The following is a 108,407-nucleotide window of genomic DNA, read 5'->3' as shown; positions in this document are numbered from 1 at the left end:
CATCGGCGAAGTGACGCCGCTGCGCAAGGATGCCGAGCCGGCACCTGCCGCGCCGCGACCGAAGCCGCGTGCGCGGATGGCCGAACGTGACGAGGCCGACGCCGCCGGCGAGTTCGCCCGGCTGCTGCGCGACAGCACCCCGCTGGAAGCCGGCGATGTGGCCAGCTATCGACGCGACAACCTGCCACCACGCCTGTTCCAGCGCCTCAAGCGTGGCCAGTACTCGGTGCAGGACGAGCTGGACCTGCACGGCGCCACCGTCGCGCAGGCGGAGACGCTGCTGCGCCAGTTCCTGCTAGAAGCGCATGCACACGAGTATGGCTGCGTGCGCATCATCCACGGCAAGGGCCTGCAAGCCGATGGCGGTGCGCCGGTGCTGAAGAACCTGGTTGACCGCCTGCTGCGGCTGCGCAACGACGTGCTGGCGTTCCATTCAGCGCCGGCCGGGCAAGGCGGGACCGGCGCGGTACTGGTGCTGCTGGCGCGGCGCTGAAAAAAGGGGACGCCATGAGTCCAGGTAGAGTCGACTGTCAGTCGACTGCTCTTCCAGCGGCAAGCGAATACCCCGCGCTGCGCGCGCAAGTCGACTGACAGTCGACTCTACCGCGCGCCCTGCTCAGGCCTGCGAGGCGTCTTCGACCGGGCCCAGCTCGTGCAGTACAGCGGTGGCGTAGCAGCCCGGCGGCAGCGCGAACGAGAGTTCCAGTACATCACTGGCCAGCCACTGATGCTGCAGCAGCGCCGGGCGCAGGCGCAGCGCGCGGCGCTCCTGTTTCAACCGTGCGTCTTCCAGGCCAGCGCGCAGCGCCTTCGATTCCTCGTCGTCCAGCGCGGCCAGCTCCAGCTCACGTGCAGCGTCGGCGCTGCGCAGCTCGCCTTCGCCCCACAACGGTGCGCTGGGATGGATGTCGAACCGCGCGAGGCGCTCGGCCAGCACGTCGGTGTACGGCTCGGGGCCGAACACGCTGCGACTGCCGTCCAGCATCCACACTTCGCCCTCCAGTGGCTGATCCCAGCTGCCCTGCTCCACGCGCGCGGCCAGCACGCGGTTGAACAGCGCCGAACGGGCGGCAGACAACAGCAGCGAACGCTGGTCCTTGCGCATGCGGCGGCCCCCGAACATCGCCAATGCGGCCGGCACGTTGCCGCCGTCGCGGCCGAAGCGCTGCTCACCGAACCAGTTCGGCAGGCCCCGGCTGGCAATCTGCTGCAAACGCTCACTGATCGCTGCAGCATCGCCCCGCACCTGGCGCAGCACCAGCTTGAAGCGGTTGCCGGCCAAGGCGCCGCGCTGCAGCTTGCGGTTGTGCCAGGTGGCTTCGAGCACTTCGATCTCATCACTGGCCAGCTCGGCCAGATCCGGAGCAATGCGCTTGGGCAGGTGCACGCTGAAGCGCTGGGTGGTGACCGCATGGCGGTCCTTCATGCCGGCGTAGCTCACCGCCATTTCCGGCAGGCCGGCCCACTTGGCCAGCAGCTTGGCCACATGCACGGTGTTGGCACCGCGCTTGCGGATGTGCAGCAGCAGGTGCTCGCCCTCGCCAGTGGCCTCGAACGCCGGCAACTCGTCGACCTGGAAATCCTCCGGCGTGGTGCGGATGCGCGCCGACAGCAACGGCGCACCAAACGCAAGCGGCAGCGGGATCATGCCGCCACCAGCAGCACCACCGCCTGTGCGGCGATGCCTTCTCCACGGCCGGTAAAGCCCAGCTTCTCCGAGGTGGTGGCCTTGACGCTGACCGCATCCAGCGGCAGCTGCAGCAGCGCACCGATGCGCTCACGCATGGCCAGCGCATGCGGACCGACCTTCGGACGCTCGCAGATCACGGTGATGTCGGTGTTGCCGACGCGCCAGCCACGCTCGCGCAGCAGGCTGTCGCAATGGCGGACGAAATCGCTGCTGTCAGCGCCCTTCCAGCGGTCATCACTCGGCGGGAAGTGCTGGCCGATGTCACCCAGCGCCAGCGCACCGAGCATCGCGTCGCACAGGGCATGCAGGATCACGTCGCCGTCGCTGTGCGCGAGCACGCCACAGCTGTGCGGCACGTTCACCCCACCGAGCATGATGTGATCGCCCTCACCGAAGGCATGGACGTCGTAGCCCTGGCCGATGCGGACGGGCGGGAACGGTGCGGTGCTCATGGATGCAACCCTTGCAGCAGGGCCGCGCGGGCAATCAGCCGGCGCGGCGGGAAAGTACGAATTCGAACCGGTCGAGATCGGCCGGAGTGGTTACCTTGAAGTTGTCCTCGCTGCCTTCCACCAGCAGCGGGCGCTGGCCCTGGCGCTCCATGGCCATGGCCTCGTCGGTGACTTCGACACCGGCGGCAGCGGCTTCGGACAGCGCGCGGCTGAGCTGGTGGCGGCGGAACAGCTGCGGCGTCAATGCACGCCACAGGCGCTCGCGCGGCTCGGTGCCATCGATGCCACCGTCATCGCCCGCGCGCTTGAGGGTGTCGCGCACCGGTGCGGCCAGGATCGCCCCGACCGGGTCGGCACGACCGACTTCAAGCAGGCGGCCAAGGTCGGCCAGCGACAGGTTGGGCCGGGCCGCATCATGGACCAGCACGAACTCATCGGCACGCACCGAGTCCGGCAGGGCCTGCAGCCCGGCCAGCACCGAGGCGGCACGGGTCGCGCCGCCGATGCAGGTCAGCACCGGCTTGCCGGCCCATTCACTCCAGCCAGGCCAGTCACCGTCGTCCTGTCCGATCACCACCATTGCGCCGGCCACGGCCGGGTGCGCCAGCAGCGCGTCCAGGGTATGGGCGAGCAGGATCTGCCCGCCGGCCTGCAGGTACTGTTTGGGCAGCGGTGCGCCGAAGCGGGCGCCACGGCCGGCGGCCGGAACCACCACCCAGATCGCCCCACTCATGGCACGTCCGCCGGATGATCGCCGACCTGGGCGCTGACACCTGGCGCAGGTTGCGCCGGTTGGACCGGCGCATCCTCGACCACACGGTAGAACTTCTCGCCAGGCTTGATCATGCCCAGCTCGCTGCGCGCGCGCTCCTCGATGGCGGACTGGCCTTCCTTGAGGTCCTTCACTTCGGCGGCCAGCGCGTCGTTGCGCTGCTGCAGGCCCTCGTTGTCCCGCTCCTGGTTGGCGACCTGGGCTTCGAGCATCATCACTTCACCCGAATTGCCCGGACCGAACCAGAAGCGGTACTGCAGCCAGCCCAGCAACAGGGCCAGCACCAGCAGCATCCAGCGCCAGTCGCGCATCGGCTCAGCGCTTCAGCGAAACGAACGCGTCACGACCGGCGTAACGCGCGCCGGCGCCGAGGGCTTCCTCGATGCGCAGCAGCTGGTTGTACTTGGCCACGCGATCGCTGCGGCACAGCGAGCCGGTCTTGATCTGGGTGGCGGTGGTAGCCACGGCGATGTCAGCGATGGTGGTGTCTTCGGTTTCGCCCGAGCGGTGCGAGACCACGGCGGCATAGCCGGCGCGGTCGGCCATGGCGATCGCTTCCAGGGTTTCGCTGAGGGTGCCGATCTGGTTGACCTTGATCAGGATCGCGTTGGCGGTGCCCGAGTCGATGCCTTCCTGGAAAATCTTCGGGTTGGTCACGAACAGGTCGTCACCGACCAGCTGCACCTTCTTGCCGATGCGGTCGGTCAGCAGCTTCCAGCCAGCCCAATCGTTCTCGGCCAGGCCATCCTCAATCGTGATGATCGGGTACTGCGCGGCCCAGTCAGCGAGGAAGTCGACGAACTGCTCGGAAGTCAGGCGCTTGTTCTCGCCGACCAGGTTGTACTTGCCGTTCTCGAAGAATTCGCTTGACGCCACGTCCAGGCCCAGCAGCACGTCTTCACCGGCGGTGTAGCCGGCCTTGCCGATCGCTTCGAGGATGGTGTCCAGCGCTTCGACGTTGCTGCGGAAGTCCGGCGCGAAACCGCCTTCGTCGCCCACCGCCGTGCTCAGGCCGTGGCCCTTCAGCACCGACTTCAGCGAATGGAAGATTTCGGTGCCGGCGCGCAGCGCTTCGGAGAACGAGGTGAAGCCGACCGGCAGCACCATGAACTCCTGGAAGTCCACGTTGTTGTCGGCATGCGCACCGCCGTTGATGATGTTCATCATCGGCACCGGCAGCGACGGGGTAACGCCGGTCTTGGCGGCCAGGTACTGCCACAGCGCCTGCTTGTTCGATGCAGCGGCGGCGTGCGCGGCGGCCATCGAAACACCCAGCAGCGCGTTGGCGCCCAGGCGGCCCTTGTTCTCGGTGCCATCAAGATCGATCAGGCGACGGTCGAGGCCGGCCTGGTCGGTGGCTTCAAAACCCTTCAGCGCGTTGGCGATGGTGGTGTTGACGTTGTCGACGGCCTTGCGCACGCCCTTGCCCAGGTAACGGGTCTTGTCGCCATCACGCAGCTCGACCGCTTCCTTGGTGCCGGTCGAGGCGCCGGAGGGAACCGCGGCACGACCGAACGAACCGTCCTCCAGGATGACTTCGGCTTCCAGCGTGGGATTGCCACGGCTGTCGAGGATTTCACGGGCGTGGATGCTGCGGATCGTACTCATGGTCGGGCCGGTTACCTGTCTGGAGAGGGGGCGACAAAACGAATGCCGCGTGATTATCCCCGGCTGCCCGCCACTTGCCAAATGGCGTGGGCGCCGTCAGGCCAGAGTGGCCCCGATCACCATCAGGATCAACGACACCATCACCACCAGCAGGCCACCAGCAATGGCCGCCACTACGCCGCCGCGGCGGCAACGCCAGGCCATCACCATCGCCACCAGGCTGCCAACGAAGGACAGCACGAGCATGGCCAGTGCAGCCCAGATCCAGTACTGCATGGCCTGCATGCCATGGCTGCCATCCCCGGGCGAACCGAAACTGGCGGCGAAGGCGAATACAGCTGCCACCAGGCCGGCCCAGGCAAGAACAGCCAGCGCCAGCGCGATCAGGCCCCAGGGCCGATCACGGGTTGCCAGGGTCGCATTCATCAAAACAGCCCGTAGAACAGGGCGCCAAGCCACAGCGACAGCAGGATGATCGCCAACCCGGCGGCCACCTTGCCACGGTTCAGGCGCCAGGCCAGTACGGCGGCAGCGACGCATCCCACGGCGCCGACCAGCTCTGCAACCTGCAGCGCAATGAAGTACACGCGCAGATTGAGCGCGCTGCCGCCATCACCTGGTGGGCGCACTGACGCGGCGCCGATCAGCACCAGACCGAACATGCCCACGGTGAACAGCACGGCCAGGCCCAGTGCGATCAGGCCCCAGGGCCACTGTTTCCAGTGCCGGCGGCGGCGCTGGTTTTCCAGCGCCAGCCACGGGTCACGACTCACGCGAAGCGCGAGAAGCCGTGCTTCTTGGTCACCGCGTCCAGTTCCATCAGGGTCTCGAGCAGGGCTTCCATCTGGTCCAGCGGCCATGCATTGGGGCCATCGGACAGCGCCTTGGACGGGTCCGGATGGGTCTCGGCGAACAGGCCGGAGATGCCTACCGCCACGGCGGCACGGGCCAGCACCGGCACGTGCTCACGCTGGCCACCGGAACTGGTGCCCTGCCCGCCCGGCAGCTGCACCGAATGGGTAGCGTCGAACACCACCGGGCAACCGGTCTCGCGCATCACCGCCAGCGAACGCATGTCGCTGACCAGATTGTTGTAGCCGAAGCTGGCACCACGCTCGCAGACCATGATCTGCTCGTTGCCGGTGGCCTTGGCCTTCTCCACGACCGGCTTCATGTCCCAAGGCGCCAGGAACTGGCCCTTCTTGATGTTGACCGGCTTGCCGGCCGAGCACACCTTGCGGATGAAGTCGGTCTGGCGGACCAGGAACGCCGGGGTCTGCAGCACATCCACCACCGAGGCCACCTCATCCATCGGGGTGTACTCGTGGACGTCGGTCAGCACCGGCACGCCGATCTGCTTCTTCACTTCGGCCAGCACCTTCAGGCCCTCTTCCATGCCCGGGCCGCGGAATGCGGTACCCGAAGTGCGGTTGGCCTTGTCGAAGCTGGACTTGAAGATGAAGTTGACGCCGAGCTTGTCGGTGATCTCCTTCAGCTTGCCGGCGGTATCGAGCTGCAGCTGCATCGACTCGATCACGCAGGGGCCGGCGATCAGGAACAGGGGCTGGTCCAGCCCGACCTCGAATCCACACAGTTTCATGGCGTTTCCTTGTTGTCCGCAGCACCGGACGGGCCGGTGCGCTGGGGGTTGAAGCATGCAGGATGGGGGCCGAAGCCCCCATTCACAAGTCAGGCGCGCGCTTCGGAAAGCAGCTTGCCGCCGGCCTTGCGCTCGCGCGCGGCACGGATGAAACCGATGAACAGCGGGTGGCCGTCACGCGGCGTGGACAGGAATTCCGGGTGCGCCTGGCAGGCCAGGAACCACGGGTGGGCATCGCGCGGCAGCTCGACCACTTCCACCAGGGTGTCGTCCATCGACTTGCCCGCGATCACCAGGCCCGCATCTTCCAGCTGGGTGCGGTAGCGGTTGTTGAACTCGTAGCGGTGGCGGTGGCGCTCGGCGACCACGTCCTTGCCGTACAGCTCGCGGGCCAGCGTGCCCGGCTTCAGGCGTTGTTCCTGCAGGCCCAGGCGCATGGTGCCGCCGAGGTCGCTCTTGTCGTCACGCTTCTCGACATCGCCGCTGGCGGTGCGCCATTCGGTGATCAGGCCGATCACCGGGTTCGGCGACTGGCGATCGTTCTCGGTGCTGTTGGCACCTTCCAGGCCGACCACGTTGCGCGCGTAATCGACCACCGCCGCCTGCATGCCGTAGCAGATGCCGAAGTACGGCACCTGCTGCTCGCGGGCGAACTTCGAGGTCAGCACCTTGCCTTCAAAGCCGCGGTCACCGAAGCCACCCGGTACCAGGATGCCGTCGACATCGGCCAGTGCAGCCATGTCGGTGCCTTCCAGGTCCTGTGCTTCCAGCCACTTCAGGTTGACCTTGGTGCGCTGGCGCAGGCCACCGTGCTTCAGTGCCTCGCCGACCGACTTGTAGGCATCCTGGTGATCGACGTACTTGCCGACCACGGCGATGGTCACTTCGTCCAGCGGGTGCAGGGTCGCATCGACCGCGTCTTCCCACATCGAAAGATCGACCGGACCGGCCTTGTCGGCCAGCTTCAGCTGGTTCACCACGATTTCGTCCAGGCCCTGTGCATGCAGGCCAGACGGGATGCGGTACAGCACGTCCACGTCCGGCACGCTGATCACTGCACGCTCGGAGACGTTGGTGAACTGGGCGATCTTGCGGCGCTCCGAATCCGGCACCGCCTGCTCGGAGCGGCACAACAGCACGTCCGGCTGGATGCCGATCGAGCGCAGTTCCTTCACCGAGTGCTGGGTCGGCTTGGTCTTCAGCTCACCGGCGGCACCGATGTACGGCACCAGGGTGAGGTGCATGAACAGCGCCTTCTCCGGGCCGCGCTCGGTGCGCACCTGGCGGATCGCTTCCAGGAACGGCAGCGACTCGATGTCGCCCACGGTGCCGCCGATCTCGACCAGTGCCACGTCGTAGCCTTCGGTGGCTTCGTCGATGCAGCGACGGATCTCGTCGGTGATGTGCGGAATGACCTGCACGGTCGCGCCCAGGTAGTCGCCGCGGCGCTCCTTGCGGATCACGTTCTCGTAGATGCGCCCGGTGGTGACCGAGTTCTTGCGGCTCAGGCGGGTGCGCACGAAGCGCTCGTAGTGGCCCAGGTCGAGGTCGGTCTCCGCGCCGTCGTCGGTGACGTAGACCTCACCGTGCTGGAACGGGCTCATGGTGCCCGGGTCGACGTTGATGTACGGGTCGAGCTTCATCATCGTGACCTTCAGGCCACGGGCTTCAAGAATGGCGGCCAGCGACGCGGCGGCAATGCCTTTGCCGAGCGAGGACACCACGCCGCCGGTTACGAAAATCAAGGGAGTCATGGCTGCAAGCATCCTGTCTGGAAATGGAAAACGGCAGCACCACGCGCACCCGGAGGGCGGGCATGGTGCTCAGAGGGGGTTTTCCGGTTCGCTGAGGCAGCGAGGGAGGTGCGGATCCGTGCGGCGGCAGGCGCCGGACCGGAACCATCGTGCGAGGTCGGGGCGGCCGTGCCGGCCAAATCGACCGTCACCTGCGACCCGCCATGCTGGAAGCCACGCTTGGCCGCTCCAGCCCATTCGCAAATGGTGGACACGCACTTACTCCCGGAAAGCCATAGTTTACAGATTGATGGCCGCCAACCCAAGGGGCAGACGCCACGTTCCCAAAAAGAAACGCCCCGCTGAGCGGGGCGTTCCGGAGCGCAGCCCTGGTCGCAAGGGCGCCTGGCAGGTTGCGGGATCAGCGCTTCTTGCGCGCTTCCTCTTCCTCTTCCTGCTGCGGGGCCGGCTGGCCCTGCGCCTTCATTTCGGCATTGGCCTGGGCCCGACGCTTGGCCTTGGCATCGGCCTCGGCCTGCGCCTTGTCGGCCTGGTCACCCTGCTGCGGGGCCGGCTGGCCGGCGTTCTGCGCCATCACCAGCGGCACCGCAACGGCGGCAGCGGCCAGGATCGCAATGGTCAGCAACTTCTTCATGAGGTCCTCCTCGCGGTACGGCTTGGATGTTTCGACCCAACGGGGGTCGCCGGCGTTCAGATTCCAGCGGCTGCCATTTTACCCCCTCTGCGTCGCCGAGACTGAACCGCAGGCGTGCAAAATCCCGTGCCAGACCCCACACTTGCCCGTCGCTCCAAGCTTTCGAAGACAGATGAACGCCCGTTATAACGCCGCCGATATTGAAGTCCTGTCCGGCCTTGACCCGGTCAAGCGCCGTCCCGGCATGTATACCGACACCGCGCGCCCGAACCACCTGGCGCAGGAAGTGATCGACAACTCGGTGGACGAGGCCCTCGCCGGCCACGCCCGCTCGATCGAGATCACCCTGTACAAGGACGGCAGCGTGGAGGTCAGCGATGACGGCCGCGGCATGCCGGTGGACATCCATCCCGAAGAAAAGATCCCGGGCGTCGAGCTGATCCTCACCCGCCTGCATGCCGGCGGCAAGTTCAGCAACAATAACTACACCTTCTCCGGTGGTCTGCACGGCGTCGGCGTCAGCGTGGTCAACGCGCTGTCGACCCTGGTGGAAGTGCACATCAAGCGCGACGGTGCCGAACACCGCATCACCTTCCGCAATGGCGACCGCGCCACACCGCTGGAAGTAGTTGGCAGCGTCGGCAAGAAGAACACCGGTACCCGCGTGCGCTTCTGGCCGGACCCGAAGTACTTCGATACGCCGAAGTTCGCGGTGCGCGCGCTCAAGCACCTGCTGCGCGCCAAGGCCGTGCTGTGCCCGGGCCTGACCGTGAAGCTGACCGATGAAGCCACCGGTGAAGTCGATACCTGGTACTACGAAGACGGCCTGCGCGATTACCTGAAGCTGGAGCTGGGTGATCGCGAGATGCTGCCGGCCGAGCTGTTCGTCGGCAGCCTGAAGAAGGACACCGAGGTCGTGGACTGGGCAGTGGCCTGGCTGCCGGAAGGCGAGCTGGTGCAGGAAAGCTACGTCAACCTGATCCCCACCGCCCAGCACGGCACCCATGTCAACGGCCTGCGTACCGGCCTGACCGAGGCGCTGCGCGAGTTCTGCGACTTCCGCAACCTGCTGCCGCGTGGCGTCAAGCTGGCCCCGGAAGACGTGTGGGACCGCGTGTCGTTCGTGCTGTCGCTGAAGATGACCGACCCGCAGTTCAGCGGCCAGACCAAGGAACGCCTGTCCTCACGCCAGGCGGCCGGCTTCATCGAAGGTGCCGCCCATGATGCCTTCAGCCTGCTGCTCAACCAGAACGTGGAGCTGGGCGAGAAGATCGCGCAGATCGCCATCGAGCGCGCCAGCGCCCGCCTGAAGACCGAAAAGCTGGTCGTCCGCAAGAAGGTCACCCAGGGCCCGGCCCTGCCCGGCAAGCTGGCCGACTGCATCAGCCAGGACCTGTCGCGCACCGAGCTGTTCCTGGTGGAAGGTGATTCGGCAGGCGGCAGCGCCAAGCAGGCCCGCGACAAGGATTTCCAGGCCATCATGCCGTTGCGCGGCAAGATCCTGAACACCTGGGAGGTTTCCTCCAACAGCGTGCTGGCCTCGGAAGAAGTGCACAATCTGGCGATCGCGATCGGCTGCGACCCGGGCAAGGACGACATCAGCGGCCTGCGCTACGGCAAGGTCATCATCCTGGCCGACGCGGACTCCGACGGCCTGCACATCGCAACACTGCTGACCGCGCTGTTCCTCAGGCACTTCCCTGCGCTGGTCGATGCCGGCCACGTGTTCGTGGCCATGCCGCCACTGTTCCGCATCGACGTGGGCAAGCAGGTGTTCTATGCCCTGGACGAGGAAGAAAAGCGCTCGATGCTGGACAAGATCGAACGCGAGAAGATCAAGGGCGCCATCAACGTGACCCGCTTCAAGGGCCTGGGCGAGATGAACCCGCCTCAGCTGCGTGAATCGACCATCCACCCCGATACGCGCCGGCTGGTGCAGCTGACCGTGGACGATCGCGAGCAGACAAGTTCGCTGATGGACATGCTGCTGGCCAAGAAGCGCGCCTCCGACCGCAAGGGCTGGCTGGAGTCGAAGGGCGACCTGGCTTCGCTGGAAGTCTGACTCCCGCAGCCCTCCTGTAGAGCCGAGCCCACGCTCGGCTGCATTCCGCGCCGTGCCGGGCAGCCGAGCATCGGCTCGGCTCTACAGAGATCCCACCCCCATCGGCAAACCCGGCGGCGCCATAATGCGCGTCCATCCGTGTGGACCAACGTATTGGCCAGCCACTCCCTGCTGTTTCCCGGCCTGCCGCTGCACAGCGCGCGCCTCGTCCTGAGCCCGATCCGCCGCGACGATGCGGCCGCCCTGTTCGCAATCCAGTCCGATCCGGACGTGATGCGGTTCTGGAACCATCCTGCATGGACACGACCGTCCGAGGCACGCGCGCAGATCGACGATGACCTGGCGGCACAGGCCACCGGCACCCAGCTCAAGCTGGCCGTGCGCGAAACGCTGGACGGCCCGTTGCTGGGCATCTGCGTGGTGTTTGCGTTGGACCGCGATGCGGCACGCGCCGAGATCGGCTACCTGCTGGCACCGGATCGCCAGGGCCAGGGCTACATGCACGAGGCCCTGCAGCAGGTACTGGCCTACCTGTTCGGCACCCTCCACCTGCATCGCGTGGAAGCCGAGATCGACCCGCGCAACGCACCCTCCGCGCACGTGCTCGAACGCCTGGGCTTCCGCCGCGAGGGAGTGCTGCGCCAGCGCTGGCGGATCCAGGGGGAACTGGCCGACTCGGCCGTCTATGGCCTGCTGGCCGATGACGAAGCGGCCGCCACCCTGCCCGCTTGACCCAATCTGGCCAGTAGCGGGCTCAACGCACGGCCATGCCTTTGGACACATACGACATGGGCCGCCACCGGCCTAGCATCGGAATCCCCTTCCGCTGCCCACCCGGTGCCATGAAGTCCCTGCTGCACACTGCCGCGCTCTGCGTCGGCCTGCTCATCGCCCCAGCCAGCGTGCTGGCCGCGCCTGATGCCGACGCCAAGCCCGACCCGAAAGACGACAAGACCGAGGCACCTGCGCTGCCCGCCGATGCCTCAGCCCGCCAGAGCATGCGCCTGGCCGGCCGCACCCTGGACTACACCGCCACCGTCGGCACCCTGCCGGTACGCGATGCCAAGGGCAAGGTGATCGCCGATGTGGTGTTCACCGCCTATACGATGCCGGGTAAGGACCGGCCGGTGACCTTCGCGCTCAATGGCGGTCCCGGCGCGTCGTCGGTGTACCTCAACATGGGCGCGATCGGACCCAAGGTGGTGACCTTCGGCTCCGAGGGTGACAGCGCGTCGGCGCCGGCGACCCTGCACGACAACCCCGGCACCTGGCTGGACTTCACCGACCTGGTGTTCATCGATCCGGTCGGCACCGGCTTCAGCCGCGCGCGGATCGGCGACGATGAAGCGAAGAAGGCACTGTACAACCCCAGCGCCGACATCGAATACCTGTCACGCTCGATCTACGACTGGCTGCTGCGCAACCAGCGCATGGCGTCGCGCAAGTACCTGACTGGCGAGAGCTACGGCGGCTATCGCGGCCCGCGCATCACCCACTACCTGCAGACCCGGCTGGGCGTGGCGATGAACGGCCTGGTACTGGTCTCGCCGCACCTGAGCCCGACCCTGGAAGACAACGCCGATGTCTCGCCGATGGCGTGGATGCAGACCCTGCCGTCGATCGCCGCCGCGCACCTGGAGCGCCAGGGCAAACTGACCGATGCAGCGATGCGCGAAGTAGTGGAATACACCCGTGGCGACTACGCCACCGCCCTGATGAAAGGCCGTAGCGATCCGCAGGCAACCGAGGCGATGCTGCGCCGGGTGACCGAACTGACCGGGCTGGACCCGCAGTTCGTGCGCCGTGCCGGTGGTCGGCTGGAAACCCAGGCCTACCTGCGTGAAGTGTTCCGCGACAAGGGCACGCTGGGCAGCCGCTACGATTCCAACGTAACCGCGTTCGATCCATTCCCGAACGATCCGGAGCAGCGCGCCAACGATCCGCTGCTGGACAGCATCATCGCGCCGACCACCACGGCGATGGTCGACTTCGTGACGCGCGTGGTCGGCTGGAAGGTGGATGCGCGGTACCAGGCGCTGAACTACGACGTGAACCGGCTGTGGGATCGCAATGGCGAGCTGCGCGATGGCGCGGTGACCCAGCTGCGCCAGGCCGTGGCGATCGACCCGCACCTGCAGGTGCTGATCGTGCATGGCTGGAACGACCTGTCGTGCCCGTTCATGGGTTCGATCCTGACCGTGGACCAGATGCCGACGATGGGCAGCAATCCGGACCGGGTGCAGGTGCGCAGTTATCCGGGCGGGCACATGTTCTACAGCCGGGCCGACAGCCAGGCGGCGTTCCGGAATGATGTGAAGGCGCTGTTCCAGCGCAATTGATGGGTGGTGGCGGCCGGGCCTGCGGCCCGGCACCCGCTGGATCAACGGCAACGGCAAGGTCCACGGCAAGATCAACTGCAAAAAGCGGGCTTCCTGAGTGCTGGCGAGGTGGGGTGGGTTTTAAGGGCACCCCCGGCAAACCGCCCAGGGGGGGGGGGGGGGGCCCCAACCGGGGCCCCAAGGGGCCCTCCAACCCCCCCCCCCCCCGCCGCTGACAGGTGCCTGCTGCTGTTGTGGGTGCCGACCGTTGGTCGGCACGCTTGGATACAGAGGAATGATCTGCCATGAAAAAAGCCCGCCGGTATCCGGCGGGCTTTTTCGTTTGCAACCCTGGCGTGGCGATCAGGTCCAGCCGAACAGCTCGAACAGCTTCAGGATCAGGTACGCACAGCCGCCGGCCGCCGGGATGGTCAGGATCCAGGCCCAGACGATGCGCTCGATCACGCCGAACTTCAGCGAACGCGGGTTCTTGGCGAAGCCGACACCCATGATCGCGGTGGAGATGCTGTGCGTGGTCGAGACCGGCATGCCGAAGTGGGCCGCCAGGGTCAGGATGGTGGCCGAGCTGGTCTCCGCGGCGAAGCCGTGGATCGGGTGCAGCTTGACCATCTTGTGGCCCAGGGTCTTGATGATTTTCCAGCCACCCGAAGCGGTACCGGCCGCCATCACCACCGCGCAGGTCAGCACGATCCACATGGCGATGCCGTCACCGGCGTGCGCGTCCGGGTGCATGAAGGCCAGCCAGGACGGCAGATCGTTCAGTGCGCCGGTGGCTTCGGCACCAATCAGGGTCATCGCGATGATGCCCATGGTCTTCTGCGCGTCGTTGTGGCCGTGGGCGAAGCCCATGTAGGCCGCCGAGGCGATCTGCGCCTTGCCGAAGAAGGCATTGACGATGCGCGGGCGGGCCAGGCGGCCGATGGCGCCACCGACCTTGGCCAGGCCGGCGATCAGCGCCCACAGCAGCACCATCACCACAATGCCGAGCAGGAAGCCGGCGATCGGCGAGGTGATCATCGGCACGAACACCTTCCACAGCAGGCCCTTGTTCTGCGCCCAGCTGCCCAGGCGCTCGGACCAGATCAGGGCATCCCAGTTGTTGTGGGCCGCAGCCAGGCCGGCGCCGCAGAGGCCGCCGATCAGCGCGTGCGAGGACGAGGACGGCAGTCCCTTCCACCAGGTGATCAGGTTCCAGATGATGCCGCCCAGCAGCGCGCACAGGATCACCTGCGGGGTGACTTCCACCACGTTGGTGTTGAGCAGGCCCGAGGCGATGGTCAGCGCCACCGCCGTACCGGTCAGCGCACCGATGAGGTTCATGAAGGCGGCCAGCATCACCGCCCAGCCGGGCGAGAGCACCTTGGTCGCCACTACGGTGGCAATGGAATTGGCAGTGTCGTGGAAGCCGTTGATGAACTCGAAGACGAGCGCGGCCAGGATCACTACCAGGACAAGGGTCAACATGCGGCGGCGTCCGTCAGCTGTTCTTCAACACGATCTGGTACGCCACCACGCCAGCCTCGCGGCAACGGTCGATGGCCTTTTCCAGGATCTCGAAGAATTCCTTCAGCAGGAACATCTGCAGGTTGTCCAGGCGACCGGAGTAGATGTCGCGGTACAGCTCAAGCATCAGGCGGTCGGCCTCGTTCTCCAGCGAGCGCAGCTTCTCGTTCAGCGCGGTCATCCGGTCCAGGTTCATGTGGCGCAGGTCGGCCACCATCTCCACCACCACGCCGGCGGCCTGCTCCAGCATCGCCGCGCGCGGCGCGAAGTCGATGTGCTCCAGGTGGGTCGTGGCCAGCGAATAGCGATCGGCGAACTTCTCGATCTGCTTCGGAATCTTGTACAGGGCCGAACCCAGCGCTTCGATGTCTTCGCGCTCGATGGGGGTCATGAAGCTGTCCACCAGCGCCTGGCTGATCTTGTCCGAGGCCGCGCGTTCGCGCAGGCGGGCCAGCTTGAAGGCGTCCAGCGCGGGCTGGCGGTCGGCCTCGCGCAGCATGGAATGCAGCGCCTTGGCGGCATCGGAAGCCGCGACAGCAGCCTCATCGAGCAGGGTGTAGAACTGTTTGCCGGAACCGAAAATGGTCTGCAGAGAGAACATTGAGAAACCTGTCAGCCGTCGCGGGAAGGACGGCACCAGAGCGAATTATGACGGCTAGATGACCATCACGGGTATCCCCGCGCCCTTTCCGGGCTCTGGGAGCCCCAACCTGAACAGGCGGTTGCCACCCTGCCACGCCCCTTTGCTAAGATGCCAGCGCGCCTTCAGGCGCACCTTATGGACGACGACCCTTATCCCCCTGCGCCGCGCCGGACCCCGTTCCTGAGCGCCTGCCGCCATCGCAAGCACCCGCCCTCCCTGCCACCAACCGGGGACGACGCCCGTGTTTGAAATGATCCTGATTGTCTTCGCGCTGGTTCTGCTGAACGGCTTCTTCGCCATGTCCGAGATGTCGGTCATGACCTCGCGCAAGAGCCGCCTGAAGCAGATGGCCGCCACCTCCAAGCGCGCCGCCAAGGCGCTGGAGCTGTCGGAGAAGCCGGAGAGCTTCCTGTCCACCGTGCAGATCGGCATCACCGTGATCGGCGTACTCACCGGCTACCTCGGTGGTGATGCGATCGGCGACGCGATCGCCGGCTGGCTGCAGGGCCTGATGCCCGGCTTTGCGTACGCGCGCGAAGTAGGCACCGCCCTGGCGGTCTCGCTGATCACCTTCATCACGCTGATCTTCGGCGAACTGGTGCCCAAGCGCCTGGCCCTGACACGTTCCGAGGCCATTGCCGGCCTGGTCGCGATGCCGATGAGCTGGCTGGCCAGGCTCGCCCTGCCCTTCGTCTGGCTCCTGTCCAAGACTACCCAGCTGGTGCTGAAGGTGCTGGGCCTGGGCAAGGACGAGGCCGCGCAGGTGACTGAAGAAGAGATCCGGATGCTGGTGGCCGAGAGCCACGAGGCCGGCGTGATCGACGCCCACGAGCGCGACATGATGAACCGCGTCATGCGCCTGGGCGACCGCACCGCCGACAGCCTGATGACGCCGCGCAACCGCATCGCCTGGCTCGACACCCAGGCCGGGCTGGAGCGCAATCTGGACATCATGGCCGAGCACGAGTTCTCCCGTTACCCGGTGTACCGCGACAACGACATGGACGTGGTCGGCGTGCTGGAGCTGAAATCGCTGGCCACGCGCATGGCGCGCGGCGACAACGCGCTGTTCCAGACTCTGCGCGAACCGCTGTACGTCTCCGAATCGACCCACGCGATGAAGCTGCTGGAGATCTTCCGCGAGGAACAGCAGTCGATGGCGCTGGTGGTGGACGAGTACGGCGAGATCCAGGGCCTGGTGACCATCAGCGACCTGATGGGCGCCGTGGTCGGCCGCCTGCAGGCGGTCGAGAATGCCGACGAGGACGCCCTGGTGGTGACCCGCGAGGACGGCTCGCTGCTGGTGGACGGCTCGCTGCCGATCGAAGACCTGCGCGAGCTGATCGGAAGCAACGACCTGCCCGATGCCGAGGACGGCGATTACTACACGCTGGCCGGCATGTGCATCCACTACTTCGGCCGCATCCCGCACGCAGGCGAGTACTTCGACTGGGCCGGCTGGCGCTTCGAGGTGGTCGACCTGGACGGTGCGCGGGTGGACAAGCTGCTGCTGCGCACGTTGTCCGACGAGCAGGCCGATGAGCTCACCGCCTGAGACCGGCCAGGGCCAGGGCGCTCAGCGCGCGGCCTACCGCAACGAGGGCATCCGCACCCTGCTGGAGATGTTCGCCTCCGGCGATCCCGCCGAGCACATGCCGCTCGGCCAGATCCTCAGCAACCTGCAGCAGAGCGCGTTCGGCGTGTTCCTGTTCGTGGCGATCCTGCCCTCGTTCATCCCGATCCCGGGCATGGGGGGTGCGGTCAGCGGCCCACTGGTGGTCCTGATCGGCCTGCAGATGCTGTGTTGCCTGCGCCGCCCCTGGCTGCCCGGTTTCATTGCCCGACGCGGGCCGAAGCGCGGCACCATGCACCGCTTCCTGGACCGTATCGATCGCCCGTTGCGGCGGCTGGACAGGATGCTGAAGCCACGCCTGCCGCAGCTACTGACACCGCTGCCCGCACACGCGTTCACTGGCCTGCTGCTGGTGTTGCTGGGCCTGCTGCTGTCGTTGCCGATTCCGTTCACCAACTTTCTGTTCGGCTTCCAGCTGCTGCTGTTCTCGCTGGCGCTGCTGGAACGCGATGGTGCGCTGATGCTGTTCAACTGGATCGCCGCACTGGTGGCGATCGCGTTCTTCGGCTTCAGTTCGGGGCAGCTGGTGGGCTATACAGTGGAGCTGTTCCAGCGCTGGTTCTGAAGCGGCATCCGGTAGAGCCGGCCGCTGGCCGGCTGCCACGTTTCCAGGGTGGCCGGCCCGCGGCCGGCACTACCAATACCGGACATCGGTCATCACCGAAGATCGATGAAGCCGTTGTCGGCCAGCGCCGCCGGTTCGTCCTGCACCGCCGACAGCACGAAGCTCAATGCCTTGCCCAGCAGCGTGCCCGGGCCATCCCAGTATTCGGCGCTCTCGGCGCGCACGTGGATCAGGCGCAGGTTCGGATCGTCCTTGCCACCCGGGAAGAACAGTTTCATCGCCGGCGACCACAGCTCCTCGATCTTCGCGCGGTCATCGACGACGCGGGCACGCCCGGCCACCGAGACATAGGTGTTGTTCGAGGGCGAGGCATACGCCACGTTGACCCGCGGGTCGAGCGCGATCTCGGCCACCTTCGGGCTGTCGGCGGTGATGACGAACCACAGGTCGCCGTCAAAGGCGACCTGCTGGGTGGCCAGCGGCCGACTGTAGAGCCGTCCGTCGACGCCGGTGGTGGTGAACATGGCCACCTCCACATCCTTGATCAGTTCGGCCAGCTGGTTGACGTGTTCGGCACGGGTGTCGGCCATGTGGGGGACTCCATCGGAATGAGCCCCCATCAGACCGGGCACGGCCGCAACAGCCCGTGACGCAATTGTTCAGCCCGCGTGGCGGGCGTGCCAGGCCTGCATGGTCAGTTCGAACGAGCGCAAGCGCGCGCGGTGGTCGTACAGGTTGGCGGTGAGCATCAGCTCGTCGGGCTTGTGCCGTTCGACAAACGCAGCGATGCCCTCCCCGACCTGCTGCGGATCGCCCAGCACGGTGCAGGCCAGCGCCCGCTCCACCCCCAGTTTTTCGTGCGGCTCCCAGAAGGACTCGATGTCGTCGATCGGTGCCGGAATCTTGCCCGGCCGGCCACGACGCAGGTTGACGAAACTCTGCTGCTGGCTGGTGAAAAGGCGGCGCGACTCCGCCTCGCTGTCGCTGGCAACGACGTTCAGGGCCAGCATCGCGTGCGGCTGCTTCAGCGCCGCCGAGGGGCGGAACTCGCGGCGGTAGACAGCAAGGGCTTCGTCCATCGCGTCGGGTGCGAAGTGCGAGGCGAACGCATACGGCAGGCCCATCGACGCGGCCATGCGCGCGCCGAACAGGCTGGAACCGAGGATCCAGGTCGGTACCCGCAGGCCGCCACCTGGAACGGCCTGCACCGCCTGCCCCGGCTGAACCGGCTCGAAGTAGTGCAGCAGCTCGCGCACGTCCTGTGGGAACTGGTCCGCGCTGTCGAAGTAGCGGCGCAATGCACGCGCGGTCGGCTGGTCAGTACCCGGTGCGCGGCCCAGGCCCAGGTCGATCCGGTCCGGATACAGCGAGGCCAGCGTGCCGAACTGCTCGGCCACCTGCAGCGGGGCATGGTTGGGCAGCATGATGCCGCCGGCACCGACCCGGATGCGAAGGGTACCGCCGGCGACATGGCCGATCAGCACGGCGGTGGCCGCACTGGCGATGCCGGGCATGTTGTGGTGTTCGGCCAGCCAGTAGCGGCGGTAGCCCAGCGCATCGGCGTGCTGGGCCAGTTCCAGCATGTTGGCAAAGGCGGTGGTGGTGTCACTGCCCTCGCAGACCGGGGCTAGGTCAAGGATCGACAACGGGATCATCAGGCGTTTTTCCGTCACAGGATCCCCCATGCATGGGGACGACCCGGCGCAGCGGCCAGTGCCGGTGGCAGGATGCTGATTCCCGCAGCGCGGGTCCACGACTGGCTGCGCTTGATCCGGTAGAGCCGGGCGCGGGGCCGCCGGCCCCCGGGCCCGGCCCCCCGCCCCCCCCCCCGGCTCTACCGGGGAATCGACATCCCGGCTTAGAACGCGCTGGGGCGCGGATCAGGCAACGGCTGGTCGACCATCGGCTTCAGTTCCGCATCCAGCGCAATGCGCTCATCGAACACGAAGCAGCGGCCTTCGTAGCCTTCGCCGCCCACTTCCTCGAAGTAGCCGAGGATGCCACCGTCCAGCTGCAGCACGTTGTCCATGCCGTCGTTGACCATCCACAGCGCCGCCTTCTCGCAGCGGATGCCGCCGGTGCAGAAACTGACCACGGTGCTGTCCTTCAGTGCTTCGCGGTGCGGCGCCAGCGCCTCCGGCAGGTCGGTGAACTTGTGGATGGGCAACACCAGCGCATCCTTGAAGGTGCCGTACTCCACTTCCTGCAGATTGCGCGTATCGAGCATCACCACCGGCTTGCCGGCATCGTCATGCCCCTGCCGCAGCCAGCGCTGCACGGTGGCCGGATCCACCGCCGGCGCACGCGGATAGTCCAGCGGCTGGCCGTCATCACGGCGGAAGCTGATGATCTCGTCCTTCACCTTGGCCTTCAGCCGGGCGAACGGCTGGTGCTCGCTGAAGCTGGTCTTGACCCGCATATCGGCAAAGCGCGCGTCAGAGCGCAGCGCTGCGTAGAAACCCTCGACCGCCTCTGGCGCACCCGCCAGGAACAGGTTCAGCCCCTCGCCCGCCACCAGGATCGTGCCGCGCAGCTGTGCCGCCTCGGCACGCGCCAGCAGCTGGTCACACAGGGCCTGAGGGGCGTCGATGACGGCGAAATGGTAGGCAGCGGTATTGGCGATCATCCCGCCATTTTAGCGCCTCCCGCCCGCACAGACAGATTCAGGGGTCAGTGCCCTCTGCGCAGCAGAGGGATCCGACCCCAAGCCCGGCAGACACCCGGAATCTGTCAGGGGTGGGGCGGTGTGGGCAGGCGGGGGCGCAGAGCGCCATGGGCCCGGGGCATGCGCCGGGCGGGTTGGGCAGGACGCCCAACCCCGGTCTTGCCGTGTGCGCAGGACAGCGCACACGAGCAAGGCGCTCTACGAGGCACGCAGGAGCAGCGTTTGCCGGCCCCCGCCTGCCCACACCGCCCCACCCTCCCACTGAAGCCCGGCTTTTGACGTCGCCGTTGCGTCTGCGGGTGCCGGGTGCAACCCGGCCGAAACCCCTTAACCCCGCAACAGCACGAACGGCAGCAGCACCAGCGCAGCGGCAGCGGCCATCCCCAGCAGCACCAGCATTACGAACAGCGGCCGCCGCCGGAACAGTCTGCCGAAGGTCTCCGCCGTGCCATCACGCAATGCCTGCTCACGCTCGGCACGGATGCGCGGCCCGCGTTCGGCCTGGTACTCCGCCATCAGCGCCTTCGCACGTGGATGATCGGCGTCCTCGCGCAGCCACAGGCCTCCGTTGGAAATGCCCCAGGGGCTGGGTTCGGTGCGGTACCAGGCGATGCCGTGCTGGTCGAGCAGCGTGCAGACATCGGCGTATTCGTCGTCACCGACATTGCGCAGATTGAGCAGGAGTTTTGCCATGTCCCCATGATACCCGGCGCCGATGCGCTACCCTTGCCGCCCTCGACCTGCGCCCTACCGGAGACGCCCGATGCGCCGCCTGCTGCTTCCCCTGCTGCTGTCCCTCGCCGCCGCTGGCTGCTCGACCGAACCGTCCGGCCCGCCGCCCGGCGGCACCCTGACCGCCTTCGAGCGGATCGATACCGTGCCAGGTACCGGTGCTGAAGCCGTTCCCGGCAGCAAGGTCACCGTGCACTACACCGGTTGGATCTACGACAACCGTACCGAGACCAAGCACGGCAAGACCTTCGACAGCTCCTTCAAGCACGGCCAACCGTTCACCTTCGCGCTTGGCGCCGGCCAGGTCATCCGCGGCTGGGATGAGGGCGTGGCCGGCATGAAAGTTGGCGGCAAGCGCACGCTGATGATCCCGCCGGACTACGGTTACGGCGACCGCAAGGTCGGCCCGATTCCGGCCGGATCGTCGCTGGTGTTCGACGTCGAGCTGCTCGATGTCAAACCGTGATGCCGCCATGCCCCACCGCGTCGCCGTCATCGGCGGTGGCCCGGCCGGCCTGTTCGCCGCCGAGCGCCTGCGCGCCGCCGGGCTGGACGTCGACCTGTACGAGGCCAAGGGGTCGCCCGGCCGCAAATTCCTGATCGCCGGCAAGGGCGGGCTCAACCTCACCCATTCCGATCCGCGTCCGCTGTTCGACAGCCGCTACCGCGAGCAGTCCACGGCCGTGGGCCGCTGGCTGGACGACTTCGATGCGCAGGCGCTGCGCGACTGGGCCGCCGGCCTGGGCGTGGAGACCTATGTGGGCAGCTCCGGCCGCGTGTTCCCGGTCGACCGGAAGGCTGCGCCGCTGCTGCGTGGCTGGGTGCGCCGGCTGAAGGAACAGGGTGTGCGCCTGCATGCCAACCACCGCTGGATCGGCTGGGGTGAGGATGGCGCGCTGCGATTTGAAACCGAAGATGGCGCCGTTGAAGTACATGCCGATGCCACCCTGCTGGCCATGGGCGGCGGCAGCTGGCCGCAGCTGGGCAGTGACGGCGCCTGGGTCGCGCCACTGCAGGCCCGTGGCGTGGACATCGCACCACTGCAGTCGGCCAACTGCGGTTTCGACGTGGGTTGGACCCCATTCTTCGCCCAACGCAATGCCGGCGCGCCGTTGAAGCCGGTGGTCGCGCACTGGATCGACCTGGCCGGACAGCCACGGTCGCTGCAGGGCGAATGCGTGGCCAGCGAGTACGGCATCGAAGGCAGCCTGATCTATGCGATGGCGGCGGACCTGCGCGAGACCATCAACCGCGAGGGCCACGCGATGCTGTGGCTGGATCTGGTACCGGGCCGCGACGAGGCGCGCCTGCTTGCCGATCTGTCACGCCCACGCAAGGGCCGCAGCTTCGGCGAGCACCTGCGCCGCCAAGCCGGCCTGGATGCAGTGAAAGCCGCATTGGTGTTCGAGATTCTGGGTAAAGAAGCGGGCAGCGACCTGCCTGCCGTGGCGGCTACGCTCAAGCGCCTGCCGCTGCGCCTGCTGCGTCCCCGGCCGATGGCCGAGGTGATCAGCACCGCCGGCGGCGTGCGCCTGGATGCGCTGGATGATGGCCTGATGCTGCGGGCAGTGCCCGGCGTGTTCTGCGCCGGCGAGATGCTGGACTGGGAAGCGCCGACAGGTGGCTACCTGTTGACCGCGTGCTACGCCAGTGGCCTGCGTGCTGCGGAAGGCGTAATCGGGTGGCTGGCCGGGCGGTGACGCCTGCCTTGTAGCGTCGAGCCATGCTCGACGGCGTTACCTGTAGAGCCGAGCCCATGCTCGGCTTGAATCAAAAGCAGCCGAGCGTGGGCTCGGCTCTACAGAACGCAGAAAACGAGCACTCACCACGGCCGGCGCATGCTCACTGAAGCCAGCGCCACGCCGCTGGGATGCGGGTAGGCCTCTTCGCGCACGCTGACGAACCCCTGGCGTTGATAGAACGGCACGGCGTTGAGCGAGGCCGACAGCACCACCTCACGTTCACGATCGGCCATCGCCAGCAGGCGCTGCATCAACGCCTGGCCAATGCCCTGGCCGCCATGATCCGGATTGACGAACAACGCATCGACTTCATTGGCATCGGCATCAAAGACGCCGAAGCCGAGCAGGCCACCCTGCCCGTCCTCGGCCACTACGCATCCGCCCTGCGACAACAGCCGCGCATACTGCGACGGTGGCGGCGAGGCAGACCAGGGCGCAATGACTTCGGGCGGGTAATGGCTGCTGCAGGTCTCGCGCACGCAACGCGTGCGCAGCGCCCACAGCATGGCCACGTCATCCATGGTGCCGGTCCTGAACTGCATTACATCTCCTTGTAGAGCCGAGCCTATGCTCGGCTGCTTCTCGATCACGCATCGCGATGTTGGAACGAAGATCAGCCGAGCATGGGCTCGGCTCTACAACATCACGTTATCGCGACTTGCTGGCGCGCAGCGCCTGGATCTTCGGCGGTGGCTGGAACGAGTCGCTGCGCGCATCGGCCCAGAACGCATGGAACACCGCATGGTCGGGCACCTTGTGCAGCAGTTCGCCTGGCTCCAGGTAGCGGTACAACGAGGCCAGCGAACGGATCTCCACCGGCGAGACACGGCGCAGGATGTGTTCCGGCCCAAGTTCAGCCGGGTCGTTCAGGCCAGCGGCACACAGCAGTTCCTTCAAGGCATGCAGCGTGTGCTCGTGGTAGCTGTAGACACGAGCAGCCTTGTCCGGTGCATCCAGATGCTTCCAGCGCGCGGGATCCTGGGTAGCGATCCCGGTCGGACACTTGTCGGTATGGCAGCTCAGCGACTGGATGCAGCCCAGCGCGAACATGAAGCCTCGGCCGGCATTGCACCAGTCGGCCCCCAACGCGATGGTCCGTGCGATGTCGAACGCACTGGTGATCTTGCCGGCCGCGCCGATGCGGATGCGCTCACGCAGGTCGAGGCCGACCAGGGTGTTGTGCACCAGCAGCAGTGCCTCATGCATCGGCACGCCGACATGATCGACGAACTCGGCCGGTGCCGCGCCGGTGCCGCCTTCGGCGCCATCCACCACGATGAAGTCCGGCAACAGGCCGGTTTCCTGCATCGCCTTGGCGATGCCGAACCATTCCCACGGGTGGCCGATGGCCAACTTGAAACCGACCGGCTTGCCACCGGACAGTTCGCGCAGGCGGGCCACGAACTGCAACAGTTCAACCGGCGTGGAGAACGCCGAATGGCGCGACGGCGACACGCAGTCAACGCCCATCGGCACGCCACGGGTCACCGAGATCTCGGCGGTCACTTTCGGTGCCGGCAGCACACCGCCGTGGCCCGGCTTGGCCCCCTGCGACAGCTTGATCTCGATCATCTTGACCTGATCGTGGGTAGCGTTGGCAACGAAGCGCTCCTCGCTGAAACCACCTTTCTCGTCACGGCAACCGAAGTACCCCGAGCCGATCTCCCACACCAGGTCGCCGCCCATTTCGCGGTGGTAGGGCGAAATCGATCCTTCGCCGGTGTCGTGGTAGAAGCCACCGCGGCGCGCGCCTTCGTTCAGTGCGCGGATCGCATTGGCTGACAGCGAGCCAAAGCTCATCGCCGAGATGTTGAACACGCTGGCCGAATAAGGCTTGGCGCAGTTCGGGCCGATCAGGACGCGGAAGTCATGCTTGGCAATCGTCGTCGGTGCCAGCGAATGGTTGATCCACTCGTAGTCCACCGCATAAGTGCTGCGCAGGGTGCCGAACGGCACCGTGTCCATCTCGTTCTTTGCGCGCTGGTAGATCAGCGCGCGCTGCTGGCGCGAGAACGGCACGTCTTCCAGGTCGCTCTGCACGAAGTACTGGCGGATCTCCGGACCGATCGACTCCAGCCCGTAACGGAAGTGCGCCATCACCGGATAATTGCGGCGCAACGTGCTGCGTTTCTGCAGCAGGTCCCAGGTCCCCAGCGCCACCATCGCGGCAGTCAGGCCGACGCCCCAGTACCAGGCTGGCCAGATCGTGGCCAGCCACAGGCATATCGGGAACATCAGGATGGCGAGCAGGTAGACGATATACCGGTGCATGGCGTTCCTCGGTTGCAACTGCCCCCGAGTCTACCGCGCCGTTCGCAGCCGGGGCTTACAAACGATCGTCAACCGCGTTGCGCGGCCAGGCCGATTTCACGTCGTAGACCAGGCCACCGGGCGCCAGCAGCGCCCGGATTGCGGATTCATCCATCGCCTTGAACCGGGCGTGGGCCACCGCCAGCACCACCGCGTCATAGCGCCCTGCCCCGGGCTCGGCCAGCCAGTCCAGGCCCTCGCCGGTCAATGCCGCCGGGCCGACCCACGGGTCGCTTACCTCGACCCTCGCACCGGCATCGCGCAAGCGCTGTGCCAGTTCCAACGCGCGACTGTTGCGCAGGTCCGGGCAATCCTCCTTGAAGGTCACGCCCAGGACCAGGATGCGTGCATCCGCCGGCGCACGGCCACGCTCGGCCAGCATCGCCAGCACCCGAGCCGCTACGTGCTCGCCGACGCGGTTATTGACCTGTCGCGCGGTGTGGATCAGGTCCGGGTGGTAACCCACGCTCTCGGACTTGTGCAGCAGGTAGTACGGATCGACGCCGATGCAGTGACCACCGACCAGGCCCGGGCGGAACGGCAGGAAGTTCCACTTGCTGCCGGCGGCATCCAGCACGTCCTGGGTGTCGATGCCGAGCCGGTCGAAGATCAGGGCCAGCTCGTTGACCAGCGCGATGTTGACGTCACGCTGGATGTTCTCGACCACCTTGGCCGCTTCAGCCACGCGCATCGAAGGGGCCGGGAACGTACCGGCGGCAATGATGCGCTGGTACAGACCATCAATCACCGCAGCGACCTCCGGAGTCGATCCGGAGGTGATCTTGCGGATGTCGGCAAGGCGCCGCTGGCGGTCACCGGGGCTGACCCGTTCGGGGCTGTAGCCGCAGTAGAAGTCTTCGTTGAAGCGCAGGCCGGACCCTTGTTCCAGCAGCGGCACGCACACTTCCTCGGTGGTTCCGGGGTAGACCGTGGACTCGTAGATCACCAGATCTCCGGCGCGGAGATGGCTGGCAATCAGGCGCGTGGCCGAACGCAACGGCTCCAGATCGGGCTGTTCGTAGGCATCGATCGGGGTCGGCACGGTGACGATGTAGACATTGCAGGCATCAAGCAGTGCCGGATCGCTGCCGTACTGCAACAGGTGCGCACTGGCCAGCTCGTCGGCTTCCATTTCCAGTGTGTGGTCCTGGCCGCTGCGCAGCTCGGCGATGCGACCGGCGTCGATATCGAAGCCCAACGTCGGCCACTGCCGGCCAAACGCCACCGCCAACGGCAGGCCGACATAGCCCAGGCCGACCACCGCAAACCGAGGGTCACTGGCCGCCGCAACCGGCACACTCATCGGCACATCCCATGCAATCGATGCAATCGCACATACGCTGCCATGGCTTCGGCCAACACACTCATCTGCTGCACCACTCCGGAAAACCTGCGCCAGAAAGGCTACAGCCTACCGGCCCCGGCGCCCTGCCGCCAAGGCGGGCTCAGGACCCCAACGCCACCGCCGCCGGTTCCAGCTCACCGTCGGCACCGGTCCAGGCCTGCAGCAGGCGTTCAAATCCACCGCTGCCAAGCAGGAAGCCGGGCCAAGCGGCGTCGACGATCTGCGCCAATGGTTCTGGCTCGATGCGCCGCGTACCCATCGACCAGCGCGGAAATGCCCGCTGCACCACCGGAGCGCGGCACAGTACGTGCAGCTGCCCATGGCTGCGCGCGTTGAGGATGCGCTGGAACACCGAATCGATGCCGTCCTGCGGGCCTTCGAGATACTGCAGGAAACGGCTGCCATCGAACATCAGGACGCCGGTGACTCCAGCTACACGATTGAATGCCGTGGCATCGGCCAGCAGGCGGTCAAGATCGGTTGTCTGCAGATCGGCGCGGGCCTCGCTGGCATAGGCAATCGCGTGCAGCGACATCAGATGGCTCCCCCCCTGGGAACGATGGCAGGGACTATGACATGAATACGATCGGCAGTTAAGCACGCGACCGCCGTGATGCAAACAGGCCGAGGCACCGCAGGTGGGCTACAATCGGCGCCGCGCTGCTGGCCCGGATGGCGAAACTGGTAGACGCATCGGACTTAAAATCCGCCGGGGGCAACCCCATGCCGGTTCGATTCCGGCTCCGGGCACCATACGCACGCCGCGCAACCCACACTCAGATCGCCCGCGAGTAACGCGGTTGCTCGTGAGTGGCACGCAGGTACGGATCGAAGCACATCGCCAGCAACCGCAGCAGCGGTCGCCCCGGTTCGCTGGAACGCACCACACCATCGCGGTATTCGGCCAGGCCGTCTTCCTGAAGCCGCTGTACCGAATGCAGGTCCTCGGCAAAGTATTGTTCGAAATCCACGCCGTGGCGCTGACCCAGCTGCACGCCATCGACCTCGCCCTGGCACATCAACTGCTGGATCAGTTCCGCACGCAGCTGGTCGTCAGCGCTCAGCGCCACGCCGCGCCACACCGGCAGCTGCCCCTGGTCCACGGCATCCTCCCATGACGGCAGGTCGCGCGGATTCTGGCTGTAGGTGGCACCGATGTGGCTGATCGCACTCACGCCCAGGCCGAGCAGATCGGTATCGGCGTGGGTGGTATAGCCCATGAAATTGCGATGCAGCTGCCCGGCGCGTTGTGCGCGCGACAGATCTTCTTCCGGCAATGCGAAGTGATCCATGCCGATGTACTGGTAGCCGGCCCCAGAGAGCGTCTCCACCGCCAGACCCAGCAGCGCCAGTTTGTCCTCCGGCGAAGGCAAGCGGCTTTCGTCGATCTGCTTCTGCGCACGGAACAGATGCGGCAGATGCGCGTATCCGTACACCGCCAGGCGGTCCGGACGCAGCGCCAGCACCCTATCGAGGGTGCGGCCGAACCCCTCCAGGCTCTGCCCGGGCAGGCCGTAGATCAGGTCGACGTTGACCGAACGCATGCCGCTGTCGCGGCAGGCGCTCAGGATGTCCAGTGTCTGCTGCACGCCCTGGATGCGGTTGATCGATTCCTGCACCTGCGGGTCGAAATCCTGCACGCCCAGGCTGGCCCGGTTGAATCCCAGGCGCGCCAGCATGGCGACGTCGCGGGTGTCGATGAAGCGTGGATCGAGTTCGATCGAGAAATCGCGCTGCGGTGAATCGCTGAAATCGAAGCGCCGGCGCAGCCCTTCCACCAGCGTGGTCATCGCCTCGGCCTCGAGGAAATTCGGCGTGCCACCGCCCAGATGCAGCTGGATGACCTCACGGCCGTCCTCGAACTGCGGCGCCAGCAGGTCGGCCTCGGCCAGCACGCGCGACACATAGCTGTGGCCACGTCCGCGGTCGCGGGTGATCACCCGGTTGCAGCCACAGTAGAAGCAGGGGCTGGAACAGAACGGCACATGCACGTACAGCGACAGCGCGCGGGCCAGCTGGTTGCTGTCGGCGATCGCCTGGCGCAGCGCCGGCGCGCCGAAGCCATCGTGGAAATGGGGCGCGGTCGGATAGGAGGTGTAGCGCGGCCCGGGCCGGTCGTGCCGGCGCAGCAGATCGGGGTCGAAGGTCCAGGCCAGGCCACCGGCAGCGGGAGAGAACGTGTCCATGCCTCCAGCATCGCGCCAGGCGGCCTATGCCGCCTTGACCCAGATCAATGCTTGCCGGCGATCCCCAGTACCGGCAGGCCGACCTGCGGCCAGCGCAGCATCTGGTAGCGCTTCCAGAAGGTGTCACCGATCCGCGCAGCCACGTCGTTGGCCAGTTCCTGCATCGGCGGGTTGCCGCACTCGGCAGTGGTGACCCGGAACAGCACCAGCCAGCGATCGAACAGGTCCTTGTCCAGCTCGATGGCCATGTGCTTGGACATCGGCGAGCCCTTGAAGCGGCGAGTGCCACGCAGCATCGCCGACCAGAAGTCGACCAGCTGCGCCAGGTGCCCGGGCCAGTCGTGCACGTGCGCCTCGAACACCGGTCCCAGCCGCTCTTCCGCTCGCACGCGGGCATAGAAATCGTGGACCAGTCGGGTCACTTCCTGCTCGGTGCACAACCCGGGCGAGGCGACGGGGAGGACAGGCGGCTGTGTTGCGTTCATCGGGGCATCCAAAGCTTGCAGGCAGGCTGCCGCACCCAGGCGGCAGCGCCGTTGATCCAGATCAATGTCGGCGCAATCCGCTGCGCCTAGGCTGGCACGCTTGCAGGAAGCATGCCCTGCGGATACGGCGCCGATCCTGGCGAAGTATACGCGCCGCCCACTTTTCGATCGGGGACAGCATGAACAGACCTTTTCCCAACCGCCGCCAGCGGCTGATCCAGCACTGGGGCGCGATCCTCTGGCCCAGCTTCATCGCCGCCGGCGTTGCCAGCGTGGTGTTCTTCGCCTTCGTCGATCCATTGCGCCTGCAGGCCATCAGTTTCCCGGGCACGGCCATCAGCCGCGAACTGGGCTATACGGCAGGATTCTTCATGTTCTGGTCGGTCACTGCACTGTCCAGCGCGGTCACCTGGTACCTGCAGCGGCCCCTGCCGGGCGATGACGACGAGGAGCTGCCGCTGGGATGAGCACGTCCTGCACCCGGATCCCTCGTCCTTGGCACTGGCGCGGCACGCTCAGCGCCGCCTTGCTGGCGCTGTTCTACGCACTGCCGTGGCTGCGCTGGGAAGGACGCCAGGCGCTGCTGCTGGACATCAGCGCGCGGCGATTCGACCTGTTTGGCTGGACCTTGTGGCCCGGCGACGTCGGCGCGCTGATCGGCCTGCTGGCGGTACTGGTAGTAAGCCTCGCGCTGCTGACCCACCTCGCCGGCCGCGTCTGGTGCGGCTACGCCTGCCCGCAGACGCTGTGGCGCCGTGCCTTCGACTGGATCGCCCGCAGCGCGGCGCGGGTACTGCCCGCACCTGCGGCAGGCCCAGCCACCCAGCTGGCGTGGGTCCTGCTGTCAGTGTGGACCGGCATCACCTTCGTCGGCCTGTTCAGCCCGATCAGCGGATTGCTGGCCGCCGCGCCAAGCGCTGGCTGGAGCGGCTGGGAAACGTTCTGGGTGCTGTTCTACGCCGCCGCCACCTGGGGAAACGCCGGGTTCCTGCGTGAGCAGGTGTGCCGTTCGCTGTGCCCGTTCGCACGCATGCAGCCGCTGCTGACCGATCCGCATACGCCGCGCATGCTGTACGACGCCCGCCGCGGTGAGCCGCGCGGGCCACGCCCGTCCGGTCTCGGCGGGGTGCTGGGCCGTGGCCGCGGCCTGCTCGACCCGACCACTGCGCAGGACTACGTATTCCGCGCTGCGCATCCGCTGCTGGCAGGACCGATGCCGACCTTCAGCGCCGACCGCCTGGGTGACTGCACCGATTGCGCAGCCTGCGTCCGTGCCTGCCCGATGCAACTGGACATCCGCCAGGGACCGCAGGCCGATTGCCTGGCCTGTGGCGCCTGCCTGGAGGCCTGCGCACAACAACAGCTCCGGGCCGGTTTCGGTCCTGGGCTGGTGCGCTACTGCAGTCCGCAGGCGATGGCCGGACAACCGAAGCGCCTGTGGCGCCCCCGGACGTTGGCCCTGCTGTCCTTGTTGCTCGCGCTGCTTGCCTGCGGCGCCTGGCGCCTGCTGTGAATCAACGCGACGCGTTGGCGTGCGGCGGCACAAGCTGGGCGCGCCGGACGATGCCCAACTGTTCGATGATCAGCGCCATCTCGTTGGTGACTTCGGTACGCTCGGTCCCCTGTGGGACCAGGCGATCCAGCACCTGCTGGTAGGTATCCCAGAACGCCGGACCGCATCCGTGTTTGTGATAACTGGCTTCCAGTTCGCGGCGTACCCGTTCAGCCAAGCCATTCATGCCGTATTCCATACGACCTCCGTTGGACTTGTCCTGCATCGTTGACGGTCTACCGACTCACTTGTGTGCTACTGAAAGACTCCCAGGCTTCACGGCTGGTTGACTCCAATTAGTCACAGATTTCACGACAGGTCAATTACATGCAGCGACTTTCGTGATTGAAATTATTAATCGTTCACGAAACTACATACGGGGCCCTGGGGGTGCCGGATGGGGCGAAGCCGACAGGCGTCAGGAAGCACAGCACGACGTCCGCAGTAGGCGGCACTGATTATCAGCTTGGGATCGATTGAACTTGCCTATTTTGCTAAGTGTACTTAGCGCATCGGGCTAAGCAGGCTGGATGCGACAAAAGGCGGCGCAAATCAGATGGATTCGTCTGCCCGCGCTTCAGTTGTCGGAAAAAGGTTCGGGTAGCGCTGATGGAGGATGTACTGCCGCAATGGAGGAATGGGAAAGTCCCTCGGCCATTGCGACACTGCGGAACGGCTGATGCCAAAGAAGCGCGCCAGTTCCGCGTCGGTGCGGAATCCCAGCCGGGTTCGTACCTGCCGCTTGCTCCAGAATTCGGTCACGGTCGGTCCTTCTGTTAACCAGACTGATTCTTGCGGCAAGGCTTCTTCGCAATCCACGCGTTAAGCTGGCTTGCATAGATGAATACTCTCGGCCAACGACTCGCGGCAGCCATGAAGAAAGCCGGGCACCCACGCCCGGCCGATCTGGCACGCGCCGCCAAATCAACGACAGCAACCATCAGCAACTGGCTCAACGACCACGTGAGCGCCTCGCACGTAAAGGCCGAACAGCTGTTCCGCATCGCCGATGCGGCCAAGCTGGACGCACGCGAGCTGCTGTACGGGGTCAGCGGGCTTGGCGTCGGTGAGCCTGGCAATGCCTACATCCCCAGCCAGGCCCACCTGGATGTCTGGCAGGACGCCTACGAGCTGGTCAGCCATCTGGTGGCCGAGAACGGTCTGGAGATCGACCACCGGCGCCACGCGGCCTTGGATCTGCTCGCGTTTGAACTGCTGATGGACGGCTTCAGCCGCAGCAAGGTTGCCCGGGTTCTGACGACCTCGATGACGTAAATGCACCGCCGCTGGTAGCATGGGCCTCGATGGGGATGGGGCTCCCCCGATAACCGCCTGAGAAGGCTGATGGCTCCTGCCATGACGAACCCGGTGTTCGTCGACGGCGGGTCGTGCCTGCCCTCGGCGTTCGCCATTGACCCTGCGAACCCGTATTCGAGGCACCCCATGCACGCACTGAACGGCTATTTCCTGGTCTTCATCGGAGGCGGCATCGGTGCCTGCCTGCGCCACGCCTGCAATCTGCTCGGCGCGCGGGTAGTGGCCGGCAGTCCCTGGCCCTGGTCGACCTTCCTGATCAACATCAGCGGCGCGCTCCTGATGGGCGTCGTGGTCGAGGTCTTCGCGATGCGCAATGGCGCCTCGCCACAGCTGCGATTGTTGCTGGCCACCGGCATCCTTGGCGGCTACACCACGTTTTCCACCTATGCACTGGAGATCGGCCTGCTGCTGCAGCGCGGCCAGCATGGGCTGGCGGCCCTGTATGCCGGCGGCTCGGTGGCACTGGGCCTGGCCGGCCTGTTCGGCGGCATGAAGCTGGCCCGGCTGCTGCTGGGCTGAGCGCTCAGGCCGCGCTGGCCCGGGTCTGCCCGCGCCATTCCCGCGGCGACAGCCCGGTATGCGCCTTGAACGCGCGCGACAGCGCGGCTTCGCTGCCATAACCCACGTCGTCGGCAATCCGTTTCAGCGGGCGCCCCTGACGCAGTGCCTGCTGCGCCAGGCCCACCCGCCAACCCTGCAGGTACTGCCCGGGCGTGGTACCCATCGCCTCGCGGAAACTGGCAGCAAACACGCTGCGTGACATGCCGGCAACCTCGGCCAGGTCTTCCAGGGTCCAGGGCTGTGCGGGCGCCTCATGCATTGCTACCAGTGCCAGCCGCAGCCGTGGATGACCCAGCCCGGCAAACAGGCCACCACGCATCCCGCCCCCTTCCATCAGTTGACGCAGCACCTGGATCATCACTACCTCGAACAACCGGTTGACCATCACCGCACGTCCGCAGCGCTGCTCGAAGGCCTCCTCGAACAGCAGTTCCAGCGCTGCGTTGCCGCCATGGAGATCCGCCAGCGGCATGCAGATGAAATCGGGCAACGCGGCGCTGATCGGGTTGAGCCGACCGCCCTCGAAATGCAGGTTGGCGCAGGCCATGTCGGCGCCGTGCTGCGGATCAGTGCTGAAGCGATGCGGCATCGGTCGCGGGTACAGCAGCAGGCTGGGGACTTCGACCTGCACGGTCTGCCGGCCGTGGCTGACCTGCAACGGGCCGCGCCGCACCAGGTGCAGCTGCCCGGCCTCATTCTCCCCCTCCAGCATGTTGATACCGCACAGCGCACCGGCATGGAACACCGAGGCAGTGACCGCAAAGCGTTCAAGCAGAATGGCGAGACGGTCGACCATGACGGGACCCTGGGTAAAGTAGAAAGAGATCAAGGCGACACATCGTATCGGAATCCTCCCGTAGCGGACGTGATCGACTCGGGGAGCGCCCCCCCCGCCCTTCCTGCGGCAGTGCAGCGCGCGCAGGCTGCTGGCGGGGTCTAAGCTGACGCCATTCCCGGATGGAATGCCCGTGATGTGTCACTTGCTACGATGTGCCCTCACCCTCGCCCTGCTATTCCCCGCGACACAGGTGATGGCCGCACCCGCTGCATCACCGCGCACGTTCAGTGGCCAGTTGCAGAGGGCCCCGTGGCGCCTGGACGTGCCGGCTGACTGGAACGGTGACCTGGTGATGCTGGCGCACGGCTACGAGCCGGTAGGCATGCCACGTGCTACGCCAATGGCTGCCAATGACGGCACCGCGCCACTGCTGGCTGCAGGCTACGCCGTCGCGCAGAGCGCCTATGCCAGCCAGGGCTGGGCGGTGGCCGATGCGATCACCGACATGGAACGCCTGCGCCGGCATGCAGTGGCCGAACTCAAGCATGTGCGCCATATCTGGATGCTGGGATTTTCGATGGGCGGCGCCGTGACCCTCGCCAGCCTCGAGCGGTTCCCGCAACACTACGCCGGTGGTGTGTCGCTATGCGGCGCCAATCTCAGTGGCGAACAGATCGCGAGTGATCTGCTGACCACGCTGGTCGCTTTCGATTACTTCTTTGCCAAGGCCGAAGGCCTGCCGGGTGCGGGACTGCTCTCACCCGAAGCGGCTGCGCTGCCACAGGGCGAACTGTACCAAGGCATCTCCAATGCGCTGCAACGCAGCCCGTCACATGCCGCGTTGCTGGCACAGCGGCTGCAGGTGTCCGCTGATGCACTGGCCGGCACGATCAGCCTGCATGCACTGGTCCTGCACGAACTGGCCACGCGTAGTGGCGGCATGCCGGTGGGCAACAGAGGCGTGGCTTACAGCGGCTTCGGTGACGACATGGCGTTCAATGCCGGCGTGCAACGTGTCGATGCCGTGCCTGCCGCGCAGGCCGCTGTCCGCAGGGAGCTGGCATTGAGCGGTGCGTTGAGGCGACCGCTGGTGATCCAGTTCAACAACAACGACCCGACGATCGTGCCGCGCATGCAGACAGTGTATCCGCAGACGGCCGCACGGGCCGGCGCCCGTCCGCTGCCACAGGTGCTGCCGCCCGTTGGCGAAGGCCATTGTGGCTTCTCCGGAGCGCAGATCATCGAGGCGTTGAAGGCCGCGCAGCGTTGAACAATCGCGGCCCGCGCGCAGCTCAGCCGCCCAGCGTGCCCATCGTGAAGGTGTAGCCCGAGCTCATCAGGAATTCGCGCATGCGCATTTCCGCGCGCCGTGGTGAGGCCAGGTTGGCCGGCGCGTACAGGGCATACACCAGGCCCGACCCTTCAATATGCTCGCGGCGCACCCCGCAGCGGGCGGTTTCCGAGGCGATGACCCATCCGTCCTTCAGCCGATCAGGGCCAATGGATTGCCCGTTCTTCAAGCGGAAGGTCAACCAGCGCACATCTGCCGTGACTTTGCTCATTTCCGTTTCGCTCCGTGGCTGGAACGACGCGTGATGTCTGTGCTCGCCATTGCGGCTCCCTGAGACGTGGAACTCGACCATAGCGCCTTTCCATGTCGTTGCCGGCTGAGACTGGCGATCGGGACGTGGCGGACTGCTGCAAGTGAAGCAGCGCGGCGTCGGAAATGGCGGCGGCAGGGAGCATCCTGCCGGCGCAGTTCACAGGCAGGGAACCCGACTCACGCAGCGCGGTCGCTGCCCTGGTTCAAGGCGTGCAGCGCATCGGCCAGCGCCTGGATTTCGGCACGCAGGGCCAGCCGCTGCAACCACCGCCCGGGGATTCCGCGCGCGCCATGGAATGCGCCCGCCAGCTGCCCGGCGATGGCGGCCGTGGTGTCGGCATCCTCACCAAGGTTGGCCGCCTCGAGTACGACGGCTTCAAAGGTGTCGTGGCGATCAAAGCACCAGAGTGCTGCTTCCAGACTGTCAACAACATAACCATTGCCACGGATCTGCTCACGCGCGGCACCGCGGTAGCCGCCCGCCGCGATCTGCTGCAGCCGCGCGCTCTTGACGGGGACATTGCTGAGATCCAGCACCCCGTCGCGGGTGCTCCCTGCCAACGCCCGCTCCAGCGCGACCGCCAGCAAGCGGCACGCCTCCAGGCACTCCTGCGCAGCGTGCGTCGTCCGCGAACTCAGCTCGGCCATGGCCTGCAGATCGGGAGTCCCGGCGTAGCGCAATGCTACCGGCGCCAAACGCATGATCGAGCCATTGCCAGCACTGCGTGGGTCGTCACTCCCCGCCAGCGGATGGCCGTCCTGCAGGAACCGGTCGATCGCAGCTCGCGTTGCCATACCGATATCGAAGCACTCGCCGGTCGCACTCCAGTAACCGTGCCGGTACCAGTTGGCGTAGCGGTTCATCTGATCGCGGGGGTCGAAGGTGTCGCAGCGCGCCAGGCTCTCGGCCAGGCACATCGCCAAGGAAGTATCGTCAGTCCATTGCCCCGGCTGCAGGTGGAACGGCCCACCACCCACCATGTCGGTAATCGGGGTGAAGCTGCCACGGGGCTTGAATTCCAGCGTGGTACCGACGGCATCGCCGCACGCGAGGCCGAGCAAAGCCCCGCGGAAATGATCAATCTGGTTCATCACGCGAGTGTAGCGCCACCGCATCCGCCATGACTGACCGCCAGGTCGGGTGGCGATCGCGCGAGCGGGGAATCGATTGCAGCCAAACAAAAAAGCCCTGACCGGAGTCAGGGCTTTTCAATTGGAGGCCTCAAGCGGAATCGAACCGCTGTAAACGGATTTGCAATCCGGTGCATAGCCACTCTGCCATGAGGCCAACGTACTTCACGCCAGGAACGCAGCCCTGACAAGACAAAACCCCAAGATGGGGCCTGTCGGAACATGGAGCGGGAAACGAGACTCGAACTCGCGACCTCAACCTTGGCAAGGTTGCGCTCTACCAACTGAGCTATTCCCGCGTAAGCCGACATGCTACCGGAAATCCGGAAAACACACCAGCGATTTCACCTTTCTGACTGCGCGTAAAGCCTTGTGGCCCAACGTGCCCCGCCTTGCCGTGGCGGGAGAAAAACAAGGCCCCTACCGGGGCCCTGTAGAATCTGGAGCGGGAAACGAGACTCGAACTCGCGACCTCAACCTTGGCAAGGTTGCGCTCTACCAACTGAGCTATTCCCGCAGATTCCGTTCGACCTGCGTCGAAGGAGCGCCATTGTGTCCAAATTCCTTCACGCCGTCAACAGTCTTCACATCATGCGGTCACGGGCGTCCGCGCTGGGGTACGCTGCCCCGCCCAAGCACGGACACCGCCGATGCCGAGACGCTACGTCCGCCTGTTCTGGTTGCTGGTCGCGCTGACCTGGCTGGCGCTGATCGCCGCGCTGGTCAATGCCGGTTTCACCCCGGACTACTGGCTGCTGCACCGACTGGAAGGCGCTGAGCTGCCCTACCCGACCAGCACCGTCATCCTGTTCGCGCTGCTGGGAACGGTTGAGCTGGTGGTGGCCGCGTTGATCGTGCGGCCTTGGAAACTGAAACGCCTGTGGCTGCGTCTGCTGATCGCCTTTGCCCTGCTGCTGGTGTGGTCGGTACCGTGGATGCTGTCGGCGATGCACCAGCCGCCGGTACAAGGCATGCACCTGCTGTGGTTGCTGCTGCTGGACGTGGGATTGCTGCTGGCGCTGTGCGGGGTGTCGGCGGTGAGCGCGTGGCGGGCGTTCAGGCGTCCGCCACCACGCTAGGCCTATTTCCGGAACTCCACCCGCACGTGCTGGCCGAAGCGCGCCTTGGCCTCGCCATCGAACTCCAGCACACACTCCACCACGTTGGCCACGCCACGCCCTGCATCTTCAGGCAGGCGTGCCTGCGCGAACACAGGGCTGATGCGTACCACGCGTGCGGTCGGCAGCGTGCCGGTGTTCTCGGCACCATCACTGTCCGGTACCACCGCCGCTTTCATGCCTACCTGCACCGCATCGGCGTAGGCGGCGCTCAGTTCGGCGCGCACCTGCAGCGGGCGCGCCGGCAGCAACGAGATCGCCGGCTTGCCCGCCTGCACGAAGGCACCGACGCCCGGCACCTGGCCGACCACGGTGCCGGCTTCCGGCGCGCTCAACGACATCTGCTGCAGTTTCAGCTTCGCGTGCTCCAGCTTGTGCTGCGCCATGTCGACCTGCGCACCGGCCACGTCGACATCGGCGCGCACGCCGGCCAGCTGCTGTTTGGCTGCATCGGCCTGCTGGTTCGAGGACACGCCTTCGCTGGCGCCCGTGGACAGGCGAGTGGCGTTGCGCTCCAGTTCGCGCAGCTGCGCCTGGCTGCCCTTCAGGCGGTCATTGGCCAAGGCCAGATCGGCGCTGGCCATCGCCACCTCCTGCTGCAGCAGGGCACCATCCAGCGACAACAACAGCTGCCCCTTCTTCACCGTGGCGCCTTCCTTCACCGGTGCGGCGATGATCGAGCCATCCACCGACGGTGCCAGCGCGATCAGGCCACCTTCGACGTCAATGATGCCCCGCGCCACGGCGACCTTGCCGGCGGCGGCAGTACCCTCCTTGCCTGAGGGGGCCGATGCAGCGGTGGGCGCTTCCCTGGAACAGGCGCCGAGCAGCAGTGCCGCGGACAGGGCCAGGCTGAGGGGAAGCAGATGCGACGTCTTGGTCATGGGGCGGACTCTACGGTTTCGTTCTGGCGGCGGTCATCACGGACCATGCCGTCTTCCATGGCGATCACCCGATCGGCATGCCGGATCAGGCGCGGATCGTGGCTCACGCACAGCACGGTGGCGCCATGCGCACGTGCGTAGCGATGCAGGATGTCGATCACGCGCTGACCGTTCTCGGCGTCCAGCGCGCTGGTGGGTTCGTCTGCGAAGATCAACGTCGGCGACTTGGCGAACGCGCGGGCGACAGCGACGCGCTGTTTCTCGCCACCGGACAGCTGCGCCGGGCGCATGTGGCTGCGGTGGCTGAGGCCGACTTCTTCCAGAGCCATGCGAGCCAGCGGCTCGCTTTCGCGATTGCGCATGCCGCGGTAGCCCAGTGGCAGCTGTACCTGCTCCAACGCAGTCAGTGCCGGGAACAGGTTGAAGCCCTGGAACACGAAGCCGACATGGTGCAGGCGGAAACGCTCCACTTCACTGCGGGTCATGTGGCCCACGTCCTGGCCCAGCGCGTGCACGCGACCGCCATCGGGCGCGGACAGGCCGGACAGCAGCGACAGCAGCGTGCTCTTGCCGCAGCCGGACGGGCCGGATACCAGGGTCAGCTCGCCGGGATAGATGTCCAGCGACAGGCCACGCAGCACCGGCACCTGCACATCACCGGACATGAAGCCTTTTTCCAATGCGTCGGCCTGCAGGGTCGGGGCGACGGTGCGTGCGGAAGTCATCGGCCGGTCCTCAACGCAGCAGCAACGATGGATCGGAGCGGACGACACTGCGCACCGCCATGATGCTGGAGAGCATGGCCATCACCGCCACCAGCGCCACGCAGCCGAGGATCACCATCGGCGTCAGCTGCACCGGTACGCGCTGGGTCTGCGCGATCAACAGCACCACCGTGCTGAACGCCGCCGCCAGCAGCATGCCCACGCCACCGATCAGCAATGCCTGCTCGAACACCACCCGCGCCAGCGCGTAGCGACCGGCACCGAGCGCATTGAGCGTGGCGTACTCGCGCACCGAACCTGCCACTACCGAGGCGAACGACTGGTTGGTGATCACCGCGCCGACGAAGCAGACGATGACGGCCATGAACAGCACCGCGATGCCGGCGCCGGTGTCGAACAGCCAGTATTGCTGCGAGCGGCTGGCGAACGCCGGCGCGGTCCAGAACTCGACCGGTGTGGCCTGGCCCATCGACGCGGCCAGGCGGTCACGCACGCGGTCGGCCAGGTCCGGCGAGCGCAGGCCCGCCACGAAATAGGTGCTTCCCGCGTGTGGGTCGGTGCCGGCGATGGCGCGCGCGGTGTCCAGCGAGGCCAGTACGTTGACACCACCAAGGCCCCGCAGGCCCGGTTGTGCAGCGACCACGCGCACCGCCTTGCCATTGATCCAGGCACGGTTGTTCTGCAGGTCCACGCCCAGCGTATCCAGATCGGCGCTGTCGACGATCACCGCACCCGGCTCGCGAAGCTGCGCGCGCAGGTTCGCAGGGAGGATGCGCGCGAACATCATCCCGTCGTCCCGGGTGGAGATGCCGGACAGGTACACCGACACATTGCCGGTGCCCTGCGCGCCGGACCGCCATTCGCCGTCGACCCACTCGTAGGGTTCGACGCGGGTGACATCCGGGTCCATGCGCAGGTGGCTTTCGACGTCGGCGCTGATCGCATGGCCGTAGTTGACGCTCTGGGTGCCGCGGAAACCGGCCCAGATATCGGCCGAGGATGCCTTCACGTAGATCGCAGCGGTACCGAAGATGCCCAGCACCAGTGCCGCCTGCACGATCAGCAGCACGCCGGCGAAACACATCGCCAGCACCACCGGCAGGAACCGGCGCCACTCATAGGCCAGGGTCTTGCGGGCCAGCGCGATCATTGCTGTCCGCCCTCAGCCTCGACCGGCAGCGGTGCACCGCCGAGGGCGCGGTACAGCGACGCGAAGGCCAGCACGCGCGCCCCCTGAGCACCGATCAGGTCGGCCTGCGAGGCCAATGCGGCACGCTGCGTATCCAGCCCATCGAACTCGCTGGACAGGCCCAGCTGTACCTGCCGCGCCTGGCGTTTGACCTGCTGCCCGGCGGCATCGTTGGCCGCGCGCAGCGACTGGATGCTGCTGTCCTGCCGCGCCAGGCTGCCCAGTGCAGCTTCCACTTCGCTCACGCCTTCCAGCACGGCCTTGCGGTAGCCGAGTAATGCGGCGTCCAGTTGCTTCTCATCGGCATGGAAGCGCGCGCGACGCTGGCCCCAGTCCCACAGCGGAATATCGATGTACGGGCCGATCGACGGACTGGAGTCGGAATTGGAGCGGGCGTTCTGGGTGAGGTTGTACGCGTACAGGATGGAGCCGCCAAGGCTGACCCGTGGATACATCGCTGCGCGCGCCGAACCCTTGCTGGCCGCGGCCTGCATCACCTCCGATTCGGCCAGCAGGATCTGCGGGCGGTGGCGCAGCAGATCCGCAGGGACCTGCTGCAGTGAGAATGCACCGAGCTTCGGCGGCGCGCGGTATGCACGCCAGGCGGGATCCGGCCCGTCACGCCCCAGCAGCAGCGCCAGCGCGCGGGCCGCGTTGTCCGCGTTTTCGCGGGCCTGCGCCGTCGCTGCTCGGGTCGCGGCCCGGCGCGCACGCAGGCGTTCCAGCTCGCCCGGCTCATCCAGGCGCAAGCGCAGGCGAACCAGTGCCAGTTGTTCGCCGCGATCATCCACGGCCTGCTGCCGGGCCAGCAGATCCTGCTGGGCCTGGGCCACGGTCAGGTCCAGATAACTGCGCACTACGTCGGCAATCACCGCCACCTGTGCGGCATTGCGCAGCGCCTCGGCATTGCCGGCCGAGGCCTGCGCGCTCAACTGCGCGCTCTCGGCGGCACCGAACAGGCCCAGGTCCCAGATCGCTTCGATACCGGCATGGAAATAAGTGTCGACCGCAGCAGCATCCTGCACCTGCTTGGCGCTGGCGGTGATTTCCGGCAGAAAGCGCGCGTTGGAGGCGTCGGCGACGATGCGCACCGCCTGCAGGCGCAACGTGGCCTGCTGCAGATCAAGATTGCCGGCGATGGCCTGGTCGACCAGGCCGTCCAGCGCCGGGTCGGCCAGCACCTTCCACCACTGCCTGGCATCCACCGCTACGCCCTTGCCCTGCGGCACCTGGGTCCAGGTGCTGGGTGTGCGATCAGGCAGGTCCGGAGCCGGCACCGACATGCAACCTGCAAGCGCCAGGCTGGTCAGCAGCGCGCCCGGGCGCAGCACTGCCTGCAGGGAGAGTCCGCGCCCGGTCCTGGGCACTGCCACTGAAGTGATACGCCTGACCACCAGCCCGCCAACGTGTAGAAGGAGCATGAAGGCTACCGTGCGATTGTGGAGCGAACATGGAGAATTGGTCCGAAAACGGTCACCACACGCGTGCGGTTCAGGCAACGCTGCCCCAGTCTTTCACTGCGCTTTCAACGCGTTCCCGGTACAGAACACTGGATGCTTTTCACGGCGCATTGCACATTGCGACGTCTCCCCGGCTCGACGTACCACACGCGTGAACTTCCCCGCCGCTGGCAGCCAATCGCTTCGATCACGGCGGTGGCTGTCGGTGCATCGTGATCGCGCTGACCGCTCCACCGGCCTCGAACGCTTGCTGGCGACCCATGGGCGCATCCGGCCCGACAAACGAAAAACGCCCCCTTCCGGGAGCGTTCTTCTTGAACGCTGGAGCGGGAAACGAGACTCGAACTCGCGACCTCAACCTTGGCAAGGTTGCGCTCTACCAACTGAGCTATTCCCGCAGATTTCGTTCGACCTGCGTCGAAGGAGCGCTATTGTGTCGGCATTGCTGCACGGCGTCAACAGGAATTTTCACGAGAAGTGAGGGGGTGGCGTTCAGGCGCCCCTGCCTGCTCCCTTCACGTGCGCAGCCCGCGGCGATGGAAGTAGACCTGTTCGGCAATGCGGCGCATGACCGCTGTATGCAGCAGTACTTCGAGCGGCCAATCGGCCTGCAGATGATCCATCGCCCAGCGCAGCACGCGCTTGCCATGGAACGCCGGGGCGACCTGACGCGCCACCCGTTCCGCTTCTGGCCCTTGCCCACGCAGATGGCGGGCAATCGCCTCACCGACCGCCCAGCCGTGCCGCCACGAAGAGTGGATGCCCCCGGCGGACAGCGGCGAGACGATGCCCGCAGCGTCGCCGGTCAGGATCAGGCGCTGGCCGGTGATCGGCCCGTCCGGCCGGCCGCAGGGCACCAGGCCGGCGCGGGTGGCCGAGGGGCGCGCCGAAGGCGGAATGTTGACCACACCGCGCACGTGGTCGAGGAAGCCGTCGATATCCGGCGGCCGCACCTGTTGCGGGTCATGACGCAGCGCTAATCCCACCTGCAGGCCGGTCGGATTCTGCGCGACCCAGCCGATGTAACCCGGCGCGTAGCGCTTGCTGACGAAGCAATGCAGCGCGTCGCCCTGCGCGACCTGCAGGCCGGCGAACTCACGTTCGACGCCGTAGAGGTTGTCACGTACCTGGCCGAGGCCGGTGCGCCGGGCCACGCGTGAGCGCGCGCCATCGGCGCCAACCAGGTAGGCGCAGCTCCCTGCCCCTTCCACCTGCCAGCCGTCACCGCGGCGATGGGCGTCGGTGAAGGACTGCTGCAGGCGCAGGTCGACACCGTTCGCATGCAGTTCGCTGGCCAGCCAGCGCATCAGGTTCGGCGTATCGGTGGTGAGGAAGTAATAGCCCGGTGCGGCCAGCAACACGCTGCGCAGGTTCGGCGCATACAGACGCACGTTGGCAACGCGCTTCACGAGGTGCTCGGGCATGCGTCCCAGCCAGGTCTGCTCCATCGCCTCTTTCACCACGATGCCGGTGGTGCGCAGGCGCTCGCCGGGATCGGCCTTGCGTTCCAGCACGCAGACGCGCAGACCGTACTGGGCGGCAGCCAATGCGCAGGCGGCACCGGCGAAACTGGCGCCGACGATGACCACATCGTGATCGTGGGCGGAGGGAGTGTGAGGCATTGCGGCATCGCCGTGGAGAGTCGGAGATGCAGCGTCGAACTGCCGCGTGATGAGCCGAAGGAGTGGCGGTGAAGTGGGGATGAAGCTGAGAAAGGCCGTGATTGGCAGGCCTATTTCAGACAAGTTGCATGGACGGAAGCGAAACCGCATCCGATAGTCCATCGCCATCCAACGAGTCGGTTCCGGTACAAACTCAAGGGCTGGTCAACCAAGCATGAGAAACATTACCGATCCATTGATGATCCAAGCCGAGGATTCGTCAAAGCACCCAAATCTTTCGTCCAGATCCATGCAGAAAGCGAGGAGAGCAATGAACACTACGGCCCAGATGAGCAGACTGGACAAGAAAGTGCGCAGATGGGTCAAGCAATGGCCAGATATGCCCATAAATCGGGAGCTATTCCTGACAGAACCATCCAGCGTCATTTCCGACTACCTCGATGATAAAGCCGATCACTTCACACTGAGCCAAGCGTCATTGGATTTATCCATCTGGCACACAATCAACTACGAGAAGGATCTCCTTTCGGGCATTTCGAGTTCAGAGCACCTCTGCTTGGCGTCCCTATACAGTGGCCAATCCCTTGCGCTTGCCAGGACCCTAATCGCTGAGGGGTTAAATATCTCCATACTCCCCAACGACGCATCTCTATCCCTTGGACTTGCCGCCGCGGCTAACCAGAAGGACGAATTTACTGCCAGGCATGAAATTCTGATCGAAGGACTCACTTCACCCTTGCTTGACTTCTCTACCTCAACCAATCCAAAAAATGAAAAAGGCGAGCTATTCTCACACCTTTGGTTCATGATGAAGCTCCATCTGAAAACCATGAACGTGGAACTAGATGTGTCCAACATTTCGCACCCTGCCCATCTACTTCCTTATGAGCGCGCATTAGAAAACTGGGATACACGCGATGAAAAAATCGTCCAAAGCCTGATTTCTGAAATGGCTGAATTCCACATATCCAACACCACCCCCATCACACCCGACGACATTGCAGAATTTGACTACGAATACACCATGCTTTTCCCCTATGAAATAATTACATTCCTGCAGATCCGAACATGGAACGGACTAGTCAATCCCGAGAAATTTGATCACCCTCTGATGAGTCACCCGCTCTCCCTTCATCAAACGGCGACTCATGCTCAGCTCCCGGAGAGCTTCCGCAGCGCTGTCCTTAAGTTCAACTGCAGGCGCGAGCATCAAGCTGTTTGATGCTAGGAGCATCTGAAATTCGGGTGACTACCGACGGCAGGGCTTCCCACGCCGAAGCACTGCTGCCAGGCCCGCTCGGGGTCAGGCCACCACAGTGCGAAGCAGATCCGCTTAGACCAGGATCTTCACGCGGTCGTCTGTGATTGGATAGATCCATTTGGTGTTGATCCTGGCCTCAAGTACTCAATCGGCCAGTAATCAAGAAAGTTGCACTGAGCGACACGGGCGCTGGGTGGCTCTGCGATTGTCGATGCCAACCATGAACTGCGCGCCGCGAAACGCGCAAACGAAAAACGCCCCCTTGCGGGAGTGTTTTTCTTGAATCTGGAGCGGGAAACGAGACTCGAACTCGCGACCTCAACCTTGGCAAGGTTGCGCTCTACCAACTGAGCTATTCCCTCCGGCGCGCGCCAATCTTCGCCGGATGACTGGCACTGCTCCAAAGGCTGACGGACCCTTCCTCGTCGCCCATAAATGTTCGGTCACATTGGATTCGAAACATGGGCGTTTGCTGCGTCTTTTCGGACTATTTGCATGGACCCATTCCGCTCAGCATAGCAACGTACAACAAGCCATTCGGAATGAGTACACTGTCAAGAGGCTGAGCAGATGCTTATTCAGAGTTTCGAGACAGACGAGTTTATCGAGCGGCAGAACGATTAGTTTGCAGGGAGTGATTCCGGTTCGCTTTAGGAAGAATGAAATGACTACGCTTGATGACATTGCCAAGGACCTTGGCGATACATTCCCATATCGTAAGGTATGTCTTTCACCCGATGATGTACCTAAAGATGTCGCACTGCCCAGGAGCTGGGAGAACTTTGGACTCAGGCCGCACGTCGCCCCGTTCTTTCCTGATGGCTGGCGCTCATTCTCCAATGAGTTCCCATCCACAATTGCACTATTCAAGGACTGCCTGCTGGGCACAGCACTGCTACTAGGTGATGAAACTGAATTGGCGTACATCTTTCATGACGGAAACGGCCTCTACTACTACCTAGGTGGAAGGCCCGTCGAAGGTGCAGCCACAGAGACCTTTGAGTTCAAGCATCTGCCCAGCAGACTGCAGGACTTCTATCGCGAAGTGCACGACGGTTACACCTTCTTTCCTGCGCGCTCCATGGGCCCGCAACGCCTTGGCGACCAGTCACGGGTCTCCTAACTGGTCGATGAGGCAGACGATTCTTTTGTGGCAGGTTGGATCACCGTATTCTCGAACGGCAGCGGAGACTATGTCGCAGTGAACGCCGACAGCCATGATGATTCGGATGGTTTGATTTGGTGGCATGAGCATCCTGCAACTCCAGAATTCGCCATTGATGTCTTCAGAGTGATGGACGCATGGATGGGAGTTTTCCTGGCGGACACCAAGCCTCGCGCGCAACTGCTTGGCAAGCCCTGCTAGCTGCTCGCCCGCCTCGCCCCTTCTCCGTTGATAGCGGACTGGCCTGAGACCAAGTCAGGCGCGCGGTGATGGTCGACCGGCCTGACGACAAGCGTTGATGCCCCATCCCCTCACACAAACGTCGAGCAACTCTCAGACCCCGGCCGCAATCGGCTCAACACGCTTCGGTGGCCCACAACGAAAAACGCTCCCTTGCGGGAGCGTCATTCTTGAATCTGGAGCGGGAAACGAGACTCGAACTCGCGACCTCAACCTTGGCAAGGTTGCGCTCTACCAACTGAGCTATTCCCGCTTGGGAGGCGAAATTTTACCTATTCCAAGGATGCCGTCAAGCGCTTTTTTCAGGGTCTGCGAGGTGCCCGGCGTCGCGTATCCGCGCCATGCGTGAATACGCGCATCGATGGGCTCAGTTGCCCAGCTTCTTCTGCCGCGCACGCTCGCGCGCAGCGCGCTCGTCATCGCGCAGGCTCGGCCAGGCGGCGTGCAGGTACTGCAGGCCCGACCACAGGGTCAGCACCGCGGCAATGGCCAGGGTCCAGTCGCCGATATGGAACACCGGCCAGCCCATCCAGATGTCTTCCACCGGCACGTTGGGGGCCACCGAATACAGCAGGCACAACAGCGCGACCATCTGCGCGGTGGTCTTGACCTTGCCGATCATCGCCACGCGCACCTTGGCGCGCTGGCCCAGCTCGGCCATCCACTCGCGCAGCGCCGATACTGCAATCTCACGGCCGACGATGACCGCCGCCCAGAACGCCATCCACGGCGTCGGATGGCCCTGCACGATCAGGAACAGCGCCACTGCCACCATCAGCTTGTCCGCGACCGGATCGAGGAACGCCCCGAAGGCCGACTCCAGCTGGTAACGGCGTGCAATCCAGCCATCGAGCCAGTCGGTGATCGCGGCCAGGCCGAAGATCGCCGCCGAAGCGAAGTTGGTCCAGGTATAGGGCAGGTAGAACACCAGCACCAGCACCGGGATCATCACGATCCGCAACAACGTCAGCCAGGTGGGCAGGGTCAACTTCATGCTTGCGTGCTTCTCTCTCTACTCGGCCGCATCGGGCGTGGCCAACCCGTGCAGGTTAGCGTAGATACGTGCCGCGAGGGCGTCATTGATGCCTTCCACCTTGGCGATTTCCGCTTCGCCAGCGGCTTTCAGGCCCACCAGGCCACCGAAATGCTTGAGCAGGCTGGCGCGGCGGCGCGGCCCGATGCCGGGGATATCCTCCAGCTTGCTGGTCATCCGTGCCTTCTGGCGGCGCCCACGGTGGCCGGTGATGGCGAAGCGGTGAGCCTCGTCGCGAACCTGCTGGATGAACTGCAGCGCCGGGTTGGCCGCGCCCGGGCGCAGCTCGCGGCCATCGGGCATCACCAGCGCTTCGTGGCCGGCGCGGCGCTCCACGCCCTTGGCCACGCCCACCAGCAGCACGCCTTCCACGCCCAGGTCGGCCAGTGCGGCCTGCGCCTGCGCCAGCTGCCCGGCGCCGCCGTCGATCAGCAGCACGTCCGGCAGCACGCCCTGCTCTTCCACCGCACGGCGGAAGCGGCGGTCGATGGCCTGGCGCATGGCGGCGTAGTCATCGCCCGGCTCGATGCCGCTGATGTTGAAGCGGCGATACTGCGCGCGCACCGGACCGGCGGCGTCGAACACCACGCACGAGGCCACGGTGGCCTCGCCCAGGGTGTGACTGATGTCGAAACATTCAACCCGCTTGACCGGCTCGGCCAGGCCCAGCATCTCGCGCAGTGCGTCGCTGCGCGCCTGCTGCGCGTTGCGGCTGTTGAGTTCGGTGGCCAGGGTCAGCTGCGCGTTGCGGCTGGCCAGTTCCACGTAGCCGGCTCGCTCGCCGCGCACGTTCCACTTCAGCTGCACCTTGCGCTCGGCCGAGGCCGACAGCGCGGCAACCAGCAGGTCGGCATCGGGAATCTCGCGGTCCAGCAGGATCTCGCGCGGCGGCTCGAATTCGATGTAGTACTGCGAAACGAACGCGGCCAGCACTTCCTCCGGGCTTTCCTCGCCGTTGGTGCGCGGGAAGAACGGGCGGGTGCCGAGGTTGCGGCCATCTCGGAAGGCCAGCAGCAGCACGCAGGCCTGCGACCCCTGCATGGCCACCGCCAGCACGTCCAGGTCGGCAGCACGGCCATCCACGTACTGGCGGGTCTGCATGCTGCGCAGCGAGGAAATCAGGTCACGCAGGCGCGCGGCCTGCTCGAATTCCAGTGCCTCGCTGGCGGCCTGCATCTGCTCGCCCAGCTCGCGGGTCAGTTCGTCGCTCTTGCCCTCCAGGAACAGCGCGGCGCGGCGCACCGATTCGGCGTACTCGGCAGGCGCTACCAGCTCCACGCACGGCGCGCTGCAACGGCCGATCTGGTACTGCAGGCACGGCCGCGAACGGTTGCGGAACACGCTGTCCTCGCAGCTGCGCAGCTTGAACAGCTTGTGCATCAGGTTCAGCGTTTCGCGTACCGCGGTCACGCCCGGGTACGGCCCGAAATAGCGGCCGGGAATGGCACGCGGGCCGCGATGCAGCGCGATGCGGGGCCAGTCCTCACGGGTCAGCAGTACATGCGGGTAGGTCTTGTCGTCGCGCAGGGAGACGTTGTAGCGCGGCGAGAGCGATTTGATCAGCTGGTTTTCCAGCAGCAGCGCCTCGGCTTCCGAGCGTGTGACGGTCACGTCCATGCGCGCGATCTGCGAGATCATCGACATGATCCGCGCGTTCTTCGGACTGCCGTTGAAGTAGCTGCCAACGCGATTGCGCAGTGCACGGGCCTTGCCCACATACAGCAGGGTGTCGTCGGCGGCGTACATGCGGTACACGCCGGGCGCGGTGCTGAGCTGGGCCGCGAAGGCCTTGCCGTCGAAGGCCGGGGCGGGAACGTCGGTCATTCGCTGATCGGCACTTCGCTGAGCACGCCGCTGTCGGGATCGAATCGCAGCACGGCATGGGCGTCGGTCTCGGCAATCCACACCGCCCCGGCCCCCACCGCCAGGCCGGCCGGGCCATGCAGGCGACGCGGCAGCGGTTGGGTCGTCAGTTCGCCTCCGCCCAGGCGCAGCGTGCGCAGGCGGCCGTTGCCGGTATCGGCAATCCACAGCAGCGGCGCATCCGGGCTCAGCGCGATGGCCTGCGGGAACTGCAGGCTGGCTTGGGCGCGGGGACCGTCTTCACTGCCGAAGCGCCAGGGCCCCTGCCCGACCAGGGTCTGCACCAGGTCGCCACGCAGCTGAAGCGCGCGGATCGAGGAACCCAGCGCATCGGCCACGTACAGCACCTGCTGCACCACGGCGAGCGCGGTGGGCTGGGCGAAGGCCGCCAGATGGCCGCTGCCATCACGCTCGTCAATGGAGCCGCTGCCGGCGCGCCATTGCAGGCTGCGCTGGCCCAGGTGGTAGCTCCAGATGCGGTTGTCGCCGGCCATCGCGATGTGCAGCTGGTTGTCGGCAATGGCCAAGCCGACCGGGTGGTCCAGCGAGACCTGCCGCGGCTGCGCAACCGGACCTTCCACCGGCGCACCGGGGCGCCCGTTGCCACACAGGGTGTCGACGATGCCGGTCAACAGGTTGATGCGGCGCACGGCATGGTTGCCGGTATCGGCCACGTACAGCGAATCGCGCTCCAGCACCAGCGCCTGCGGGCGATGGAATGCCGCTTCGGCAAGGTTGCCATCCATGAAATCGGCGGTACCGAGGCCGAACTGGCGCAGGATGCGGCCACCGTGGCTGCATTCAAGGATGCGGTGGTGGCCACTGTCGGCGATGTACAGGCGCTCGGTGCTGACTGCCAGCCCCAACGGGAAGCGCAGGGCCTGGCGCGGTTCCGGATGCAGTTCGCTGCCCCCGCGCGACGGCGCCGAAGGGGCTCCCTGGCACAGCGCGTTCAAGGCGCGTTCCAGTTCACCGGGGGCCCCCAGCCCGATCAGCCGTTGCTGCTCCCTGCCCTGTGCATCCAGCAGCACCAGGGTCGGCCAGGCGCTGACGCCGAAGCGGCGCCAGCCATCCCAGTCGGCATCCAGCAGCACAGGCATGGTCAGGCCCTGGCGACGCAGCAGTTTCAGTGCAGCGCTGGCGTCACGTTCGAAATCGAAGCGCGGCACCTGCAGCACCAGCGGCTGCAGCTTGCCCGGATGGCGCGACAGCCATTGGCCGAACTCAGCCAGGCGTTGCGCGCTCCAGGCGGAGGCCGCATTGACGAACAGCAGCGCGACCGGCCGGCCGCGCAGTTCGGTCAGGGTGCAGGGGGTGGCGTTGAGCCAGGTGGCGAACTCGGGCAGGTCCGGGACGGGCTGGACGTTCATGATCCGATTATGCCGGAGTCGGCGTCATGCAACAGTCGTGCCACTGCACGTTTTGCAGCATCGTCGACCAGCGACCAGACCTGTTCGAAATGATCGCTCCCGCCGGTGTACGGATCGGGGATCGCGATCCGCCCCTGCGCGCCGGACCAGGGCAGGTACAGCGCCAGCCGTTCGCGCTGCGCCACCGACGCCAGGCGACCGGCGTCACGCAGGTTGGCCTCGTCGGCACACAGGATCCAGTCGAAACGGTCGAAATCCGCGGCCTGCAGCTGGCGTGCGCGCAGGCTGCCGATGTCCACACCGTGCCCGGCCGCGCAGGCGATCGCGCGCCGGTCCGGTGGCTCGCCCACGTGCCAGTCGCCGGTGCCGGCCGAATCCACCTGCACCCGCCCGGCCAGCGGCGAGGCCTCCAGGCGTGCACGCAGCGCACCTTCGGCCATCGGCGAACGGCAGATGTTGCCGAGGCAGACGACCAGCAGTTTCATCGGGCAGCCAGCGCCTGAAGAAGCGCTTCGGCGCGCTCCAGGTCCTCGGGCGTGTCGATGCCCGGCGGGAATGGTTCGGGCGAGATCGCCACACTGATCGGGTAGCCCGCCTCCAGCACACGCAGCTGCTCCAGCGATTCGACCTGCTCCAGCTGGCCTGGCGGCATCGCCGCGAACCGCTGCAGGAAACCGGCGCGGTAGCCGTAGATGCCGATGTGGCGCAGCCAGTGGTGACCGGCCGGCAGCGCGTCGCGGCTGCGTGCGAAGCCGTCGCGGTGCCAGGCGATCGGCGCGCGGCTGAAGTACATCGCCTCGTTGCGCACGTTGCGCACCAGCTTGACCACGTTCGGGTCGAACAGCGTAGGCGCGTCCTCGACGGCGGTGGCCAGGGTCGACATCGGTGCAGTGCCGTTGGCCAGTACCTCGGCCACGGCGCGGATGCCGGCCGCCGGCGCGAACGGCTCGTCGCCCTGCAGGTTGACCACCACCGTGTCATCGGCCCAGCCGGCAATGCGTGCGCACTCGGCCAGGCGATCGGTGCCGGACGCATGCGACGCAGCGGTCATCGCCACCTTCACCTCGGCCAGCCCGGACAGCGCATCGGCAATGCGCTGATCGTCGGTCGCTACCCAGACCTCCCGGGCGCCGGCCTGCAGCGCGCGGCGCGCCACGTGCAGTACCAGCGGTTCACCCCCCAGCAGGCGCAACGGCTTGCCGGGCAGCCGCGAGGCGGCATAGCGGGCCGGGATGGCGACGACGAATTCGGTCATGGGGCGGTACTCGGCAGGCTCGTTACAAGGGGAATGCGGCCGGCGGCGCGTGAATGCAAGCGCCGCTGCGCCGCTCAGTTCGGTCGCAGCTTGTCCAGGCGGTCAGTCAGCGCCACCCAGAACGCGGCGGGCAACTCGGCGCGCAGCGGAACCGCGTAGTGCCAGTCGTTGCCGAACGCCCGGCATTTCACCGCATCCTTTTCGGTCATCAGTACCGGCAGCTGGCTGCCGAAGGACAGGTCCTGCGGCTGATAGGCCTGGTGGTCGGCGAACGCATGCGGCACGACGCCGATGCCACGCGCGCGCAGCATGTCGAAGAAGCGCTGCGGATGGGCGATGCCGGCCACCGCATGCACGCGCTGGCCCTTGAAGTACGCCAGCGGGCGCGCGCGGCCACCGGCCAGCGGCTGCGCACTGTCGATGTGCAGGGCCATCGGCCACTGGCCGAAGCCACAGGCCTGTGCCGCAGTCTCCTCATCGGCCTGACCGAGATTGACCACGCGGAAATCGCATTCGCTGGCGCGGCTGACCGGCTCGCGCAGCGGCCCGGCCGGAATCATCCGGCCATTGCCATAGCGACGCTGCGCATCGACCACTTCGATCTCGATGTCGCGCGCCAGCCGGTAGTGCTGCAAACCGTCGTCGCAGACGATCACATCGCAGCCGGCCTCGATCAGCGCCTTGCCGGCAGCAACCCGATCACTGTCCACGCGCACCGGCACGCCGGTCTTCCAGGCGATCAGCACCGGCTCGTCACCGCCCTTGGCGGTTGGCGTGTCGGCCTTTACCCACAGCGGCGTGTCGGCATCCTCGCGCCCGTAACCGCGGCTGGCCACGCCCGGCTTCCAGCCGGCGGCACGCAGGCGCTCCACCAGTGCGATGGTCAGCGGCGTCTTGCCAGTGCCACCGGCGGTGATGTTGCCAACCACGATGACCGGCACCGGCAGCGTGTAACGCTTGCGCCAGCCACGCCGATAGGCGCGCCGGCGCAGCGCGGTGACGCCGGCGTACAGCGGTGCCAGCAGGCGCATCGCCCACGGAACCGGGCTGCCGTCGTACCAGTACGCCGGGGTCTGGGTACCCTTGCCGGCCATCAGTCCTGCCTTTCGCGGAACTGCATGCTGTGCAGATGCTGGTACAGGCCGCCCAGCTCGAGCAGCTCCTTGTGCGTGCCGCGTTCAACGATGCGGCCATGGTCCATCACCAGCACCTGGTCGGCATGCTCGATGGTCGACAGCCGGTGCGCGATGACCAGCGTGGTGCGTTCGGGCATCAGGCGCTGCAGCGCGTCCTGTACCAGGCGCTCGGATTCGTTGTCCAGCGCCGCAGTGGCTTCGTCGAGGATCAGGATCGGGGCGTCGCGCAGGATCGCGCGGGCGATCGCCAGGCGCTGGCGCTGGCCACCGGACAGCAGCGCGCCGTTCTCGCCTACCGGCGTCTGCAGCTGCTGCGGCATGCGTGCGATGAACTCCCACGCGTTGGCGGCTTCGGCCGCCGCGCGGATCTGCTCGTCGGTCGCTTCCATGCCATAGGCGATGTTGGCGGCGATTGTGTCATCGAACAGCATCACCTTCTGCCCGACGATCGCCACCTGCCGGCGCAGGTCGGCCAGCGGATAGTGATCCAGCGCCACGCCATCGAGGGTGATGACGCCGCCACTGGGCTCGTAGAAGCGTGGCACCAGCCGGATCAGGCTGGTCTTGCCGCTGCCGGAACGGCCGACAATGGCCGTCACCGTACCCGGCCTGGCAACGAAACTGATGTCGTCCAGGGCGATGCCACTGTCTTCGCGGTAGCGCAGCATGACGTGGTCGAACGCCAGTTCGCCACGCACGCGTTGCACGCGGTGCTGGCCTTCGTCGCGCTCCACCGGCATGTCGAGGATGCCGAACAGGCGCTCGGCGGCGGACACGCCGCGCGAAATCGAGGTCTGCACGCTGGTCAGGCGCCGCAGCGATGGAATGATCGCCATCATCGAGGTCATCAGGCCCATGAACTGGCCGGCATTGAGGCGGCCGGCCAGGGCTTCGCGGGTCGACACCCAGACGATCACCGCCAGCGCCAGTGCGGCCAGGAACTGCACCACGCTGGACGCCGCTGCGCGGGTCACCTCGACCTTCATGTTCAGCGCCAGCATGCGGTTGGCCAGGCGCGAGTAGCGCGAGATCTCATGCTGCTGGGTGCCGTGCACCTTCACTTCCTGCTGCGCCGCCAAGGACTGCTCGGCGGTCTGCGCCATCGTGCCCATGCCGTCCTGGATGCCGCGGCTGATGCGGCGGTAGCGCTTGCCCACGTAGGACACGATGCCACCGATCAGCGGCACCACCAGCAGCATTGCCAAGGTCACCTTGACGCTCATCTGCAGCATCACCGCCAGCATCGCGATGATGGTGAGGGTATCGGCCACCACGGTCTTCAGCGCGTCGGCGCTGGCCTGGGTGACCTGCTCGGTATCGAAGTTCAGGCGGCTGACCATCACCGGCGTCGCTTCGGTATCGAAGTGCGACGACGGCAGGTGCAGGTACTTCTGCAGCACCTGCTCACGCAGGTCGCGGACCACGCTGCGGCCAGTCTTGGCCAGCGTGTAGTCACTGACCCAGGTGGCCACGCTACGCATCAGGAACAGGCCGAGGATGGTCAGCGGCAGGACCACGGCCGCGCGCGGCTGCGGATCGACAAACCCCTCGTTGACCAGCGGCTCCATCAGCTTGGTGAAGTGATAGCCGGCCAGGGCTTCGACCACCATGGCGATGACCGCGCCCACCATGAACACCCAGTAGGTGCGGGTGTAGCCCAGCAGACGTTTGTAGATCGGCCACACCGGCGCGTGTTTGGAACTCATGGACGCACCTCGGGTGCTGTTGCAATGGCAATACGGCGGAAGCCGAGCTGACCGAGCGCATCCTGCGCGGTCACCACGGCCTGATAGGGCGTGCGGGCATCGGCACGCAACAGCACGGGCTGGCTGCGGTCACTGCCGGCCACGGACGCGATGGTCTGCTTGACCGACTCGACGTCGCTGCGCAGCACTTCCTGGTCATTGATGAAATAGCGGCCTTCGGCGTTGATCAGCACGCTGAGCGAACGCGGCGGCTCGTTGTTGGGCTGCTGGCTGGCGGTAGGCAGCTGCACCTGCAGCGTCGAGCGCGCATCGAAGGTGGTGGTGACCACGAAGAAGATGATCAGCACCAGGATGACGTCGATCAGCGGCACCAGATCGATATGCGGCTCATCCTGGGAGCGGTCATTGCCGATACGCATCGATCAGGCCTTCGCCGTCGCGGCGTTGGCCGGTCGCGCCGGCGCGGCCGGGTTCATCACCCCGGGGCGACCGTCGAGCGTGTCCAGCAGGGCACTGGCTTCCTGCTCCATTTCCACCACGTAGCCGTGGATGCGGCCCTTGAAGTAGCGATGGAACATCAGTGCCGGAATGGCCACGATCATGCCCGTGGCGGTGCACACCAGCGCCTTGCCGATACCGCCGGCCAGCTGGTTCACGTCGCCCACCCCATGGTCGAGGATGCCCAGGAACATCTGGATCATGCCGATCACCGTGCCCAGCAGGCCCAGCAGCGGGCCGGCCGAGGCAATGGTGCCCAGCGCGTTGAGGAAACGTTCCATGCGGTGCACCAGGTGGCGGCCGGTGTCCTCGATGCGCTCGCGGATCTGGTCGCGCGGACGATTGCGGGCTTCCAGCGCGGCCGCCAGCAATGCGCCCAGCGGCGAGTTGGCACGCAGGGTCTGCAGGTGCGCCGGGTCAAGCTTGCCGCGTGCGGCCCAGTTGCGCACTTCCTGGCCGAGGCCGGGCGGCATCACTTCAGTCCGCCGCAGGGACCAGAAACGCTCCAGGATGATCGCCAAAGCCAGTACGCCCAACAGCAGCAGCGGCACCATCGGCCAGCCACCGGCCTTGACCAGTTCCCACACGTTTCAACCCTCCGGCCCAACGGCCGCTTGTTCGTTCGGCGATAGGATAGCAGCCGACCGCGCCCGCCCAGCGGCATCCCACCACCGGGATGCGTGGATACGCTGTTCACGCAGCTGCAGCCCTTGTGCACCAAGCCATACGCGGATCGCGCCGGAGTCGGCCGTGGCCAGCACTTCCGCCCCCTGCGCCTGCCAGCGTTGGACCACGTCCTGGCGTGGATGGCCGAAACGGTTGCGGTGGCCGGCCGAAACCACCGCCAACCGTGGCGCCACGGCGGCCACCCACGGCGCGCTGGAGCTGCCACCGCTGCCATGATGCGGCACCAGCACCACATCCGCCTTCAGCGCGGCCGGAGACGACTGCAGCAGCGTCCGCTCGGCCGGTCGGCCGATGTCACCCGGCAGCAGGACCACGCCGTGGTGGCTGGCGATGCGCAGCACGCAGCTGTCTTCGTTCTCAGCCTCACGGCTGCCCGGCGCCGGGTGCAGGACCTGGAAATCTACCCCGTCCCACTGCCAGCGCAGCCCCTGCTGGCAGGGCGTCGCGCCGGCGATGGTGCTGCCCGGTGGCGCCAGCAGCTGCAGTCCGGACAGCTGCCGTCGCAGGCTGGACAGGCTGCCGGTGTGATCAAGATGGTCATGGCTGAGCATCACCTGCCGGGGCGGCGCCTGGCCGAGCGCGCGCAGGGCCGGGACCAGAATGCGCTCGCTGCCCTCGCCGCCGGTCGGAGGCCCTACGTCGTACCAGAGCGCGTGCCGCGCTGTACGCACCAGCACCGCTGTGCCCTGCCCCACATCGTGCACCAGCAGCTCCAGTTCCCCCTCGGCCGGTGCATGCCGCGCCGGCCACAACAGCGGCAGGCACAGCAGCAGGCCCGCCAGGCCACCGCCGGCGCCGCGTGGCAGCAGCCACCAGAACACCCCCGCCAATGCCGCCGGTACGGCCCAGCGCGGCGCCTCGGCCAACCACCACATGGCCTGCGGGTGCAGCGCCAGTGGCTGCAGCGCCTGCCAGCTCAGCTCGAACAGCCAGGCCGCAGCACGCCAGGACCAGCGGCCGGCTCCCTCGTGCAGCGCATGCAGCCCCGTACCCAGCAACGACAACGGCACCACCAGCAACGTCCACCACGGAATGATCGGCAGGTTGACCAGCGGCCCCAACCGCGCGGTGCCGCCGAACAGGGCCACGCACAGCGGCAACAGGCCGAGGCTGGCCACGCCCTGGGCGGCCAGGAAGCCACGCAGGCCCCCACCGGCGCCCTCTGGCCCGGTTCGCGGCAGGCACCACAGCAGCCACAGGACCCCGCCAAAGCTGAGCCAGAAGCCGGCCGACAACACCGACAGCGGCGCCGGCAGCAGCATCACCATCGCGGCCAGGGCCAACCCCTGCCCCGCACCCACCGGGCGACGTCCGGCACGGGCCAGTGCCACCAGCCCGATCATCAGCGCCGCGCGCACCGTTGGCAGCGCGCCGCCGGCGGCCACGGCATAGGCGGCTGCGGCCAGCGCTGCACCCCATGCCGCCGCCTGTGGCCGTGGCCAGCAATGTCCCAGCACCGGGCACAGCCACCACGACAAGCGGCACAGCAGTACCCCGAAGCCCGCCACCACGCCCACGTGAAAACCGGAAATGGCGACCAGATGGGTCAGGCCCAGCGCGCGCAGGTGCTCCCAGTCGGCATCGGACAGCCCGCGGGTATCGCCCAGCGCCAAGGCCTGCACGAACCGCGCGGCAGGATGTGCCACCTGCGTAGCGATGGCGTCACTGCTGCGCTCGCGCCAGGCTGGCAGGCCCTGCGCAGGCGCGCGCTCACGCGCAGCCCCCGGGTCGCGTACCGTGCCATTGCCGGAGATGCCGCGCAGCAAGGCATGGCGTTCGCCGTCGAAGCCGCCGGGATTGATCCGCGAACGTGGCGCACGCACGCGCAGCGGCAACTGCCAATGCGATCCCGCACGAACCGCATGCCGCCCACCCTCGGCCTCGTGCGCTGACGACCCGCGCCACGGATCGTTCCAGGTGACCTGCAGGCGCTTGCCGCGCAGCGCTGGCAGCGCATCGGCCTCATCCACGTGCAACACGAAACGGGTGTAGCCGGGCCCCCGCTGCGGAAGATCGGCGACTCGTCCGCTCACCCGCACATCCTGCGGCGGCGCGCCGGGTGGCAGCTGGCCGTGCAGCGCCCAATGCCCGTGCAATGTGGCCCATGCCAGGCCGAGCACGATTGCAGCCCAGGGGCGGCCGCGCCAGCGCAGCAGCCAGCCCGCGCCGCCGGCAACCGCCATCGGCGCGCTCAGCCACAGCGGCAGCAGCGCCGGCATCTGCACGCAGGCCAGCGCGCCCAGCACCAGGCCGGCAGCGCAGCCGGGGCCGAACAGGGCCGGCGCGGAACGTTCGGAAGCCATTCCATCAGCCTGCCGCCAGGCGCTACAGGCTGCCTATCAGGGTTTCCCCCGCGCGGCTGTCAGCGCCGGACGGTGCCGCGATGGAAGTTGACCCGGAAGCTGGCACCACCGCCGGTGGCCTCGCCGACACTGACCGAGCCGCCGTGATGCTGCACGATTTCCTTCACCAGATGCAGGCCGAGGCCACTGCCGCTGCCCGCCGCGCGCAGGCGATGGAACGGCTCGAAGATCGCTTCACGGTCACTCACCGGAATACCGGCGCCCTGATCGCTGACTTCCAGAAGGCCACGTGCATCCAGGCGCACGCAGATGGTGCCGCGCCCGCCGCCGTGGACGATGGCGTTGTGCACCAGGTTGGCGATCACCCGCCCCAGCGCCAGGCTGTCGCCATGGATCCACACGGGCGACTCCGGCGCATCCACCTCGAAGCCATAGCCGGCGCCGACCACCAGTGGCGCCAGATCGGCGGCCGCTTCACGCACCAGCAGCGCCAGATCCAGCCGCTGCAGTGCGCCGACATTGCGATCGAGCCGCTGCAGGTCAAGCAGGTGCTCGGCGACGTTGCCGAGCCGCGCCACGTCGGTCAGCAGCTGCGATTTCAGCTCACCCTGCGGCAGCTGCGACAAGCGCGCCTGTACCACTGCAATCGGCACCCGCAGCTCGTGCGCGGCATCGGCGAGGAACTTGTCACGTGCTGCATAGCCCTGCTGCACCTTGTCGATCGCGTCGTTGAAAGCTTCCACCAGCGGCGCGACCTCGGTCGACACCAGCTGCGCATCCAGCCGCGCACCCGGCTGGCCGATATCCAGCTCCTTGGCCTGCTGTGCGGACCGACGCACGCCGCGCATCGCACGGTGGATCACGGTCGGCATCACCAGCAGCGTGATCACGATCAGCGGCAGGAAGAACCACAGGCCGATCAGGCGCAGCACCATCAGTGCGCCGTCCAGCAGCCCGCCCTTCGGTGCCCCGCCCACCATCACCGTGATGCGCCGCCCATCCTCGTTGCGGATCATCACCCGCGCAACGTCCAGATAGGGCGGCACCAGTGAACCCAGTTCGGTGGCGCCCACTGTCGGCAAGCGTGCCAGCAACGGGGCGTGGACCGCAGGAATCGTGCCGCGCTCCAGCCACGTGCCCCTGTCATCAACCGCCGCGAACCAGAGGTTGCCCCCCGCCCCGGCATTGAGCCTGTCCCAGCGCGCCTGGTCCAGTACCAGCCGGCCGCCTTCGCTGTGCACGGCTTTGGCTACCGCCTCGGCCGTGAACATGTCCATTCCCCAAGTGTCCTTGTCGCCCCAGGTCAGGATCAACGCGACCACCGCGAACAACACAGTGAAGGCCTGCGCCAGGAACAACCGCCAGGCCAGGCCGAGCGTGATGGAGCGGATCGGTCGGGTCATCTCACGCCTCCGCCAGCAGATAGCCGACGCCGCGGATCACATGGATCTCCACACCAGCCCCGGCCTGCTGCAGCGCCTTGCGCAGCTTGGAAATGTGCGCGTCGAGTGCATTGGACTGGATCTCGTCATCAAACCCGTACACCGCCGCTTCCAGCGCGCTGCGTGTGACCGTGCGCCCCTGGCGCATCGCCAGCGCCTGCAGCACCAGCACCTGGCGCCGGGGCAGTGCCAGCGGCTGGCCTCCCACCTGCGCCTGCAGCGATTCGAAGTCGAATTCCAGCCGCCCCAGGTGCAGGCGCGGCGTCACCATCGCCGAGGGCCGCCGTGAGACTGCACGGATCCGCGCCATCAGTTCCTCGATCGCCACTGGCTTCACTAGGTAGTCATCGGCCCCCACATCCAGGCCCTCGACCTTGTCTGACAACGTGCCCTTGGCGGTCAGCATGATCACCGCCAGGTTAGGCCGCAGTGCACGCGCGGTGGCGACGAACGCCGCGCCATCGCCATCGGGCAGCTGGCGGTCGAGCAACATCAACTGGTGTACCGGTTCGCGCAGCGCGATCGTAGCTTCGGCCAGGCTTCCGACCACGTCGGCGACCACGCCCTGCCGCTCCAGGCCCGATTGCAGGGCTCGGGACAGATCGGGATCGTCTTCGACCAGGAGGATGCGCATCAGGGGGTTCGGCTACCGGAAACGCTGCCGATCATAGTGCCTTGCGCCGGGTTTGGGCGCCTTCGCATGCCGATTGCCGACGCGCAATGTTCTGACAATGTTGCGCCCGCACCATGCACAGCCATCCTCCGCAAAGTGGCTGATCGATGCCGTTGCTGCCCCCGACCCTGCTGCGCCTGTTGCTGTTCTCCGCTGCCATCAGCTTTCCGTTGGCCGCCAACCAGCGGTTCGGCGATGCAGTAAAGGACAGCCCGATGGCGCGGCGTGGGACACAGACGTCGGCCTTCGTTTCCCTGATGCGCTCGTTCTGAGCGAGCGCCCGTTACAGACAAGGACACCCCTCATGGCCTGCGTCTCCGCCCCCCTCGAAGCCCATGCGATCCTGTGTGCTCCCGACCTGGACAGCGCAGAACGTGCGTATCTGGGCCTTATGCCCGATCTGGAGCATGTGGATGCGCTGGCCCGCCGCGCACTCGGGCTTTCGCGCGTCGCCGATGCGGCACGCACCTACGCGCTGTCGATGACCCTGGTCGGGCTGCGCCTGCAGGAACTTGAGATGAGCGAAGCGACCGCAAAGGAGCACCGCCAGGCTACGCTGCACAGCCTGCGGCAGGTCTTCAACGCCTGAGCGCAGGGGCACGATGGCTCAGCGGAAGGTGGCCCAGGCCAGCACCGCAGCCAGCAGAGCTACCCAGACCACGGCCTTGAAGGTGCCTTCCAGCATGTTGCCGCCGAACAGCAGCTCGACGAATGGATTGGTCCGGGGAGCCGGAACATGCTCGCTCATCTGAGACGGATCCTGAGAGTGGTAGGGACGCGCACGCCACGGCGACGCGCGGAACGTCTGCTTAACAACTCGCGCCGCAGTTCGGGTATGTTCCGGACAACGCTGCGTTCAAGGATGATCAATGCTCAAGCGCGCCCTGGTTCCTGTTGCTGCCCTGCTGCTGTCGGCGTTGATCATCGCGCTGGGATGGCAGAACCGCCAGTTGCGGCAGATCAACGAGCAGATGGCCGCCCAGCTGCAGGCCATGCAGCATGAGGCGCATGGCCTGGCGCTGGGCACGCGTGCCGATACGTTGGCATTGAAAACCACCCAGCGCACCCGGGTGATGATCGGCGGCGAACGCAGCACTGCCCAGATCCTGTACTTCTTTTCCACCGCCTGCCGCTATTGCCTGGCCTCGATGCCGCAGCTGCAGCAGATTGCTGGCGGACGTGGCACCAGCGAGCTGGTCGGCGTGGGCCTTCCTCCCTACGATGAACTGGCCGACTACGCCGGCAAGCACGATCTGCGCTTCCCGATTGCCATCGACAGCGACGGCGATGCCGCCAGACGCTACCGCGCCACGGTCACACCGATGCTGGTGGTGCTGGCTGCAGATGGCAGCGTGGCCTACAAACACGTCGGCCAGCTCGATGAGCAGGTCGTGCAGGCCGCCATGAAGTCGCTGGCGCCTCGCCTTGCATTGCACTGAGGCGCCACGCGCCCGATCCGCGCGCCCGCCCTCGCCTCCAGATTCGCGCCACAACCGGCACTCCGGTGCCTTCGGCAACTGCAACACCAACGCCAACCAAGGAGATACACATGATCGGAAAGAAGGTCCTTTCGTCCGTCGCCGGTATCGTCGTTGTCGCCGCGCTGTCGTTCGGCGCGTCCCAGGCCTTTGCGAAGCCAACCAAGGCTGGCTTCGCGCCGGGCTGCACCTACACGCCGGGCTGCGTTTTCGGCGGCAACGGGACAATCGGTGGTACCCGCATCTGCTGCCAGCCGAACTGACCTGTGCAAGGCCGTCCCGCAAACGGCCTACACCGTGCATTTCCACACCTGAAGGAGCCACGCATGATCGGTAAGAAGAAGCTGTTCTCGTCTGTCGCCGGTATCGTCGTTGTCGCGGCCATGGCCTTCGGCACCAGCCAGGCCTTTGCCGTTGCGCCCCAGACCGGCTATGCGCCCGGTTGCGAGCCGCATCCGAGCTGCCCGTTCGGCAACTCCGGCAAGCCTGGCCAGGTGCTGTGCTGTGATCCGCTGTAATCGAAGCCGAGCTGCGGGTCGCCAGCGCTGACCCAGCGCAGCGGTGTTGATCGGCGCCCACCCGCATTGGGCATCGCGCCGGGCCGTCTCTTGGGGCGGCCCGGCACTTCCGGCCCCGGATTCATCCTTCCCCGGGCGCCTTGGCGCGCGCTTTACCGGCTTTCGTCGCATACCGGTTTCACACCGCAGGGGGCAGTGCCACGCTGGACTCCCTTCTCCGGAGCACCGTGCCATGCCGATGCTTGCCCTGCTGCTGTTGTGCGCTGGCCTGTTCGGCCGCGATACCGACGCCGGGGATGCTTCCCTGCGCAGCCAGATCCTGCAGGCCGAGGCTGGGCAGGCAGGAGCATCTCCAATGCCGGATGAGAAAGCAGACCCGGCCACCCTTCAGCTTTACCGGCTGCGCCAGGATCGCGTGCTGCGCGTGGGCAACCAGCCCCTGCGGGCGGACACCCCGCAGCAGCGCACCGGCTCGGCACGCGTTGCGCAGGTCTGGGAACGCGTGGACGGGCATTGGCGGCTGCAGCGCATGATCAGCATCGACGAATGGGTGGCCCAACGCTGACCGCTGGCTGCAGCCCACTGGCGCAAACGAAAAAAGCCGGCCCGGGGCCGGCTTTCATTCTGATCCACCGTTGCACCGGCAGTGCCGGGAGCCAGGTGGTGGGCGGTACAGGGTTCGAACCTGTGACCCCTACCATGTCAAGGTAGTGCTCTACCGCTGAGCTAACCGCCCATCTTGTTCTTGCCGCCCGAAAGCTGGCCTTGCTACGTAAAAACCCGGCGCCAGGGCCGGGCTTTGCATTTCACGACAGCCCTCTTCCGAAGACTTCGTGGTGGGCGGTACAGGGTTCGAACCTGTGACCCCTACCATGTCAAGGTAGTGCTCTACCGCTGAGCTAACCGCCCGTTTTTGCTTCTGAACGTTCGCGATTGCGTCGGTGCAGGCCGCGTATATTACGTATGCCCGCCGTGAAGTGCAATACTCTCGTGAAGAAGATGCTGCACTGCCGCGTTCAGCCCAGACTCGCCTCCTTCAGCTGCCTGATCTGGTCGCGCACGCGGGCCGCGTCCTCGAATTCGAGGTCCTTCGCATGCTGGTACATCTGCTGTTCCAGCGCCTTGAGACGGGACGCCAGCTGGGCCGGGCTGAGCGAGCGATAGTCGCCCCCGTCCTCGGCCACGCCAGGCCTGCCCTTGCCCTTGCCCTTCTTCGCTTCCTTCTCTGCCGCATCCGAACGCGCGCCTTCCAGTACGTCGACGATCGGGCGCGCCACCGAGCGCGGCACGATGCCATGTTGCTCGTTGTACTCGACCTGTTTGGCACGACGGCGGTCAGTCTCATCGATCGCGGCCTGCATCGAACGGGTGATCTTGTCCGCATACAGGATCGCCTTGCCACGCACGTTGCGCGCGGCACGGCCGATGGTCTGGATCAGCGAACCGGTGGAACGCAGGAAGCCCTCCTTGTCGGCATCAAGGATCGCCACCAGCGATACCTCGGGCATGTCCAGGCCTTCGCGCAGCAGGTTGATGCCGACCAGCACGTCGAACTTGCCCAGCCGCAGGTCGCGGATGATCTCCACGCGCTCGACCGTGTCCACGTCCGAGTGCAGGTAGCGCACGCGGATACCATGTTCGGTGAGGTATTCCGTGAGATTCTCGGCCATGCGCTTGGTCAGCGTGGTAACCAGCACGCGGTCGCCCGCCTTGATGCGCGCGTTGGCCTCGCTCATCAGGTCGTCGACCTGGGTACCGACCGGGCGGATCTCCACCACCGGGTCGATCAGGCCGGTCGGGCGCACCACCAGTTCGGTGATCTCGTCACCGGCTTCACGCAGTTCATAGGGCCCGGGCGTGGCCGACACGTAGATGCTGCGCGGGCAGCGCTCCTCCCACTCCTCGAAGCGCAGCGGGCGGTTGTCCAGCGCCGACGGCAGGCGGAAACCGAATTCGACCAGGGTCTCCTTGCGCGAGCGGTCGCCCTTGAACATGGCGCCGATCTGCGGAATGGTCACGTGCGATTCGTCGATCACCAGCAGTGCATCCGGCGGCAGGTAATCGAACAGGGTCGGTGGCGGCTCGCCGGCATTCTTGCCGGTCAGATGCCGGGAGTAGTTCTCGATGCCGTTGCAGTAGCCAACCTCGGCCATCATTTCCAGGTCAAACTGGGTGCGCTGGGCCAGGCGCTGCGCCTCCACCAGCTTGTTCTGCGCGTACAGCTGCTCCAGCCGCTCCTTCAGCTCCACCTTGATCGTCTCGATCGCTGCCAGCACGCGCTCGCGCGTGGTCGCGTAGTGTGTCTTCGGATAAACAGTGAAACGCTGCATGTTGCGCAGCGTCTCGCCGGTCAGCGGGTCGAACAGTGTGATCTTCTCGACCTCGCCATCGAAAAGTTCCAGGCGCAGCGCCTCGCTGTCCGACTCGGCCGGGAACACGTCGATCACTTCGCCACGCACGCGGAACGTACCGCGCTGCAGCTCGTACTCGTTGCGCGTGTACTGCAGCTGGGTGAGGTGATTGATCAGGTCGCGCTGGTCGATGCGCTCGCCCTTGGACAGGATCAGGCGCAGCGACAGATAGTCCTCGGGTGCACCCAGGCCATAGATCGCCGACACCGTGGCCACCACGATCGCATCCGGGCGCGACAGCAGGGTCTTGGTCGCCGCCAGCCGCATCTGCTCGATGTGCTCGTTGATCGAACTGTCCTTTTCGATGAAGGTGTCCGACGACGGCACGTAGGCTTCCGGCTGGTAGTAATCGTAGTAGCTGACGAAGTACTCCACCGCGTTGTGCGGGAAGAATGCCTTGAACTCACCGTACAGCTGCGCCGCCAGCGTCTTGTTCGGCGCCATGATCAGCGTCGGCTTCTGCACGTTCTGGATGACGTTGGCGATGGTGTAGGTCTTGCCCGAACCGGTGACGCCCAGCAGGGTCTGCTTGGCGATGCCCGCTTCGAAGTTGCTGGTCAGCTTTGCGATGGCATCAGGCTGGTCGCCTGCCGGCGAATACGGCGAGACGAGTTCAAAACGGTCGCTCATGGTGTTGCCAGTTCCCGGGAAGGGTGAGTATACGGGGCAAGCGGTGACGGCCAGCTGAGGGGTTTCCGGGCAGGCAGCCGCGGCGTTGGCCGATGGTGAATGCGCGAGCACGGAACGAGGCTGGAGGCATGTCTCTTCGTCTTCGCCCTGCCCGGCTCCATCGCGGCCTCCATCTGATCGAGCTACTGACCGCCGTCATGGTGCTGTCTGTCCTGCTGGCTTTGGCGTGGGGCCCCTGGCAACGCACGCTGCGGCACTTCCAGGCGGAAACGCTGCGCGCCGAACTGGTCGCGAGCCTGTCGATGGCACGCAACGCCGCCATCACCAAACGCCGCCGCGTGACGGTCTGCGGTTCGTCGGACGGCATGAGATGTGACCAGGCATGGAGCCAGGGCTGGCGGGTACAGGTCGAACCGGCCAACAGCGCAACCGGCGCCGGAAGGGAACTGCGCGTGCACAGGGCACGCCAGCGTCATGTCGACCTGCGCACCAGCGATCATCGGCCCGACATACGGTTCCGGCCCGACGGCCGCAATGCCGGCACCAACCAGTCCATCGTGCTGTGCATGAATGGACAGGAGCACAGCCGCGTCATCATCAGCGTCCCCGGACGGGTCAGGAGCCAGCGCCCGCGCAGGCCGATCCCCTGCTGAAAACTGAAATGCCATCGCGGAAACGAAAAAAACCGCGATTTCTCGCGGCTTTTTCGAATCTGGCGCCCGAAGTTGGACTCGAACCAACGACCCCCTGATTAACAGTCAAGTGCTCTAACCGGCTGAGCTATTCGGGCGGGGTGCGCATTTTAGCCAGCGTTTGGCGGCCAGCGCAAGCCCTTTTTCCAGCCGCGATGCTCAACCGCTACCAGCACTCCGCATTGGTCTTCTTGTCCGGCGTCTTGCGTCCGGCCTGATCCAGCGTCAGCGTGCCGCACACATCCTTGTCCTGGCCGGCTTCCGGCACCGCCTGCAGCGTGTAGGTGCTGGCCGTGGCCTTGCCGTTCAGGGACAGCGTGTAGCGCTTGTTGCCCTGTCGCGGCGACTGGTTGAACGGCAGTGAGAAACCGTCATAGCTGTTCTGCACCGTATGGTAGCGCTCGAGCAGCTGTGCGATCTCGACCAGATCAGCCTTGGCCAGGGCCCGGTTGGTCTTCAGCACATGACGCTGGTAGGACGGCAGGGCTACAGCTGCCAGAACGGCGATCACGGCTACGGTGATCATCAGCTCGATCAGGGTGAACCCAGCTGCAAAGCGGCGGTTTGAGGGTGCGTGCATGGGCGATCTCATGTTCATGGTCATCAGCGGATCTGCCGCCAGGACTGGCGACCGCAGGCACGCTGGCCGTATGCAGTATCCGCGCCCGGAGTGTTCAGCGTCACGATGCACCGGTCAATCGAACCATCGACCGAGCACTTCGGATCGCTGGGGTCGCAGCCCTTGCGCATCGATGTACTGACTTGTGTATCCAGCACAGGAGCCCCCGTCGCGACGTCGCCGCCGCGAGTCAACGCCCCGGCGCCACAGTTCGCGCCACACAGCGGATCCCCCCCCACTTCGTCGGTAAGGCCGCCCATCGCGGGCTGGCCGGTGGCCATGTTCAGCCGATAGCGCCAGTTGACGCCACCACCTGTACCGCAGACGGACTGTCCAGGCACATACGTGGTGAACATCACGGTGCCACCCTGCAACGTCGGATATCCAAAGAAGCGCTCACCCTCCACCGTGGTATCCACGATCAGATCAACGTACCAGCCACGCTTTGTTGAATAGTCCACCGCGTTGCTGGATATGTCGCGGAATGCTGCACCATTGGCACTGATCGACTGCCCCACCAGCACGTCGCGGCTGGAGATCGCGTCGCTGAGGTTGTCCCATATTCCGTACAGCGTCTGCACAGGTGAATTGCGGGTAACGGCGTTGTCATCGGCGGTGAAATAACGACCGGTACCGAAGAACAGGCTGACGCCCCCACCCGGCCCCGCAGACGTCTGGATCGCTCCGGTGATCGGTTGCGCCACCGCGCTGCGCATGGCGGTGAACAGTGGTGTACCGCTGAGCGACACATTCCATGCCGTGGGGTCGCCCCCCCGCAGATCGAAGCGCCAGATGTTGCCCTGCATGTCACCACCGTACACGGTATCGGCCAGGCTGCTGCTGTTGTGCAGTGCCACCGCTGTGACGTGGTTGAGGCCATTGGCGATCGCGTACTTGCCCCCGCTCGGATACAGGCGCTTGAGTACCTCACCGCTCTGGATGTCGACCACATACAACACAGGACGGCCCGTACTCGAATTGACGCCGTTACCGAACAGTGCAACAAATCGCGGCGCGCCGTTCGGATCAGTGCCAGCGACAGGCACCACCACCGGCTTGCCGAACGCGAAGCCCATGTCCGATTCGGTCTTGCCGGAAATCTCCCACAGCACGTTGCCGCTGTTGAACGCCGTTGGATTGCTGATATCCAGCGCAAACACCGAGCCGTTACCGACTGCCGTGGCGGACGGGCCGCGCGTGGCACCGCCACCGCCGGTGGTCCCTACCAGTACCGTATGCCACGCCTCGCCGTAGTGGACGTCGGATGCCGTCAGTCCGCCGTCAACGTAGTAGCGATGGCCATAGGCAGGGTTGGCCAGTTCGGCCATGTGCTGCAGCGACGTGGAGGGAATGTAGGCGAACTGTTCAGTGCCGGCCGCGGTTCCGGTGCCGGCATTGAATCCGTGCAGCATGCCGTCGTTGGCCCCGACATAGACCATTGAGGGCGGGCCGCCAGACGCAGTCTTCGATGTCAGATAGGCCTTGTAGCGGGTACCGAGTGTGGTCTTCCAGCCTATCCCGCCCTGCTCCTTCCAGGATGTATAGCCGTAGTCATCCCGGGTGGAAACAATCTCGACGCTGGAATTGACGATGTCGCCGAGCAGTACACTGCGCGGACGGAACCCGCTGACCGGTGAACCACGCAGATAGCTGACAAGATCGGCAACCGTATGCGAACCGAACCAGTTGGGAACGGTATTGAGCCCAAGGTTGCCCAGTTTCTCGGCGCGGTCGCGGCCGGGAATGTTGTCCGCAGTGAAATCTGCCGCTGCTACAGGAATCAACTGATTGGACTTGTTCACAAAAGTCGGCGCAGTCGACACCACGATATTGCGGCCCGAAGCGCTCATCCTGGTCGACGCCCGCCACAGCTCAGGGCCGACTTCGCCATTGGAGAGGGTCTGACGGGCGATGAGATCGCCAGTCCAGTCATTGGATCCCGACGGTACCGTGTAGTGCGCCGAGACGGTGAAGGAACCTGCGTTGACCCGGGCGCCAGTCGCGCTGCCCCCCACCGGCGCCTCGCCCGCGGCAGCACTGTCGAAGATCGACTCCAGCGCAGACTTCAGCTTGGCCGGATTGCGCGCCAGGAAATAGTTGTCCGGCACGCCAGGCACCTTGCTGTCCCATTTCTTGCCAGCCGGCACGCCATACTTGGCGGCGTACCACAGCGGGCTCTCCAACTGATTGGCCTGGCCGCTTCCCAGGCGGTAGCGCAGGACAATGGCACCTGTCCATTCTGCCGGAGGAGCCGAGGTGGTCGTCAGCACCGAACCGTTCTTGTCGCCGGGCCGCAGTACCAGTCGCTGCACGTTGTCGGCCGCGTTCGAACCCACGATCGTGTAGCCGGTGAGCATCGCGTTGCCGGCATAGGCAGAGAGATTCTCAATGCGGACCAGCACCTCATCGCTGCCCACGGTATTGCGTACAGCATTGTTGCTGCACTCCGCACTGCTGGAGCGCCAGCAGATGTTGCGGAAATTCGTGTTGTCGCCGTCGTTGCAGGTAGCGCCCACGCAGTAGCTGAGCATGGAGACCACGTCGTTGTCGTGGTCATTGCCCCACAACGAGTCTTCCCATACCAGCGAGAAACTGCCAGCCTTGCCGTCTGCGCGATAAGTTCGTCCATAGACGAAATTCGGCGAGACCGTAGACTGTTTGGTGCCGATACCAACAGAACCGAGGAAGCAACTGCGCCAGCCATTGCTGGTGATTTTTGCCGTACCGGTATTGTTGGCCTGGCACAGTGGGGCCAGGGTGATCTTGCCGTTGCCCACCGGAATCTCGAACTTGGGCAGGCTCTCAGCCATGGCCACGGTATAGGTGGTCGCAGTGAGCTTGTAGGTATCCGGCTTGTTCTGCACGCCCGGACGAAGGTCGGTCTCGGCCGCGGCCTTTGACAAGCCCGCCATCAGGTAGCTGCCTTCCGTGGAAGGCACATCCGGGCAGATGCCACGCACCAGCGACAGGCCAGTAACCTTGGCCGCGCGACAGATGTCCTCATGGGTATTGATCGAGGCATAGCGCTCGGTCAGGCCGACGCGGCCAGCCATGTAACTGCCACCAGTAATGCCTTCAAGATTGCCGATCGCATCCGTTGCCGACGCCGCAGGTGCCAGGCCATTGATCGACCCGATGTTGTCGCTATCGAACGACGGCAGGCCTGAGGACATCACCAGGATGTTGCAGGTGGCGCAGTAGGAGTTGCCGCCATCGTTCGGGGAGCGGTAGGGATCCTTCCAGGCAACCGCATTGGGCAGCCCGCTCAGGTCTCCGGACGCACTGTAGATGCCCTTGGTTTCACCCTTGATGTAGCGCACAGCTTCGGCATACATCTCGGCCAGGGGATTGCCCCAGGCACTGCACTTCTTCGAGGCATTGCCCGGATCGGTCAGATTACCTCTGTCACCGAAGCCCTGTCGGTTGAGGATGCTGTAGTCGTTGCAGTCATTCCAGTTATTGCTCCAGTTCCACTGGTCGATACGGAAGTTGGAGATGGTATTGATGATGCCTTCCGCACCACCGGACAAGCTGTTACAGAACTGACCGTTGGACAGGTTGATTTCGTCGCCGGCCGCACAGAATCCGGTGCCGTTGCCTGCGATCTTTCCGATGTTCCGCCGCACCACGCCACCATCGCGCGGATTGACATAGGTACCCGTGACCAGACCGAAGCGAAGACGGCCGCTTTCGCCATACGACTGCAGCAGCCCAGCCGGTTTCAGATAGTCCCTTGTGCCATCGTTGTACTTGCGGCAGAACGCCTCCGGGAAAGCTCCGCTGCCACTGGCGCAGACCTCAACCCGGACGTTGAAGTTGGTGGCAGAGCCAGGTGAATCAGCCTTGCCTTCATCGCTTCGGCCGGTGATGCACTGGCGGCTGGCGGTGGCCGCCCACTCGCCCCAGTTGCCCGACGCAGCGCGCATCAGCGGTGCACCACCGGATTCGATGGTGGCGTTGCAGAAGGACATGGTGGTCTTGTACGGGGTGAAACTGTTGATATCACTGCCGCTGTATACCTTTACCCACGCGTGCAGATCGTTGGGGATCTGCGCGCGCTCCAGCACGGTGCTGGCGGCGCTGTCGGTGATGCGATGGCCGCCGTACAGCACGTAGCGCATCACGTCCAGGCGACTCATCGTTGCCCAGTTCAGGAAATTGCCGGACCAGCTTCCACCGCAGCTGTGCTTCCAGGTGCCGCCGGCCTGTGCACTGGCCTTGAACTGGCCGCTGGCGTAGGAATAGCAGAGGTTGGAATCGAAGTAACCGGAGTAATCGAACTTGTCCTGGTATGTGGTGTCGAGGGTGCCATCCTCATCCAGGTCGCTGTAATCGCTGTAGGCCTTGTTGAACAGCTGCTCGTCGCGCGACATCACCATCATCATCAGCGGCGGCTGGGTCTTCTTGCTGTACAACGGCTCCTGCGCGATGTCGTAGTCGCCAAGCGCAGCGAACAGCGGGTAGACCAACGCCCCCACCCCAGCCAGCACGGCAACGGCAGCGCCCGCGCGCAGCCAGGGAGTCGAGACGATGCGGGAGAAGCGGCGCGAAGTGTTCATGGAATGAAGATCGTATCGATGACAGCGCTGGAAGATGGATTGGCCGGATCGTCACTGGCCAGGACGGTGATCTGGTAGATGTTTTCGGTCTCTTCGTTCTTCCGGCCCCCGAGGCCGGTCCCTCCGCCGCCCATCACGCACTTATCAAGGCGCCGGGTATGGATTGCCGCAGCCGCAGTCTTGCCATCGGCCCAGGTTGCCGGGTCGAACACCGGACTGCATTCTTCCTGGTTGGCCTCGAAAACGCCGCCGCTTTCGATGGCTGTCTTGATGGCCGCCTCCTGGGTACGCACGTCGGCTTCAGCGTTCTGGAAGGCCTGATTGGAACGCAGGTAGTTGGCCGCCATGCGCTCCTGCATACCGGTAACCTGCATGCCGGCGATGCCGATAAGAGCCAGCAGGATCAACATGATCAGGGCGACATACAGCACAGCGCCTCGCTGCTGCCGGCGTGCTGTGAAGGAAGGAAGACGCGGGCGTGTGTACATGCGAGCCTCAGTTGCCAAAGAGGCGGTTGCGAAGGGCGATGGTGGTTTGATAGACAGCGCGCATGCGACCGTCTGCCGGCGCCGTGAACGTCACGCCCAGCGAAGTGAGCGCAGCGTTCTGGTCGGCCTGCGGCGCCGCCGATGGATCCGGACTGGACATCACCATCCCCAGCTGCACGGCGCCGACACGACGCCAACCATTCGCGGCCGGATTGGTAGACCCCTGCACCGTTTCGGCAGTGCCCTGGCGATCAATGAAACCGGTTGGATAAACGTCGGTAAGCCCGCGGTCCTGGCCATACAACAACTGCATGTTTTCTACGCCCTCCACCAGTGCCTCCGGCGCATTGGCCACCAGCGCGCCATTGGGGATGGCGGTGAAGCGCACGCGATACAACGAAGAACGGGCAATGGCGGCGTCATAGCCGATGTAGTACAGCGCGCTTTCTGCACGGTGCAGCATCGCCTGACCGGTGGTGACCGGACGGGTGAAGTTCCCTGCATTGTTCGGCGCATCCCCAAAGGTGACGGTGCCGGCGCCCTTGTCCACCGCGCGCGCCTGGAAGATCGTGACGCTGGCGCAGTCGGCCGCACCATACAGCCCCGGGTTGGAGACACCACTCTGCAGTACCGCAAGGCGCGCTTTGTCAAAACTGAAAATCGGCTTGCCTGGAACGCCGCCAATGGCGGTGATCGGCACACCATCCGGCATCAGGTAACGCAGCACCACGATGTCGCTGCCATTGACTCGGTTGGGCATGGCCGCAGCAAACTCGGCAGGCAGCGCGGGCTTGTAGTCGGTTCCGCCGGTTGCGGGTGTGGCTGTCAGGGTAACCGCCGCTCCCGGCGCGGTTCCGGTAGCTTCAAAGCCCTGGATCGACGTCTGGAAGTCCAGCGCCGGATGCGGAGCCGTTGCGAAGGTACTGAACAGCGAGGCATTGTCCGGTGTATTTCGGGCCTGGTCATTGACACAGCCGAAATGCCCGGCCATGCGAAGTTCGCGTTGCAGGGCATCCATCGCGAAGCGACTGTTTTCCTGCACCCGCGCCAGGCCATCGGACAGCTGGTAGGCCGCCCTCGATGCTGCAAACACCTGCACCACGCCGAGCATGACGATCACACCAATGGCCAGTGCGATCATCAGCTCAACCATGGAAAGACCCGACATGTGTCGAGATGAAGAGCATGAGGCGCGCATCACAAGCCGCTCCTGGCAGTGAACGTGGTGTCACCGGCATCGGCATTCCAGCGCTCATCCCCCCAGCTCACGCTGACCGAGTACTGGTCACCGTTCCGGGTTACTTTCCCCGTAGCGCCGTCGCCCAGCGCCTTGCCCAGGCGGCACCTCCAATCCAGGGTGAAGGCGTCTTTGCTGATGTCCTTGCCGGTGGGAGGTAAGCAGTTCTTGCTGGACGTGGTGGCGGTATAGTCGCCGACATAGACCGGCGCCATCTTCCGATTCACCCGCAGCTGGTCCAGCATCTCGTAGGTCAGATTGGTCGCCTGGGTGCGGTAGTTGGCACTCTGGACAAAGCGTACGTTCATGGTCTGCATCAGCGCGAAACCGAGCAGGCCAACGCCAAGCACGAGAATGGCGATCAGCACTTCGATCAGACTGAAGCCCCCTTGCACGCCGCGCGGGGAACGGGATCGGGACGGCCTCACTTGCAATCCTCCTTCAACAGCCGGACCTGTCCGGTCGGCGAAATGCGCAACGTTCGTTGCAGCGGTTGCTTGCCGCAGGTGTCCGGGCGCAGGGTCAGGTCCAGCGATGCATTCGCGCGGTTGCGACCACGTGGGTCAAAACCCACGGACAGATCTGGCGTACCCGCCGTAGTCAGACCCGGCCGACCGGCGCTGTAGCGGAGCACGGTCTCCCCAGCGCTCAGCGCACCATCTCCATTGGTGTCCGCCCAGACCAGCCAGCCGTCAGCCCAGCTTTTGCCATCACATGTACTGCCCGCAGACGACGCACAGACACCCGCACCACGACGATTCTTTACCGCCTCGCTGCGGGCCAATGCGAGTGAAGCGATCAACTCGTTGCTCGCGGTAGCGATGCGATTGGATCGCAGGGTGCCCTGGAAACTGGGAAAGGCGATCGTGGCGAGCACGGCCAGGACCATGATCGTGACCATCAACTCAACCAGCGTGAAGCCGTTTTGCCGGCGCAAAGACATTGGACGCTCCCCAGCGTGTTGGTGGCCACGATGGGCCATCGCCCCGCCACCGGCAAGCGGCGGCAGGATGAACGGTCAATCCGGGGCGACGGGCGTCAAAGGCTTGACGACCCGTCCTCCCCTGCCAGTGCCGGCGCGATCCCCATCACGCCGGCCCGGGTTCAGGCCAGCACCTGATAGCAGGGCTGGTACTCGCCGGAGATCTTCATCCGGCGCTGCTCGACGAAGGCGCGCAGCAGCGCATCCAGCGCCTGCATCATGTCCGGGTCACCGTGGATCTGGAACGGCCCGAACTGCTCGATGCGGCGCATGCCGTCTTCCTTCACGTTGCCGGCGACGATGCCCGAGAACGCGCGCCGCAGGTCGGCCGCCAGCGCGTGCGGGGCACGCCCGTGGTGCAGGTCCAGCGCCGCCATCGCTTCGTGGGTGGGTACGAACGGCTGCTGGTACTCCCACGGAATCTCGATCGACCAGTTGAAGAAGAACGAGTCCTTCTGCGCCAGGCGGTGCTCGCGCACGCGCTTGATGCCGGTGGCCATCTTCTTCGCAACCGCCACCGGGTCGCCGATGATGATCTCGTAGCGCTCGGCAGCCGCATCGCCCAGGGTCAGGCGGATGAAGCGGTCGATCTGCTCGAAGTACGGTGCCGCTACCGTCGGGCCGGTCAGGATCAGCGGGAACGGCAGGTCCTTGTTCTCCTCGCGCAGCAGGATGCCGAGCAGGTACAGGATCTCTTCGGCGGTACCGACGCCACCGGCGAACACGATGATGCCGTGGCCGATGCGGACGAAGGCCTCAAGGCGCTTCTCGATGTCCGGCATGATCACCAGGTGGTTGACGATCGGGTTCGGCGACTCGGCGGCGATGATGCCCGGCTCGGTCAGGCCGATGTAACGCGTCACGGTACGGCGCTGCTTGGCGTGGGCGATGGTGGCACCCTTCATCGGGCCCTTCATCGCACCCGGGCCACAGCCGGTGCAGATGTCCAGGCCGCGCAGGCCCAGTTCATAGCCCACCTGCTTGGTGTACAGGTATTCGTCGCGCGAGATCGAGTGTCCGCCCCAGCACACCACCAGGTTCGGATCACCCGGATTGAGGATGCGCGCGTTGCGCAGCAGGCCGAACACCGCGTTGGTGATGCCCTCGGATGACTCCAGCTCGGCCGCGTAGGCCGGGCCCATTTCGATGGCCATGTAGGCCAGGTCGCGCACGACGGCGAACAGCAGTTCGGCGACACCGCGGATGATCTCGCCGTCGACGAAGGCCATCGCCGGTGCGTTGACCAGATCGATGCGCACGCCGCGATCCTGCTGCGCTACCTGGATGTCGAAATCAGGGTAGAGATCGCGCGCAGCGCGCGGATCGTCGGAGGCGCTGCCGCTGGTCAGCACGGCCAGCGCGCAGCGGCGCAGCAGCTCATGCATGCCGCCGGCGGAGGCATCGCGCAGGCGTGCCACCTCGGCCCGCGACAGCACATCCAGCCCACCGCGCGGGTAGATCCGGGCATCCTGCACCGGCAGTGCACGGGCCGATTTTTCGTTCGTGGTCATATCCAATTTTTCGCTTCCTTCAAGGTTTCCGACTGTACTGCCGCCCCCTTAAAAAGCAAAACGGCCGGGAAGCCCGACCGTTGGATGTGTGCCGCCCGCGTCCGCCATTCCGGGACCGCATCGGCGGCGTTGGCACCGCGCACATTTCTGGATGCTACGCCGTTGCCCCACGCCCTGCAAGGACTTTCGCCTGAACGGGAAACGGCCGGGTTTCCCCGGCCGTTTCCACTTACCACTTCAAGCGCTGATGGATCAGAACTTGTACTTCAGGGTCAGCTGCATCGACCAACGCGACACGGCGGTGTTGCCCTTGTCGTTGTTGTTTTCCTGCACCGACGGGTTGTCGGTCGAACCGGTGAAGGAGTACACGTACTTGCCGGTGGCCGGATCGATACCTGCGTAGTTGGCAACGCGACGGGTCGAGTAGAAGCCGTAGTCGTCGATCAGGCCCCACTTCTTGTTCAGCAGGTTGCCGACATTCATGATGTCCAGGGCGACTTCACCCTTGTGACCCTTCATGAAGCCCGGGAACTCCTGGCTGACGCGGACATCGAAGCTGTTGACCCACGAGGCGCGGTGGCGGTTGGCCGGGACCACGCTGCCGCGGTAGGCATCGAGTTCCGGATTCTGCGCCAGCCAATCGAAGAACTGCTTCTCCATCGCGGCACCACCGGTGAACAGCACGTCGCCCGGACCCTTCGGCACGTAGAACAGGTCGTTGGTGGTGGCACCGTCGCCGTTGGCATCGTTGTAGAAGATGTAGCTGTACGGACGGCCCGAGCGACCTTCGTAGAACAGGCCCACGCGGGTGGCGTTGTCACCGAAGAAGTTGTGCTTCCACTCCAGGGTGCCGGTGACGCGGTCCTTCATCGCGTAACGCGAATTGTAGGCCACGTTCTCATTGGCGTTGAAGATGAGCGTGTTGTTCCAGTTCGAGGTGTTCTGCGAGCTGGACAGCGGGCTGACCTCGGTCGACTTGGTGTAGGTGTAACCCAGCGACCAGCCCCAGTTCTCGGTCAGCGGCTTGGCCAGCGAGAAGGTGGCCTGGGTGCCGCGACCCTTGTCGGTATTGCGCAGGACCAGAACGTCGCCGATGTCCTTCGGACGGTTGAAACGATCAACCGCATTTTTGGTACCGGTCGAAATGCCGTAGTCGACACCCTTATCGATGCGAGTGTTCGCCGAGTTGCGTCCAGCATCGTTCCAGTAGATCGCGCGGCCATCCTGACCGAAGGCGGTCGGCGCCGACACGTCCAGACGGTCGAAGTAGATGCCGTCCTTGACCTTGGTGAACAGCACTTCGGCCGACGCGACGATGCCGTACCACGGCAGCTCATGGTCGAACGCCAGGTTGGCCTTCCACACCGACGGCAGGCGGGTGCCCGGCGCGATGATGTCGACGTTCTGACGGGCCGAAGCCGGGCCACCGGCCGGGATGTACGGGTTGTTGCCGTCCGGAGTGAAGGCACCGGCCGGGATGCTGCGCTCGTCGTACTCGATGTAGTTCAGGCCGGTGTTCTGGTAGGCACCTGCCAGCCACACGTTCGGGGCGGCGCCGCCGAACAGGCCCACGCCACCGCGCAGCTGGGTCGGGCGATCGCTGTCGAAGGTGTAGTTGAAGCCGACGCGCGGCTGCACCAGGTTCTTGTCGACCAGCTTGGTGTTGTTGAAGCCGTACAGCTGCTCGATGCGCGGGTTGTACAGGCGCTGGGTGCTGAAGTCAGGCATGTCGATGCGCACGCCGAACATCAGGTTCAGGTTGTAGTTGATCGCCCAGGTGTCCTGCACGAACACGCCGGTGTTCTTCAGGGTGAAGTCGGCCGGGATGTCACTGCGGCTGCCATCGGCGCGAGGAGCACGCAGCTGGTAGCGCGAAGCCTTGCCCGCCAGGAAATCGTTGACGCTGTTGAATTCGTACACGCCGTTGAGGTTGCGGCCGTAGAAGTTCATCAGGTCATTCTTCGAGTAATCGAAGCCGAACTTGACGGTGTGGTCACCGATGTACCAGGTACCGGCACCAAAGGCGCTCAGTTCCTTCGACTCGACGATGTTGACGTGGGTGTTCTGTTCGGTACCGACGTACAGCGAATCGTTGCCCGACTTGATGCGGATCTGCGGCATGTCGACCAGCGGGACGCGGTTGGCCGAGTAATCCTTGTGCGAGACCTTGAACTCGGTCGAGAAGTTCTCGGACCAGTCACTGAACAGTTCGCCCATCCAGGTTTCGTACTCGGTGGGCTGCTGGTACCAGAAGTTGCTCAGCGAGATGGCGCTGCTGCTGACCTGCGGGAAGCGAACGACGTTCTGCTCCATCTTGTTGTAGCGCAGGGCCGCACGGTGGTTCTCGTTGATGTTCCAGTCCAGCTTGACCGCATACTCTTCGATCTCGGTCTTGCTGTTCGGCGCCGTCAGGCTGCCCGGATCGTAGCCCAGCTTGCCCAGGAAGTTCTGGACGTCGGTGATCTGCTGCTGGGTGATGGTGCCACGGCCGATCGGCGTGTCGCTCAGGGCGACGCCGGCAGCCGAGCGTTCGTACTTTTCATAGTTGGTGAAGAAGAACAGCTTGTCCTTGACGATCGGGCCGCCGAAGGTCATGCCGTAGGTCTTCTCGTCCTCGAAGCCGTTGAAGTCCTGCTTGTCACCTTCCAGGCGCGAGCGGACCATGTCCTTGTCGCGGTACGAACCGTACACGGTGCCGTGGAATTCATTGGTGCCCGACTTGGTCACGGCGTTGATCACCGCACCGGTACCACCGGCGATGGTGGTGTCGTAGTTGGCCAGGTCGATGTTGATTTCCTGGATGGCGTCCATCGACACCGGCTGACGCTCGGTCGGCAGGTTGTTGGAGCCCAGGCCGAACGGATCGGAGGCGCTGATGCCGTCGATGCGGATGGCGTTGTAACGGGTGTTCTGGCCACCGGCCGAGATCGCGCCGTCAGCCTTGCTGACCTGCGAGATGCGCGGATCCAGGCGGACGTAGTCCTGGATGTTGCGGCTGGCCGACGGCAATGCATCCATCGTTTCGCGGGTCACGTTGGTGCCGGTGCCCATCTTGTTGGCGCTGAACAGGTCCAGACCGCCGGCAGTGGCGACAACGTTCACCGCGTCCAGGTTGGTCGCAGCCAGATCACCGCCCAGGTTGGCATTGACGGTGTTGACCTGGTTCAGGTTCAGGTAGACACCTTCTTCGGTCTTGGTGCCTTCACCGGGCTTGGTGATGGTGATGGTGTACGGACCACCCACGCGCAGGCCGCGCGCGTTGTAGCGACCCGACGCATCGGTGGTGGCACGCGAAACAGTGCCCGACTCGGTGTGCGTGATGGTGACTTCAGCGCCGGCAACAGGCTGGCCTGCGGCGGACATCACCTGGCCGCCGACACCGGCGGAGGTGCTGCTCTGGGCGAAGGCGGGAGCGGCAGCAAGTGCAGCCACGAGACCAAGGGTAAGCTTGGACATCCGGAGTGGGTGGGTCATTTTTCGGTAGCCTCGATGCGAGTTGGCGATGGCGGAAAAAAAGCGCATCCAAGCAGCCCTGCGGGTGGCTGATCGGAGAGTTATCTGGGGTTCCCTACCGCTCGGCTGAAGGCAGCCCTAACGGTTAACACTAGATTAACACGCTACGCCATCAATGTGACGGTTGTGCGACAAACGGCACCGGTTCGCAACGAAATCGTGACGGGTTCTTCACTCCGTCTTTCCCCGGCACTCACTCCGCAGGGGGCGCCTCGCTGGCATCGAGAATCTTGCCCCGCCAGGCGGCGCCAGCGCCGGACAACAGGGTCACCGCCGCTGCCGCTGCGGCTTCCGGGCCTTGGGCGGCCGGGTCCTGATCAACGGAATAGGCCCGGGCCCGCAGGGCTGTGCGCAGCGGACCGGGGTACAGGCCACTGACCCGTACCGGGCTGCGGCCGAGTTCGTCGTGAAGGCTGGCGATCAGGCCACGCAGGCCATGCTGGGCCACGCCATAACCGCCCCAGTAAGCCTGCCCCACCCGTTCGGGAGCATCGACCGCAAACACCAGCGCCGCATCTTCACGCTGCCGCAGCAGCGGCAGGCAGGCCTGGGCCAGCCAGGCCGGCGCGGTCAGGGTGACGTGCACCGCGCGGGCGAAACTGGCCGGGTCGGCCAGTTCAAACGGGGTCAGGCCAGGGAAGTGAGCGGCACAGACCAGCAGGCCGTCCAATCGCCCCAGCTCGCGCTGCAGGGCCTGGGCCAGCTCGGCATAGTCGTCGGGGCCCGCGCCTTCCAGGTCCAGTGGATACAGCAGCGGCTCCGGGCCGACCGCCTGCACCTGGGCGTAGACACGGTCCAGGCGGCGCGGCTTGCGGCCCAGCAGGACCACGGTGGCACCGGCGGCCGCAGCAGCCACTGCCGCCGCACTACCCAATCCGCCACCGGCACCGGCGACCAGCACTACGCGATCCTGCAACGGGCGGCCATCGAGCGCCCCGTCGGCCGGTGACGTCGATGGCCAGGCACTCATCCCTGGGTCGCCTCTTCGACGATGCGCTTGAGCTCGCCGGCTTCGAACAACTCCAGGACAATGTCACAGCCACCAATCAACTCACCGTTGATGAACAGCTGCGGGAAGGTCGGCAGGTTGGAAAAGCGCGGCAGGTTGGCGCGGATCTCGGGTTCTTCCAGCACGTTGACGGTGCGCAGGGTGACCGCGCCGGCCGCCATCAACGCCTGTACCGCGCGGCTGGAGAAGCCGCACATCGGGTATTGCGGGGTGCCCTTCATGAACAGCACGAGCGGGTAACGATCGACCTCGGCCTGGATTTGCTGCATTACCGCCACAACCACACTCCTTGCTTCGCCGGACAAACCGACCGCGGTGGTCGGCTAGACTGCCCACGGTAGCCGCCATTGTAAGCGGATGGAACCGGCTGCCGCCGCCCCTCTGGCCACGAACCTGTCCATGCCTGTTGAATTGCCTGCCCTGCCCTACCTTCCCGGCTCCCTGCAGCCGCACCTGTCCGCACAGACCGTGGAACTGCACCACGGCCGCCACCATCGCGCCTATGTAGATGCCGTCAACGCCGGCATCCTCGGCACCGAGTGGGAGGAAGCGTCGCTGGATGAGATCGTCCGCCACGCCCAGGGCAGGCTGTTCGATGCGGCCGCCCAGGCCTGGAACCACGGCTTCTATTGGCAGTGCCTGCGGCCGCGCGGCGGCGGCGAGCCGCAGGGCCGATTGGGCGAGCTGGTCAAGCGCCAGTTCGGTGACGCGCAGCGCCTGCGCGAGGAGTTCAACCGCGCCGCGCTGGGCCTGTTCGGCTCGGGCTGGGTATGGCTGGTGCAGCACCCCGGTGGCCAGCTCGGCATCCAGGCCACCCGCAACGCCGGCACGCCGCTGACCGGCGAAAGCACCCCGCTGCTGTGCTGCGATGTATGGGAGCACGCCTACTACACCGAGTACCAGAATGACCGGGCGCGTTACCTGGACGCCTTCTGGCAGCTGGTCAACTGGGAATTCGCCGAAAGCCAGCTGCGCTGACCCCTGTAGAGCCGAGCCCATGCTCGGCGGGCCGGACAGCAGCCGAGCATGGGCTCGGCTCTACAGATCACGCTTCACGCGTTCTCGTGCGCGGCCACCGCGTCCATCACCCGTGCCGAATACACCAGCGCGGCGCCTGCATTGAGCGACACCGCCACGCCCAGTGCTTCGGCGATTTCCTCGCGGCTGGCGCCATGCTTCAGTGCTGCATCCACATGTACGGTGATGCAGCCATCGCAGCGGGTGGTCACCGCTACTGCCAGCGCGATCAGTTCGCGGGTCTTGGCATCCAGATGGTTGGTCTGGGCGCCGGCATTGGCCAGGGTCGCGTAGCCCTTGACCGTGTCCGGCGAGAGCTTGCCGATCTCGCCGATACGGCCCTTCAGTTCCTTGCGGTAGGCATTCCAGTCGAGCATGGTCGTGACTCCTGTGAAAGGAGCTCCACGCTACCACCGGCAATGGTGCGCCGATGCCTGCACCGGCGCGCCACACCGTTGCAGGCATACAAGGTTGTGCCGGCCATTGGCCGGCACGCCCGGGCTCAGCTATTGCGCAGCGCGTGTACCGCTGGCGCCACCTGGGCCTGGCGGTCCAGTTCCAGGCCAACCTGATCCAGCGCATCGGCCAATGCAGCGGCATCATCGTCGCGCAACGTGGCGTGGCCGACCTTGCGGCCCTCGCGCGGCTCCTTGCCGTAGTCGTGCCAGTGGCCGCTGGCCTGGGCCAGTACCGGTGCCGGGTCGGGCATCACGCCCAGCCAGTTCAGCATGCAGGCGTGACCCAGCATGCGGGTGCTGCCCAGCGGCAGGCCCAGCACGGCGCGCAGGTGATTCTCGAACTGCGAGGTTTCGCTGCCTTCGATGGTCCAGTGGCCGGAGTTGTGCACGCGCGGCGCCATCTCGTTGGCCAGCAGTTCGCCATCGCGGCAGAACAGCTCCAGCGCGAACACGCCGACGTACTGCAGGTGCTCGGCAACGCGGCGGGCATAGCCGATCGCGGCCTGCTGCTCGGTGTCGGACAGCACGGCCGGGGCCACGCTGGCCGACAGCACGCCGTCGACATGCCAGTTGCCGGTGACCGGCCAGGCCTCGAAGCTGCCATCGCGGCCACGCACGGCAACCACGCTGACTTCGCGCTGGAAGGCCACGAAGCCTTCCAGGATCAGGCCGGTACGCTCGACCTGTGCACCCAGCGCATCCCACGCGGCATCGATGTCGGCCTCGTTGCGCAGGCGGAACTGGCCCTTGCCGTCATAGCCGAGGCGACGGGTCTTGAGGATGCACGGCAGGCCGAATTCGGCGGCCTTGGCGGCCAGTTCGTCGCGGCTGCGGATATCGGCGAAGGCCGGCAGCGGAATGCCCAGCTGCTGGAACAGGGTCTTCTCGCTGAGCCGGTCCTGTGCGACAGCCAGCGCCGACGGCGGCGGGTAGACCGGCACGCGGTCGGCCAGCCACTGCGCACTGTCGGCCGGCACATTCTCGAAATCGAAAGTGACCACATCGACCTTGGCAGCGAAGTCCGCCAGGGCCTGGCGGTCATCGAAGGCGCCCACGGTGAGCGGCGCCAGCGGGCCGCTGCAGGCATCAGCGGCCGGGTCATACAGTTCGAAGCGCAGCCCCAGCGGCGCACCGGCCAGGACCATCATGCGGGCGAGCTGGCCGCCGCCCAGGATGCCGACGGTCAGACTCATTGGCGCGGATCGTCGTGGGCCATCACGTCTTCGGTCTGGCGTGCACGGAAGGCATCGAGCGCCTGGCCGATCGCCGGCTGGTCGCTGGCCAGCATCGCAGCGGCGAACAGCGCGGCGTTGGAGGCGCCGGCGTTGCCGATGGCAAAGGTGGCGACCGGGATACCGGCCGGCATCTGCACGATCGACAGCAGCGAATCCATGCCGTTGAGGGCCTTGGACTGCACCGGCACACCCAGCACCGGCACGGCGGTCTTGGCAGCGATCATGCCCGGCAGGTGCGCGGCCCCGCCTGCACCGGCGATGATGGCCCGCAGGCCACGCGGGCCCGCCTGCTCGGCGTAACTGAACAACACATCCGGCGTCCGATGCGCGGACACCACCTTCACTTCGAACGGAACACCCAGGGCTTCAAGCTTCTGGGCGGCGTGCTGCATGGTTTCCCAGTCGGAACGGGAACCCATGACGATGCCGACAAGCGGCGCGATCGGGTTGGGGGTCATTGGCCGTCACCTGCCTTAAAGACGTATTCTAGCCATCTTCCACGCAAGACGAAGAACCATGGATCGCAAGCTGCTCGACCTGCTGGTGTCGCCGGACACCCGCCAGCCCCTGTCCCTGCTGGATGGCAAGGGCCTGGAAGCCCTCAACAAGGCCATTTCCGCCGGCGCGGTGACCAAGGCTGATGGCAACCCGCTGGCGCAGCCGCTGCGCGAGGCACTGGTCACCCGCGACCGCAAGCAGGTCTTCCGCGTGGACGATGGCATTCCGGTGCTGCTGGCCGAGGAAGCCATTCCCACCGCCCAGATCGCCGACTTCCCGGCCGCATGAGCGCGCTGCCGACGCCGGACGCGGCCGTTGTCGCCGCCGATGTCGCGCGTGCGCTGGCCGAGGACCTAGGCAGCGGCGACGTCACCGCTGCGCTGCTGCCCGACCAGGCCGACAGCGCTTACCTGCTGTGCAAGCAGGACGGAGTGATCGCCGGTCGCCCCTGGTTCGACGCCACCCACCGCGCACTCGACCCGGAGGTGCGCATCGAATGGCGTGTCTCCGAAGGTGACCCGGTCACTGCCGGCACCGTGCTGGCCCTGCTGCACGGGCGCAGCCGCAGTCTGGTCAGTGCCGAGCGCACCTCTCTGAATTTCCTGCAGACGCTGTCCGGCACCGCCACCACCACCGCCCGCTACGTAGCGGCAGTGGCCGGTACCGGCACGCGCATCCTCGACACCCGCAAGACCCTGCCCGGCCTGCGCCTGGCGCAGAAGTACGCGGTGCGCTGCGGCGGTGGCGAGAACCACCGCTTCGGCCTGTACGACACGGTGATGCTGAAGGAGAACCATATCCGTGCCGCCGGTTCGCTGGCCGCAGCGGTGGCCGCCGCACGCCGGCAGTGGCCTGCGCTGCCGCTGGTGGTGGAGGTCGAAGACCTGGCGCAGCTGCGCCAGGCGTTGGAAGCCGGGTGCGAACGCATCCTGCTGGACGACTTCAGCCCCGACCTGCGTCGCGAAGCCGTACGCATCACGGCCGGCCGCATTCCACTGGAAGTCTCCGGCAGCGTCGGCCTGGGCGGCCTGCGTTCGATCGCCGAAGACGGCGTGGACTGCATCTCCATCGGCGGGCTGACCAAGCATGTGCAGGCCATCGATCTGTCGCTGAAGCTGGGCCCGCCGCCGGCTTGAGGCCTGCGGGACGTTGTCGAGCCTACGCTCGGCTGCTTCTCGATCTGCGGCGCGCCCTGCACCCGCTTTGCGCGATGAGCCGAGCGTGGGCTCGGCTCTGCACGACCGGAACGCCTTCACGGCTCGGCTACGGCCGCCTCTGCGACGCTGCCGGCATCCCCCACAGGAGCCGTGCATGCGCCGGATGCTCTTGCCTGCCTGCCTGCTGCTGGCCGCGGCACCGTTGTCCGCAGCGGCCGCCGAAGCCTGCGATGTTCCGCCCCGCTTTGGCCTGAGTCCGTTGGCGGTGGCCATCCGCAACACCGCCTGCAATGAGCACCGGCTCTGGTACCGGCCCTTCATCGATCGTGAAGGCCGTGCCGCCAGCCTCAGCGTCACCGAGGCCGAAAGCGATCACCTGGCCGACAACGGACTGATCGCCTGGCAGCGCGTGGCTGGCTACTGGCGAAACAGCGGCACGCTCAACGCGATGGGCAGCATCGCCGGCGCCAGCAGCTGCCTGGCACCGCTGGGCACGCGCTACACCGACAGTGACTGCCGCGCGTTCCTGATCGACAACCCGTGGTCGGCCGCGTTCATCTCCTGGGTAATGGTGCAGTCCGGCGTTCCCGGCTTCAATACCTCGCCTCGCCACATCGACTACATCCGTGCCGCATACCAGGGCGGCCCCTCGGGCGTGCCGTACCGGCTGGTCGACCCGGCCACGGCCAAACCCGCGCCGGGCGACCTGCTGTGCTTCCTGCGCGACCGCAGCACCACGCTCAGCTACAGCGGGCTGGTGCAGGCGCTGGGCAACGGCTCGGTGGGCCACTGGAAGTCGCATTGCGAAGTGGTGGTGGCCGCCAACCTGGGGGGCGACCAGACCCTGTACCTGGTCGGTGGCAACGTGATGAACACCGTAGCGATGCGGCTGCTGCCGCTGGACCGCACCGGGCTGATCAAGCTGCCACCGGCGCGCGAACGCAACAGCACCGGCATCGACCCGAGCTGCACGCCAGGGCGCGAGGACGAATGCAGCTTCAACCGCCAGGACTGGGCAGCCCTGCTGCAGCTGACTGCAACCTCACCGCTGGTGATGCCCTCGCCCACTGCGACGCCGATGCAGCACACTCCGGCACCGCAACCGATCATCGTGCCCGCGCAGCCGGTGTCCAGCGAACCGCAGCCGCGGCGGTGAGTGCGGCGCTTGATCCAGCGCGCGTTCGCCGCCATCTTTGCGGGATCGACCTCTGACGGCTGACGCCATGCCTACCCTGCTGTTGTTGCTGATTGCCGGCGGAATCATCTACTTCTTCTGGAACGCGGCACGCTCGGCCGCAGAGCGCGCCGTTGAATTGGGCCGCAATGCCTGCCGCGCAGCTGATGTGCAATGGCTGGATCAGGCGGTGCACGCCACCGGCCTGCGCCTGTCGCGCGGCGAGGATGGCCGGCTTGGGTTCGAGCGCACCTTCAAGTTCGAGTATTCCTACGATGGCATCGATCGCCACGTGGGTCGCATGGTGCTGCGTGGCGACCAGTTGATCTCGTTCACCGGCCCCGGCGCGGCGCGGATCAGCCAGATCCGGCCGGATGCGGAGGATGCCGAGGATGTGTAAGGGCTGAAGGCGTGCCGACCAACGGTCGGCACCCACCGTTACTTGGTTACTTGACCACGCGCAGGTTCGGCCGCCCCTTCGGCGGCGGGCTGGCTGGCGGCGTATCGTCCGGCGGCGTGCCTTCCTCGTGCAGCAGTTCGTCGCTGGTCGGCGCGGTTTCGCTGCCCGGGATATCATCCGGCAGCGCCATGCCCTGCCCGGTCTCGCGGGCATAGACCGCCAGCACGGCGCTGATCGGCACCTGCACCGGGTAGCTGGTACCGGAGAAGCGCGCCGAGAAGCTCACCATCTCGTTGTCGATCATCAGCCGTACGACGGCACGTTCGGCGATGTTGAGCACGACCCGGCCATCCTTGACCGCCGAAGGCGGCACCTGCACGCCGGGAACGCCGGCGTCGACCAGGATGTGCGGGGTCAGCTGGTTGTCGTTGATCCATTCCACCAGCGCCCGCAGCAGGTACGGGCGGTGGCTGGTCATGTGGAAGAAGTCTTCGGTCATGCGTGAAGTGTACGCGCCCGGCGCCCCGCCGGGGCGGATCGCCTGCACGCCGGTCGGCGTGCAGACGGGTAACGCGGGCCGGATCAGGCCGGCAGGTCGCGCAGCTTCTTTTCCTGCTCGGTCAGGCTGCGGACGAAACCGGGGTGGCGGAAGATGCGGTTACCGTAGTCCTCAATCGCCTTGCCATCCTTCGGAAGTGGCACATCCAGCGATTGCAGCCGCCAGATGATCGGGGCCATGGCGCAGTCGGCCAGGCTCATTTCCGGGTTGAGGAAGAACTTGCTGGCCTTGAACAGCGGCAGCGAGGCGGTCAGCAGTTCCTTCAGGCGCTTGCGCCCGGCCTCGGCCTGGGTCTTGTTGCCCAGCTGGATGGCCTGCACCTGCGGCACCCAGTCGTGCTCGATGCGCAGCATCGCCAGGCGGATGCGCGCACGCGACAGCGGATCGACCGGCATCAGCGGCGGATGCGGGTAGCGCTCGTCCAGGTACTCGCTCACCACCGACGCGGCGTAGAGCACCAGCTCGCGCTCCACCAGGGTCGGCACCGAGTGGTACGGATTGAGATCGATCAGGTCTTCGGGCGGGTTCTGCGGATCGACCGGAACGAAGTCGAAGGTGACGCCCTTGGCCGCCAGGACCAGGCGCACCCGGTGGCACAGCACATCGTCGTTCGAGGAAAACAGCGTCAGTGTATTGCGCATGCGTACGCTCGCCGCCATCAAAGGCTCTCCCACGACAGGAGACCGCCTGCCGCATCGGCGCCGCCGGCACCGTGCCGACGGTCGACTCCTCCCCGAGTGTGCAACCGACCATCACAAAAGCCAATAGGCCCGTGCGATGGCCGGCGGCCGAATCAGTGGACGTCCTTCCAGTATTCCTTCTTCAGCAGGTACAGCAGGAAGGTCAGCAGGGCCAGGAACAGGATCACCCACACGCCCAGCTGCTGGCGCTTGAGCGCGGCCGGCTCGCCGGCGTATTCGAGGAAGTTGGTGATGTCGCGCACCGCCTGGTCGTACTGCCCGGCATCGACCGAACCCGGCGTTTCAATCTTCAGGCCGGTCACCGGCGGGTCCATGCCGGGGCCTTCGGCCTTGCCATGCACGGCGTGCTGCAGGCCCTGCATCTCCCACAGCGGGTTCGGCATGGAGGCGTTGGCGAACAGCGCGTTGTTCCAGCCCAGCGGCCGGCTGCTGTCCAGGTAGAACGACTTGAGGTAGGTGTAGACCCAGTCGCTGCCGCGCACGCGCGCGATCAGGCTGAGATCCGGCGGCATCTTGCCGAACCACTTCTCCGCGTTCTCCTTGGGCATCGCCACCGGGATCGGGTCGCCGATCGCCGAGCCGGTGAAGTTGAGGTTGTTCATCACCTCTTCCTCGGTCAGGCCCAGGTCCTGCGCCATCCGCGAATAGCGCAGGTACTTCAGCGCATGGCAGCCGGAGCAGTAGTTCATGTACAACTGTGCGCCGCGCTGCAGCGAGGCGCGGTCACCCAGATCGTTGCCTGCCTGCAGCAGCTTGGTGCCGCCCTCGGCGGCGGAGGCCAGGAAACTGCCCAGCATCAGGGTGGCCGCCAGGGCCAGCCGGACCATCCAGCGCTCAGTCATGCGTGGTCACCCTCTCCGGTACCGGCTTGGTCTTGTCCAGCCTTGTCCATAGCGGCATGGTGATGAAGAAGGCGAAGTACAGGAAGGTCAGCACCCGCCCGATGTAGGTTTCATGCACGTCGGTGCCCGGGCCGGAGCCGATCACGCCCAGCCACACGAAGCACACCGCCAGCACGCCCAGCATCACCCTCGAGATCCAGCCGCGGTAGCGCACCGATTTCACCTTCGCCTTGTCCAGCCACGGCACCAGGAACAGGATCGCGATGGCCGAGAACATCACCAGCACGCCACCGAGCTTGTTCGGCACCACGCGCAACATCGCGTAGTACGGCGTGTAGTACCAGACCGGCTTGATGTGCTCCGGGGTGACCAGGCGGTTGGCCTCGGTGAAGTTGTCGTGCTCCAGGAACAGGCCGCCGAAACCGGGCGCGAAGAAGATGATGAAGGCGGCGATGATCAGCAGGAAGCCGGCGCCTACACCATCCTTGAGCGTGTAGTACGGGTGGAACGGAATACCGTCGGCCGGAGCGTTCGGCGACCAGCGGTTGCCCTTCGGCCCCTTCTTGATCTCCACGCCATCGGGGTTGTTCGAACCCACTTCGTGCAGCGCGCCCAGGTGCAGTACCACCAGCAGCAACAGCACCAGCGGCAAGGCGATGACATGCAGCGCGAAGAAGCGGTTGAGCGTGGCGTCACTGGGCAGGTAATCGCCCATGATCCACTCGGTCAGGCCGTTGCCGATCACCGGTATGGCACCGAACAGCGAGATGATCACCTTGGCGCCCCAGAACGACATCTGGCCCCACGGCAGCACGTAGCCCATGAAGGCTTCGGCCATCAACACCAGGTAGATCAGCATGCCGAGGATCCACACCAGCTCGCGTGGCTTCTGGTAACTGCCGTACAGCAGGCCACGGAACATGTGCAGGTAGACCACGATGAAGAACAGCGAGGCACCCGTGGAGTGCATGTAGCGGATCAGCCAGCCCCACTCCACGTCCCGCATGATGTACTCGATGGAGCCGAACGCCTCGGCGGCGCTGGTCTTGTAGTGCATCGTCAGGAAGATGCCGGTGACGATCTGGTTGACCAGCACCAGCAGCGCCAGCGAACCGAAGTAGTACCAGATGTTGAAGTTCTTCGGCGCGTAGTACTCGCTCACATGCTTGCGATAGACCGGCATCAGGCCCGGCGCGCGGGCATTGACCCAGTCGGCCACGCCGCTGGCGGTACGGCTGAGGATATTGGCCATCAGGCAGCCCCCTGCGGATCGACACCGATGATGATGGTGTTGTCGTCCTGGTAATGGTGCGCGGGCACCTTCAGGTTGATCGGCGCCGGCACGTCCTTGAAGACGCGTCCGGACATGTCGAAGCGCGACTTGTGGCAGGGGCAGAAGTAGCCGCCCTTCCACTGCGGGTCGTAGGGCTCAGGCCGGATTTCGGCGACCATTTCCGGCGAGCAGCCCAGGTGCGTGCACAGGCCGACCAGTACGGAGATGTCCGGCTTGATCGAGCGCAGTTCGGGGTTCTGCTTCAGCACGTAGTCCGGCTGCTGGTCCTTCTCGCCGGAGTCGGGGTCCTTGAGACGGCCGTCCAGCCCATGCAGCGCATCGAGGATGGCCTTGGACCGCTTGACGATCCAGATCGGCTGGCCACGCCATTCCACGATCAGGCGTTGGCCTTCCTGCAGGGCGCTGATATCGGCCACCACCGGTGCGCCGGCAAGCTTGGCGCGGGCACTGGGGTTCCAGGATTTGATGAAAGGAACGGCGGTGAATCCGACGCCGACGGCGCCCACCACGGCTGTGGTGGCAGAAAGAAAACGCCGACGTCCGGTGTTGACTGGATCGTGTACCCCATCGTTGGCCATCCGGCACTCCGATATTGATTAGGTAGCTTTAAGGCTGCCAGCGGATCCGGTGGGGGCCAGAGCCGCATTGAATCGCGGTCGAGTGTAGCGGAACCGTCGCGCGCCACACAACGCATTGCAACAACATTGATTTTTGGGTTGCCGGCCAGCGACCGGCACTACCGGCTGCTTGCCGCTTCGCTCGCCAGGCATGGCCTGGCGCTACTGCTTGCTCAATGCGGTGCGGTAACGCTCGGCCAGCTGCCCGACCCGGCGCACGTAGTACTGCGTCTCGCTGTAGGGCGGCACGCCACCGTGGCGGTCGACCGCGCCCTCGCCGGCGTTGTAGCCGGCCGCAGCCAGGGTCAGGTCGCCATTGAAGCGCTTCAGCAACCACGCAAGATACTGCACGCCACCGCGGATGTTCTGCCCGGCATCATAGGAATCGCTGACCCCGAAGCGGGCCGCGGTCGGCGGCATCAGCTGCATCAGGCCCTGCGCGCCGGCGCGGCTGAGCGCGGTCGGGTTGTAGGCCGACTCGGCGTGGATGATGGCGCGCACCACGGCTTCTTCGACGCCGAACTCGCGTGCGGCCGAGGTGATCTCGGTCTGGAACGCGGTGGTGTTCAAGCGCACCGAACCGAAGTCCACGCGTGGGTTGACGCCACAGGCATAACAGCGCTCCATGAAACTGTAGCGGATGGTACGCACCGGGCCGAGGTTGGCGACCTGGGTTGGCCGCGCACTGGTGTAGTGGCGCACCCCATCCTTCATGAAGGAATAGACCTGGCCGCTGACCATCCGCCCGGCCCGCGAGGCCGTCGGTGCCGCAGCAGGCGCGGGGGCAGCAGGCGTCGACGCGACCGCAGTGGGCGCAGCGGCGCTGGCCGCCACGGCGACCGGATTGCGTTCGATGCTGGCCACGGTGGTCGGCGCAGGCTTCGGCGCGACCACCACAGGGCGCGGTGCCGGCCGGGTATCGCGGCTGTAGCTGATGCTGCTGCAGCGCGCGCCGGCCACTCGCTTGCTCACGTAGCTGGTGACCCCGTCGGCGCCCTGGCACTTGTACAGGGTGCCGGCGCTGGCCGGCGCAGCGGTCAGCGCAGCGATGATGATCGCCGTTGTCCCCAGTATCCCCTTCATGCCGCGAGTGTCCCAGCTTCGCCGGGGCTTGCCAAGCGACGTGGCTCAGCCTGTGACCGGCGGCACAGCCAGCACCTGGCCCAATCCGGCCAAACGCTGTGCCAGCTCATCGCGCAGGCCCGGCGGTGTGGTCCACAACGCCACCGGCACCCGGTCCAGGCTGAGGATCTGCGCCAGCATCATGCCGCGGCTCTCGGCGCCCATGCGCAACAGGCAATGGCCGGCACCATCAGCCTCCAGCACACCACACCACGGTGGGATGCGCCCTTCCAGCTCGGTGCGGCTGCCGGCCAGGCGGACGATGGCCTGCAGTGCGAACGGCGCCTGGCTGACCGCCTGCCGCACCATCACGTCCGGAGGGGCTGGCGTGCGCCGGTGCAGGCCCGGCTCGGAGCACTCACGTACGGCACCCATGCGGTCCACGCGCAGAGTGCGCCAGTCCTGCCGCCCCAGGTCCCAGGCAAGCAGATACCAGCGCCGCCCGTAATTGACCAGGTGCTGGGCCTCGACCTCGCGCTGGGTGACCGCGTCCTGCGCACTGCGGTATTCGAAGGCCAGCCGCGACGCCTGCCGACAGTGCTGGGCCAGCCGTCCGAGCAGGCGTGCGTCGGTGGACGGAAGGTCGGCCAGGGTGGCCGTCGCCGCATGCACCTCCCCGGCCTGCCGGCGGCGGCGGGTCGGCACCAGCGGGTCGAGCTTGGACAACAGGCCCCGCGCAGTGTCGTCGATGCCGGCGACGGTCGCAGACGCGGCACGCAGGGCGATGGCTAGGGTGGTTGCCTCCTCCTCGTCCAGCAGCATCGGCAATACCGGCGCCCCCGCCCCGAGCTGGTAGCCGCCGCCCACCCCTGACGAGGCGTGGACCGGGTAGCCCAGCTCGCGCAGGCGCTCGATATCGCGGCGGATGCTGCGCCGGTCCACGCCCATGCGCTCGGCCAGCTCAGCCCCGGACCACTGGCGGCGGGCCTGCAGCAGGGCGATCAGGCGCAGCAGTCGATGGGCGGTATGGCGCATGAAGAATCGAGGACAGAAGTCGTCCGCAATAGTGCCCCAGGATGGCTTCCAGTTCACCACCCACCGCAAGGAGCAATGCCATGACCTCACGCCAGATCACCCTGTACCACGCCGCCCGATCCCGCTCGAGCGGCGCCGTGGCTCTGCTCGAAGCGCTGGGTGCCGACTACCGCATGCAGGTGCTGGACCTGAAAGCCGGCGCCAACCTGGCTCCGGCCTATCTGGCCATCAACCCGATGGGCAAGGTGCCGGCCATCGTCCACAACGGCGCACTGGTGACCGAGCAGGTCGCCATTTATCTGTACCTGGCCGACCTGTATCCGGAAGCCGGGCTGGCACCGCCGATCGGCGACGCCCTGCGCGGGCCCTACCTTCGCTGGATGGCCTTCTACGGAGCCTGCTTCGAGCCAGCGATGATCGACAAGGCGATGCATCGCGAGCCGCCGCCGCGCCTGATGTCGCCGTACAACGACGCCGAGACTGTGCTGCAGGTGGTCGAGGCCCAGCTGGCGCAGGGCCCGTACCTGCTCGGCGAGACTATGAGCGCCGCCGATGTGCTGTGGGGCAATGCGCTGGCCTGGACCACCGCCTTTGGCCTCGTACAGCCGGCGCCGGCAACGGCCGACTACATCGCCCGGATGAGCGCGATGACCGCCTTCGACCGGTCGCGGCGGATCGATGCGGAGCTGGTGGCGGCGTAATCAGCGCCCCCTTGTAGAGCCGAGCCCACGCTCGGCTGCTCCTCCGCCTTGCACAAGGCAGCCGAGCGTGGGCTCGGCTCTACAGTGATGACCACGCCGGGCTTGGGCTTGGCCGCATGAACGCGGCGGCTGGCGCGGGATGCGGGTAGAATTGCCCGCTTTCCCGCCACCCGAATGGATTAAGCGCCATGACCGGGACGCCAGACGTCTTTCCGCCCGTCACGCCGGGCGGTACCCCGCTCGTTGCCCTGCCCGCTGGTCCGCGCAAGCCTGACCAGGTCAAGGGCAAGCTGTACATCAAGACCCACGGTTGCCAGATGAACGAGTACGACTCGGCCAAGATGGCCGACGTACTTGCCGCCAGCGATGGCCTGGAACTGACCGACAGCCCGGACGACGCCGACGTCATCCTGGTCAACACCTGCTCCATCCGCGAGAAGGCGCAGGAGAAGGTGTTCAGCCAGCTGGGCGTGTGGAAGGGCCTGAAGAACAAGGGCCGCGAGGTCATCATCGGCGTGGGCGGCTGCGTGGCCTCGCAGGAAGGCGAGGCGATCATCAAGCGCGCGCCGTTCGTTGACCTGGTGTTCGGCCCGCAGACCCTGCACCGCCTGCCGGAACTGATCCGCGCACGCCGCGAGCAGAAGCGCCCGCAGGTGGACATCAGCTTCCCCGAGATCGAGAAGTTCGACCGCCTGCCTGAGCCACGCGCCGAAGGTGCCTCGGCGTTCGTGTCGATCATGGAGGGCTGTTCCAAGTACTGCTCGTTCTGCGTGGTGCCTTACACCCGCGGCACCGAAGTCAGCCGCCCGTTCGAGGACGTGGTGGTGGAAGTGGCGCAGCTCGCCGCGCAGGGCGTGCGCGAGATCAACCTGCTCGGCCAGAACGTCAACGCCTATCGCGGCCCGTATGGAGACGGTGAGTTTGCCGACCTTGGCCTGCTGATCCGCACCATCGCCGAGATCGATGGCGTTGGCCGCATCCGCTTCACCACCTCGCACCCGCTGGAGTTCAGCGATTCGCTGGTCGATGCGTTCCGCGACGTACCGCAGCTGGCCAACTTCCTGCACCTGCCGGTGCAGGCCGGCAGCGACCGCGTGCTGTCGGCGATGAAGCGCGGCTACACCGCACTGGAATTCAAGTCGAAGATCCGCAAGCTGCGCGCGGTGCGCCCGGACATCTCGATCAGCTCGGACTTCATCGTCGGCTTCCCCGGCGAGACCGATGCCGATTTTGAGAAGACCATGAAGCTGATCGAAGACATCGGCTTCGACCACAGCTTCTCCTTCATCTATTCGCGCCGCCCGGGCACGCCAGCGGCCGATCTGGAGGACACGATCAGCGATGCCGAGAAGCACGCTCGCCTGTCGCGGCTGCAGGAGCGCATCAATGCGCACGCCGCCAGCATCTCGGAGAAGATGGTCGGTACCGTGCAGACCGTGCTGGTGGAAGGGCCGTCGCGCAAGAATCCGAACGAACTGACCGGCAAGACCGAGAACATGCGTTCGGTGAACTTCCCGGCGCCGGCGCGGTTGATCGGCCAGTTCGTGGATGTGCTGATCACCGAAGCGCTTACCAACTCGCTGCGTGGGCGCGTGGTGGCGGAATAAGGTGTGCCGACCAACGGTCGGCACCTACCGGAAATGATGCCGGCCAGCGGCCGGCACCACTAGGGTGTGCCGACCAACGGTCGGCGCCCACCGGAAATGATGCCGGCCAGCGGCCGGCACTACCGAATGACAGGCCTCAATCCAGGCGCTTGCGGAAACGCAGGATCGCCAGCGTCATCATTACCACGATGAAGGCCAGCAGCGCCAGCGCGTCGTGCCACAGCTCCCATAGAGAGGCGCCGCGCAGCATGATGCCGCGCACCAGGCGCAGGAAGTGGGTCAGCGGCAGCACCTCGGCCAGCCACTGCACCGGCCGCGGCATGCCGGCGAACGGGAACATGAAACCCGACAGCAGGATCGACGGCAGGAACAGGAACAGGGTCATCTGCATCGCCTGGAACTGCGAACGCGCGCGCGTGGAGATCAGCAGGCCCAGCGCCAGGTTGGCCAGCACCAGCAGGACCGCGGCCAGGTAGATGTCCAGCAGGCTGCCGCGGATCGGCACCTGGAACAGCCAGGTACCCAGCGCCAGCACCAGGGTGGTCTGCAGCAGGCCGATCGCTGCATAGGGCAGCACCTTGCCGACCATCAGTTCGCTGCGCGATACCGGCGTGGCGATCAGCAGTTCCATGTTGCCGCGCTCGCGCTCGCGCACCACCGCCACCGCCGTGAACATCACCAGGGTCATGGTCAGGATCACCCCGATAAGGCCGGGCACGATGTTCACCGCCGAACGCCGTTGCGGGTTGTAGAAACTGGTCACGCTGACCTGGCCACTGGCAATGCTGCCTTCGCGTAGCGGCCGCGTATTGCTGGTCGGGCGCGTATCCATTGGCACCTGCGCCAGCTGGATCGCCGCACTCTGCACCACGGTGTCGCTGCCATCGACCAGCACCTGTACCGCTTCGCGTCCATCGAAGCGGCGACGCTCGAAGTCGGCCGGCACCACGATGCCGACGCTGATCTCGCCGCGGCGCAGTGCCTGCATCAGCTGGTCCGGCGTGTACGCCTCGCTGCGCGGCGTGATCACGCCGGTAGCGACCATGTCCTGCACCAGCGCGCGAGAGGCGGCGCTGTTGGCCTGGTCGGCGATACCCGCATCGAGGTGGCGCAGGTTGAGGTTGATCGCATACCCGAACAGCAGCAGCTGCATCACCGGAATGCCGACGATCATCGCCAGCGTGATGCGGTCGCGGCGCAGCTGCCGCAGCTCCTTGAGCACGATCGCCCACAGCCGGCGCAGGTTCATGCCGCCGGCTCCCGGCCACGGCCGCGGGTGGCGGCGACGAACACGTCTTCCAGGTTCGGCGCTACGGTTTCGATATGCGCTTGCGGGTCGGCGCTGGCCAGCGCGCGCCGCAGCACTGCGACATCCGCTACGCCCTCATTGCACAGCACGCGCAGATGGGTGCCGATCTGCGCCACGCTCAGCACGCCGGGCAGCTCGGCCAGCGCGCGGCTGGCCAGGCGTGGCTGCGATGACGTGACCTGCAGCGTGCGGCCGTCCAGCTGCGCACACAGTTCGGCCGGCGTGCCATCGGCGACCAGCGCGCCACGATCAAGAATAGCCAGCCGGTGGCAGCGCTCGGCTTCGTCCATGTAGTGGGTCGAGACCAGCACGGTGGTACCGGCGTCGGCAAGTTCAAACAGGGCCTCCCAGAAGTCGCGGCGTGACTCCGGGTCGACCGCGCTGGTCGGCTCGTCCAGGAACAGCAGTTCGGGCGAATGCACCACGGCGCCGGCCAGGGCCAGGCGCTGCTTCTGCCCGCCGCTGAGCGTACCGGCCAGCTGCGGCTGCCGGTCCTGCAACCGGTACTGCTGCAGCAGCGCATCGACCCGTTGCCGGGCCTGGTTGCGCGGCAGGCCCTGGATGGCGGCGAGGAATTCCAGGTTCTCGCGTACCGATAGGTCTTCGTACAGCGAGAAGCGCTGGGTCATGTAGCCGATGCGCCGGCGCAGTGCTTCGGCCTGCTCGGGAACCGCCAGGCCCAGCACCTCGATCTGCCCCGCACTGGGTTCCAGCAGGCCGCACAGCATGCGGATGGTGGTCGACTTGCCCGACCCGTTCGGGCCCAGGAAACCATAGACCTGGCCACGGGGCACGGTCAGGTCGACCTTGTCCACGGCCAGCAGATCGCCGAAGCGGCGGGTCAGGCCCTGCGCATGCACTGCGATGTCCGCACCGGTGTTCAGAAGCGCACCTGCACCGGCAGCCCGGCCGGAAGCGTCTGCATGTCGCTGGCTTCATCCACTTCGATCTCGGCGAGGTAGCTCAGGCGCTCGACGTCATCGCCGGTCAGTGCGTAGTACGGGGTGAATGAAGGCTCGCTGCGGATCGCGCGCACATGGCCCTTCAGTATGGTGCGCCCTCCCTCCAGCTGTATCTGCGCCGGCTGACCGACCTTGACCTGCAGGCGCAGCGGCTGCGGCAGGTAGACGCGCGCATAGGGGCGCTCGCCAACCAGCAGCACCGCCAGTGGCGCCCCGATCGGTGCCTGGTCACCCTGCCGGTACGGCAAGGCATCGATCACGCCATCGCGCGGTGCGCGCAGCTGCAGCTTCTGCAGGTTGACGCCCTGCACCACCTGCTGCGCCTGTGCGGCGTCGGCGGCCGCCTGGCCCTGGGCGATGTCCTGCGCGCGACTGCCGTGCACCCGTTCCAGCCAGGCCTGCTCGGCGGCACGCACGCTGGCCGCGGCATTGCCGGCGGCCGCCCGTGCACGGTCCAGCTCGGCGGCGGCGATCAGGCGCTGGCGTGCCAATGGTTGCACGCGCCGATAGTAGGCAGTGGCTTCAGCAGACTGCGCGCGCAACGCGGCCAGTTGTGCCTGGGCCTGTGCGATCTGTTCCTGCCGCGGGCCGAGCTTCAGCTCTTCCAGCTGGGCCTGCGCGCGCGCCGTGTCGGCCTGCGCCACCGCGAACTGCGCGTCGCCGCGGGCGGGGTCGAGCTGCATCAGCACGGCCCCGGCCTTGACCCGCTGGCCCTCGCGCACCTCCAACGTGGCGATCACCTCGGCCGCCGGCGCCGGCACCGTGATCCGGTCCCACTCCAGTGTGCCCAGCGCCGTTGGCGTTGACTGCCCACAGCCTGCCAGCAGGCCGATGGCCGCCAGCCCGAGTCCACGCATCCCGTTGCCGATGCCCATACCATCCCCTCCTGCGACGGCGACACGGTGCCAGCTGCCCCGTGCACCCTCAATGATTCCGATCAGCCCTGACGGTTTTTTCGCCACGTACGGGCGAGCCTTTTGCTGCAAGGCTCCTCTCCACCTATCCACAGCTTGATTCAGCATCATTCCACAGCTGGTGTGGAGAACCGAACGGGGGCGGCCGTACTGGGTGCCTGGCAGCGGAAGATGCGCTGCCGTCACAGGAGCCGGCCGGCTGTGACGGTTTTTTCACCACCGCCTCATACGCCTTGTGGCACAAGCACTGCGAAGGCCTATCCACAGGTTTTCGCGCCCCCCGTCCACACCGGGTGTGGAAAACCGCGTATCGGCCTGCTGCTGGCCGCATGCCCGGTACGCGCGTAACCTTGTCATCCCAAGTCCATCGCGGTGGACGGCGAACCCGCCCCACCCCAAGCAATGAAAAGCATCGATCATCGAGACTTCACCCTGTCGCCGGAAGACAACGAGCGATTGGCCAACCTGTGCGGCCCCTTCGACGGGCACCTGCGCCAGATCGAGCTGAAGCTCGGCGTGGAGATCGCAAACCGTGGCTTCGTGTTCCGCATCAGCGGGCCCAATGAAGCCATCGTGGAGGCGCAGAAGCTGGTTGAAGCGCTGTACGCCGAAGCCGGCGAGACCGTCTTCGACAACCACGCCATCCATCTGCGCCTGGCGCAGGCCAATGTCGAGCAGATCGCCGAACGCTCCTACGAAGCGCAGGAGGTCGCGATCAAGGTCAAGCGCGGTACGGTACGTGGCCGTGGCGCCAATCAGTCCCGCTACCTGCACCAGATCGCCACCCACGACATCAACTTCGGCATCGGCCCGGCCGGTACCGGCAAGACCTTCCTGGCCGTGGCCAGCGCGGTCGAAGCACTGAACGAATCGCGGGTGCAGCGCCTGATCCTGGTGCGCCCCGCGGTGGAAGCCGGCGAGAAGCTGGGCTTCCTTCCAGGCGACCTGAGCCAGAAAGTCGATCCCTACCTGCGACCGTTGTACGACGCCCTGTACGAGATGATGGGCGTGGAGAAGGTGGTCAAGCTGCTGGAGAAGAACGTCATCGAGATCGCGCCGCTGGCCTACATGCGCGGCCGCACGCTCAACGATGCATTCGTGATCCTGGACGAAGCACAGAACACCACCATCGAACAGATGAAGATGTTCCTGACCCGCCTGGGCTACGGCTCCACCGCGGTGGTCACCGGTGACCTGACCCAGACCGACCTGCCCAAGCACGTGAAATCCGGTCTGCGCGACGCCATCGATGTGCTGCGTGAAGTCGAGGGCGTCAGCTTCACCTTCTTCGAATCCCGCGACGTGGTCCGCCACCCGCTGGTCGCGCGCATCGTCAGCGCCTACGACCGCCGCGACCTGCATCAGATCCAGCCTGGAGCGACGCCATGACCCGTGGTCCCGTGCGACTGGACGTCGCCGTCAGTTATGCCCTGCCGCGTGCCGGCCTGCCGGCGGCCGTGAGCTTTCGCAAGTGGGTGGCGGCTGCGTTGAAGGGCCGCATCCGCGAGGCCGATCTGGCCATCCGCGTGGTCGATGCCAAGGAAGGCCAGTCGCTGAACCGCCATTACCGTGGCAAGGACTACGCCACCAACGTGCTCAGCTTCCCGGCCGAAGTTCCCGAAGGCCTGCCCAAGGGCGTCAAGTTTCCACTGCTCGGCGACCTGGTGATCTGCGCACCGGTGGTGGCCCGCGAAGCCGACGAACAGGGCAAGGCGCTCAACGCCCATTACGCGCACCTGACCGTGCACGGCGTGCTGCACCTGCTTGGCTGGGACCACGAGGACGACAAGGAAGCCGAGGCGATGGAACAGCTGGAGCGCGACATCCTGGCCGAGCTCGGCATCGCCGATCCCTACGCCGGCGAGCGCTGACGACCACGCACACCGGGTTCATCACGGAGGACAACCCCATCGCGCTGTTGCCCGCACTCATCGCCGCTCTTCTGCAGGTAACCACTGCCCCGGGCATCGACCCCGACCGGGAACGACCGTCGCCGTTCCCCGCCAGCGACAGCGCGGCCGACATTGCCGCCAAAGTCGCCGAGGTGCAGGCCTTCTTTGACGTCAGCCAACAGACGGCCCGCCAGGCGGTCGCCGAGGCGCAGCAGCACGCATTGATGGAACGCTTGAGGGCGCGCCACGCGGCACGCCTGGCCGGCATGTGGGTGGACAATGCGACGGGTTGGACCGTCGTCGTGCGATTGACTGGCCCAGCCTCCGAGGCGGATGAGACCCATCCAGGGGCGGACGGCCCGCAACGCGTGCGCTATATCATCGGCGCTTCAATGACCGAAGCGGAGATGCAGCGCCGTCTTCAGGCGCAGCAGGGCTGGTTCATCCCGCAGCTGCCCGGTCTGACCGGCTATGGCCTGGACGTCATGACCGGTGAACTGGAGCTGGAACTCCGGGATACCGCTGGAGCGCGCGCAACGGCGGCGACCGTGCGCGACCACCTGCAGGCGCTGCTGGGCTACCCGGTCAGGCTGCGCTGGTACCCAGCGTCATCGCAGCGCCGATCGCCCTGACCCAGCCGGGCTGCAGGTGCCGGTCCGCGCGCTGCGTAATTGTTTGCCGCCTGGCATGGCGGCACAGGGAAACCAAGGATGACCTCGGGAAACAGCTTCACGGCGATTGCAATGAGTGCGGGCCTGTTCGCAGGCCTGCTGGTGCTGGGCGCGTACACCGTGCGCCGCATCAGCGCCCGCGACCCCAGCGGCAGGCACTGGCTGCTGCGCAGCCTGGCCCTGCTCTCGCCCTTGTGCCTGCTGGCCGGGCTGGCGACCGGCATGATCGGCCCACACCTCACGGGTAGAGCAGAACCCGTCCACCTGCCCGGGCTGTGGGAAACGTCGATGGTGCTGATACTGGTCGGTGCCTTGACCCTGCCGGTGCTGTGGCGAACGCTGCTGCAGCAGCGGCTTGGCAGGCCGGTCAACGCGCTTCCGTTCTTCCATGCCAGCCGCACCTCGTTGCTGGTGCTGTTCGTGCTGGCCGTGATCTACGTGAAAGTGGCCAGGACAGCCGCATCGGAAATGTTGCCCTGGCTGACCAGCCCGGGCCTGTGGCCGGCGGTGGTGCGCATCGCGGGGCAATCGATGCAGATCACCATGCTCGCGGTCGTGCTTACCCTCTCACTGATGGTCGTGCGGCGGGCGATGACCGGTTTCCTGCGCCTTCTCAGCGGGCTGTTCAGGCGCTCACCGGAGCTATGATGGGTGCCCTTCGCCTGCGGAAACCGCCCGTGTCACTGCGCTGCTGCCTGCCCCTGCTGTGTGCCCTTGCGGTCCCATCCGCCTTCGCTTCCAGCGTCGACCTGCCGGCCCTGATCGAATGCCGCCAGGGCGTGGCCGAGCAGGCCGCGCTGGCGCCGCTGCTGGCCGATCCGCTGAAGGCCGTGGCCCAGGGCCTGCAGCCGCTGCCGCAGGGCAACCAGTTCATGAGCGAGTTCCGGCTGGCCAGCCCGATCACCGTCTTCGGCCAACAGACCGATCGGGTGGCGGTGGCCGGCGCCAGCGTCATGGCCGTCCTCGACCAGGCCGACCCACGCCCGCTGGCCAAACGGCTGGAATTGGAGACCGGCTACGACCAGGACGGCAAGTTCATGGCCGGCCGCGAGCTGGTCAGCCGCGACGTGACCGACCCGAAGACCGGCGAGGCCCAGATCGAGTCGATCATCCTCAGCGTCTCCACCGTGGCCTCCCACCCGGGCAAGACCCTGGCCGGCTGCACCTACAGCCTGGACCTGCCCGAGGAGGAGCCGGCTGCGGCCGCCCCAGCCCCGGCCACCGGCAGTCACTGACAGGCCGTCACATCCTGCTAGACTTGGGTCAACGCCCGGCCTGCCGGGTGCCTTTTTTCCAGAGATGTCAGAAGACGACAGTAGTAGCTCCCCTGCGGAGCACAGTGAAAAGAAGCGCGGCTGGCTTGAACGCCTGACCTCCGCCTTCTCCGGCGAACCCCATACCCGCGACGAGCTGGTCGCTGTCCTGCACACCGCGCAGGAAGAAGGCCTGATCGCCGCCGATACCCTGAAGATGATGGAAGGCGCCATTTCGGTGGCCGAGCTGACCGTGGGCGACGTGATGATCTCGCGCTCGCAGATGGTCTCGCTGCCGGTTGAAGCGCCCTTCCTGGAACTGATGAAGCAGGTGGTCGAATCCGGCCATTCACGCTTCCCGGTACACGGCGAGAACAAGGACGACATCCTTGGCATCCTGCTGGCCAAGGACCTGCTGCGCGGCGTGGTCGCCGACAACGGCCCGGCCAACGTACGCGAGCTGCTGCGCCCGGCAGTGCTGATTCCGGAGGCGAAGAAGCTCAACGTGCTGCTGAAGGAGTTCCGCCTGTCGCGCAACCACATGGCCATCGTGGTCGACGAGTACGGCGGTGTCGCCGGCCTGGTCACCATCGAGGACGTGCTGGAACAGATCGTCGGCGAGATCGACGACGAGCATGACGAGGCCGAGGACCCGTCGGCGCAGATCGCCATCCAGTCCGACGGACAGTACGTGGTCGACGCGCTGACCCCGATCGGCGACTTCAACGAGCGTTTCGGCGCAATGTTCTCCGACGAGGATTACGACACGATCGGTGGCCTGGTCACCGAGGCCGTGGGCCATCTGCCGGAAGTCGGCGATGAGCTGGCACTGGACCGCTTCATGTTCCGCGTGGCCCGCGCCGATGCGCGCCGGGTACAGGCCTTCCACGTGACCGTGCTGCCGCCGGACGTGCAGGACGACGCTTGAAGCGCCGCGGCTTGATCCTCATGGTGTGGCTGACACTCTACGTGTTGGCCATGGCCCTGCCGCTGGCCGCCTTCGCGCAGCCGGCGCCGGCCACACCTGCCGTGCCCGCGGCCAGCGCTGAAGCCCCTGCTCCGCGCATCGGCGTGGTGACCATGCAGCCGGGCACGGTGTTCTTCGAACGCTTCGGCCATGACGCCATCGTGGTGGTCGATCCGCTCAGCGGCGACGCAACCTCGTACAACTTCGGCTACTTCGACCCCTCCGAGGACGATTTCATCAGCCGCTTCGCACGTGGCGACATGATGTATTACCTGGTGGCGCTGCCGCTGCAGCAGGACCTGTCGTACTACGACGAGACCGGCCGCGGTGCCAGCGTGCAATGGCTGGACCTGCGCCCGGACCAGGCGCGTGCGCTGGCCGCTGACCTGGCCGAGCGGGCCAAGCCGGAAAACGCGCGCTACCACTACGACTATTACACCGCCAATTGCGCCACGATGGTGCGCGACACCCTCGACAAGGCGTTGGGTGGTGGCCTGCAGTCGCAGCTGTCGGGGCGCTCGCGTGGCAACACCTATCGCAGTGAATCGGTCCGTCTGGCCTCGCCGGCACCATGGATGTGGCTGGGCTTCGATGTGGGCCTGGGGCCGTTCGCCGACCAGCCGCTGTCGCGCTGGCAGGAAGCGTTCGTCCCGATGCGCCTGGCCGATGCCCTGCGCCAGGCACGCAACAGCGATGGCCGGCCGCTGGTGCAGGCCGAACAGGAACTGTTGCCGCACCGCATCGATCCGGAGCCGAAGGAGTTCGCACGCCGCTGGTGGCCGTGGCTGCTGTGTGGCCTCATGATCGCCGCTGGCGTGCTGGCGCTGCGCAACCGCCCGCGCCTGCTGGCCGGGCTGGCCCTGCCGTTCTGGCTGCTGTGCGCTCTGTTGGGTGGCGTGCTGGTGTTCCTGTGGGGCTTCAGCATCCACTACGCCGCATGGGCCAACCGCAACCTGCTGCTGCTTTCGCCACTGGCCGTGCTGCTGCTGCCGGGCGCGATCGCACTGCTGCGCCGGCGCGTGCCGGGACGCATGTTCAGGATCGTGCTTTGGCTGCTGGCGGTACAGGCGGTGGCCGCACTGGTGCTGCACTGGCTGAGCCTGCAGGCCCAGTACAACGTGCAGTGGATCGTGCTGCTGCTGCCGGTGCACGCGGCCCTGGCGTGGGTGCTGGGGCGCCGTCCTCACTTGTCCGAAACACGGCCCTGACGCACGATGGCGGGCATGTCATTGCCCGCCTCCGCTTCCGCCCCGGCTTCGGCCAACCCTACCTGCGTCATCAACTGCGTCCACTACGATGACGAGGGCAAACGCCACGACATCAGCCTGGACGCCATCAGCGATGTCATCGCCAGTGGCAATGGCTTCGTGTGGGTCGGCCTGTACGATCCCAACGACGATGTGCTGCTGAAACTGCAGGAAGAATTCTGCCTGCACGACCTGGCCATCGAAGACGCGCGCAACGCACACCAGCGGCCCAAGGTCGAGACCTACGGCAATTCGCTGTTCGTGGTGGTGACCACCGCGCAGATGGTCGACGAACGCATCCAGTATGGCGAAACCCATGCCTTCCTCGGCCCACGCTTCCTGGTGACGGTGCGCCACGGGGCCTCGTTGTCCTATGCCCCGGTACGTGCACGCGTGGAGCGCGAGCCGCAGCTGCTGAAGATGGGCCCGTCGTACTGCCTGTACGCGGTGACCGACTTCGTGGTCGACAACTACCTGCCGATCGTGCACCGCTTCCGCGATACCCTGGACCTGCTGGAGAAGGACATCTTCGCCGAGAATTACAAGCGCAGCACCGTGGTGCGCCTGTACGAGCTCAAGCGCGAACTGAACAAGATGCGCATGGCAGTGGCGCCACTGCAGGACGTGCTTGCGCAGCTGCGCCGCTACCAGGGCGAACTGATCCCGGACGAAGTGAAGCTGTACGTGCGTGACGTGCATGACCATGCGGTGCGCATCAGCGATGTGATCGACACCCTGCGTGAGATGCTGGGCACCGCGCTGAGCGTGAACCTTTCGCTGGTGACACTGGCGCAGGGCGAGACGGTCAAGCGGCTGGGTGCGTGGGCCGCACTCTTGGCGGCGCCGACGCTGATCACCAGCTGGTACGGCATGAACTTCAGCCACATGCCGGAGCTGAGCCAACCGTGGGCCTACCCACTGATGATCGTTGGCGTGGGCGGCGTCTGCGTAGGGCTGTACCGGCTGTTCAAGCGCGCGAAGTGGTTGTAGCGCGTATCGACCAACGGTCGATACCCGCCATGCACGGGGGGCGTCGATACCCCGCAATCCGGTAGGCCCCGACCGTTGGTGGTGGCACATGACCCGCTTCTGGTAGTGCCGGCCGCTGGCCGGCAATCAGGGCAATGCAGGCCAGCGACCGGCACTACCGCTCGGGATCAAGCCACGTAGACGGTCTTGATGTTCATGAACTCATGGATGCCATGGTCAGCCAGCTCCCGACCAAAGCCTGACTGCTTGCTGCCGCCGAACGGCAGCCGCGCGTCGCTCTTGACGATGGCGTTGACGAACGCCGCACCGCATTCCATGCGCTGCGCGAAGCGCTCGCCGCGTACCGGATCGCCGGTCCACACGCTGCCGCCCAGGCCGAAGCGGGTGTCGTTGGCCACGCGCAGTGCCTCGGCCTCATCCTTGACCCGGATCACCGCGGCCACCGGCCCGAACAGCTCCTCGTCATACGCCGGCATGCCCGGGCCGACCTGGTCGAGCACCGTGGCAGGATAGCCGGCATGGGTGCCGGCTATCGGCTCACCACCGATCAGCACCCGCGCGCCCTTGGCCACGCTGGCCTGCACCTGCTTGTGCAGTTCGTCACGCAGGTCGGCGCGAGCCATCGGTGCCAGCGTGGTGCCAGGCTTATCGGGATCGCCGTACTGGCGCTCGCCCGCCGCCTCCACAAAGCGACGGGTGAACTCATCGGCCACCGCCTCGACCACGATGAAGCGCTTGGCCGCGATGCAGGTCTGGCCGCTGTTGTCGAAGCGCGACTTCACCGCTGCGGCCACGGTCTTGTCGAGGTCGGCATCGTCGAGCACCACGAAGGCATCGCTGCCACCCAGCTCCATCACCGACTTCTTCAGCTGGCTGCCGGCATTGGAGGCGATCGAGCGCCCTGCCCGCTCGCTGCCGGTCAGCGTCACCGCCTTCACCCGTGCGTCGCGCAGCACGTCGGCGGCCTGGTCGTTGTCGATGTGCAGCACGTCGAACACGCCATCAGGCAGGCCGCCGTCACGGCACACCGCCAGGATCAGGTCGGCGCACTGCGGCACGTTGCTGGCGTGCTTGAGCAGAGCGACGTTGCCAGCCATGAACGCCGGGGCGAGGAAACGGAACACCTGCCAGATCGGGAAATTCCACGGCATCACCGCGAACACGCAGCCGATCGGCTCGTAGCGCACGTAGCTGCGCTGGGCTTCGGTATCGATCAACTGCGGCTTGAGATAGTCGGCGGCGTGGTCGGCGTAGTACTCGCAGGCCGCCGCGCACTTGTCGACCTCGGCCAGCGCCTCGGCCTTGAGCTTGCCCATCTCGTGGGTCATCGCCTGCTGCAGGTCGTCGCGGCGCGTGCGCAGCTGCGCCGCGATCTGGCGCAGGATCGCGCCGCGTTCCTGCAGTGAACGCTCGGCCCAGCCGGGGAAGGCATCGGCGGCGGCCTGCAGGCGCTGCTCGATGTCGGCAGCGCCCATCAGTTCATGGCGGTAGGTCACCTGGCCGGTGGCCGGGTCGACGATCTCGACGGTCATGGGGGATCTCCATCTGGAAGACCCCCATTGTGCGCCGCCGGCCGTGAGCCGGGTGTTGCCGGCACAGTGGACGGATCGTGTACTCAGCCGTTGTCCTGCCGCGCCAGCTGCAGGTCGCGCTGGCGCCGCTTCTCGGCGCGGGCATTGATGTACCAGCCGATCACCGCGGCGATCGATACCGCCGACACCAGCAGCGTGGCCAGTGCATTGATCTTCGGGCTGATGCCCATGCGCACCGACGCGAACACCTTCATCGGCAGCGTGGTCGAGCCCGGCGTGGCGACGAAGCTGGCCACCACCACGTCATCCAGCGACAGGGTGAACGCCAGCAGCCAACCCGCCACCAGCGCCGGCGCGATGATCGGCAGGGTGATGCGGGTGAACACGGTCAACCGGCTGGCGCCCAGGTCCATCGCCGCTTCTTCCAGCGACAGGTCCATTTCCTGCAGGCGCGAGGACACCACCACGGTGACGAAGCAGAGGGTGAAGGTCACGTGCGCGATCCAGATGGTGGCCAGGCCACGCGCCGGGAAGCCGGGAATCGCGCCCATCGATGCCAGCAGCGCCATCAGCGAGAAGCCCAGGATCACGTCCGGCATCACCAGCGGCGCGGTGACCAGCGCCCCGAACAGTGGCTTGCCGCGGAAGCGCTTGAAACGGGTCATCACCATCGCCGCCAGCGTACCCAGCACAGTAGCGGTACACGCAGTCCAGAACGCCACCACCAGGCTGGTCCACATCGCCTCCATCAGCGCGCGGTCGGCAAACAGGTCGCTGTAGGCGCGGGTGGAGAACCCGGCCCAGACCATCGCCAGCCGCGAGCTGTTGAACGAATAGAACATCAACAGCAGAATCGGCAGGTACAGGAAGGCGAAGCCCAGCAGCAGCACGCCCAGCCCCAGGCCCTTGGCGGTACGCGGGCTCATGCCTGCTTCCCTTCCAGCAGGCGCTGCTGGGAACGGTTGAACAGCAGGATCGGCACCAGCAGCAACAGGATCATCGCCACCGCCATCGCCGACGCGCCCGGCCAGTTGCGGTTGTTGAAGAACTCGTTCCACAGCTGGCGGCCGACCATAAGCGTCTCCGAGCCCCCCAGCATTTCCGGAATCACGAATTCACCCACTGCCGGGATCATCACCAGCATGCAGCCGGCGATGATGCCGGCCTTCGACAGCGGCAGGGTGATGCGGAGGAAGGCCTGCCATGGCTTGGCACCCAGGTCGTAGGCCGCTTCCAGCAGGCGGTGGTCATGCTTGACCAGGTTGGCGTACAGCGGCAGCACCATGAACGGCAGGTAGCAGTAGACGATGCCGATGTAGGCGGCGGTCGGCGTATCGATCAACTGCAGTTTCGGCAGGCCCATCGACGTCATCAGCGCCTGCAGGCCGGTGAACTGCAGGAACTGGTCAAGCAGGCCGTTGCGGTCCAGGATCGCCTTCCACGCATACACGCGGATCAGGAACGAGGTCCACGACGGCAGCACCACCAGCATCATCGCCACGTTGCGTGCGGCCGGCGACAGGCGGGCGATGGCATAGGCCATCGGATAGCCGATCAGCAGGGTGAAGAAGGTGGAGATCGCCGCGATCCTGATCGAGCTCAGGAACGCCTGGGCATAGATCGAATCGCGGAACAGCGCCAGGTAGTTTTCCAGGTTCAGCTTCAGCGAGAAACCGCCGTCGGCGTACTGCAGCAGCCAGGTATACGGCGGCGAGCCGACCCGGCTGAGCGAGAAGCTGATCATCAGCACGATCAGGAACGGCACTGCGAAGAACAGCAGCAGCCACAGGTACGGAATGCCGATCACCGTGGCACGCAGCCCCGGCAGCCAGCGCTTCAGGCCGGCGACGCTCATGAGGTGAGCACCACGCCGTCGTTGTCGCGCCAGTGCACCCACACCTCGTCGCCCCAGGTGAAGCCATCACTGGCCCAGCGCTGCGAATTGGCGAAATTGGCCAGCACCTTGGCGCCGCTGGGCAGCCGCACGTGGTAGACCGAATGGCTGCCGAAATAGGCGATGTCCTCGATCACGCCCTGCGCCTTGTTGGTGTGCCCTTCCGGCTCGTCCTTGCCGATCATCACCTTCTCCGGGCGCAGCGCGAACGCGACCGGCTGCCCTTCATAGCAGGTGATGCCATGGGCGATGTAGATCGGTGCCGGGAACAGCGGCGAGCGCACGGTCACGTACTCGGGCAGGTCCTCGTCGATCACCCCGTCGAACAGGTTGACCGAACCGATGAACTCGGCGACGAAGCGGTTGGCCGGCTGCTCGTAGACCTCGTCCGGCTTGCCGACCTGCTGGATCCAGCCGGCATCCATCACCGCGATGCGGGTAGCCATGGTCATCGCTTCTTCCTGGTCGTGGGTGACCATCACGCAGGTCACGCCCGACGACTCGATGATGCTGACCAGTTCCAGCTGCATCTGCGAGCGCAGCTTCTTGTCCAGCGCGCCCATCGGCTCGTCCAGCAGCAGCAGCTTCGGCCCCTTGGCCAGCGACCGCGCCAGCGCCACGCGCTGCTGCTGGCCACCGGACAGCTGGTGCGGCTTGCGCTTGCCCAGGTGGCCCATCTGCACCAGGTCGAGCATCTCGCCGACGCGCTTGCTGATCGCGTCCTTGCCCAGGCCATCCTGCTTCAGGCCGAAGGCGATGTTCTGCTCGACCGTCATGTGCGGGAACAGGGCATAGGACTGGAACATCATGTTGACCGGCCGCTGGTACGGCGGCAGCGCGTCCAGGCGCTGGCCATCGACGGTGATGCTGCCCTTGGTGGGCGTCTCGAAGCCGCCCAGGCAGCGCAGCAGGGTCGATTTGCCGCTGCCGGAGCCACCCAGCAGGGCAAAGATCTCGCCCTTGCGCACGTCCAAATTGACGTCGTCGACGGCGACGAAACCGTCGAATTCCTTGCGCAGATCACGAATGGAGAGATAGCCGGGCGCACCGGTCGTGTCGACGACGGCGGCTACCGGCTGGGCTTCAACGGGCATGGGGGCTCCGGGAGCGGGCGGTGGACAGCGGCCGCCATTCTAACGGCCGGGGGCTGCAGGGGATATGACGGAGGCAGGCGGAAGCGGCCGTTGGCCGGCCTCGGGGGCTAGAGCAGTGTCGGTTTTCCCCCGCCATGGCGGCCTGTCCGCCGGAAGGCCCGGGCTCTCCTCGACGCCCGGACGGCCGTCCCGGCCAGGCACCACGGGCGGCGGCCCGATCTGCAACATTTTTCAGAGCGTGATCCATTGAAAGCCCGGGACATTCCCCGCGCAATGCCCCGGATCTAGGCCTTGCATGGACCGACCCTGTGATTTCCCCGGACAGCCCCTCCCCTTTCCCGCCCCGCCTGCCGGGCTGCCTGCCTGCACGGCTGCCGCTGGTCATC

General features: G+C 66.1%; 112 protein-coding genes, 9 tRNA genes, 1 pseudogene and 1 riboswitch (2 of these 123 cut by a window edge). Of the genes and pseudogenes, 41 read left to right on the top strand and 81 right to left on the bottom strand.

From position 1 onward, the window contains the following. Nucleotides 1-493: the 3' portion of a Smr/MutS family protein gene (locus R5H29_RS17940; protein WP_332329562.1), read on the top strand. Its footprint begins 47 nt before the window's first position; only the last 493 of its 540 coding nucleotides appear in the window; the start codon falls outside the window, past its left edge; the stop codon is at nucleotides 491-493. A gap of 123 nt (nucleotides 494-616) precedes the next feature. Here the strand turns inward: R5H29_RS17940 and truD are convergent, their stop codons facing one another. The 10 genes from truD to R5H29_RS17890 form a co-directional block, all read right to left on the bottom strand. Further along, nucleotides 617-1,648, bottom strand: a complete 1,032-nt coding sequence (gene truD, locus R5H29_RS17935) for a tRNA pseudouridine(13) synthase TruD (protein ID WP_058980133.1) — start codon at nucleotides 1,646-1,648, stop codon at nucleotides 617-619. Continuing rightward, nucleotides 1,645-2,142: a 2-C-methyl-D-erythritol 2,4-cyclodiphosphate synthase gene (gene ispF, locus R5H29_RS17930; RefSeq protein ID WP_021204089.1), complete on the bottom strand. Its 498-nt coding sequence runs from the start codon at nucleotides 2,140-2,142 to the stop codon at nucleotides 1,645-1,647. The genes truD and ispF overlap by 4 nt, the downstream gene beginning before the upstream one ends. Before the next feature lie 34 nt (nucleotides 2,143-2,176). After that, the gene (gene ispD / locus R5H29_RS17925; protein WP_019658880.1) at nucleotides 2,177-2,875 is read right to left on the bottom strand and encodes a 2-C-methyl-D-erythritol 4-phosphate cytidylyltransferase; all 699 of its coding nucleotides are present in this window, start codon (nucleotides 2,873-2,875) and stop codon (nucleotides 2,177-2,179) included. After that, nucleotides 2,872-3,225, bottom strand: a complete 354-nt coding sequence (ftsB, locus tag R5H29_RS17920) for a cell division protein FtsB (RefSeq protein ID WP_021204090.1) — start codon at nucleotides 3,223-3,225, stop codon at nucleotides 2,872-2,874. Before ftsB ends, ispD begins: the two co-directional genes overlap by 4 nt. Before the next feature lie 4 nt (nucleotides 3,226-3,229). Next, entirely contained in the window at nucleotides 3,230-4,522 is a 1,293-nt protein-coding gene (gene eno, locus R5H29_RS17915) for a phosphopyruvate hydratase (RefSeq protein ID WP_014036739.1), read from the bottom strand. Nucleotides 4,523-4,618: 96 nt separating this feature from the next. Beyond that, nucleotides 4,619-4,948 carry a hypothetical protein gene (locus tag R5H29_RS17910; RefSeq protein ID WP_019658882.1) on the bottom strand — a complete coding sequence of 110 codons (330 nt, stop codon included), beginning with the start codon at nucleotides 4,946-4,948 and terminating at the stop codon, nucleotides 4,619-4,621. Continuing rightward, nucleotides 4,948-5,295 carry a hypothetical protein gene (locus R5H29_RS17905; RefSeq protein WP_134735897.1) on the bottom strand — a complete coding sequence of 116 codons (348 nt, stop codon included), beginning with the start codon at nucleotides 5,293-5,295 and terminating at the stop codon, nucleotides 4,948-4,950. Before R5H29_RS17905 ends, R5H29_RS17910 begins: the two co-directional genes overlap by 1 nt. Further along, complete coding sequence (gene kdsA, locus R5H29_RS17900) at nucleotides 5,292-6,122, bottom strand: 3-deoxy-8-phosphooctulonate synthase (RefSeq protein WP_010485995.1); 831 nt, start codon at nucleotides 6,120-6,122, stop codon at nucleotides 5,292-5,294. The genes R5H29_RS17905 and kdsA overlap by 4 nt, the downstream gene beginning before the upstream one ends. 89 nt (nucleotides 6,123-6,211) lie before the next feature. Further along, the gene (locus R5H29_RS17895) at nucleotides 6,212-7,876 is read right to left on the bottom strand and encodes a CTP synthase (RefSeq protein ID WP_005416023.1); all 1,665 of its coding nucleotides are present in this window, start codon (nucleotides 7,874-7,876) and stop codon (nucleotides 6,212-6,214) included. A gap of 400 nt (nucleotides 7,877-8,276) precedes the next feature. Then, nucleotides 8,277-8,510, bottom strand: coding sequence for a hypothetical protein (locus R5H29_RS17890; RefSeq protein WP_010485998.1), 234 nt, complete (start codon nucleotides 8,508-8,510; stop codon nucleotides 8,277-8,279). Nucleotides 8,511-8,682: 172 nt separating this feature from the next. On the opposite strand from R5H29_RS17890, the gene parE reads away from it, so the two are divergent. From parE to R5H29_RS17875, 3 genes are all read left to right on the top strand, one after another. Next, entirely contained in the window at nucleotides 8,683-10,572 is a 1,890-nt protein-coding gene (parE, locus tag R5H29_RS17885; protein WP_019658886.1) for a DNA topoisomerase IV subunit B, read from the top strand. A gap of 153 nt (nucleotides 10,573-10,725) precedes the next feature. Beyond that, nucleotides 10,726-11,304, top strand: a complete 579-nt coding sequence (locus R5H29_RS17880) for a GNAT family N-acetyltransferase (protein WP_019658887.1) — start codon at nucleotides 10,726-10,728, stop codon at nucleotides 11,302-11,304. A 110-nt stretch (nucleotides 11,305-11,414) separates the two neighbouring features. After that, nucleotides 11,415-12,911, top strand: coding sequence for a S10 family peptidase (locus tag R5H29_RS17875; RefSeq protein WP_332329561.1), 1,497 nt, complete (start codon nucleotides 11,415-11,417; stop codon nucleotides 12,909-12,911). A gap of 342 nt (nucleotides 12,912-13,253) precedes the next feature. Here R5H29_RS17875 and R5H29_RS17870 read toward each other — a convergent pair whose 3' ends face one another. Then, a complete protein-coding gene (locus R5H29_RS17870) occupies nucleotides 13,254-14,375 on the bottom strand; it encodes an inorganic phosphate transporter (protein ID WP_019658889.1) in 1,122 nt (373 codons plus the stop codon). A gap of 13 nt (nucleotides 14,376-14,388) precedes the next feature. Next, the gene (locus tag R5H29_RS17865) at nucleotides 14,389-15,015 is read right to left on the bottom strand and encodes a DUF47 domain-containing protein (protein WP_004152833.1); all 627 of its coding nucleotides are present in this window, start codon (nucleotides 15,013-15,015) and stop codon (nucleotides 14,389-14,391) included. A gap of 292 nt (nucleotides 15,016-15,307) precedes the next feature. Between R5H29_RS17865 and R5H29_RS17860 the strand changes: the two genes are divergently transcribed. Beyond that, a complete protein-coding gene (locus R5H29_RS17860) occupies nucleotides 15,308-16,612 on the top strand; it encodes a hemolysin family protein (RefSeq protein WP_005416017.1) in 1,305 nt (434 codons plus the stop codon). Continuing rightward, nucleotides 16,596-17,255: an exopolysaccharide biosynthesis protein gene (locus R5H29_RS17855; RefSeq protein WP_021204405.1), complete on the top strand. Its 660-nt coding sequence runs from the start codon at nucleotides 16,596-16,598 to the stop codon at nucleotides 17,253-17,255. The genes R5H29_RS17860 and R5H29_RS17855 overlap by 17 nt, the downstream gene beginning before the upstream one ends. Before the next feature lie 92 nt (nucleotides 17,256-17,347). Here R5H29_RS17855 and R5H29_RS17850 read toward each other — a convergent pair whose 3' ends face one another. The 4 genes from R5H29_RS17850 to R5H29_RS17835 form a co-directional block, all read right to left on the bottom strand. Next, nucleotides 17,348-17,845 (bottom strand): pyridoxamine 5'-phosphate oxidase family protein, encoded by a 498-nt coding sequence (locus R5H29_RS17850; RefSeq protein WP_111103060.1) that lies wholly within the window; start codon nucleotides 17,843-17,845, stop codon nucleotides 17,348-17,350. Between the two features lie 69 nt (nucleotides 17,846-17,914). Then, a complete protein-coding gene (locus R5H29_RS17845) occupies nucleotides 17,915-18,910 on the bottom strand; it encodes an LLM class flavin-dependent oxidoreductase (protein ID WP_171952215.1) in 996 nt (331 codons plus the stop codon). A 203-nt stretch (nucleotides 18,911-19,113) separates the two neighbouring features. Beyond that, on the bottom strand, nucleotides 19,114-19,881 hold the full coding sequence (locus R5H29_RS17840) for a sulfurtransferase (protein ID WP_019658894.1): 768 nt from the start codon (nucleotides 19,879-19,881) through the stop codon (nucleotides 19,114-19,116). A 366-nt stretch (nucleotides 19,882-20,247) separates the two neighbouring features. Further along, on the bottom strand, nucleotides 20,248-20,613 hold the full coding sequence (locus R5H29_RS17835; protein ID WP_332329560.1) for a DUF6164 family protein: 366 nt from the start codon (nucleotides 20,611-20,613) through the stop codon (nucleotides 20,248-20,250). Between the two features lie 70 nt (nucleotides 20,614-20,683). Between R5H29_RS17835 and R5H29_RS17830 the strand changes: the two genes are divergently transcribed. Together R5H29_RS17830 and R5H29_RS17825 are read left to right on the top strand one after the other, a co-directional pair. After that, entirely contained in the window at nucleotides 20,684-21,118 is a 435-nt protein-coding gene (locus tag R5H29_RS17830; protein ID WP_134729552.1) for an FKBP-type peptidyl-prolyl cis-trans isomerase, read from the top strand. After that, complete coding sequence (locus tag R5H29_RS17825; protein WP_134729550.1) at nucleotides 21,105-22,352, top strand: TIGR03862 family flavoprotein; 1,248 nt, start codon at nucleotides 21,105-21,107, stop codon at nucleotides 22,350-22,352. Before R5H29_RS17830 ends, R5H29_RS17825 begins: the two co-directional genes overlap by 14 nt. A gap of 122 nt (nucleotides 22,353-22,474) precedes the next feature. Here R5H29_RS17825 and R5H29_RS17820 read toward each other — a convergent pair whose 3' ends face one another. The 4 genes from R5H29_RS17820 to R5H29_RS17805 form a co-directional block, all read right to left on the bottom strand. Beyond that, nucleotides 22,475-22,936 (bottom strand): GNAT family N-acetyltransferase, encoded by a 462-nt coding sequence (locus tag R5H29_RS17820; protein WP_111102018.1) that lies wholly within the window; start codon nucleotides 22,934-22,936, stop codon nucleotides 22,475-22,477. Between the two features lie 106 nt (nucleotides 22,937-23,042). Continuing rightward, the gene (locus R5H29_RS17815) at nucleotides 23,043-24,665 is read right to left on the bottom strand and encodes an FMN-binding glutamate synthase family protein (RefSeq protein WP_021204397.1); all 1,623 of its coding nucleotides are present in this window, start codon (nucleotides 24,663-24,665) and stop codon (nucleotides 23,043-23,045) included. Nucleotides 24,666-24,720: 55 nt separating this feature from the next. After that, nucleotides 24,721-26,007, bottom strand: a complete 1,287-nt coding sequence (locus tag R5H29_RS17810) for a nucleotide sugar dehydrogenase (RefSeq protein WP_332329559.1) — start codon at nucleotides 26,005-26,007, stop codon at nucleotides 24,721-24,723. A 142-nt stretch (nucleotides 26,008-26,149) separates the two neighbouring features. Continuing rightward, nucleotides 26,150-26,584, bottom strand: coding sequence for a BLUF domain-containing protein (locus R5H29_RS17805; protein WP_019658901.1), 435 nt, complete (start codon nucleotides 26,582-26,584; stop codon nucleotides 26,150-26,152). A gap of 131 nt (nucleotides 26,585-26,715) precedes the next feature. On the opposite strand from R5H29_RS17805, the gene R5H29_RS17800 reads away from it, so the two are divergent. Continuing rightward, a tRNA-Leu gene (locus R5H29_RS17800) sits at nucleotides 26,716-26,802 on the top strand. A gap of 23 nt (nucleotides 26,803-26,825) precedes the next feature. On the opposite strand, the gene hemN is transcribed toward R5H29_RS17800, so the two are convergent. Next, a complete protein-coding gene (gene hemN, locus R5H29_RS17795; RefSeq protein WP_332329558.1) occupies nucleotides 26,826-28,235 on the bottom strand; it encodes an oxygen-independent coproporphyrinogen III oxidase in 1,410 nt (469 codons plus the stop codon). Between the two features lie 44 nt (nucleotides 28,236-28,279). Next, nucleotides 28,280-28,720 carry a group III truncated hemoglobin gene (locus R5H29_RS17790; RefSeq protein WP_227843938.1) on the bottom strand — a complete coding sequence of 147 codons (441 nt, stop codon included), beginning with the start codon at nucleotides 28,718-28,720 and terminating at the stop codon, nucleotides 28,280-28,282. 179 nt (nucleotides 28,721-28,899) lie between these two features. Here R5H29_RS17790 and R5H29_RS17785 point away from each other — a divergent pair, with 179 nt between their 5' ends. Together R5H29_RS17785 and R5H29_RS17780 are read left to right on the top strand one after the other, a co-directional pair. After that, a complete protein-coding gene (locus tag R5H29_RS17785) occupies nucleotides 28,900-29,187 on the top strand; it encodes a hypothetical protein (protein ID WP_019658969.1) in 288 nt (95 codons plus the stop codon). Further along, complete coding sequence (locus tag R5H29_RS17780) at nucleotides 29,184-30,233, top strand: 4Fe-4S dicluster domain-containing protein (protein WP_332329557.1); 1,050 nt, start codon at nucleotides 29,184-29,186, stop codon at nucleotides 30,231-30,233. The genes R5H29_RS17785 and R5H29_RS17780 overlap by 4 nt, the downstream gene beginning before the upstream one ends. Before the next feature lies 1 nt (nucleotide 30,234). Here R5H29_RS17780 and R5H29_RS17775 read toward each other — a convergent pair whose 3' ends face one another. Further along, nucleotides 30,235-30,471: a hypothetical protein gene (locus R5H29_RS17775; protein WP_019658971.1), complete on the bottom strand. Its 237-nt coding sequence runs from the start codon at nucleotides 30,469-30,471 to the stop codon at nucleotides 30,235-30,237. Between the two features lie 353 nt (nucleotides 30,472-30,824). After that, the gene (locus tag R5H29_RS17770) at nucleotides 30,825-31,034 is read right to left on the bottom strand and encodes a hypothetical protein (protein WP_019658972.1); all 210 of its coding nucleotides are present in this window, start codon (nucleotides 31,032-31,034) and stop codon (nucleotides 30,825-30,827) included. Nucleotides 31,035-31,145: 111 nt separating this feature from the next. On the opposite strand from R5H29_RS17770, the gene R5H29_RS17765 reads away from it, so the two are divergent. After that, complete coding sequence (locus tag R5H29_RS17765; RefSeq protein WP_019658973.1) at nucleotides 31,146-31,547, top strand: XRE family transcriptional regulator; 402 nt, start codon at nucleotides 31,146-31,148, stop codon at nucleotides 31,545-31,547. Nucleotides 31,548-31,569: 22 nt separating this feature from the next. Next, a riboswitch (Fluoride riboswitch) is annotated at nucleotides 31,570-31,633 on the top strand. An 82-nt stretch (nucleotides 31,634-31,715) separates the two neighbouring features. Continuing rightward, the gene (gene crcB, locus R5H29_RS17760; RefSeq protein ID WP_021204393.1) at nucleotides 31,716-32,108 is read left to right on the top strand and encodes a fluoride efflux transporter CrcB; all 393 of its coding nucleotides are present in this window, start codon (nucleotides 31,716-31,718) and stop codon (nucleotides 32,106-32,108) included. A 4-nt stretch (nucleotides 32,109-32,112) separates the two neighbouring features. Here the strand turns inward: crcB and R5H29_RS17755 are convergent, their stop codons facing one another. Next, the gene (locus R5H29_RS17755) at nucleotides 32,113-32,946 is read right to left on the bottom strand and encodes an AraC family transcriptional regulator (protein WP_332329556.1); all 834 of its coding nucleotides are present in this window, start codon (nucleotides 32,944-32,946) and stop codon (nucleotides 32,113-32,115) included. Nucleotides 32,947-33,121: 175 nt separating this feature from the next. Between R5H29_RS17755 and R5H29_RS17750 the strand changes: the two genes are divergently transcribed. Next, the gene (locus tag R5H29_RS17750) at nucleotides 33,122-34,198 is read left to right on the top strand and encodes a hypothetical protein (RefSeq protein WP_332329555.1); all 1,077 of its coding nucleotides are present in this window, start codon (nucleotides 33,122-33,124) and stop codon (nucleotides 34,196-34,198) included. 22 nt (nucleotides 34,199-34,220) lie between these two features. Here the strand turns inward: R5H29_RS17750 and R5H29_RS17745 are convergent, their stop codons facing one another. The 5 genes from R5H29_RS17745 to R5H29_RS17725 all read right to left on the bottom strand — a co-directional run bounded on the left by R5H29_RS17745 (nucleotide 34,221) and on the right by R5H29_RS17725 (nucleotide 36,179). Then, complete coding sequence (locus tag R5H29_RS17745; RefSeq protein ID WP_005415995.1) at nucleotides 34,221-34,490, bottom strand: hypothetical protein; 270 nt, start codon at nucleotides 34,488-34,490, stop codon at nucleotides 34,221-34,223. Between the two features lie 218 nt (nucleotides 34,491-34,708). After that, nucleotides 34,709-35,623 (bottom strand): ADP-ribosylglycohydrolase family protein, encoded by a 915-nt coding sequence (locus R5H29_RS17740; protein ID WP_332329554.1) that lies wholly within the window; start codon nucleotides 35,621-35,623, stop codon nucleotides 34,709-34,711. Between the two features lie 122 nt (nucleotides 35,624-35,745). After that, a tRNA-Cys gene (locus tag R5H29_RS17735) sits at nucleotides 35,746-35,819 on the bottom strand. A gap of 66 nt (nucleotides 35,820-35,885) precedes the next feature. Continuing rightward, a tRNA-Gly gene (locus R5H29_RS17730) sits at nucleotides 35,886-35,961 on the bottom strand. A gap of 142 nt (nucleotides 35,962-36,103) precedes the next feature. After that, nucleotides 36,104-36,179: transfer RNA gene (locus R5H29_RS17725), tRNA-Gly, on the bottom strand. A gap of 133 nt (nucleotides 36,180-36,312) precedes the next feature. Between R5H29_RS17725 and R5H29_RS17720 the strand changes: the two genes are divergently transcribed. Further along, a complete protein-coding gene (locus tag R5H29_RS17720; RefSeq protein ID WP_021202080.1) occupies nucleotides 36,313-36,741 on the top strand; it encodes a hypothetical protein in 429 nt (142 codons plus the stop codon). Between the two features lie 2 nt (nucleotides 36,742-36,743). Here the strand turns inward: R5H29_RS17720 and R5H29_RS17715 are convergent, their stop codons facing one another. The 6 genes from R5H29_RS17715 to R5H29_RS17690 form a co-directional block, all read right to left on the bottom strand. Beyond that, nucleotides 36,744-37,664 carry an HlyD family efflux transporter periplasmic adaptor subunit gene (locus R5H29_RS17715; RefSeq protein WP_332329553.1) on the bottom strand — a complete coding sequence of 307 codons (921 nt, stop codon included), beginning with the start codon at nucleotides 37,662-37,664 and terminating at the stop codon, nucleotides 36,744-36,746. Next, nucleotides 37,661-38,389: an ABC transporter ATP-binding protein gene (locus R5H29_RS17710; RefSeq protein WP_332329552.1), complete on the bottom strand. Its 729-nt coding sequence runs from the start codon at nucleotides 38,387-38,389 to the stop codon at nucleotides 37,661-37,663. Before R5H29_RS17710 ends, R5H29_RS17715 begins: the two co-directional genes overlap by 4 nt. Nucleotides 38,390-38,399: 10 nt before the next feature. Next, a complete protein-coding gene (locus R5H29_RS17705; protein ID WP_332329551.1) occupies nucleotides 38,400-39,539 on the bottom strand; it encodes an ABC transporter permease in 1,140 nt (379 codons plus the stop codon). Continuing rightward, nucleotides 39,536-40,999, bottom strand: coding sequence for an efflux transporter outer membrane subunit (locus R5H29_RS17700; protein WP_332329550.1), 1,464 nt, complete (start codon nucleotides 40,997-40,999; stop codon nucleotides 39,536-39,538). The genes R5H29_RS17705 and R5H29_RS17700 overlap by 4 nt, the downstream gene beginning before the upstream one ends. Before the next feature lie 361 nt (nucleotides 41,000-41,360). Continuing rightward, nucleotides 41,361-41,436 (bottom strand) — tRNA-Gly (locus R5H29_RS17695). A 117-nt stretch (nucleotides 41,437-41,553) separates the two neighbouring features. Next, nucleotides 41,554-42,660, bottom strand: a complete 1,107-nt coding sequence (locus R5H29_RS17690; protein ID WP_332329549.1) for an NAD(P)/FAD-dependent oxidoreductase — start codon at nucleotides 42,658-42,660, stop codon at nucleotides 41,554-41,556. A 310-nt stretch (nucleotides 42,661-42,970) separates the two neighbouring features. Here R5H29_RS17690 and R5H29_RS17685 point away from each other — a divergent pair, with 310 nt between their 5' ends. From R5H29_RS17685 to R5H29_RS17675, 3 genes are all read left to right on the top strand, one after another. Then, nucleotides 42,971-43,882: a hypothetical protein gene (locus tag R5H29_RS17685; protein ID WP_332329548.1), complete on the top strand. Its 912-nt coding sequence runs from the start codon at nucleotides 42,971-42,973 to the stop codon at nucleotides 43,880-43,882. Nucleotides 43,883-44,585: 703 nt separating this feature from the next. Then, the gene (locus tag R5H29_RS17680; protein WP_332329547.1) at nucleotides 44,586-45,044 is read left to right on the top strand and encodes a hypothetical protein; all 459 of its coding nucleotides are present in this window, start codon (nucleotides 44,586-44,588) and stop codon (nucleotides 45,042-45,044) included. Between the two features lie 27 nt (nucleotides 45,045-45,071). Next, complete coding sequence (locus tag R5H29_RS17675) at nucleotides 45,072-45,287, top strand: hypothetical protein (RefSeq protein ID WP_332329546.1); 216 nt, start codon at nucleotides 45,072-45,074, stop codon at nucleotides 45,285-45,287. 216 nt (nucleotides 45,288-45,503) lie between these two features. Here R5H29_RS17675 and R5H29_RS17670 read toward each other — a convergent pair. The 13 genes from R5H29_RS17670 to R5H29_RS17610 form a co-directional block, all read right to left on the bottom strand. Next, nucleotides 45,504-45,579 (bottom strand) — tRNA-Gly (locus R5H29_RS17670). A 114-nt stretch (nucleotides 45,580-45,693) separates the two neighbouring features. Beyond that, on the bottom strand, nucleotides 45,694-46,320 hold the full coding sequence (gene pgsA / locus R5H29_RS17665) for a CDP-diacylglycerol--glycerol-3-phosphate 3-phosphatidyltransferase (protein WP_012510614.1): 627 nt from the start codon (nucleotides 46,318-46,320) through the stop codon (nucleotides 45,694-45,696). A gap of 18 nt (nucleotides 46,321-46,338) precedes the next feature. Next, nucleotides 46,339-48,183, bottom strand: coding sequence for an excinuclease ABC subunit UvrC (gene uvrC, locus R5H29_RS17660; protein ID WP_171952228.1), 1,845 nt, complete (start codon nucleotides 48,181-48,183; stop codon nucleotides 46,339-46,341). Then, nucleotides 48,180-49,592 (bottom strand): hypothetical protein, encoded by a 1,413-nt coding sequence (locus R5H29_RS17655; RefSeq protein WP_019658993.1) that lies wholly within the window; start codon nucleotides 49,590-49,592, stop codon nucleotides 48,180-48,182. The genes uvrC and R5H29_RS17655 overlap by 4 nt, the downstream gene beginning before the upstream one ends. Next, nucleotides 49,589-50,077, bottom strand: a complete 489-nt coding sequence (locus R5H29_RS17650; RefSeq protein ID WP_134729530.1) for a low molecular weight protein-tyrosine-phosphatase — start codon at nucleotides 50,075-50,077, stop codon at nucleotides 49,589-49,591. Before R5H29_RS17650 ends, R5H29_RS17655 begins: the two co-directional genes overlap by 4 nt. Continuing rightward, complete coding sequence (kdsB, locus tag R5H29_RS17645) at nucleotides 50,074-50,847, bottom strand: 3-deoxy-manno-octulosonate cytidylyltransferase (RefSeq protein ID WP_329841644.1); 774 nt, start codon at nucleotides 50,845-50,847, stop codon at nucleotides 50,074-50,076. Before kdsB ends, R5H29_RS17650 begins: the two co-directional genes overlap by 4 nt. 74 nt (nucleotides 50,848-50,921) lie before the next feature. Then, the gene (gene lpxK, locus R5H29_RS17640; RefSeq protein WP_134734906.1) at nucleotides 50,922-51,941 is read right to left on the bottom strand and encodes a tetraacyldisaccharide 4'-kinase; all 1,020 of its coding nucleotides are present in this window, start codon (nucleotides 51,939-51,941) and stop codon (nucleotides 50,922-50,924) included. Then, complete coding sequence (msbA, locus tag R5H29_RS17635; protein ID WP_332329545.1) at nucleotides 51,941-53,689, bottom strand: lipid A export permease/ATP-binding protein MsbA; 1,749 nt, start codon at nucleotides 53,687-53,689, stop codon at nucleotides 51,941-51,943. The genes lpxK and msbA overlap by 1 nt, the downstream gene beginning before the upstream one ends. Continuing rightward, nucleotides 53,686-54,108 carry a biopolymer transporter ExbD gene (locus tag R5H29_RS17630; protein WP_005415977.1) on the bottom strand — a complete coding sequence of 141 codons (423 nt, stop codon included), beginning with the start codon at nucleotides 54,106-54,108 and terminating at the stop codon, nucleotides 53,686-53,688. The genes msbA and R5H29_RS17630 overlap by 4 nt, the downstream gene beginning before the upstream one ends. A 3-nt stretch (nucleotides 54,109-54,111) precedes the next feature. Beyond that, on the bottom strand, nucleotides 54,112-54,774 hold the full coding sequence (locus R5H29_RS17625) for a MotA/TolQ/ExbB proton channel family protein (RefSeq protein ID WP_134729523.1): 663 nt from the start codon (nucleotides 54,772-54,774) through the stop codon (nucleotides 54,112-54,114). A gap of 3 nt (nucleotides 54,775-54,777) precedes the next feature. Next, nucleotides 54,778-57,177 (bottom strand): DNA internalization-related competence protein ComEC/Rec2, encoded by a 2,400-nt coding sequence (locus R5H29_RS17620; protein WP_332329544.1) that lies wholly within the window; start codon nucleotides 57,175-57,177, stop codon nucleotides 54,778-54,780. A 59-nt stretch (nucleotides 57,178-57,236) separates the two neighbouring features. Then, nucleotides 57,237-58,580 carry a HAMP domain-containing sensor histidine kinase gene (locus tag R5H29_RS17615; protein ID WP_021203594.1) on the bottom strand — a complete coding sequence of 448 codons (1,344 nt, stop codon included), beginning with the start codon at nucleotides 58,578-58,580 and terminating at the stop codon, nucleotides 57,237-57,239. Nucleotide 58,581: 1 nt separating this feature from the next. Continuing rightward, on the bottom strand, nucleotides 58,582-59,253 hold the full coding sequence (locus R5H29_RS17610) for a response regulator transcription factor (RefSeq protein WP_019659002.1): 672 nt from the start codon (nucleotides 59,251-59,253) through the stop codon (nucleotides 58,582-58,584). A gap of 209 nt (nucleotides 59,254-59,462) precedes the next feature. Here R5H29_RS17610 and R5H29_RS17605 point away from each other — a divergent pair. Beyond that, nucleotides 59,463-59,564, top strand: a pseudogene (locus R5H29_RS17605) (MipA/OmpV family protein); the annotation flags it as partial. 32 nt (nucleotides 59,565-59,596) lie between these two features. Next, nucleotides 59,597-59,881: a hypothetical protein gene (locus tag R5H29_RS17600; RefSeq protein ID WP_019659004.1), complete on the top strand. Its 285-nt coding sequence runs from the start codon at nucleotides 59,597-59,599 to the stop codon at nucleotides 59,879-59,881. Between the two features lie 18 nt (nucleotides 59,882-59,899). Here the strand turns inward: R5H29_RS17600 and R5H29_RS17595 are convergent, their stop codons facing one another. After that, a complete protein-coding gene (locus R5H29_RS17595) occupies nucleotides 59,900-60,040 on the bottom strand; it encodes a hypothetical protein (RefSeq protein WP_021203593.1) in 141 nt (46 codons plus the stop codon). Nucleotides 60,041-60,161: 121 nt separating this feature from the next. On the opposite strand from R5H29_RS17595, the gene R5H29_RS17590 reads away from it, so the two are divergent. The 4 genes from R5H29_RS17590 to R5H29_RS17575 all read left to right on the top strand — a co-directional run bounded on the left by R5H29_RS17590 (nucleotide 60,162) and on the right by R5H29_RS17575 (nucleotide 61,853). Next, nucleotides 60,162-60,731 (top strand): peroxiredoxin, encoded by a 570-nt coding sequence (locus R5H29_RS17590; protein WP_019659006.1) that lies wholly within the window; start codon nucleotides 60,162-60,164, stop codon nucleotides 60,729-60,731. 110 nt (nucleotides 60,732-60,841) lie between these two features. Beyond that, nucleotides 60,842-61,033 (top strand): hypothetical protein, encoded by a 192-nt coding sequence (locus tag R5H29_RS17585; RefSeq protein ID WP_019659007.1) that lies wholly within the window; start codon nucleotides 60,842-60,844, stop codon nucleotides 61,031-61,033. A gap of 63 nt (nucleotides 61,034-61,096) precedes the next feature. After that, nucleotides 61,097-61,288 carry a hypothetical protein gene (locus tag R5H29_RS17580; RefSeq protein WP_332329543.1) on the top strand — a complete coding sequence of 64 codons (192 nt, stop codon included), beginning with the start codon at nucleotides 61,097-61,099 and terminating at the stop codon, nucleotides 61,286-61,288. 232 nt (nucleotides 61,289-61,520) lie between these two features. Then, nucleotides 61,521-61,853, top strand: a complete 333-nt coding sequence (locus tag R5H29_RS17575; RefSeq protein WP_021203592.1) for a hypothetical protein — start codon at nucleotides 61,521-61,523, stop codon at nucleotides 61,851-61,853. Nucleotides 61,854-61,949: 96 nt separating this feature from the next. Here the strand turns inward: R5H29_RS17575 and R5H29_RS17570 are convergent. The 3 genes from R5H29_RS17570 to uvrB all read right to left on the bottom strand — a co-directional run bounded on the left by R5H29_RS17570 (nucleotide 61,950) and on the right by uvrB (nucleotide 64,329). Further along, a tRNA-Val gene (locus tag R5H29_RS17570) sits at nucleotides 61,950-62,024 on the bottom strand. Nucleotides 62,025-62,122: 98 nt separating this feature from the next. Continuing rightward, nucleotides 62,123-62,197: transfer RNA gene (locus R5H29_RS17565), tRNA-Val, on the bottom strand. Between the two features lie 107 nt (nucleotides 62,198-62,304). After that, nucleotides 62,305-64,329, bottom strand: coding sequence for an excinuclease ABC subunit UvrB (gene uvrB / locus R5H29_RS17560; protein WP_155029239.1), 2,025 nt, complete (start codon nucleotides 64,327-64,329; stop codon nucleotides 62,305-62,307). 128 nt (nucleotides 64,330-64,457) lie between these two features. On the opposite strand from uvrB, the gene R5H29_RS17555 reads away from it, so the two are divergent. After that, complete coding sequence (locus R5H29_RS17555; RefSeq protein WP_171952234.1) at nucleotides 64,458-64,982, top strand: GspH/FimT family pseudopilin; 525 nt, start codon at nucleotides 64,458-64,460, stop codon at nucleotides 64,980-64,982. Nucleotides 64,983-65,042: 60 nt separating this feature from the next. Here R5H29_RS17555 and R5H29_RS17550 read toward each other — a convergent pair. From R5H29_RS17550 to grxD, 11 genes are all read right to left on the bottom strand, one after another. Next, nucleotides 65,043-65,119, bottom strand: a tRNA-Asn gene (locus R5H29_RS17550). Nucleotides 65,120-65,187: 68 nt separating this feature from the next. After that, nucleotides 65,188-65,601: a type IV pilin protein gene (locus R5H29_RS17545; RefSeq protein ID WP_010486092.1), complete on the bottom strand. Its 414-nt coding sequence runs from the start codon at nucleotides 65,599-65,601 to the stop codon at nucleotides 65,188-65,190. 23 nt (nucleotides 65,602-65,624) lie between these two features. Beyond that, nucleotides 65,625-70,199: a pilus assembly protein gene (locus R5H29_RS17540; RefSeq protein WP_125893531.1), complete on the bottom strand. Its 4,575-nt coding sequence runs from the start codon at nucleotides 70,197-70,199 to the stop codon at nucleotides 65,625-65,627. Further along, nucleotides 70,196-70,687 (bottom strand): PilX N-terminal domain-containing pilus assembly protein, encoded by a 492-nt coding sequence (locus R5H29_RS17535; protein ID WP_029380064.1) that lies wholly within the window; start codon nucleotides 70,685-70,687, stop codon nucleotides 70,196-70,198. Before R5H29_RS17535 ends, R5H29_RS17540 begins: the two co-directional genes overlap by 4 nt. Nucleotides 70,688-70,694: 7 nt before the next feature. Further along, the gene (locus R5H29_RS17530) at nucleotides 70,695-71,855 is read right to left on the bottom strand and encodes a PilW family protein (RefSeq protein WP_171952435.1); all 1,161 of its coding nucleotides are present in this window, start codon (nucleotides 71,853-71,855) and stop codon (nucleotides 70,695-70,697) included. Between the two features lie 29 nt (nucleotides 71,856-71,884). After that, on the bottom strand, nucleotides 71,885-72,352 hold the full coding sequence (gene pilV / locus R5H29_RS17525) for a type IV pilus modification protein PilV (protein ID WP_010486096.1): 468 nt from the start codon (nucleotides 72,350-72,352) through the stop codon (nucleotides 71,885-71,887). Next, nucleotides 72,349-72,867 (bottom strand): Tfp pilus assembly protein FimT/FimU, encoded by a 519-nt coding sequence (locus R5H29_RS17520; protein WP_049412580.1) that lies wholly within the window; start codon nucleotides 72,865-72,867, stop codon nucleotides 72,349-72,351. The genes pilV and R5H29_RS17520 overlap by 4 nt, the downstream gene beginning before the upstream one ends. A gap of 161 nt (nucleotides 72,868-73,028) precedes the next feature. Next, the gene (gene ppnN / locus R5H29_RS17515; RefSeq protein ID WP_019659018.1) at nucleotides 73,029-74,417 is read right to left on the bottom strand and encodes a nucleotide 5'-monophosphate nucleosidase PpnN; all 1,389 of its coding nucleotides are present in this window, start codon (nucleotides 74,415-74,417) and stop codon (nucleotides 73,029-73,031) included. 252 nt (nucleotides 74,418-74,669) lie between these two features. Continuing rightward, complete coding sequence (locus tag R5H29_RS17510) at nucleotides 74,670-77,891, bottom strand: carboxypeptidase regulatory-like domain-containing protein (protein ID WP_021203584.1); 3,222 nt, start codon at nucleotides 77,889-77,891, stop codon at nucleotides 74,670-74,672. Between the two features lie 232 nt (nucleotides 77,892-78,123). Further along, nucleotides 78,124-78,900, bottom strand: a complete 777-nt coding sequence (locus tag R5H29_RS17505) for an SDR family NAD(P)-dependent oxidoreductase (RefSeq protein WP_111097902.1) — start codon at nucleotides 78,898-78,900, stop codon at nucleotides 78,124-78,126. Further along, on the bottom strand, nucleotides 78,897-79,217 hold the full coding sequence (gene grxD, locus R5H29_RS17500; protein ID WP_005408852.1) for a Grx4 family monothiol glutaredoxin: 321 nt from the start codon (nucleotides 79,215-79,217) through the stop codon (nucleotides 78,897-78,899). Before grxD ends, R5H29_RS17505 begins: the two co-directional genes overlap by 4 nt. A 121-nt stretch (nucleotides 79,218-79,338) precedes the next feature. Between grxD and R5H29_RS17495 the strand changes: the two genes are divergently transcribed. Then, nucleotides 79,339-79,917 carry a superoxide dismutase gene (locus R5H29_RS17495; protein ID WP_026346913.1) on the top strand — a complete coding sequence of 193 codons (579 nt, stop codon included), beginning with the start codon at nucleotides 79,339-79,341 and terminating at the stop codon, nucleotides 79,915-79,917. Between the two features lie 74 nt (nucleotides 79,918-79,991). Here R5H29_RS17495 and R5H29_RS17490 read toward each other — a convergent pair whose 3' ends face one another. From R5H29_RS17490 to purE, 3 genes are all read right to left on the bottom strand, one after another. Continuing rightward, complete coding sequence (locus tag R5H29_RS17490) at nucleotides 79,992-80,333, bottom strand: carboxymuconolactone decarboxylase family protein (protein WP_019659022.1); 342 nt, start codon at nucleotides 80,331-80,333, stop codon at nucleotides 79,992-79,994. Between the two features lie 125 nt (nucleotides 80,334-80,458). Further along, nucleotides 80,459-81,607 (bottom strand): 5-(carboxyamino)imidazole ribonucleotide synthase, encoded by a 1,149-nt coding sequence (locus tag R5H29_RS17485; protein WP_134734910.1) that lies wholly within the window; start codon nucleotides 81,605-81,607, stop codon nucleotides 80,459-80,461. After that, nucleotides 81,604-82,107, bottom strand: a complete 504-nt coding sequence (purE, locus tag R5H29_RS17480; RefSeq protein WP_005412808.1) for a 5-(carboxyamino)imidazole ribonucleotide mutase — start codon at nucleotides 82,105-82,107, stop codon at nucleotides 81,604-81,606. The genes R5H29_RS17485 and purE overlap by 4 nt, the downstream gene beginning before the upstream one ends. A gap of 58 nt (nucleotides 82,108-82,165) precedes the next feature. On the opposite strand from purE, the gene R5H29_RS17475 reads away from it, so the two are divergent. From R5H29_RS17475 to R5H29_RS17460, 4 genes are all read left to right on the top strand, one after another. Then, nucleotides 82,166-82,435 carry a Trm112 family protein gene (locus tag R5H29_RS17475; protein WP_019659024.1) on the top strand — a complete coding sequence of 90 codons (270 nt, stop codon included), beginning with the start codon at nucleotides 82,166-82,168 and terminating at the stop codon, nucleotides 82,433-82,435. Continuing rightward, nucleotides 82,432-83,283: a carboxylating nicotinate-nucleotide diphosphorylase gene (gene nadC, locus R5H29_RS17470; protein ID WP_021203580.1), complete on the top strand. Its 852-nt coding sequence runs from the start codon at nucleotides 82,432-82,434 to the stop codon at nucleotides 83,281-83,283. Before R5H29_RS17475 ends, nadC begins: the two co-directional genes overlap by 4 nt. A 175-nt stretch (nucleotides 83,284-83,458) precedes the next feature. Next, nucleotides 83,459-84,460, top strand: a complete 1,002-nt coding sequence (locus R5H29_RS17465; RefSeq protein ID WP_019659026.1) for a DUF2272 domain-containing protein — start codon at nucleotides 83,459-83,461, stop codon at nucleotides 84,458-84,460. Between the two features lie 67 nt (nucleotides 84,461-84,527). Continuing rightward, complete coding sequence (locus R5H29_RS17460) at nucleotides 84,528-84,878, top strand: DUF3301 domain-containing protein (protein WP_049423257.1); 351 nt, start codon at nucleotides 84,528-84,530, stop codon at nucleotides 84,876-84,878. 46 nt (nucleotides 84,879-84,924) lie between these two features. On the opposite strand, the gene R5H29_RS17455 is transcribed toward R5H29_RS17460, so the two are convergent. From R5H29_RS17455 to R5H29_RS17425, 7 genes are all read right to left on the bottom strand, one after another. Continuing rightward, nucleotides 84,925-85,377 carry a ClpXP protease specificity-enhancing factor gene (locus R5H29_RS17455; protein ID WP_019659028.1) on the bottom strand — a complete coding sequence of 151 codons (453 nt, stop codon included), beginning with the start codon at nucleotides 85,375-85,377 and terminating at the stop codon, nucleotides 84,925-84,927. An 83-nt stretch (nucleotides 85,378-85,460) separates the two neighbouring features. Further along, the gene (locus R5H29_RS17450; RefSeq protein ID WP_021203577.1) at nucleotides 85,461-86,096 is read right to left on the bottom strand and encodes a glutathione S-transferase N-terminal domain-containing protein; all 636 of its coding nucleotides are present in this window, start codon (nucleotides 86,094-86,096) and stop codon (nucleotides 85,461-85,463) included. Between the two features lie 134 nt (nucleotides 86,097-86,230). Next, entirely contained in the window at nucleotides 86,231-86,980 is a 750-nt protein-coding gene (locus tag R5H29_RS17445) for a cytochrome c1 (protein ID WP_058979545.1), read from the bottom strand. Further along, nucleotides 86,973-88,232: a cytochrome bc complex cytochrome b subunit gene (locus tag R5H29_RS17440; protein WP_019659030.1), complete on the bottom strand. Its 1,260-nt coding sequence runs from the start codon at nucleotides 88,230-88,232 to the stop codon at nucleotides 86,973-86,975. The genes R5H29_RS17445 and R5H29_RS17440 overlap by 8 nt, the downstream gene beginning before the upstream one ends. Next, nucleotides 88,232-88,852 (bottom strand): ubiquinol-cytochrome c reductase iron-sulfur subunit, encoded by a 621-nt coding sequence (gene petA, locus R5H29_RS17435; protein WP_332329542.1) that lies wholly within the window; start codon nucleotides 88,850-88,852, stop codon nucleotides 88,232-88,234. The genes R5H29_RS17440 and petA overlap by 1 nt, the downstream gene beginning before the upstream one ends. A 201-nt stretch (nucleotides 88,853-89,053) precedes the next feature. Continuing rightward, complete coding sequence (locus R5H29_RS17430) at nucleotides 89,054-89,974, bottom strand: lytic transglycosylase domain-containing protein (protein WP_171952236.1); 921 nt, start codon at nucleotides 89,972-89,974, stop codon at nucleotides 89,054-89,056. A 45-nt stretch (nucleotides 89,975-90,019) separates the two neighbouring features. Then, nucleotides 90,020-90,988 carry a YafY family protein gene (locus tag R5H29_RS17425; protein WP_134734913.1) on the bottom strand — a complete coding sequence of 323 codons (969 nt, stop codon included), beginning with the start codon at nucleotides 90,986-90,988 and terminating at the stop codon, nucleotides 90,020-90,022. An 80-nt stretch (nucleotides 90,989-91,068) separates the two neighbouring features. Here R5H29_RS17425 and R5H29_RS17420 point away from each other — a divergent pair, with 80 nt between their 5' ends. Continuing rightward, nucleotides 91,069-91,689, top strand: coding sequence for a glutathione S-transferase family protein (locus R5H29_RS17420; RefSeq protein WP_207049570.1), 621 nt, complete (start codon nucleotides 91,069-91,071; stop codon nucleotides 91,687-91,689). 188 nt (nucleotides 91,690-91,877) lie between these two features. Then, nucleotides 91,878-93,296, top strand: a complete 1,419-nt coding sequence (gene miaB / locus R5H29_RS17415) for a tRNA (N6-isopentenyl adenosine(37)-C2)-methylthiotransferase MiaB (RefSeq protein ID WP_332329541.1) — start codon at nucleotides 91,878-91,880, stop codon at nucleotides 93,294-93,296. 136 nt (nucleotides 93,297-93,432) lie between these two features. On the opposite strand, the gene R5H29_RS17410 is transcribed toward miaB, so the two are convergent. Genes R5H29_RS17410 through R5H29_RS17400 form a run of 3 tightly spaced genes read right to left on the bottom strand, consistent with a single transcriptional unit; the run spans nucleotide 93,433 to nucleotide 96,442 of the window. Next, complete coding sequence (locus tag R5H29_RS17410) at nucleotides 93,433-94,545, bottom strand: ABC transporter permease (RefSeq protein WP_134734916.1); 1,113 nt, start codon at nucleotides 94,543-94,545, stop codon at nucleotides 93,433-93,435. Next, nucleotides 94,542-95,465 carry an ABC transporter ATP-binding protein gene (locus R5H29_RS17405; RefSeq protein WP_332329540.1) on the bottom strand — a complete coding sequence of 308 codons (924 nt, stop codon included), beginning with the start codon at nucleotides 95,463-95,465 and terminating at the stop codon, nucleotides 94,542-94,544. Before R5H29_RS17405 ends, R5H29_RS17410 begins: the two co-directional genes overlap by 4 nt. A 20-nt stretch (nucleotides 95,466-95,485) precedes the next feature. After that, nucleotides 95,486-96,442 (bottom strand): HlyD family efflux transporter periplasmic adaptor subunit, encoded by a 957-nt coding sequence (locus R5H29_RS17400; RefSeq protein WP_332329539.1) that lies wholly within the window; start codon nucleotides 96,440-96,442, stop codon nucleotides 95,486-95,488. Nucleotides 96,443-96,883: 441 nt separating this feature from the next. Here R5H29_RS17400 and R5H29_RS17395 point away from each other — a divergent pair, with 441 nt between their 5' ends. From R5H29_RS17395 to R5H29_RS17360, 8 genes are all read left to right on the top strand, one after another. Then, complete coding sequence (locus tag R5H29_RS17395; RefSeq protein ID WP_019659038.1) at nucleotides 96,884-97,870, top strand: PhoH family protein; 987 nt, start codon at nucleotides 96,884-96,886, stop codon at nucleotides 97,868-97,870. Further along, a complete protein-coding gene (gene ybeY / locus R5H29_RS17390) occupies nucleotides 97,867-98,352 on the top strand; it encodes an rRNA maturation RNase YbeY (protein WP_019659039.1) in 486 nt (161 codons plus the stop codon). The genes R5H29_RS17395 and ybeY overlap by 4 nt, the downstream gene beginning before the upstream one ends. Before the next feature lie 47 nt (nucleotides 98,353-98,399). Continuing rightward, entirely contained in the window at nucleotides 98,400-99,005 is a 606-nt protein-coding gene (locus R5H29_RS17385) for a hypothetical protein (protein ID WP_332329538.1), read from the top strand. Nucleotides 99,006-99,083: 78 nt separating this feature from the next. Next, entirely contained in the window at nucleotides 99,084-99,692 is a 609-nt protein-coding gene (locus R5H29_RS17380) for a hypothetical protein (protein ID WP_134734971.1), read from the top strand. After that, nucleotides 99,692-100,279 carry a hypothetical protein gene (locus tag R5H29_RS17375; protein ID WP_021203565.1) on the top strand — a complete coding sequence of 196 codons (588 nt, stop codon included), beginning with the start codon at nucleotides 99,692-99,694 and terminating at the stop codon, nucleotides 100,277-100,279. Before R5H29_RS17380 ends, R5H29_RS17375 begins: the two co-directional genes overlap by 1 nt. Nucleotides 100,280-100,343: 64 nt before the next feature. Then, nucleotides 100,344-101,225, top strand: a complete 882-nt coding sequence (locus tag R5H29_RS17370) for an HlyC/CorC family transporter (protein ID WP_180832778.1) — start codon at nucleotides 100,344-100,346, stop codon at nucleotides 101,223-101,225. Next, nucleotides 101,222-102,472 carry a DUF4105 domain-containing protein gene (locus R5H29_RS17365; protein WP_332329537.1) on the top strand — a complete coding sequence of 417 codons (1,251 nt, stop codon included), beginning with the start codon at nucleotides 101,222-101,224 and terminating at the stop codon, nucleotides 102,470-102,472. The genes R5H29_RS17370 and R5H29_RS17365 overlap by 4 nt, the downstream gene beginning before the upstream one ends. A gap of 6 nt (nucleotides 102,473-102,478) precedes the next feature. Then, nucleotides 102,479-103,501, top strand: a complete 1,023-nt coding sequence (locus tag R5H29_RS17360) for a magnesium and cobalt transport protein CorA (RefSeq protein WP_019659045.1) — start codon at nucleotides 102,479-102,481, stop codon at nucleotides 103,499-103,501. 167 nt (nucleotides 103,502-103,668) lie between these two features. On the opposite strand, the gene R5H29_RS17355 is transcribed toward R5H29_RS17360, so the two are convergent. From R5H29_RS17355 to R5H29_RS17340, 4 genes are all read right to left on the bottom strand, one after another. Further along, the gene (locus R5H29_RS17355) at nucleotides 103,669-105,033 is read right to left on the bottom strand and encodes an NAD-dependent succinate-semialdehyde dehydrogenase (RefSeq protein WP_206621640.1); all 1,365 of its coding nucleotides are present in this window, start codon (nucleotides 105,031-105,033) and stop codon (nucleotides 103,669-103,671) included. A gap of 83 nt (nucleotides 105,034-105,116) precedes the next feature. Continuing rightward, nucleotides 105,117-105,959, bottom strand: a complete 843-nt coding sequence (locus R5H29_RS17350) for an ABC transporter permease subunit (protein WP_021203562.1) — start codon at nucleotides 105,957-105,959, stop codon at nucleotides 105,117-105,119. Continuing rightward, nucleotides 105,956-106,888 carry an ABC transporter permease subunit gene (locus R5H29_RS17345; protein ID WP_111097890.1) on the bottom strand — a complete coding sequence of 311 codons (933 nt, stop codon included), beginning with the start codon at nucleotides 106,886-106,888 and terminating at the stop codon, nucleotides 105,956-105,958. The genes R5H29_RS17350 and R5H29_RS17345 overlap by 4 nt, the downstream gene beginning before the upstream one ends. Further along, nucleotides 106,885-108,021 carry an ABC transporter ATP-binding protein gene (locus R5H29_RS17340; protein WP_005415926.1) on the bottom strand — a complete coding sequence of 379 codons (1,137 nt, stop codon included), beginning with the start codon at nucleotides 108,019-108,021 and terminating at the stop codon, nucleotides 106,885-106,887. Before R5H29_RS17340 ends, R5H29_RS17345 begins: the two co-directional genes overlap by 4 nt. A 308-nt stretch (nucleotides 108,022-108,329) precedes the next feature. Between R5H29_RS17340 and R5H29_RS17335 the strand changes: the two genes are divergently transcribed. Next, on the top strand, nucleotides 108,330-108,407 hold the 5' portion of the coding sequence (locus R5H29_RS17335; RefSeq protein WP_332329536.1) for an NAD(P)-binding domain-containing protein. Its footprint extends 1,287 nt past the window's final position; the window shows 78 of its 1,365 coding nt (coding positions 1-78); the start codon lies at nucleotides 108,330-108,332; its stop codon lies beyond the right edge, outside the window.

The organism is Stenotrophomonas sp. A3_2 (assembly GCF_036624925.1).
In the GTDB taxonomy this organism is placed as follows: Bacteria; Pseudomonadota; Gammaproteobacteria; order Xanthomonadales; family Xanthomonadaceae; genus Stenotrophomonas; species Stenotrophomonas hibiscicola.
This window is presented reverse-complemented; position numbering and strand designations above follow the sequence as displayed.

What these genes read in the sequence shown, in the direction of transcription:
- R5H29_RS17655 (WP_019658993.1), bottom strand. Translation starts at nt 49,592, where the DNA reads ATGAACGTCCAGCCCGTCCCGGACCTGCCCGAGTTCGCCACCTGGCTC.
- R5H29_RS17910 (WP_019658882.1), bottom strand. Translation starts at nt 4,948, where the DNA reads ATGAATGCGACCCTGGCAACCCGTGATCGGCCCTGGGGCCTGATCGCG.
- R5H29_RS17850 (WP_111103060.1), bottom strand. Translation starts at nt 17,845, where the DNA reads ATGGCCGACACCCGTGCCGAACACGTCAACCAGCTGGCCGAACTGATC.
- R5H29_RS17615 (WP_021203594.1), bottom strand. Translation starts at nt 58,580, where the DNA reads ATGACCCGACCGATCCGCTCCATCACGCTCGGCCTGGCCTGGCGGTTG.
- crcB (WP_021204393.1), top strand. Translation starts at nt 31,716, where the DNA reads ATGCACGCACTGAACGGCTATTTCCTGGTCTTCATCGGAGGCGGCATC.
- R5H29_RS17810 (WP_332329559.1), bottom strand. Translation starts at nt 26,007, where the DNA reads ATGAGTGTGCCGGTTGCGGCGGCCAGTGACCCTCGGTTTGCGGTGGTC.
- R5H29_RS17620 (WP_332329544.1), bottom strand. Translation starts at nt 57,177, where the DNA reads ATGGCTTCCGAACGTTCCGCGCCGGCCCTGTTCGGCCCCGGCTGCGCT.
- R5H29_RS17400 (WP_332329539.1), bottom strand. Translation starts at nt 96,442, where the DNA reads ATGGGCATCGGCAACGGGATGCGTGGACTCGGGCTGGCGGCCATCGGC.
- lpxK (WP_134734906.1), bottom strand. Translation starts at nt 51,941, where the DNA reads ATGGCCGGCAAGGGTACCCAGACCCCGGCGTACTGGTACGACGGCAGC.
- R5H29_RS17835 (WP_332329560.1), bottom strand. Translation starts at nt 20,613, where the DNA reads ATGGCAAAACTCCTGCTCAATCTGCGCAATGTCGGTGACGACGAATAC.
- R5H29_RS17685 (WP_332329548.1), top strand. Translation starts at nt 42,971, where the DNA reads ATGAACACTACGGCCCAGATGAGCAGACTGGACAAGAAAGTGCGCAGA.
- kdsB (WP_329841644.1), bottom strand. Translation starts at nt 50,847, where the DNA reads ATGACCGAATTCGTCGTCGCCATCCCGGCCCGCTATGCCGCCTCGCGG.
- R5H29_RS17805 (WP_019658901.1), bottom strand. Translation starts at nt 26,584, where the DNA reads ATGTCGCTGCACGCGATTGCCTATGCCAGCGAGGCCCGCGCCGATCTG.
- R5H29_RS17370 (WP_180832778.1), top strand. Translation starts at nt 100,344, where the DNA reads ATGTCAGAAGACGACAGTAGTAGCTCCCCTGCGGAGCACAGTGAAAAG.
- R5H29_RS17410 (WP_134734916.1), bottom strand. Translation starts at nt 94,545, where the DNA reads ATGAACCTGCGCCGGCTGTGGGCGATCGTGCTCAAGGAGCTGCGGCAG.
- R5H29_RS17505 (WP_111097902.1), bottom strand. Translation starts at nt 78,900, where the DNA reads ATGAGTGCCTGGCCATCGACGTCACCGGCCGACGGGGCGCTCGATGGC.
- R5H29_RS17845 (WP_171952215.1), bottom strand. Translation starts at nt 18,910, where the DNA reads ATGATCCCGTTGTCGATCCTTGACCTAGCCCCGGTCTGCGAGGGCAGT.
- R5H29_RS17610 (WP_019659002.1), bottom strand. Translation starts at nt 59,253, where the DNA reads ATGCGCATCCTCCTGGTCGAAGACGATCCCGATCTGTCCCGAGCCCTG.
- R5H29_RS17535 (WP_029380064.1), bottom strand. Translation starts at nt 70,687, where the DNA reads ATGTACACACGCCCGCGTCTTCCTTCCTTCACAGCACGCCGGCAGCAG.
- R5H29_RS17650 (WP_134729530.1), bottom strand. Translation starts at nt 50,077, where the DNA reads ATGAAACTGCTGGTCGTCTGCCTCGGCAACATCTGCCGTTCGCCGATG.
- R5H29_RS17680 (WP_332329547.1), top strand. Translation starts at nt 44,586, where the DNA reads ATGACTACGCTTGATGACATTGCCAAGGACCTTGGCGATACATTCCCA.
- R5H29_RS17460 (WP_049423257.1), top strand. Translation starts at nt 84,528, where the DNA reads ATGCCTACCCTGCTGTTGTTGCTGATTGCCGGCGGAATCATCTACTTC.
- R5H29_RS17690 (WP_332329549.1), bottom strand. Translation starts at nt 42,660, where the DNA reads ATGCCTCACACTCCCTCCGCCCACGATCACGATGTGGTCATCGTCGGC.
- eno (WP_014036739.1), bottom strand. Translation starts at nt 4,522, where the DNA reads ATGAGTACGATCCGCAGCATCCACGCCCGTGAAATCCTCGACAGCCGT.
- kdsA (WP_010485995.1), bottom strand. Translation starts at nt 6,122, where the DNA reads ATGAAACTGTGTGGATTCGAGGTCGGGCTGGACCAGCCCCTGTTCCTG.
- R5H29_RS17575 (WP_021203592.1), top strand. Translation starts at nt 61,521, where the DNA reads ATGCCGATGCTTGCCCTGCTGCTGTTGTGCGCTGGCCTGTTCGGCCGC.
- uvrC (WP_171952228.1), bottom strand. Translation starts at nt 48,183, where the DNA reads ATGACCGACGTTCCCGCCCCGGCCTTCGACGGCAAGGCCTTCGCGGCC.
- R5H29_RS17510 (WP_021203584.1), bottom strand. Translation starts at nt 77,891, where the DNA reads ATGACCCACCCACTCCGGATGTCCAAGCTTACCCTTGGTCTCGTGGCT.
- R5H29_RS17600 (WP_019659004.1), top strand. Translation starts at nt 59,597, where the DNA reads ATGGCCTGCGTCTCCGCCCCCCTCGAAGCCCATGCGATCCTGTGTGCT.
- R5H29_RS17350 (WP_021203562.1), bottom strand. Translation starts at nt 105,959, where the DNA reads ATGAGCCCGCGTACCGCCAAGGGCCTGGGGCTGGGCGTGCTGCTGCTG.
- R5H29_RS17475 (WP_019659024.1), top strand. Translation starts at nt 82,166, where the DNA reads ATGGATCGCAAGCTGCTCGACCTGCTGGTGTCGCCGGACACCCGCCAG.
- ppnN (WP_019659018.1), bottom strand. Translation starts at nt 74,417, where the DNA reads ATGACCACGAACGAAAAATCGGCCCGTGCACTGCCGGTGCAGGATGCC.
- R5H29_RS17755 (WP_332329556.1), bottom strand. Translation starts at nt 32,946, where the DNA reads ATGGTCGACCGTCTCGCCATTCTGCTTGAACGCTTTGCGGTCACTGCC.
- truD (WP_058980133.1), bottom strand. Translation starts at nt 1,648, where the DNA reads ATGATCCCGCTGCCGCTTGCGTTTGGTGCGCCGTTGCTGTCGGCGCGC.
- R5H29_RS17820 (WP_111102018.1), bottom strand. Translation starts at nt 22,936, where the DNA reads ATGCAGTTCAGGACCGGCACCATGGATGACGTGGCCATGCTGTGGGCG.
- R5H29_RS17430 (WP_171952236.1), bottom strand. Translation starts at nt 89,974, where the DNA reads ATGAAGGGGATACTGGGGACAACGGCGATCATCATCGCTGCGCTGACC.
- R5H29_RS17750 (WP_332329555.1), top strand. Translation starts at nt 33,122, where the DNA reads ATGTGTCACTTGCTACGATGTGCCCTCACCCTCGCCCTGCTATTCCCC.
- R5H29_RS17860 (WP_005416017.1), top strand. Translation starts at nt 15,308, where the DNA reads ATGATCCTGATTGTCTTCGCGCTGGTTCTGCTGAACGGCTTCTTCGCC.
- R5H29_RS17555 (WP_171952234.1), top strand. Translation starts at nt 64,458, where the DNA reads ATGTCTCTTCGTCTTCGCCCTGCCCGGCTCCATCGCGGCCTCCATCTG.
- R5H29_RS17785 (WP_019658969.1), top strand. Translation starts at nt 28,900, where the DNA reads ATGAACAGACCTTTTCCCAACCGCCGCCAGCGGCTGATCCAGCACTGG.
- ftsB (WP_021204090.1), bottom strand. Translation starts at nt 3,225, where the DNA reads ATGCGCGACTGGCGCTGGATGCTGCTGGTGCTGGCCCTGTTGCTGGGC.
- R5H29_RS17345 (WP_111097890.1), bottom strand. Translation starts at nt 106,888, where the DNA reads ATGAGCGTCGCCGGCCTGAAGCGCTGGCTGCCGGGGCTGCGTGCCACG.
- R5H29_RS17360 (WP_019659045.1), top strand. Translation starts at nt 102,479, where the DNA reads ATGGCGGGCATGTCATTGCCCGCCTCCGCTTCCGCCCCGGCTTCGGCC.
- R5H29_RS17705 (WP_332329551.1), bottom strand. Translation starts at nt 39,539, where the DNA reads ATGATCGCGCTGGCCCGCAAGACCCTGGCCTATGAGTGGCGCCGGTTC.
- petA (WP_332329542.1), bottom strand. Translation starts at nt 88,852, where the DNA reads ATGGCCAACGATGGGGTACACGATCCAGTCAACACCGGACGTCGGCGT.
- R5H29_RS17710 (WP_332329552.1), bottom strand. Translation starts at nt 38,389, where the DNA reads ATGACTTCCGCACGCACCGTCGCCCCGACCCTGCAGGCCGACGCATTG.
- R5H29_RS17530 (WP_171952435.1), bottom strand. Translation starts at nt 71,855, where the DNA reads ATGTCGGGTCTTTCCATGGTTGAGCTGATGATCGCACTGGCCATTGGT.
- R5H29_RS17865 (WP_004152833.1), bottom strand. Translation starts at nt 15,015, where the DNA reads ATGTTCTCTCTGCAGACCATTTTCGGTTCCGGCAAACAGTTCTACACC.
- R5H29_RS17375 (WP_021203565.1), top strand. Translation starts at nt 99,692, where the DNA reads ATGGGTGCCCTTCGCCTGCGGAAACCGCCCGTGTCACTGCGCTGCTGC.
- R5H29_RS17355 (WP_206621640.1), bottom strand. Translation starts at nt 105,033, where the DNA reads ATGACCGTCGAGATCGTCGACCCGGCCACCGGCCAGGTGACCTACCGC.
- nadC (WP_021203580.1), top strand. Translation starts at nt 82,432, where the DNA reads ATGAGCGCGCTGCCGACGCCGGACGCGGCCGTTGTCGCCGCCGATGTC.
- parE (WP_019658886.1), top strand. Translation starts at nt 8,683, where the DNA reads ATGAACGCCCGTTATAACGCCGCCGATATTGAAGTCCTGTCCGGCCTT.
- ispF (WP_021204089.1), bottom strand. Translation starts at nt 2,142, where the DNA reads ATGAGCACCGCACCGTTCCCGCCCGTCCGCATCGGCCAGGGCTACGAC.
- R5H29_RS17790 (WP_227843938.1), bottom strand. Translation starts at nt 28,720, where the DNA reads ATGAACGCAACACAGCCGCCTGTCCTCCCCGTCGCCTCGCCCGGGTTG.
- R5H29_RS17630 (WP_005415977.1), bottom strand. Translation starts at nt 54,108, where the DNA reads ATGCGTATCGGCAATGACCGCTCCCAGGATGAGCCGCATATCGATCTG.
- R5H29_RS17700 (WP_332329550.1), bottom strand. Translation starts at nt 40,999, where the DNA reads ATGCTCCTTCTACACGTTGGCGGGCTGGTGGTCAGGCGTATCACTTCA.
- R5H29_RS17830 (WP_134729552.1), top strand. Translation starts at nt 20,684, where the DNA reads ATGCGCCGCCTGCTGCTTCCCCTGCTGCTGTCCCTCGCCGCCGCTGGC.
- R5H29_RS17775 (WP_019658971.1), bottom strand. Translation starts at nt 30,471, where the DNA reads ATGGAATACGGCATGAATGGCTTGGCTGAACGGGTACGCCGCGAACTG.
- R5H29_RS17715 (WP_332329553.1), bottom strand. Translation starts at nt 37,664, where the DNA reads ATGACCAAGACGTCGCATCTGCTTCCCCTCAGCCTGGCCCTGTCCGCG.
- hemN (WP_332329558.1), bottom strand. Translation starts at nt 28,235, where the DNA reads ATGGACACGTTCTCTCCCGCTGCCGGTGGCCTGGCCTGGACCTTCGAC.
- R5H29_RS17840 (WP_019658894.1), bottom strand. Translation starts at nt 19,881, where the DNA reads ATGATCGCCAATACCGCTGCCTACCATTTCGCCGTCATCGACGCCCCT.
- R5H29_RS17490 (WP_019659022.1), bottom strand. Translation starts at nt 80,333, where the DNA reads ATGCTCGACTGGAATGCCTACCGCAAGGAACTGAAGGGCCGTATCGGC.
- R5H29_RS17425 (WP_134734913.1), bottom strand. Translation starts at nt 90,988, where the DNA reads ATGCGCCATACCGCCCATCGACTGCTGCGCCTGATCGCCCTGCTGCAG.
- R5H29_RS17455 (WP_019659028.1), bottom strand. Translation starts at nt 85,377, where the DNA reads ATGACCGAAGACTTCTTCCACATGACCAGCCACCGCCCGTACCTGCTG.
- R5H29_RS17440 (WP_019659030.1), bottom strand. Translation starts at nt 88,232, where the DNA reads ATGGCCAATATCCTCAGCCGTACCGCCAGCGGCGTGGCCGACTGGGTC.
- R5H29_RS17740 (WP_332329554.1), bottom strand. Translation starts at nt 35,623, where the DNA reads ATGAACCAGATTGATCATTTCCGCGGGGCTTTGCTCGGCCTCGCGTGC.
- R5H29_RS17445 (WP_058979545.1), bottom strand. Translation starts at nt 86,980, where the DNA reads ATGACTGAGCGCTGGATGGTCCGGCTGGCCCTGGCGGCCACCCTGATG.
- R5H29_RS17580 (WP_332329543.1), top strand. Translation starts at nt 61,097, where the DNA reads ATGATCGGTAAGAAGAAGCTGTTCTCGTCTGTCGCCGGTATCGTCGTT.
- R5H29_RS17420 (WP_207049570.1), top strand. Translation starts at nt 91,069, where the DNA reads ATGACCTCACGCCAGATCACCCTGTACCACGCCGCCCGATCCCGCTCG.
- miaB (WP_332329541.1), top strand. Translation starts at nt 91,878, where the DNA reads ATGACCGGGACGCCAGACGTCTTTCCGCCCGTCACGCCGGGCGGTACC.
- R5H29_RS17745 (WP_005415995.1), bottom strand. Translation starts at nt 34,490, where the DNA reads ATGAGCAAAGTCACGGCAGATGTGCGCTGGTTGACCTTCCGCTTGAAG.
- R5H29_RS17485 (WP_134734910.1), bottom strand. Translation starts at nt 81,607, where the DNA reads ATGAGTCTGACCGTCGGCATCCTGGGCGGCGGCCAGCTCGCCCGCATG.
- R5H29_RS17765 (WP_019658973.1), top strand. Translation starts at nt 31,146, where the DNA reads ATGAAGAAAGCCGGGCACCCACGCCCGGCCGATCTGGCACGCGCCGCC.
- R5H29_RS17780 (WP_332329557.1), top strand. Translation starts at nt 29,184, where the DNA reads ATGAGCACGTCCTGCACCCGGATCCCTCGTCCTTGGCACTGGCGCGGC.
- R5H29_RS17825 (WP_134729550.1), top strand. Translation starts at nt 21,105, where the DNA reads ATGTCAAACCGTGATGCCGCCATGCCCCACCGCGTCGCCGTCATCGGC.
- msbA (WP_332329545.1), bottom strand. Translation starts at nt 53,689, where the DNA reads ATGAGTTCCAAACACGCGCCGGTGTGGCCGATCTACAAACGTCTGCTG.
- pgsA (WP_012510614.1), bottom strand. Translation starts at nt 46,320, where the DNA reads ATGAAGTTGACCCTGCCCACCTGGCTGACGTTGTTGCGGATCGTGATG.
- purE (WP_005412808.1), bottom strand. Translation starts at nt 82,107, where the DNA reads ATGACCCCCAACCCGATCGCGCCGCTTGTCGGCATCGTCATGGGTTCC.
- R5H29_RS17450 (WP_021203577.1), bottom strand. Translation starts at nt 86,096, where the DNA reads ATGGCGGCGAGCGTACGCATGCGCAATACACTGACGCTGTTTTCCTCG.
- R5H29_RS17520 (WP_049412580.1), bottom strand. Translation starts at nt 72,867, where the DNA reads ATGTCTTTGCGCCGGCAAAACGGCTTCACGCTGGTTGAGTTGATGGTC.
- R5H29_RS17340 (WP_005415926.1), bottom strand. Translation starts at nt 108,021, where the DNA reads ATGCCCGTTGAAGCCCAGCCGGTAGCCGCCGTCGTCGACACGACCGGT.
- R5H29_RS17380 (WP_134734971.1), top strand. Translation starts at nt 99,084, where the DNA reads ATGACCTCGGGAAACAGCTTCACGGCGATTGCAATGAGTGCGGGCCTG.
- R5H29_RS17890 (WP_010485998.1), bottom strand. Translation starts at nt 8,510, where the DNA reads ATGAAGAAGTTGCTGACCATTGCGATCCTGGCCGCTGCCGCCGTTGCG.
- R5H29_RS17870 (WP_019658889.1), bottom strand. Translation starts at nt 14,375, where the DNA reads ATGTTGACCCTTGTCCTGGTAGTGATCCTGGCCGCGCTCGTCTTCGAG.
- ybeY (WP_019659039.1), top strand. Translation starts at nt 97,867, where the DNA reads ATGACCCGTGGTCCCGTGCGACTGGACGTCGCCGTCAGTTATGCCCTG.
- R5H29_RS17495 (WP_026346913.1), top strand. Translation starts at nt 79,339, where the DNA reads ATGCCTGTTGAATTGCCTGCCCTGCCCTACCTTCCCGGCTCCCTGCAG.
- R5H29_RS17540 (WP_125893531.1), bottom strand. Translation starts at nt 70,199, where the DNA reads ATGAACACTTCGCGCCGCTTCTCCCGCATCGTCTCGACTCCCTGGCTG.
- R5H29_RS17895 (WP_005416023.1), bottom strand. Translation starts at nt 7,876, where the DNA reads ATGACTCCCTTGATTTTCGTAACCGGCGGCGTGGTGTCCTCGCTCGGC.
- R5H29_RS17720 (WP_021202080.1), top strand. Translation starts at nt 36,313, where the DNA reads ATGCCGAGACGCTACGTCCGCCTGTTCTGGTTGCTGGTCGCGCTGACC.
- R5H29_RS17545 (WP_010486092.1), bottom strand. Translation starts at nt 65,601, where the DNA reads ATGCACGCACCCTCAAACCGCCGCTTTGCAGCTGGGTTCACCCTGATC.
- R5H29_RS17585 (WP_019659007.1), top strand. Translation starts at nt 60,842, where the DNA reads ATGATCGGAAAGAAGGTCCTTTCGTCCGTCGCCGGTATCGTCGTTGTC.
- R5H29_RS17855 (WP_021204405.1), top strand. Translation starts at nt 16,596, where the DNA reads ATGAGCTCACCGCCTGAGACCGGCCAGGGCCAGGGCGCTCAGCGCGCG.
- R5H29_RS17815 (WP_021204397.1), bottom strand. Translation starts at nt 24,665, where the DNA reads ATGCACCGGTATATCGTCTACCTGCTCGCCATCCTGATGTTCCCGATA.
- R5H29_RS17875 (WP_332329561.1), top strand. Translation starts at nt 11,415, where the DNA reads ATGAAGTCCCTGCTGCACACTGCCGCGCTCTGCGTCGGCCTGCTCATC.
- ispD (WP_019658880.1), bottom strand. Translation starts at nt 2,875, where the DNA reads ATGAGTGGGGCGATCTGGGTGGTGGTTCCGGCCGCCGGCCGTGGCGCC.
- R5H29_RS17590 (WP_019659006.1), top strand. Translation starts at nt 60,162, where the DNA reads ATGCTCAAGCGCGCCCTGGTTCCTGTTGCTGCCCTGCTGCTGTCGGCG.
- R5H29_RS17395 (WP_019659038.1), top strand. Translation starts at nt 96,884, where the DNA reads ATGAAAAGCATCGATCATCGAGACTTCACCCTGTCGCCGGAAGACAAC.
- R5H29_RS17465 (WP_019659026.1), top strand. Translation starts at nt 83,459, where the DNA reads ATGCGCCGGATGCTCTTGCCTGCCTGCCTGCTGCTGGCCGCGGCACCG.
- uvrB (WP_155029239.1), bottom strand. Translation starts at nt 64,329, where the DNA reads ATGAGCGACCGTTTTGAACTCGTCTCGCCGTATTCGCCGGCAGGCGAC.
- R5H29_RS17595 (WP_021203593.1), bottom strand. Translation starts at nt 60,040, where the DNA reads ATGAGCGAGCATGTTCCGGCTCCCCGGACCAATCCATTCGTCGAGCTG.